The sequence below is a fragment of the Vibrio sp. R10-SG3-ISO3 genome (genome assembly GCF_059834225.1).
Map to the genome: position 1 here is coordinate 1 of NZ_JCBDHE010000047.1, position 115,343 is coordinate 115,343.

General features: G+C 48.5%; 105 protein-coding genes and 1 pseudogene. 60 read left to right on the forward strand and 46 right to left on the reverse strand.

The features are described 5' to 3' along the window. The 6 genes from AC6R1A_RS13980 to AC6R1A_RS14005 all read right to left on the reverse strand — a co-directional run. Positions 1-323: BatD family protein (locus AC6R1A_RS13980; RefSeq protein ID WP_500646192.1), on the reverse strand; the 323-nt coding region annotated here is incomplete at its 3' end. Further along, complete coding sequence (locus AC6R1A_RS13985) at positions 323-2,164, reverse strand: vWA domain-containing protein (RefSeq protein WP_500632875.1); 1,842 nt, start codon at positions 2,162-2,164, stop codon at positions 323-325. The genes AC6R1A_RS13985 and AC6R1A_RS13980, both read right to left, overlap by 1 nt. After that, a complete protein-coding gene (locus tag AC6R1A_RS13990) occupies positions 2,157-3,137 on the reverse strand; it encodes a vWA domain-containing protein (RefSeq protein ID WP_500632876.1) in 981 nt (326 codons plus the stop codon). The genes AC6R1A_RS13985 and AC6R1A_RS13990 overlap by 8 nt, the downstream gene beginning before the upstream one ends. Beyond that, positions 3,118-3,603 carry a DUF4381 domain-containing protein gene (locus tag AC6R1A_RS13995; protein WP_500632877.1) on the reverse strand — a complete coding sequence of 162 codons (486 nt, stop codon included), beginning with the start codon at positions 3,601-3,603 and terminating at the stop codon, positions 3,118-3,120. The genes AC6R1A_RS13990 and AC6R1A_RS13995 overlap by 20 nt, the downstream gene beginning before the upstream one ends. Before the next feature lies 1 nt (position 3,604). Beyond that, positions 3,605-4,549 (reverse strand): DUF58 domain-containing protein, encoded by a 945-nt coding sequence (locus tag AC6R1A_RS14000; protein WP_500632878.1) that lies wholly within the window; start codon positions 4,547-4,549, stop codon positions 3,605-3,607. A gap of 2 nt (positions 4,550-4,551) precedes the next feature. Then, positions 4,552-5,508: an AAA family ATPase gene (locus AC6R1A_RS14005; protein ID WP_500632879.1), complete on the reverse strand. Its 957-nt coding sequence runs from the start codon at positions 5,506-5,508 to the stop codon at positions 4,552-4,554. 313 nt (positions 5,509-5,821) lie between these two features. Between AC6R1A_RS14005 and AC6R1A_RS14010 the strand changes: the two genes are divergently transcribed. Then, the gene (locus AC6R1A_RS14010) at positions 5,822-7,738 is read left to right on the forward strand and encodes a methyl-accepting chemotaxis protein (protein ID WP_500632880.1); all 1,917 of its coding nucleotides are present in this window, start codon (positions 5,822-5,824) and stop codon (positions 7,736-7,738) included. 92 nt (positions 7,739-7,830) lie between these two features. Continuing rightward, entirely contained in the window at positions 7,831-8,031 is a 201-nt protein-coding gene (locus tag AC6R1A_RS14015) for a restriction endonuclease subunit S (protein ID WP_500632881.1), read from the forward strand. Between the two features lie 113 nt (positions 8,032-8,144). On the opposite strand, the gene AC6R1A_RS14020 is transcribed toward AC6R1A_RS14015, so the two are convergent. Together AC6R1A_RS14020 and pyrC are read right to left on the reverse strand one after the other, a co-directional pair. Further along, entirely contained in the window at positions 8,145-9,308 is a 1,164-nt protein-coding gene (locus AC6R1A_RS14020; protein WP_500632882.1) for a GGDEF domain-containing protein, read from the reverse strand. Between the two features lie 119 nt (positions 9,309-9,427). Next, positions 9,428-10,456 carry a dihydroorotase gene (pyrC, locus tag AC6R1A_RS14025; RefSeq protein WP_500632883.1) on the reverse strand — a complete coding sequence of 343 codons (1,029 nt, stop codon included), beginning with the start codon at positions 10,454-10,456 and terminating at the stop codon, positions 9,428-9,430. 208 nt (positions 10,457-10,664) lie between these two features. Here pyrC and AC6R1A_RS14030 point away from each other — a divergent pair, with 208 nt between their 5' ends. Further along, on the forward strand, positions 10,665-11,813 hold the full coding sequence (locus AC6R1A_RS14030) for a YcbX family protein (RefSeq protein ID WP_500632106.1): 1,149 nt from the start codon (positions 10,665-10,667) through the stop codon (positions 11,811-11,813). 118 nt (positions 11,814-11,931) lie between these two features. On the opposite strand, the gene AC6R1A_RS14035 is transcribed toward AC6R1A_RS14030, so the two are convergent. Together AC6R1A_RS14035 and AC6R1A_RS14040 are read right to left on the reverse strand one after the other, a co-directional pair. Beyond that, positions 11,932-12,699, reverse strand: coding sequence for a DeoR/GlpR family transcriptional regulator (locus AC6R1A_RS14035; protein WP_334552112.1), 768 nt, complete (start codon positions 12,697-12,699; stop codon positions 11,932-11,934). Between the two features lie 182 nt (positions 12,700-12,881). After that, positions 12,882-13,787, reverse strand: coding sequence for a DMT family transporter (locus AC6R1A_RS14040; protein ID WP_500629142.1), 906 nt, complete (start codon positions 13,785-13,787; stop codon positions 12,882-12,884). Between the two features lie 99 nt (positions 13,788-13,886). Here AC6R1A_RS14040 and AC6R1A_RS14045 point away from each other — a divergent pair, with 99 nt between their 5' ends. Then, positions 13,887-14,690 (forward strand): AraC family transcriptional regulator, encoded by an 804-nt coding sequence (locus AC6R1A_RS14045; protein WP_334552110.1) that lies wholly within the window; start codon positions 13,887-13,889, stop codon positions 14,688-14,690. A gap of 32 nt (positions 14,691-14,722) precedes the next feature. Here the strand turns inward: AC6R1A_RS14045 and AC6R1A_RS14050 are convergent, their stop codons facing one another. Next, positions 14,723-15,400, reverse strand: coding sequence for an SDR family oxidoreductase (locus tag AC6R1A_RS14050; RefSeq protein ID WP_500632107.1), 678 nt, complete (start codon positions 15,398-15,400; stop codon positions 14,723-14,725). A 459-nt stretch (positions 15,401-15,859) separates the two neighbouring features. On the opposite strand from AC6R1A_RS14050, the gene AC6R1A_RS14055 reads away from it, so the two are divergent. From AC6R1A_RS14055 to AC6R1A_RS14075, 5 genes are all read left to right on the forward strand, one after another. Beyond that, the gene (locus tag AC6R1A_RS14055) at positions 15,860-16,327 is read left to right on the forward strand and encodes a DM13 domain-containing protein (RefSeq protein ID WP_487902224.1); all 468 of its coding nucleotides are present in this window, start codon (positions 15,860-15,862) and stop codon (positions 16,325-16,327) included. A gap of 200 nt (positions 16,328-16,527) precedes the next feature. Beyond that, positions 16,528-17,328: a mechanosensitive ion channel family protein gene (locus tag AC6R1A_RS14060; RefSeq protein ID WP_420378201.1), complete on the forward strand. Its 801-nt coding sequence runs from the start codon at positions 16,528-16,530 to the stop codon at positions 17,326-17,328. 30 nt (positions 17,329-17,358) lie between these two features. Beyond that, complete coding sequence (locus AC6R1A_RS14065) at positions 17,359-17,757, forward strand: GFA family protein (RefSeq protein ID WP_500632108.1); 399 nt, start codon at positions 17,359-17,361, stop codon at positions 17,755-17,757. Positions 17,758-18,209: 452 nt separating this feature from the next. Further along, positions 18,210-19,847 carry a methyl-accepting chemotaxis protein gene (locus tag AC6R1A_RS14070; protein ID WP_500626738.1) on the forward strand — a complete coding sequence of 546 codons (1,638 nt, stop codon included), beginning with the start codon at positions 18,210-18,212 and terminating at the stop codon, positions 19,845-19,847. A gap of 115 nt (positions 19,848-19,962) precedes the next feature. Beyond that, entirely contained in the window at positions 19,963-20,481 is a 519-nt protein-coding gene (locus AC6R1A_RS14075) for an NUDIX hydrolase (RefSeq protein ID WP_500632109.1), read from the forward strand. Between the two features lie 53 nt (positions 20,482-20,534). Here the strand turns inward: AC6R1A_RS14075 and AC6R1A_RS14080 are convergent, their stop codons facing one another. After that, complete coding sequence (locus AC6R1A_RS14080) at positions 20,535-20,963, reverse strand: pectinesterase family protein (protein ID WP_500632110.1); 429 nt, start codon at positions 20,961-20,963, stop codon at positions 20,535-20,537. Between the two features lie 265 nt (positions 20,964-21,228). On the opposite strand from AC6R1A_RS14080, the gene AC6R1A_RS14085 reads away from it, so the two are divergent. The 4 genes from AC6R1A_RS14085 to AC6R1A_RS14100 all read left to right on the forward strand — a co-directional run bounded on the left by AC6R1A_RS14085 (position 21,229) and on the right by AC6R1A_RS14100 (position 25,651). Continuing rightward, positions 21,229-21,939 (forward strand): oligogalacturonate-specific porin KdgM family protein, encoded by a 711-nt coding sequence (locus tag AC6R1A_RS14085; RefSeq protein ID WP_500632111.1) that lies wholly within the window; start codon positions 21,229-21,231, stop codon positions 21,937-21,939. A 72-nt stretch (positions 21,940-22,011) separates the two neighbouring features. Then, complete coding sequence (locus AC6R1A_RS14090) at positions 22,012-24,234, forward strand: right-handed parallel beta-helix repeat-containing protein (RefSeq protein ID WP_500632112.1); 2,223 nt, start codon at positions 22,012-22,014, stop codon at positions 24,232-24,234. 61 nt (positions 24,235-24,295) lie between these two features. Further along, the gene (locus AC6R1A_RS14095; RefSeq protein WP_500632113.1) at positions 24,296-24,859 is read left to right on the forward strand and encodes a hypothetical protein; all 564 of its coding nucleotides are present in this window, start codon (positions 24,296-24,298) and stop codon (positions 24,857-24,859) included. Between the two features lie 9 nt (positions 24,860-24,868). Then, entirely contained in the window at positions 24,869-25,651 is a 783-nt protein-coding gene (locus AC6R1A_RS14100; protein ID WP_500632114.1) for a pectate lyase family protein, read from the forward strand. A gap of 84 nt (positions 25,652-25,735) precedes the next feature. Here the strand turns inward: AC6R1A_RS14100 and AC6R1A_RS14105 are convergent, their stop codons facing one another. The 3 genes from AC6R1A_RS14105 to lldD all read right to left on the reverse strand — a co-directional run bounded on the left by AC6R1A_RS14105 (position 25,736) and on the right by lldD (position 30,667). Beyond that, complete coding sequence (locus AC6R1A_RS14105; protein ID WP_500632884.1) at positions 25,736-26,482, reverse strand: dienelactone hydrolase family protein; 747 nt, start codon at positions 26,480-26,482, stop codon at positions 25,736-25,738. A gap of 119 nt (positions 26,483-26,601) precedes the next feature. Beyond that, on the reverse strand, positions 26,602-29,436 hold the full coding sequence (locus AC6R1A_RS14110; RefSeq protein ID WP_500632885.1) for an FAD-binding and (Fe-S)-binding domain-containing protein: 2,835 nt from the start codon (positions 29,434-29,436) through the stop codon (positions 26,602-26,604). A gap of 94 nt (positions 29,437-29,530) precedes the next feature. After that, positions 29,531-30,667, reverse strand: coding sequence for an FMN-dependent L-lactate dehydrogenase LldD (lldD, locus tag AC6R1A_RS14115; protein ID WP_500626733.1), 1,137 nt, complete (start codon positions 30,665-30,667; stop codon positions 29,531-29,533). A gap of 122 nt (positions 30,668-30,789) precedes the next feature. Between lldD and AC6R1A_RS14120 the strand changes: the two genes are divergently transcribed. Further along, a complete protein-coding gene (locus AC6R1A_RS14120; RefSeq protein ID WP_334552215.1) occupies positions 30,790-31,689 on the forward strand; it encodes a LysR family transcriptional regulator in 900 nt (299 codons plus the stop codon). 9 nt (positions 31,690-31,698) lie between these two features. Here the strand turns inward: AC6R1A_RS14120 and AC6R1A_RS14125 are convergent, their stop codons facing one another. Both AC6R1A_RS14125 and AC6R1A_RS14130 read right to left on the reverse strand, forming a co-directional pair. Then, on the reverse strand, positions 31,699-32,490 hold the full coding sequence (locus AC6R1A_RS14125; protein ID WP_500632886.1) for a hypothetical protein: 792 nt from the start codon (positions 32,488-32,490) through the stop codon (positions 31,699-31,701). A gap of 50 nt (positions 32,491-32,540) precedes the next feature. Continuing rightward, entirely contained in the window at positions 32,541-33,365 is an 825-nt protein-coding gene (locus AC6R1A_RS14130) for a MipA/OmpV family protein (protein ID WP_500632887.1), read from the reverse strand. A gap of 330 nt (positions 33,366-33,695) precedes the next feature. Here AC6R1A_RS14130 and AC6R1A_RS14135 point away from each other — a divergent pair, with 330 nt between their 5' ends. The 6 genes from AC6R1A_RS14135 (at position 33,696) to gltS (ending at position 43,137) form a co-directional block, all read left to right on the forward strand. Then, the gene (locus AC6R1A_RS14135; protein WP_500632888.1) at positions 33,696-34,748 is read left to right on the forward strand and encodes a porin; all 1,053 of its coding nucleotides are present in this window, start codon (positions 33,696-33,698) and stop codon (positions 34,746-34,748) included. 99 nt (positions 34,749-34,847) lie between these two features. Continuing rightward, entirely contained in the window at positions 34,848-35,933 is a 1,086-nt protein-coding gene (locus AC6R1A_RS14140; protein WP_500632889.1) for an efflux RND transporter periplasmic adaptor subunit, read from the forward strand. A 15-nt stretch (positions 35,934-35,948) separates the two neighbouring features. Beyond that, on the forward strand, positions 35,949-39,023 hold the full coding sequence (locus tag AC6R1A_RS14145; RefSeq protein ID WP_500632890.1) for an efflux RND transporter permease subunit: 3,075 nt from the start codon (positions 35,949-35,951) through the stop codon (positions 39,021-39,023). A gap of 2 nt (positions 39,024-39,025) precedes the next feature. Next, a complete protein-coding gene (locus AC6R1A_RS14150; protein ID WP_500632123.1) occupies positions 39,026-40,501 on the forward strand; it encodes an efflux transporter outer membrane subunit in 1,476 nt (491 codons plus the stop codon). 94 nt (positions 40,502-40,595) lie between these two features. Further along, a complete protein-coding gene (locus tag AC6R1A_RS14155) occupies positions 40,596-41,885 on the forward strand; it encodes a patatin-like phospholipase family protein (RefSeq protein ID WP_500632124.1) in 1,290 nt (429 codons plus the stop codon). Position 41,886: 1 nt separating this feature from the next. Then, the gene (gltS, locus tag AC6R1A_RS14160) at positions 41,887-43,137 is read left to right on the forward strand and encodes a sodium/glutamate symporter (protein ID WP_500632125.1); all 1,251 of its coding nucleotides are present in this window, start codon (positions 41,887-41,889) and stop codon (positions 43,135-43,137) included. Between the two features lie 84 nt (positions 43,138-43,221). Here the strand turns inward: gltS and AC6R1A_RS14165 are convergent, their stop codons facing one another. Beyond that, positions 43,222-44,136: a LysR family transcriptional regulator gene (locus AC6R1A_RS14165; protein WP_500628736.1), complete on the reverse strand. Its 915-nt coding sequence runs from the start codon at positions 44,134-44,136 to the stop codon at positions 43,222-43,224. A 216-nt stretch (positions 44,137-44,352) separates the two neighbouring features. Next, positions 44,353-44,853, reverse strand: coding sequence for a hypothetical protein (locus AC6R1A_RS14170; protein ID WP_500632891.1), 501 nt, complete (start codon positions 44,851-44,853; stop codon positions 44,353-44,355). Between the two features lie 202 nt (positions 44,854-45,055). Between AC6R1A_RS14170 and AC6R1A_RS14175 the strand changes: the two genes are divergently transcribed. Then, positions 45,056-47,416: a Lon protease family protein gene (locus AC6R1A_RS14175; protein WP_334552084.1), complete on the forward strand. Its 2,361-nt coding sequence runs from the start codon at positions 45,056-45,058 to the stop codon at positions 47,414-47,416. Between the two features lie 138 nt (positions 47,417-47,554). Here the strand turns inward: AC6R1A_RS14175 and AC6R1A_RS14180 are convergent, their stop codons facing one another. Both AC6R1A_RS14180 and AC6R1A_RS14185 read right to left on the reverse strand, forming a co-directional pair. Next, positions 47,555-48,448 carry a cation diffusion facilitator family transporter gene (locus AC6R1A_RS14180; protein ID WP_500632128.1) on the reverse strand — a complete coding sequence of 298 codons (894 nt, stop codon included), beginning with the start codon at positions 48,446-48,448 and terminating at the stop codon, positions 47,555-47,557. A gap of 175 nt (positions 48,449-48,623) precedes the next feature. Further along, positions 48,624-49,502: a LysR family transcriptional regulator gene (locus AC6R1A_RS14185; protein ID WP_487902307.1), complete on the reverse strand. Its 879-nt coding sequence runs from the start codon at positions 49,500-49,502 to the stop codon at positions 48,624-48,626. A 143-nt stretch (positions 49,503-49,645) separates the two neighbouring features. On the opposite strand from AC6R1A_RS14185, the gene AC6R1A_RS14190 reads away from it, so the two are divergent. Further along, positions 49,646-50,224, forward strand: a complete 579-nt coding sequence (locus AC6R1A_RS14190; RefSeq protein ID WP_500632132.1) for a class I SAM-dependent DNA methyltransferase — start codon at positions 49,646-49,648, stop codon at positions 50,222-50,224. Positions 50,225-50,267: 43 nt separating this feature from the next. Here the strand turns inward: AC6R1A_RS14190 and AC6R1A_RS14195 are convergent, their stop codons facing one another. Then, positions 50,268-52,256, reverse strand: a complete 1,989-nt coding sequence (locus AC6R1A_RS14195; protein ID WP_500633628.1) for an acetoacetate--CoA ligase — start codon at positions 52,254-52,256, stop codon at positions 50,268-50,270. Between the two features lie 225 nt (positions 52,257-52,481). On the opposite strand from AC6R1A_RS14195, the gene phhA reads away from it, so the two are divergent. Further along, the gene (gene phhA / locus AC6R1A_RS14200) at positions 52,482-53,276 is read left to right on the forward strand and encodes a phenylalanine 4-monooxygenase (RefSeq protein ID WP_500626719.1); all 795 of its coding nucleotides are present in this window, start codon (positions 52,482-52,484) and stop codon (positions 53,274-53,276) included. Then, complete coding sequence (locus AC6R1A_RS14205; RefSeq protein WP_500633629.1) at positions 53,266-53,592, forward strand: 4a-hydroxytetrahydrobiopterin dehydratase; 327 nt, start codon at positions 53,266-53,268, stop codon at positions 53,590-53,592. Before phhA ends, AC6R1A_RS14205 begins: the two co-directional genes overlap by 11 nt. 68 nt (positions 53,593-53,660) lie before the next feature. On the opposite strand, the gene AC6R1A_RS14210 is transcribed toward AC6R1A_RS14205, so the two are convergent. After that, positions 53,661-53,975, reverse strand: coding sequence for a hypothetical protein (locus AC6R1A_RS14210; RefSeq protein WP_334552078.1), 315 nt, complete (start codon positions 53,973-53,975; stop codon positions 53,661-53,663). 225 nt (positions 53,976-54,200) lie between these two features. On the opposite strand from AC6R1A_RS14210, the gene AC6R1A_RS14215 reads away from it, so the two are divergent. The 5 genes from AC6R1A_RS14215 to AC6R1A_RS14235 all read left to right on the forward strand — a co-directional run bounded on the left by AC6R1A_RS14215 (position 54,201) and on the right by AC6R1A_RS14235 (position 60,645). Next, on the forward strand, positions 54,201-54,866 hold the full coding sequence (locus AC6R1A_RS14215) for an SH3 domain-containing protein (protein WP_500633630.1): 666 nt from the start codon (positions 54,201-54,203) through the stop codon (positions 54,864-54,866). Positions 54,867-55,107: 241 nt separating this feature from the next. After that, on the forward strand, positions 55,108-56,883 hold the full coding sequence (locus AC6R1A_RS14220; protein WP_500633667.1) for an extracellular solute-binding protein: 1,776 nt from the start codon (positions 55,108-55,110) through the stop codon (positions 56,881-56,883). Positions 56,884-56,924: 41 nt separating this feature from the next. Beyond that, entirely contained in the window at positions 56,925-58,013 is a 1,089-nt protein-coding gene (locus tag AC6R1A_RS14225; RefSeq protein WP_500629389.1) for a microcin C ABC transporter permease YejB, read from the forward strand. Then, positions 58,013-59,050: an ABC transporter permease gene (locus AC6R1A_RS14230; RefSeq protein WP_334552075.1), complete on the forward strand. Its 1,038-nt coding sequence runs from the start codon at positions 58,013-58,015 to the stop codon at positions 59,048-59,050. The genes AC6R1A_RS14225 and AC6R1A_RS14230 overlap by 1 nt, the downstream gene beginning before the upstream one ends. Positions 59,051-59,052: 2 nt before the next feature. Then, entirely contained in the window at positions 59,053-60,645 is a 1,593-nt protein-coding gene (locus tag AC6R1A_RS14235; RefSeq protein ID WP_500633631.1) for an ABC transporter ATP-binding protein, read from the forward strand. A gap of 82 nt (positions 60,646-60,727) precedes the next feature. Here AC6R1A_RS14235 and AC6R1A_RS14240 read toward each other — a convergent pair whose 3' ends face one another. After that, entirely contained in the window at positions 60,728-62,506 is a 1,779-nt protein-coding gene (locus tag AC6R1A_RS14240) for an EAL domain-containing protein (protein WP_500633632.1), read from the reverse strand. Between the two features lie 303 nt (positions 62,507-62,809). Between AC6R1A_RS14240 and AC6R1A_RS14245 the strand changes: the two genes are divergently transcribed. Beyond that, a complete protein-coding gene (locus AC6R1A_RS14245) occupies positions 62,810-63,706 on the forward strand; it encodes a LysR family transcriptional regulator (RefSeq protein WP_500630727.1) in 897 nt (298 codons plus the stop codon). A gap of 11 nt (positions 63,707-63,717) precedes the next feature. Here the strand turns inward: AC6R1A_RS14245 and AC6R1A_RS14250 are convergent, their stop codons facing one another. From AC6R1A_RS14250 to AC6R1A_RS14270, 5 genes are all read right to left on the reverse strand, one after another. Then, on the reverse strand, positions 63,718-64,332 hold the full coding sequence (locus AC6R1A_RS14250) for a response regulator (protein WP_487902300.1): 615 nt from the start codon (positions 64,330-64,332) through the stop codon (positions 63,718-63,720). 166 nt (positions 64,333-64,498) lie between these two features. Continuing rightward, positions 64,499-64,999 carry an RNA-binding S4 domain-containing protein gene (locus tag AC6R1A_RS14255; protein ID WP_500630729.1) on the reverse strand — a complete coding sequence of 167 codons (501 nt, stop codon included), beginning with the start codon at positions 64,997-64,999 and terminating at the stop codon, positions 64,499-64,501. An 89-nt stretch (positions 65,000-65,088) separates the two neighbouring features. Continuing rightward, positions 65,089-65,475, reverse strand: a complete 387-nt coding sequence (cueR, locus tag AC6R1A_RS14260) for a Cu(I)-responsive transcriptional regulator (protein ID WP_500630730.1) — start codon at positions 65,473-65,475, stop codon at positions 65,089-65,091. Positions 65,476-65,645: 170 nt separating this feature from the next. Further along, entirely contained in the window at positions 65,646-66,725 is a 1,080-nt protein-coding gene (locus tag AC6R1A_RS14265) for a porin (protein ID WP_500633633.1), read from the reverse strand. 364 nt (positions 66,726-67,089) lie between these two features. After that, positions 67,090-68,703, reverse strand: coding sequence for a putative bifunctional diguanylate cyclase/phosphodiesterase (locus AC6R1A_RS14270; RefSeq protein WP_500633634.1), 1,614 nt, complete (start codon positions 68,701-68,703; stop codon positions 67,090-67,092). Positions 68,704-69,079: 376 nt separating this feature from the next. Here AC6R1A_RS14270 and AC6R1A_RS14275 point away from each other — a divergent pair, with 376 nt between their 5' ends. Beyond that, positions 69,080-70,273 carry an acetate/propionate family kinase gene (locus AC6R1A_RS14275; RefSeq protein ID WP_500633635.1) on the forward strand — a complete coding sequence of 398 codons (1,194 nt, stop codon included), beginning with the start codon at positions 69,080-69,082 and terminating at the stop codon, positions 70,271-70,273. 400 nt (positions 70,274-70,673) lie between these two features. On the opposite strand, the gene tyrS is transcribed toward AC6R1A_RS14275, so the two are convergent. Next, positions 70,674-71,930 (reverse strand): tyrosine--tRNA ligase, encoded by a 1,257-nt coding sequence (tyrS, locus tag AC6R1A_RS14280; RefSeq protein ID WP_500633636.1) that lies wholly within the window; start codon positions 71,928-71,930, stop codon positions 70,674-70,676. A gap of 81 nt (positions 71,931-72,011) precedes the next feature. Continuing rightward, positions 72,012-72,833, reverse strand: coding sequence for a LuxR C-terminal-related transcriptional regulator (locus AC6R1A_RS14285; RefSeq protein ID WP_500633637.1), 822 nt, complete (start codon positions 72,831-72,833; stop codon positions 72,012-72,014). 608 nt (positions 72,834-73,441) lie between these two features. Here AC6R1A_RS14285 and AC6R1A_RS14290 point away from each other — a divergent pair. The 5 genes from AC6R1A_RS14290 (at position 73,442) to AC6R1A_RS14310 (ending at position 76,832) form a co-directional block, all read left to right on the forward strand. Then, positions 73,442-73,780, forward strand: coding sequence for a metalloregulator ArsR/SmtB family transcription factor (locus tag AC6R1A_RS14290; RefSeq protein ID WP_285357904.1), 339 nt, complete (start codon positions 73,442-73,444; stop codon positions 73,778-73,780). Positions 73,781-73,825: 45 nt separating this feature from the next. Further along, entirely contained in the window at positions 73,826-74,890 is a 1,065-nt protein-coding gene (arsB, locus tag AC6R1A_RS14295) for an ACR3 family arsenite efflux transporter (protein ID WP_500633638.1), read from the forward strand. Further along, positions 74,883-75,449: a sigma-70 family RNA polymerase sigma factor gene (locus AC6R1A_RS14300; RefSeq protein WP_500629547.1), complete on the forward strand. Its 567-nt coding sequence runs from the start codon at positions 74,883-74,885 to the stop codon at positions 75,447-75,449. Before arsB ends, AC6R1A_RS14300 begins: the two co-directional genes overlap by 8 nt. Positions 75,450-75,581: 132 nt before the next feature. Further along, positions 75,582-76,586 carry a permease gene (locus AC6R1A_RS14305; protein ID WP_500629546.1) on the forward strand — a complete coding sequence of 335 codons (1,005 nt, stop codon included), beginning with the start codon at positions 75,582-75,584 and terminating at the stop codon, positions 76,584-76,586. 9 nt (positions 76,587-76,595) lie between these two features. Continuing rightward, entirely contained in the window at positions 76,596-76,832 is a 237-nt protein-coding gene (locus AC6R1A_RS14310; protein WP_161441081.1) for a thioredoxin family protein, read from the forward strand. 113 nt (positions 76,833-76,945) lie between these two features. Here AC6R1A_RS14310 and phoU read toward each other — a convergent pair whose 3' ends face one another. The 5 genes from phoU to AC6R1A_RS14335 all read right to left on the reverse strand — a co-directional run bounded on the left by phoU (position 76,946) and on the right by AC6R1A_RS14335 (position 81,393). Beyond that, positions 76,946-77,593 carry a phosphate signaling complex protein PhoU gene (gene phoU / locus AC6R1A_RS14315; protein WP_263837494.1) on the reverse strand — a complete coding sequence of 216 codons (648 nt, stop codon included), beginning with the start codon at positions 77,591-77,593 and terminating at the stop codon, positions 76,946-76,948. A gap of 9 nt (positions 77,594-77,602) precedes the next feature. After that, on the reverse strand, positions 77,603-78,463 hold the full coding sequence (pstB, locus tag AC6R1A_RS14320; protein WP_500629545.1) for a phosphate ABC transporter ATP-binding protein PstB: 861 nt from the start codon (positions 78,461-78,463) through the stop codon (positions 77,603-77,605). A gap of 14 nt (positions 78,464-78,477) precedes the next feature. Further along, entirely contained in the window at positions 78,478-79,398 is a 921-nt protein-coding gene (gene pstA / locus AC6R1A_RS14325; RefSeq protein WP_500626703.1) for a phosphate ABC transporter permease PstA, read from the reverse strand. Further along, positions 79,398-80,330 (reverse strand): phosphate ABC transporter permease subunit PstC, encoded by a 933-nt coding sequence (pstC, locus tag AC6R1A_RS14330; RefSeq protein WP_500629544.1) that lies wholly within the window; start codon positions 80,328-80,330, stop codon positions 79,398-79,400. Before pstC ends, pstA begins: the two co-directional genes overlap by 1 nt. 70 nt (positions 80,331-80,400) lie before the next feature. After that, positions 80,401-81,393 (reverse strand): PstS family phosphate ABC transporter substrate-binding protein, encoded by a 993-nt coding sequence (locus AC6R1A_RS14335; protein WP_500629543.1) that lies wholly within the window; start codon positions 81,391-81,393, stop codon positions 80,401-80,403. Between the two features lie 172 nt (positions 81,394-81,565). Here AC6R1A_RS14335 and AC6R1A_RS14340 point away from each other — a divergent pair, with 172 nt between their 5' ends. From AC6R1A_RS14340 to arsJ, 5 genes are all read left to right on the forward strand, one after another. Then, positions 81,566-81,937: a hypothetical protein gene (locus AC6R1A_RS14340; protein ID WP_500626701.1), complete on the forward strand. Its 372-nt coding sequence runs from the start codon at positions 81,566-81,568 to the stop codon at positions 81,935-81,937. Between the two features lie 76 nt (positions 81,938-82,013). Further along, a complete protein-coding gene (locus tag AC6R1A_RS14345; protein WP_500626700.1) occupies positions 82,014-82,355 on the forward strand; it encodes a metalloregulator ArsR/SmtB family transcription factor in 342 nt (113 codons plus the stop codon). Positions 82,356-82,366: 11 nt separating this feature from the next. After that, the gene (locus tag AC6R1A_RS14350) at positions 82,367-83,368 is read left to right on the forward strand and encodes an ArsJ-associated glyceraldehyde-3-phosphate dehydrogenase (protein WP_500630740.1); all 1,002 of its coding nucleotides are present in this window, start codon (positions 82,367-82,369) and stop codon (positions 83,366-83,368) included. A 12-nt stretch (positions 83,369-83,380) separates the two neighbouring features. Further along, a complete protein-coding gene (locus AC6R1A_RS14355; RefSeq protein ID WP_500633639.1) occupies positions 83,381-83,878 on the forward strand; it encodes a cyclin-dependent kinase inhibitor 3 family protein in 498 nt (165 codons plus the stop codon). A gap of 50 nt (positions 83,879-83,928) precedes the next feature. After that, the gene (gene arsJ / locus AC6R1A_RS14360) at positions 83,929-85,155 is read left to right on the forward strand and encodes an organoarsenical effux MFS transporter ArsJ (protein WP_500633640.1); all 1,227 of its coding nucleotides are present in this window, start codon (positions 83,929-83,931) and stop codon (positions 85,153-85,155) included. A 134-nt stretch (positions 85,156-85,289) separates the two neighbouring features. Here arsJ and AC6R1A_RS14365 read toward each other — a convergent pair whose 3' ends face one another. After that, positions 85,290-85,760: an arsenate reductase/protein-tyrosine-phosphatase family protein gene (locus AC6R1A_RS14365; protein WP_500629539.1), complete on the reverse strand. Its 471-nt coding sequence runs from the start codon at positions 85,758-85,760 to the stop codon at positions 85,290-85,292. Positions 85,761-86,380: 620 nt separating this feature from the next. Here AC6R1A_RS14365 and AC6R1A_RS14370 point away from each other — a divergent pair. Together AC6R1A_RS14370 and AC6R1A_RS14375 are read left to right on the forward strand one after the other, a co-directional pair. Beyond that, positions 86,381-86,635, forward strand: coding sequence for a hypothetical protein (locus AC6R1A_RS14370; protein ID WP_500633641.1), 255 nt, complete (start codon positions 86,381-86,383; stop codon positions 86,633-86,635). A gap of 32 nt (positions 86,636-86,667) precedes the next feature. Continuing rightward, positions 86,668-87,546, forward strand: a complete 879-nt coding sequence (locus tag AC6R1A_RS14375) for an alpha/beta hydrolase fold domain-containing protein (protein WP_500633642.1) — start codon at positions 86,668-86,670, stop codon at positions 87,544-87,546. A gap of 303 nt (positions 87,547-87,849) precedes the next feature. Here the strand turns inward: AC6R1A_RS14375 and phnX are convergent, their stop codons facing one another. The 3 genes from phnX to phnW all read right to left on the reverse strand — a co-directional run bounded on the left by phnX (position 87,850) and on the right by phnW (position 91,251). After that, positions 87,850-88,665 (reverse strand): phosphonoacetaldehyde hydrolase, encoded by an 816-nt coding sequence (gene phnX, locus AC6R1A_RS14380; protein ID WP_500626696.1) that lies wholly within the window; start codon positions 88,663-88,665, stop codon positions 87,850-87,852. 76 nt (positions 88,666-88,741) lie between these two features. Beyond that, positions 88,742-90,121 carry an aspartate aminotransferase family protein gene (locus tag AC6R1A_RS14385; RefSeq protein ID WP_500633643.1) on the reverse strand — a complete coding sequence of 460 codons (1,380 nt, stop codon included), beginning with the start codon at positions 90,119-90,121 and terminating at the stop codon, positions 88,742-88,744. Positions 90,122-90,147: 26 nt separating this feature from the next. Then, positions 90,148-91,251: a 2-aminoethylphosphonate--pyruvate transaminase gene (gene phnW, locus AC6R1A_RS14390; protein ID WP_500633644.1), complete on the reverse strand. Its 1,104-nt coding sequence runs from the start codon at positions 91,249-91,251 to the stop codon at positions 90,148-90,150. Positions 91,252-91,517: 266 nt separating this feature from the next. Here phnW and AC6R1A_RS14395 point away from each other — a divergent pair, with 266 nt between their 5' ends. The 9 genes from AC6R1A_RS14395 to yjjG all read left to right on the forward strand — a co-directional run bounded on the left by AC6R1A_RS14395 (position 91,518) and on the right by yjjG (position 102,195). Then, complete coding sequence (locus AC6R1A_RS14395; RefSeq protein WP_138955325.1) at positions 91,518-92,528, forward strand: putative 2-aminoethylphosphonate ABC transporter substrate-binding protein; 1,011 nt, start codon at positions 91,518-91,520, stop codon at positions 92,526-92,528. 101 nt (positions 92,529-92,629) lie between these two features. Beyond that, positions 92,630-94,042, forward strand: a complete 1,413-nt coding sequence (locus AC6R1A_RS14400; RefSeq protein ID WP_500633645.1) for an FAD-dependent oxidoreductase — start codon at positions 92,630-92,632, stop codon at positions 94,040-94,042. 148 nt (positions 94,043-94,190) lie between these two features. Beyond that, positions 94,191-95,297: a putative 2-aminoethylphosphonate ABC transporter ATP-binding protein gene (locus AC6R1A_RS14405; protein ID WP_500633646.1), complete on the forward strand. Its 1,107-nt coding sequence runs from the start codon at positions 94,191-94,193 to the stop codon at positions 95,295-95,297. An 8-nt stretch (positions 95,298-95,305) separates the two neighbouring features. Then, entirely contained in the window at positions 95,306-97,030 is a 1,725-nt protein-coding gene (locus tag AC6R1A_RS14410; RefSeq protein ID WP_500633647.1) for a putative 2-aminoethylphosphonate ABC transporter permease subunit, read from the forward strand. Between the two features lie 9 nt (positions 97,031-97,039). Continuing rightward, the gene (gene phnR, locus AC6R1A_RS14415) at positions 97,040-97,744 is read left to right on the forward strand and encodes a phosphonate utilization transcriptional regulator PhnR (protein ID WP_005442366.1); all 705 of its coding nucleotides are present in this window, start codon (positions 97,040-97,042) and stop codon (positions 97,742-97,744) included. Between the two features lie 66 nt (positions 97,745-97,810). Then, a complete protein-coding gene (locus tag AC6R1A_RS14420; protein WP_500629530.1) occupies positions 97,811-98,713 on the forward strand; it encodes an EamA family transporter in 903 nt (300 codons plus the stop codon). A gap of 16 nt (positions 98,714-98,729) precedes the next feature. Further along, positions 98,730-99,428, forward strand: coding sequence for an HAD family hydrolase (locus AC6R1A_RS14425; RefSeq protein WP_500633648.1), 699 nt, complete (start codon positions 98,730-98,732; stop codon positions 99,426-99,428). Positions 99,429-99,793: 365 nt separating this feature from the next. Continuing rightward, positions 99,794-101,362, forward strand: a complete 1,569-nt coding sequence (locus tag AC6R1A_RS14430; RefSeq protein ID WP_500633649.1) for an ATP-binding cassette domain-containing protein — start codon at positions 99,794-99,796, stop codon at positions 101,360-101,362. Between the two features lie 158 nt (positions 101,363-101,520). Continuing rightward, on the forward strand, positions 101,521-102,195 hold the full coding sequence (gene yjjG, locus AC6R1A_RS14435) for a pyrimidine 5'-nucleotidase (protein ID WP_500633650.1): 675 nt from the start codon (positions 101,521-101,523) through the stop codon (positions 102,193-102,195). A gap of 33 nt (positions 102,196-102,228) precedes the next feature. Here yjjG and AC6R1A_RS14440 read toward each other — a convergent pair whose 3' ends face one another. After that, entirely contained in the window at positions 102,229-103,596 is a 1,368-nt protein-coding gene (locus AC6R1A_RS14440; RefSeq protein WP_500633651.1) for an L-serine ammonia-lyase, read from the reverse strand. A 220-nt stretch (positions 103,597-103,816) separates the two neighbouring features. Here AC6R1A_RS14440 and AC6R1A_RS14445 point away from each other — a divergent pair, with 220 nt between their 5' ends. Both AC6R1A_RS14445 and AC6R1A_RS14450 read left to right on the forward strand, forming a co-directional pair. Then, the gene (locus AC6R1A_RS14445; protein WP_500646193.1) at positions 103,817-104,689 is read left to right on the forward strand and encodes a YdcF family protein; all 873 of its coding nucleotides are present in this window, start codon (positions 103,817-103,819) and stop codon (positions 104,687-104,689) included. Positions 104,690-104,775: 86 nt separating this feature from the next. After that, positions 104,776-104,961: pseudogene (locus AC6R1A_RS14450) on the forward strand (UTRA domain-containing protein); the annotation flags it as partial. 44 nt (positions 104,962-105,005) lie between these two features. Here the strand turns inward: AC6R1A_RS14450 and AC6R1A_RS14455 are convergent. Continuing rightward, positions 105,006-105,263: a putative hemolysin gene (locus AC6R1A_RS14455; RefSeq protein ID WP_500626685.1), complete on the reverse strand. Its 258-nt coding sequence runs from the start codon at positions 105,261-105,263 to the stop codon at positions 105,006-105,008. A 198-nt stretch (positions 105,264-105,461) separates the two neighbouring features. Between AC6R1A_RS14455 and AC6R1A_RS14460 the strand changes: the two genes are divergently transcribed. Beyond that, entirely contained in the window at positions 105,462-106,394 is a 933-nt protein-coding gene (locus AC6R1A_RS14460) for an exopolyphosphatase (RefSeq protein ID WP_334552046.1), read from the forward strand. Between the two features lie 148 nt (positions 106,395-106,542). Here AC6R1A_RS14460 and AC6R1A_RS14465 read toward each other — a convergent pair whose 3' ends face one another. Beyond that, positions 106,543-107,559 (reverse strand): GGDEF domain-containing protein, encoded by a 1,017-nt coding sequence (locus AC6R1A_RS14465; RefSeq protein WP_500633654.1) that lies wholly within the window; start codon positions 107,557-107,559, stop codon positions 106,543-106,545. A gap of 200 nt (positions 107,560-107,759) precedes the next feature. Then, entirely contained in the window at positions 107,760-108,695 is a 936-nt protein-coding gene (locus AC6R1A_RS14470) for a chemotaxis protein (protein WP_500630751.1), read from the reverse strand. Positions 108,696-108,901: 206 nt separating this feature from the next. Here AC6R1A_RS14470 and ppiC point away from each other — a divergent pair, with 206 nt between their 5' ends. Beyond that, positions 108,902-109,180 carry a peptidylprolyl isomerase PpiC gene (ppiC, locus tag AC6R1A_RS14475; protein WP_334552043.1) on the forward strand — a complete coding sequence of 93 codons (279 nt, stop codon included), beginning with the start codon at positions 108,902-108,904 and terminating at the stop codon, positions 109,178-109,180. Between the two features lie 227 nt (positions 109,181-109,407). Continuing rightward, entirely contained in the window at positions 109,408-110,091 is a 684-nt protein-coding gene (locus AC6R1A_RS14480) for a hypothetical protein (protein WP_500630752.1), read from the forward strand. On the opposite strand, the gene AC6R1A_RS14485 is transcribed toward AC6R1A_RS14480, so the two are convergent. Further along, positions 110,084-111,028, reverse strand: a complete 945-nt coding sequence (locus AC6R1A_RS14485) for a LysR family transcriptional regulator (RefSeq protein WP_500629516.1) — start codon at positions 111,026-111,028, stop codon at positions 110,084-110,086. The genes AC6R1A_RS14480 and AC6R1A_RS14485 overlap by 8 nt on opposite strands. Before the next feature lie 157 nt (positions 111,029-111,185). Between AC6R1A_RS14485 and AC6R1A_RS14490 the strand changes: the two genes are divergently transcribed. The 3 genes from AC6R1A_RS14490 to AC6R1A_RS14500 all read left to right on the forward strand — a co-directional run bounded on the left by AC6R1A_RS14490 (position 111,186) and on the right by AC6R1A_RS14500 (position 114,562). Further along, complete coding sequence (locus AC6R1A_RS14490) at positions 111,186-113,162, forward strand: alkyl sulfatase dimerization domain-containing protein (RefSeq protein WP_500633656.1); 1,977 nt, start codon at positions 111,186-111,188, stop codon at positions 113,160-113,162. Positions 113,163-113,274: 112 nt separating this feature from the next. Next, positions 113,275-113,814, forward strand: a complete 540-nt coding sequence (locus tag AC6R1A_RS14495) for a hypothetical protein (RefSeq protein WP_500633657.1) — start codon at positions 113,275-113,277, stop codon at positions 113,812-113,814. Between the two features lie 64 nt (positions 113,815-113,878). Beyond that, positions 113,879-114,562, forward strand: a complete 684-nt coding sequence (locus tag AC6R1A_RS14500) for a glutathione S-transferase family protein (protein WP_500633658.1) — start codon at positions 113,879-113,881, stop codon at positions 114,560-114,562. 70 nt (positions 114,563-114,632) lie between these two features. Here AC6R1A_RS14500 and AC6R1A_RS14505 read toward each other — a convergent pair whose 3' ends face one another. Continuing rightward, positions 114,633-115,226: a TetR/AcrR family transcriptional regulator gene (locus tag AC6R1A_RS14505; protein ID WP_500633659.1), complete on the reverse strand. Its 594-nt coding sequence runs from the start codon at positions 115,224-115,226 to the stop codon at positions 114,633-114,635. Positions 115,227-115,343 lie beyond the last annotated feature (117 nt).

The following is a 115,343-nucleotide window of genomic DNA, read 5'->3' on the forward strand; positions in this document are numbered from 1 at the left end:
GCACCGCCGACCTCATAAGCGGGGATCACTGCGGTGCCAATGCGACTGGCAGCCAGTGAGAGATTCCATTCGCTGCGTGTTGAACGGTTGCCATTGATGATGTTGAGCGAGGAGCCAAAGCTTGGTCGCCCTAGATAAAAGTCATCGCTAAGCAGACTAAAATCAATGTCATCCGATTCGGCTTTTTGATCCAGTACCACACGCAGTTGGAATACCTCATTTTTCACGACCCGATTTTTACTCACGGTGACTTGAAGCGTGGCGGCGCTGATGGCGCTAGACCAAAGGAAAAAAAAGATAGAAAGGGATCGAAACGCTGTCATTACCATGTTTTTCCTGTTGATGCTGGGGGAGACTTTTGCTGCGCTTGCAACAGCAGTTGCGCGCGCAATAGGCGGCTAGGATCGCGTGCGGCTTCGACTTGCTCAAGTTTACGCAGCGCGGGATCGATCTCGTTGGTCTTGGTGTCGCCGAGTGTTGCCGATGTGTTAGGCGGCTCAGTGTGGTCGTTTGCCTCCTGCGAACCTCTCTCTTGCTCTGACATCGAGTCTTGTTCAGAAGTCGTGGATTGCTCTGTAGTTGAAGATTGCTCTGAACTAGAAGAGTTCTCAGAAGTAGAAGGTGCCTCGGACGTAGACGGCTGCGAAGGATTGCTCTCTTGGCTTTGCTGAGGTTCATTGTTTGGGCGCGGTGCTTCGTCTTGTTGCTCGGGCTGCGCGCTAGCGTTGCCTTGAGAGTTTTTACCAGATTGGGAATTAGGCTGAGACGCGGCTTGCTCAGATTGCTCACCTGATTCACCCTGCTGTTGCTGTTGCTGTTGCTGTTGCTGCTGTTGTAGCGCTTGTTCCACAATCGCTTTGTTGTGGCTTGCCGATGAGAGCTCTGGGTTAAGCGCCAACGCTTGCTCATAGTGCTCAATGGCGGCGGAATATTGACCGCTTTGTGCGAGTGCATTGGCGAGGTTGTAGTGCTGGTTGGCCGTTTTTGCGCCGCTTAGGTTTTCAATGGCGGCGTCAAAATCGCCCGCTTGATAGTGTGCCAAGCCTTGCCATTGCGGATCGTTAAACTTCTCGGCGGCGGCTGAGTAGTTACCCGAGAGATAGTCTCCATACGCTTGGAGATCTTGAGGTTTAAACGGGTTAGCGGCAACCTCCTGACTGGGCGAGAGCCAGAGCAGCGGCACTAGCAGCGCCGACAGCAAGACGCCACGGCGAAACAGTAGAAGCGAGAGCAGCACGATGAGTGGCAGCAGCCAATAGCCTTGGTTGACCTGATTGCTGACCGATTGATGACTGACGGCGCGAGTGGCTTGGTCGGTTTGATTCATCACGCGGTGAATGAGGTTGATGTCGTCGTTTGTCACCTGAACGGGCACAAAAATACCTCCGCTGGTGGACGCCAAGCGGCGCATATTATCAAAATTGCTTTTCGCGACCACCGTTTGGCCGTTATGCGTCAGCAATTGGCCATCTTGCAAAGGGATTGGCGCGCCGCTTTCAGTGCCGATGGCGAGGACCGACAGCGACCAAGCACCAGAATCGATCAGTTCGGCGCTGAGTGCTTGCTCGTCATCATCCAGATCATCGCTGACAAGCAAGATATGGCCGCGATCTAAGCCCGCATTTTTCATCAACTCAATAGCCAGTTCGATGCCTTTGTCTGCCCGAGCGCCCGGGTAGGGCATGATGTCAGGTGAAAGATTGGGCAGCAGGTTAAATATGGTTTGGCTGTCTGAGGTGAGCGGGCTTACCACGTACGCGTCCCCGGCGTAAGCAATCAGCGCGGTGTCACCCTCTTGCCATTCGGCCAATAAATCCGACACCTTGTATCTGGCTTGGTTCAAACGATTGGGTTTGATGTCATTGGCGTACATGGACATCGACATGTCCATCACTATCACTCGCGCTTCGGTGCTGGAAAACACCGGTCGCTCCGCTTGGCTAAAACTTGGCCCTGATAGCGCAACGATGGCAAGCGTCAGCATTGCGCCTAGCAGTGACAATAGTCGATGAGTGGGCTGTGATGAGCTCATACCAAGCGCGGCAGCAATGTGCGGCGCAATGAGCGTATGGCTCTTTTGACGTTTGCTGAGCCAGTACAGCAATGCATAGGTGGGCAGCAGTGCCCACAACCACATCGGGTAGAGTAGCGTAAAGTCAGACATGATGCCTCCGCACGATAATCAGGCCGAGTAGGGTGAGAAGGGCGAGCGTGAGCGGGACATAAAACCATTCAGTTTGAGGGCGCCAGACTTGCGTTGCCAACGAGACAGGCTCAAGCGCATTAATGGTGTCGTAGATGGTGGCGAGCTCATCGGCGTTTCTGGCCCGAAAGTACTGCCCGCCGGTTGTCTCAGCGATTGCCATCAAGGTCCGTTCATCGAGATCATGGGCGGTATTGACTTTACGGCTCATAAAGAACTCTTTGACGACCATTTCACCGGCGCCCACACCGACCGTATAGATGGTCGCGCCATATTGCTTGGCAATGTCTGCGGCTTCAAGAGGATTAAGAACGCCCGAGGTGTTCGAACCATCACTGAGGAGGATCATCACGCGCTGCGGCGCATCACTGTCGATAAAGGTTTTGGTCGCAAGGCCAATTCCTTCACCGATGGCGGTTTTTTCACCGATTAAGCGCAAAACCAATTGATCCACTTGTTTGGCGACGGTACGTCTGTCTAGGGTCAGTGGCGTTTGCAGATAGGCGTGATCAGCAAACAGCACCACGCCGATCCTATCGCCTTCCCGTTTGGCGACAAAATCATTGACCACCTGTTTGACTGCGCTCAGCCGATCAATGTAGTCGTCCCCTTGAAGCATGTCTTGCTGGCTCATCGAATAAGAGAGATCGAGCACTAACATTAAGTCACGGTGTTTCGGCTGTGTTGTGACGGGATCGCCAAACCACACCGGTCTCGCCGCCGCGAGTAACAGGAGTAGCCAAGTGAGTGAGAGCAGCAGACGTGTGACGCGCAAATTCGGCGTAGCCTGGGCTGCGCCCTGAGGTAAAATGGGCAGATAGAGCGGCGTTCGCTGCGCGCTGGCAGGAGCGAAGCGGTAAACCAACAAGGGCAGCGGCAGTGCAAACAGCACCCACCACCACAGCAGTTGCCAATCAGCCTCGAACAGGGCCACGAGATTTCCTCCGTTTCTTCGGTGGCAGCGCGTGCTCTATCCAATGGGCGCAGTGTTCGATCAACGCCTGAGACTCATCATTGTGTTGCTTGCTGTAGAGTGCATGTTGCCATTTATCGTAATTGTCGGCAAAGAGCGGGGTGCTCAATTGCTCATCCAAAAATAGATACCACTCTTTTCCTGTTAGCTGAGCGATCTCTTCGCGTGGGAAATAGCACAACGCCGATTGGCGAACCAACTCAATCGCTGATGAAGGTGTGCTGCCTTGTTTCAAAATGCGTAGGGCGGCTTTTTTCGGTGCAAGGCGTTTTTTCTTCCAGCGGGTGAAGCCCCAAATAGCGAGTAGCGTCATGATACCGGCGGCGATACTCGCCCACCATGCCCAGGTAAGCGGTAGCCAACTTGGTGGCGAGGGTAATATCATAGGGTCTAGCGGCAGCAATGAAGATTGACTGTTCGAGCTCATTCTAAAATCCGTGTAATTGTTGTTGTAGTGGTTGTGCACTAGTGAGTGCGCTGACGCTCATTCCTAGTTTAAGCGAGAGCCTAGAAAGCTGATTTTGCTTGGCTTTAAAGGCGGCTTCAATGTTTTTTCGCGTTGTTTTTTTCCCAAAATTAATCCATTGCGTATGCTGACGATCCGTCACCTGTTCGCAGCCGCGAAAATCAGTGACGCCTTGCTCAAGAGGATCCCACAACTGCACGATGCGCACGCGATTGTGGGTGTTGAGTCCAGATAGGGTGATCTCATCTTGTTCCGTCAGTCGGGCGAAATCGCTCAGTAAGATAATATCGCTGCCTTTAGGGCAGAGACGGTTGAGTGCTTCCAGCGCGGGCGCCATCGAGCTGTTTTGCGTGACGTGATGGTTCATCAGCGCTTTTTGGTGTTCATTGACCAAAGCGTGATTGAGTGCCAACGCCCCTCGCTGCCTTGGAAGGGGCTTGAGGTCAGTCAGTGTTGAGCCGGTATCGATGACTGCGCCGATTCTATCTTGCCCTTCAGTGGCTATCCACCCGGTGAGCGCGGCCAAATGCGCCGCTTGCACCGACTTCAGTAACAACGTTGAGCCGAACCTCATGCTCGGACTAAAGTCGACATAGACGATAACCGGCTTTTCGCGTTCTTCACTAAACAGTTTGGTGTGTGGCTTGCCTGTGCGCGCCGTGACGCGCCAGTCGATGCTTCGAATGTCATCGCCATGTTGATATTGGCGTACTTCACTGAAATCCATCCCGCGGCCAAGTTGGCGACTTTGGTGTTGCCCTGCCATTTGTGACCACAAACTTTTGGCTGGTGGCAGCCATTTCACCGCGTGCTGCTTAAGATGAAGCAACTCCTTCATGGTGAGGTTCACACCATCACTATGAGGCGGCAGTGTCGGCGTAGGGAGGACGGTATTTTTTGTGACCATGTTTATGCGCTACCGACCAGAGAGAGCAAGGTTGAGATCACATGATCGCGGCTGATGCCTTCTGCTTGGGCTTGATAGGTCAGCAGCAGTCGATGTCTTAGCACAGGGTAGGCCATTGCTTGGACGTCTTCTGGCGTAACAAAATCTCGCCCGGCCAACCAAGCGTGAGCGCGTGCGCATCGATCCAGTGCGATGGTGGCGCGCGGGCTGACGCCCATCTCCAGCATCGTTGCAAGGTTGTCGTCGTACTGCTCTGGATCGCGGGTCGCCATCACCAATCTAATGATGTATTGCTCGACGCTCTCAGCCATATGTACGTTGAGCACTTCTTGTCTGGCGGTGAAAATATCGTGTTGCGAGAGTTGCGGTTTCTGCGCGCCGACTTCGCCTTTGGCTTCGCCGCGGTTTAAGCGCAGGATCGCGAGCTCACTGTCGGCGTCAGGGTAGCTGACGTTAAGGTGGAGCAAAAAGCGATCAAGCTGAGCTTCAGGTAAGGGGTAGGTACCTTCTTGCTCTATCGGGTTTTGTGTCGCCATCACCAAAAACAGCTCGGGCAGCGGGTAGGTTTGTTTGCCGGCAGTAATTTGCTTTTCTGCCATGGCTTCTAGCATTGCGGCTTGCACTTTGGCGGGGGCACGGTTGATCTCATCAGCGAGCAGCAACGAATGGAAAATCGGGCCCGGTTGGAAGCGAAATTCCCCGGTTTCTGGTCTAAATATGTCGGTTCCTGTCAAATCCGCCGGCAATAAATCCGGTGTAAACTGCACGCGATGGAAGCTGCCTTCAATGCAATCGGCTAGGGCTTTTACCGCGCGTGTTTTAGCAAGCCCCGGTGGTCCTTCGACAAGGATGTGGCCGTCAGCCAAGAGTGCAACAAGCAATTGCTTGACCAATTCACTTTGACCAATCACTTGACCGTTCAAATAGTGTTGCAGCTGTGATAGAGCGTGAGTGTGCATGAGCCGTATCTCTCCATGAGTTCTCGCCATAGGCGATAGCGCAGGTTAAGTCTCTGATATTGAGAACAATTAGAATATGGGTATTTTCCCGTGAGATACAACTCTTTCCCCAGTCAATTGACCAAAATTTTGCCAATGGGCACAAGACATTGTGGAAATACAACCAAAGTGTGAGCTAGTCTAAATGAAAGAGGTAAAGTAATGCTTAAACCTTACGATATAAGTAAAGTGAATAGCACACTCGATGGCTTAGGCTCTGTGAAAGCAGTCTGTCACGGGGTGTGCTTGTTTGTTCAACAGGGCTAGGATCAGCATGATAAATTTGAACTCCATTAGTATTAAACAGAAAGTGGTCGCAGGGATTACCTTTGCGGTACTGGCATCTACCATCATTGTCGGCGTGATGGCTCAACGTCAAGCGAGAGCAGTATTAGAGCATCGCTTGATCGATATTGAGTTGCCAACCATGCTGGAAAAAATCAAAGGAGAAATCGACAACGAAGTGACCCAGTTGTTGATGGCAGCACAACAGATCGCCAACAATGAGTTCACCCAGCAAGCGATCAACACTCGTAATATCGATGCCGATAGCGAGCGTCTTTTGGTGAAGTCGCTAAATAACGTCCGCACGCAGTACAAACTCAACGATGCGTCAGTGGCCAACCGAGAGACCGCCTACTACTGGAACCAAAATGGCTTCCTACGTGAGCTTAACAAGCAGCAGGATGGTTGGTTCTTTGGCTTCACGCAGTCCGGCAATGCGACTATGGTCAGCATGTTCCAAGAGGCCAGCGGTGAAGTGAAGATGTTCGCTAACTTCCAGCAAGTCGACGGGTTCTCCATGTCAGGGGTGTCAAAATCAATGGATGACATGGTGAAGCTACTGAATGGATTCAAGATTGAGCAAACCGGCTTTGTCTTTTTAACCAACGCTAAAGGTGAAGTACAAATCCACCGCGACCAAAGCCAATCAAAAGCGACATTGGCGCAACTCTATGGCAGCAACGCGTCTGAGTTATTGGATAAGTCAGACTTTAACCTTGTCCAAGCGACTTACAACGGCCAAAACGTCTTTGTTTCTTCCACTTATATTCCGGTTATGGATTGGTTTGTGGTGGGCGTGGTACCCGTAGATGAAGTGTTCGCGGATTTGACCAAAGTGGCGCATCAAATGCTGATCACGACCATTGTCGTCGCGGCACTGTTTATTTTGATGGGGCTGTTTTTGGCCAACAGCATTGCTAAGCCGATTCGTGCGATTGCACTGCGTTTTAGCGATCTGGGCAAAGGTGATGGCGATCTTTCTCAACGTATCGAGATCAAAGGCCGCGATGAAATCGGTCAATTGTCAGAAGGGTTTAACGGCTTTATTGAGAAGATTCATCAATCAATGAAAGAAGTAGCCTCGACCAGTAGTGCGCTTCAATCAGCGGCGGATGGGGTCTCACACAAAGCCAACACCACGCACGATAATAGCCAAGTGCAGCGTGATCAAACCATACAAGTCGTGACCGCGATCAACCAGATGGGCGCCACCATCAGTGAGATTGCCACCAACGCTGCCACTGCTGCGGAAACCGCAACCCAAGCGTCCGACAACAGTGAAGTGGGGCAACAAGTGGTCAGCAAAGCGAAAGATGCCATCAGTCGTCTCGCACTTGATATCGAAAGTACCGGTCAAGTGGTGGAACAGTTGGCGTCGACAACGCAAGAAATTGGCTCCATTTTGGACGTGATTCGCGATATTTCCGAGCAAACCAATTTGTTGGCGCTCAATGCGGCGATTGAAGCGGCACGTGCGGGCGAGCAAGGTCGAGGCTTTGCGGTTGTGGCGGATGAAGTCCGTAATCTCGCCAGTCGAACAGCCGATTCGACCGAAGAGATCCAGAAGATGATCAACCAGTTACAAAGCGATGCCAAAGACGCGGTAACGGCGATGGAGGCGGGTAAATCCGTCACGGGTGAAGGGGTGTCTGCGTCGGACGAAGCGGTAAAAGTGCTACTGAGTATCTCAGAGCGTATCCATGACATCTCGGATCGCAACACTCAAGTGGCGACAGCGACGGAGGAGCAATCTACCGTGGTGCACACCATCAATCAGAATATTGAAGAGATCAACGCCATCAATGAAGTGACCACTAGCACGGCGGAAGAGTTAGCAGCAGCGAGTACTGAATTGAAAGAGTTGTCCGTTCGGTTGGATAAAATGGTTGGGAGCTTTAAGCTATAACAGCATTGAACGCTTTCGCGTGTCAAACTAGAAACTCTGGGGTTAAGTAGGTAAACTTGCCCCAGTTTTATTTTGGTAAGGGTATGTCAATCATGAGTGATGTTGAAAAAGAACTGGAGCTGATGTCTCAAGAGATGGGGGATGAGCCAGAGGTGGGATTGCCATCAATCGAAGAGCAAAAAGCCATCGCACAAAAGCTGAAAGAGCTTGAAGCCGAGGGCAAGTTGACCCCAGAGGTCTTGGAAGAGTACTTTGGAAAATTCTACGCCAAGACGGACGCACCGATTCACTGATTGCGCTGGTTTACTTGGTCAAGAAAGCAGAAGAGAAGGTTGGCATTGCCAGCCTTTTTGCTTTTTATCCCCGATGGCCGTTGTGCTGATCAACGTGGGCGCGGCGCCAACGACTATCTGGCGACGACTTGGTTTCTCCCCGCCTTTTTCGCCTCATACAGCGCTTGGTCAGCGCGTGATACCGCTTCACTCCAAGTATCATGCATGGTGAGGCTGCTGACGCCAAAGCTTGCTGTGCAGAATTCATCGTGTTTAGGAAGCAAGTGAGTGCGCTCAATGACCTGACGCAGCTTCTCTGCGACAAATTCAGCGTCTTCAAGTGACGTCTCGGGCAAAATGAGCAAGAACTCTTCACCGCCGTAACGAAAGCAAAAATCGTTGGCGCGCGTTTCCACGTGCAGAATACGACCGATACTGTTTAACACGCGATCGCCTGTTTGGTGGCCATAGAAATCGTTGATCTCTTTAAACCGATCAATATCCAGCAACACGAAAGATAGGTCGGTTTGAAAACGGCGTGCTCGAGCGGACTCTTTGGGTGCTAATTCAGACAGTGCACGTCGATTATAGAGTTGGGTGAGGTCGTCTTTCAGGGATGTGTCGTAGATGGTGGCGACCAAGCGACCGGTTAGGAGCCAAGTGATTGAAAAACAAATAAAAATCACCATAGAAATGAGAGAGATGAATGCCAGTTGGTGCACTAAGCCTGACTGCATGAAATCCTGAATTTGTTGTTGGAACGGCAGAGTAGCGACGCGAAAGAGGCTGTATCCACCTTGAATAATCATGGCAATAGAAAGTAAACGTTTTGAGCCAGGGATGTCTTTGTGCGTCCCTTTGAGGTTGGCGTATAAGGTGAGGAAAGACATTAATGCAATAAAGCTCGCGACCAAAAAAATCCGTACATTAGTCGAGGGGGAGAAATAGGTAAAGTAGGTCAGCCCCAAAATGATCAACGGCAAGCCATAGTAGCCGATGTTCGCCAAACGATGAGGAAAGCTGCGCAACAAGCACACGCCGTGGAGCAGCAAAACAAAGCTGAGCACAATCGCTGAATTGGCGGTGATTTTTGAGATCCAATAAGAGGTGTGATTACCAAAACTCAGTAAAAGAAAACCCACACCGAGCAAAAGCAGCGCCAGCGCTATAGTATTGATTCCCCTAATGTTTGGCTGTAGGCGCTGAATCAGCAAAAGCCCAAACGCGTACGTAAACGACAAAAAACACAAATCACCGACAAGGTCGGAATATCTAAACGCGGCAAGTTTATGATCCATTTGATTTATTTGTGTTTAAGTGTAGTTGATATAATTGTGTTTAATAGAAAAAGACCACCGAATTCGGCGGCCTTAGTCAATAAAAGTGCCCGATGGCTCGATCGCGTGCTGGGTGTGGCTTATTTCACACGCCAAGCGATGGTTTCGCCGCCACGAATAGGAACCACGATGTCGTCACCAAACGGCATGGTTGGTTCGACAGACCAGCTCTCTTTCACCAAAGTGACGGTGTCGCTGTTGCGAGGGATGCCGTAAAAATCGGGGCCGTTGTGGCTGGCGAAGGCTTCCAGTTTGTCCAGTTTTCCTTCGTTCTCAAACACTTCAGCGTAGAGCTCTAACGCTGCGTGTGCAGTGTAAGAACCCGCACAGCCGCAAGCTGCTTCTTTTTTGCCCTTGGCGTGTGGCGCCGAATCGGTGCCCAAGAAGAACTTCTTGCTGCCACTGGTAGCCGCTTCAATCAACGCTTTTTGGTGGGTGTTGCGTTTAAGGATCGGCAGGCAGTAGAAATGTGGGCGAATGCCGCCGACAAGCATATGGTTGCGGTTGTAGAGAAGGTGGTGAGCGGTAATCGTTGCTGCGACATTGTCATTGGCGTTATTCACAAACTCAGCGGCATCGGCAGTGGTGATGTGCTCAAGAACAATCTTTAGATTAGGAAAGTCATTGACGATTGGCGCAAGTACAGTGTCTAGGAACGCTTTCTCACGATCAAAAATATCCACTTCGTGATGAGTCACTTCGCCGTGGACTAACAGCAGCATGCCCACCTCTTGCATCGCTTCAAGCACGGGGTAGATGTTTTTCGCATTGGTCACCCCAGAGTCGGAGTTAGTGGTCGCACCCGCTGGGTAGAGTTTCGCTGCCACCACTTTGCCTGATGCTTTCGCTTGGCGGATATCCTCGGCGGTGGTGTTGTCAGTCAGATACAGCGCCATCAATGGTTCGAACTGCTCGCTTGGCTTTTCTGCCAGGATGCGCTCTCGGTAAGCCAGCGCCATATCGGTGTTGGTCACAGGTGGGATAGTGTTTGGCATGATCAGCGCGCGGCCGTTGTAGCGACTGATGTCACGCACGGTGTCTTTGAGTACGTTACCGTCGCGTAAGTGAACATGCCAGTCGTCAGGACGTGTGATCGTAAGTGTTGTCATTGATTGCTCCCACCATAGATTGAATTATCGGATTGGAGCCTAAACGCGGCGAAAAATGTGAAGGCAAACGCTTACGTTTAGGCGACAGGATGATAGAGCAAAGTCACTGGAATTTCATCTACTTTCTCGGATTTTGACCGATTTCGCCTTAAGTATCCGCGCGCTGCAGCGTATACTGCTGAGACAATCATTACGCTTAGGATTAGCAATGTCAGCGCCAGATTCTTCACAACAACCGCAACTCTCCCAAATCAATGTCTACCCCGTCAAATCGGTGGGCGGTATTGCACTCTCGACCTCGTGGGTGGAAAAACAAGGTCTCACGTTTGACCGTCGCTTTATGCTTGCGACTGCCGATGGTCAAATGGTCACCGCGCGCAAATTCCCGCAGATGGTCACGGTTCGTTCCAGTTTAACGGCAGATGGGCTGGTGATGACCGCCGAGGGGCATGCGCCACTTCGCCTACGTTACGACGCGTTTAAAATGCAAGCGGCGTCTGCTCAAGTGTGGAATGACCGATTTACTGCTTACACCACCACGGATGAGGCCGATGACTGGTTTAGCGCGGTCATTGGTCAACGGGTCGAGCTGCTTTATACCGGCGAACAGTCCAATCGTGTGCGTGAAAAGCTGGGTCACAATGTCAGCTTCGCTGATGGTTATCCGCTGCTTGTTATCAGTCAGGCGTCGCTTGATGAACTCAACCGCCGTAGCCCTGAACGCCACGATATGGATCAGTTTCGTACCAACTTAGTGGCGGGCAACACTGCGCCTTTTGAGGAAGATCGCTGGAAGCGCATTCGAATCGGTGACGTTGAGTTCGAAGCGGTGAAGCCTTGTGAGCGCTGTGTGTTGACCACAGTGGACGTAGAAAAAGGTGCGTTTCGTCGAAGTAAAGAGCCTTTACAAACCTTATCGCAATTTCGCGCCAATGAGCGCGGTGGCGTGTTCTTTGGTCAAAACTTGGTCGCAAAGAACGAAGGCTTGATTCGACAAGGTGATGATATAGAAGTGTTGGAATACAAAGAGCCAGAATTCTACGCTGACAAAGGTCAACTGAGTCTCTCTGCTGTGGAAGCGCCAGTGCCGGACTCAGTAAAATCGCTGACCATCAGTGTCAACGGCAACATCTTCAGTGGTGATAACCAACGCACCTTACTTGAGCAAGCGGAGGAAGCGGGTATCCCGATGGCAAACAGTTGTCGTGCTGGGCTGTGTGGTGCGTGCCGCGTTACGGTGGAATCTGGCGAAGTGGACCAAGAAGATGTGCCGGCACTTCATGGCTTTGCTCACGAACCGGGGTTAGCGTTAGCTTGCTGCTGTGTGCCGAAATCGGACATCGAAGTCATCAGTTAAATAGATCAGTTAAATAAAGAGATACCCTTACCTCTGAAATGAAACAAGCCCCAATTTCGCGGAAGATATGCAGCATATAATCCGTGCGATTGGGGCCTTAATGTGAGAGGGGGGCTCACTATCCGCTGACAACAATAACCGGTGTGTCGTTTTCCTGTGCAAACAGCGCAATCTCTTCCGGCGGCGCTTCGTTGGTGATGACTAAATCAATGTCGGCCAAGGTACCCAGTTTTACCATCGCATTGCGGCCAAATTTACTTGAGTCGACGCCAAGAAAGACACAACGGCTATTTTCCATAATTGCGCGTTTGACGCGCACTTCATGATAATCGAAATCCAGCAATGAGCCATCGAAGTCAATTCCGCTGATGCCCAAGATGCCGAAATCGAGGCGGAACTGGGAGATGAAATCCAGTGTCGCTTCACCCGTCACACCGCCGTCCTTACCGCGTACTTCGCCGCCTGCCAAGATGACTTTAAAGTCCGGTTTGCTCATTAATAGGGTGGCGACATTGATGTTGTTGGTGACGATACGTAAGTTTTGATGCTTGCTCATCAGTGCACGTGCGACGGCTTCAGGCGTTGTACCGATGTCGATAAATAAGGTGGCACCGTCAGGGATGTGAGTCACAAGTTCTTGTGCTACTTTGCTTTTTTCCGATTGGTGAGACACTTGACGGATTTGATAGGAAGAATTTTCTGAGCTTGAGACAATGGTCGCGCCGCCGTGGTTACGGCGGATCTTGTTCGCCTCGGCCAGCTCGTTTAAGTCACGACGAATTGTTTGTGGGCTGACATCAAAACGCTCAACTAACTCTTCGGTACTGACGAAACCTTGGGTTTGAACGAGCTCGATGATCTCTTGATGACGTTTTAATGCTTTCAAATTCACTTCCTTATTAAATGGCGTACAACACAGAAGTGTACGGACAGTCGAAGAGAAAAGCCAATGAACTTGGTCGTTCGAAGTGAAAGTATGCGCGTTTTCAGAAAATGTTCACAAAAACGCGCGTGACGAGTTTAAGTTTTCAGCGGAAAAACTCGGACTCGCGCATCCGGAGTGTGCAACTAGGCCGTCTCTTTGGCCACAGGTGATGCCAATAGCGGTTTGTCACGCCCCAGTTTGAGCTGCGACAAAATGACCCCAGTGATCACCATCAAACCACCGACAAGGTGATAGAAATGCATAGTTTCACCCAGTAACACAGAGGCCAATGTCACCGCTAAGATCGGCAACAAGTTCATAAACATTGCGCTTGAGTCTGCGCCGATCGCATCTATCGATTTGACCCACATCCAAGGCGCGAGCACTGAGGCGGCGATGCCAGCGTAAGCGATAAGCGGCAGAGCATCGCTACTGGGTATTGGCGACGCGCTGGTGACGAGCAGTGGAAATAGCATCATGAGTGCAAACACGCCTTGTAAATAGATGATGACCCAGTTTGAGAGCGGCATTTTCCAACGTTTAAGCAACACGCAGTAGGCGGCGTAGCAAAGTGCGGCTAACAGCATCAAGCCGTCTCCTGGCGTCATATCTTGATGGAGGAAATAGGTCATATCGCCTTGGCCCAACATATAGCTCAAGCCGATTAATGAAAGTACGCCACCGAGAATACTCACCGCAGAGATCGACTTACCCAGCAAGGGGACACTCAGAAACACACTAAGCAGCGGCACCAAAGAGGTGATGAGCGCCATGTTCGAGGCGGTCGTTGTTAAGCCTGCGTAGTAACCGAGCGACTGGTTGAGCACCATGCCCAGCATGGCAAGAAACGCCAGTTTCGTCAGGTGTGGTTTGACGTGGTGCCACTGTTTCACCACGCTCGGAAGACAAAAAGGCGATAGAAGTACCACGGCAACAAACCAGCGATAGAAACTCATCGCACCGGGTTCAATGTGGCTGGCGGCCAGTTTGGTTACGATGGTATTCCCGCCCCAAATGAATACGGTAAACAGTGGAAGTAAGTAGTTCATGTGAGCCCCATCGCAAAGTAATCAGTGGAACCGAGTGTGACAGGTCTATATAATTATAAATATCTCCATAAAGACATTGCGCGTCATAGGAAGACAATCTTGAGAAAATCGGCAAAACACCTTCATCCTTCCTTATCCATTGATAAGGCACCATCAGACGTATTTATGAATTTCGAGGCGTTTCTTTCGAATACAGAAACGCGTATGCATAGCCACCCTTGGGGGCAAGTTCAACTGATCAGTGGTGGAATATTGGAGATGGAAGCCGAAGATACGCGCTTTTTGGCTCCGCCCCATTTGGCTATTTGGGTGCCTGCGGGCGTTCGTCACACCAGTTACAATCGCAAACCTATTTCCTACTGTTCTCTCAATGTGGCGCAATCGCTGACGACAAATTTCCCAGATAGAACCAGCCTGATTAAAGTGACGCCGATTGTTTCCGCGATCATTGATGATTTTCGTCAGCGAGACATCAACGTTGCTGATTCTGATGCGGATAAACGCTTGGTTCAGGTGCTGCTTGACCAATTAGCCACCCGAGATACTCAGCATCACTTCTTGCCCTCGAGCGATCATAAATATTTAGCACCGATTCTAGCGGCGGTGGAAGAGAACCCCATCGATAACACGAGCTTGTCGCAATGGGCTGAGCGCGTCCATACCACAGAACGCACGTTAGCCCGTCACTGCCAAGCCGAGCTGGGGATGAGTTTTACCGAGTGGCGATTGCGCGTTCGTTATCTGCATTCGATGGAACTGCTGCGTAATGGTCACTCCGTGAAAGAAGTGGCGTTGACGCTCGGATATAACCAAGCCAGCCCCTTTATTGGCATGTTTAAGAAGTACTCTGGCCAAACGCCAGAGCAATACAAGAACAAACTACTTCATCCGGACAAAGGCTAAGATAGCCGCAAGCGTGAGCCAAGTAGGTCGGATTACTCCAGTTCCACTGGCGGTCTAAAGACCATTTCATGAATGACGACATCGTCGGGTAGGTTCAATAAAGTGAGGACGGTCTGTGCCACGCTAGCGGGCTGCATATAGTTAGGGCGACTTGCAGCGCGAAATCCAGTGTCTGTACCACCTGGGAATAAGTTGGTGACTTTAATGCCGTGTGGTTGCGCTTCTTTCATCAATACGCCCGTCAGACCTGCCAATCCTTGCTTCATCGCCGTATATACCCCCATGGTTTCACTGGAGCGTTTGGCCACGGTACTGGCGACGTTAATGATGTAGCCGGATTGCTGCGCTTTCATCAGTGGTAGCGCTTCTCGGCAAAGAAGAGCGGGAGCACGTAGGTTGATCGCGTATTGCTGGTCAAACTCTTCTAGGGTGAACTCATCAAGGCCACACTTTCGGCTGTTCATACCGGCGTTATTGATCAGCACGTCTAGCCCACCTAAGGTGTCGGTCGCTTGCTTGAATAGCGCTATGCACTGGTTGGCGTCGGCAAGATCAAACGCTGCGACATGGCATCCGGTCTCTTGTTGTAAGGTGGCCAGTGCTGCTGCATTTCTTCCGGTGGCAAACACTTGGTGCTGCTGGGCGCAGAGCTGCTGCGTCAGCGCGTAACCAATTCCACCACTCGCGCCAGTTACCAGTATCTTCATCATCCTTTCCTTATGTTGGTGTTGCTCGGTTTGGATGAAGTCTAACAGAGGCGCAGTGAAAAGAATTGGTCAACATACACAGGAATTGACTAACTCGGGTACATAAACAAAAATCCCCCCTCGCTGCGCATTAATTTGAGCTCAGTGAGGGGGGATGTGATTAGCCAATGTCGTTGTTAGTCTGTACACGCTTCGCGCCAGATTTGCTTTGTAAATCTAGAAGAGCGATCTCGGTTTGCCAAATAATTGTTGATAATGATATCGATTATTCTTCCTAAACTGTGATCTCACTTCAAAATTGTGTAAGGTCACCACGCTATCGAGTTCCTATCTCTACTCAATCACTTAAAGGGCGGGATGCAATCTTTATCACAATCTCATTAAACACCTTGCTAAATAACTGAAAAATTTGGCGAATACCATTACGCTTATTTGGATGATGACAAGGAGATGAGGTGTTAGATGAGAGTATTGTTGGGGTTACTCAGCCATCTCTTGGTGTTTGCTGCGGGGATTGGACTGGGTATCTACGCATTGCCGATTATTACCCAGCCTCCGTCTCCAGATATCAGTCAGATTAAAGCCTTGTCTCATACCGCGCTCTACAGCGCCACATTTGATAGAGCACGCCAAGACAGTGATTTTCTTCATTGGGGTGAGGGCTCTGTGTCGATTACGCCAGATGCTATCGGGTTTATAGGTCAGCTTGCACCGGGCCCAGATTATAAACTCTATCTTTCGCCTCAATATGTGGAAAGCGAAGCGTCGTTTTTGGACCTTCAGGCAGAAATGGTGCTGATTGGGGATGTGAACACCTTCGAGCGTTTTTATCTCACTATTCCTGCTGGCGTCCATGTGGAAGAGTACAACACGGTGATCGTCTGGTGTGAAACCTTCAAAGAATTTATTACTTCTGCCCGTTACAAATAAAGCGTGTTTGACGTTCAAAACACGAGCCCCTTGGTCAAAGTCACTTATTTATTCTCTTCATCCATTGTTTGTATGGTTAGGTATTCAGTACACTAAGGACAAATAATATTTGCGGTGCTAGGCGATGGGCACTGTGCAACATAACGAGGTTTGGTGTGGACAAAATTCACCTAGTGATTGACTTCCTGTTGACTCACAAAATGGTTTTTACAGCGCTGATTATTTTGCTGATTGCTTTGGTTCGTCGCGTGGTATTGGCTAAGATTCGTGGTGACGTGGCTTTTGTCAGTGAAGAGCAACGCAGCTGGATGTATCGCACAAAAAACGCTGCTTTTGCGGTCACTGTGGTGTTGCTGTTCACATTGTGGAAACCGGAAATCAGTGAATTCGCCCTCTCAGTGACGGCGATTGCGGTGGCCATTGTGGTTGCCTCAAAAGAGATTATCCTCTGTTTCACTGGCTCCATTCAGCGTGCGAGCTCGCGTTCGTTTCGCATGGGCGATTGGATCGAAGTGGGCAAAAGTACTGGTGAAGTCATCGAACACAATTTGATGGCCACCGTGATTCAGGAGATTGATATCTATCACGGTGAGTACAACTACACAGGCAAGACCATCACCTTACCAAACAGCTTATTTTTTACCTATCCGGTCAAAAACTTGAACTTCATGAAGCGGTACGTGTTCCACCATTTCTCAATCATCGTGCCGGATTTTGTCAATCTCTATCCGATGCTTAAAGATGTCGAAGATAAAATTAATGAACGCATTCATTACTTTAGTGAAGTCGCCAAACGATACAATGCCATTATTGAAAAGCGAGCGGGGGTCGATTTGCCCGGTTCAGAGCCTCATATCGCGGTCACTAGTGCGGCGACGGGTGAGCAAATTGTTCAGTTCACTCTCTTTTGCCCTACAGACAAAGCGTCTCATCTAGAGCAGGGGATTCGTATGGATTTTATGGCGTTGTATGAGCAGCGTTTTCCTAAGGTAGCGCCGTAGCGTTATCAAGAAATTCTCAAGGAGGAAAGCATGATCAAGCAAGTGGGTCCGACAACAATTAAAGAAACACACTCGCTAAGTTGTCACTGTGGTGCGGTTAAACTGGCGCTCTCTTTGCCTAATGGGATTGAGAAACCGCGCCGTTGTGATTGCTCCTTATGTCGTCGTAAAGGAGCGATAGTGGCCTCTGTGCCATTGGATGGGATCACCCTACTGCAAGGAGAAGAGAGCCTGACTCTCTATCAATTTAATACCCACACAGCAAAACACTATTTTTGCAAAATATGTGGCATCTACACTCATCATAAGCGCCGTTCGGACCCGACAGAGTATGGCTACAATGTCGGATGCCTTGAAGAGGTGAACCCGTTTGATCTTGGCGACATAACGACGATGGACGGAGTGCACCACCCCGCCGATAGGTCTTAGAACATGCCGAGCAGATCCTCGGGATTGGGTTTGCTCAACCTGTAATCAGTAACGCATCTTCATTTTCAACGCAATAGCCACTTCAAAATTATTCCCTGTCGCGGTAAATCCAATTTCGAGAGGCTGTTATGCAACAGATAAAGCGATCGTCATCACGCCGTCTCAAAAGTAGGATGCTCCGATGTTTATGCCAGTATGGAAATTAACCAGCATAAAATGCTAATCATTCATGGTGCTAATGCTCTAAATCAGAGGGTTTTATCTATTGAATTATTAATAGGACATGTTGCGCTCTGTATTCAGTGTTTTGTGATATCGAGCCCTAAAAAGAGTGCTAAATTTACAAAATAATAACAACAGCGACGAATTCAACATCATACCCAGTGTGTGACGTTGGAAGCAGTTCAAAGCAATAACGATAAAATCGATTCAGAATGGCTAGGAAAACAGGTATGAAACCACTAAAAATCAAGGACGTGTCCATTGCGGTCAGAGCATGGTCAATCCTAGCGCTATTCGCGCTGGGGCTTATTGTTAACACTCTACTTAACATCGACAAATCCCGAGAGCACATGCGTTACAACTACGAGCATGGGGTTGAAACCTTAGTGCAAAGCGCGATGGGTGTCGCCAATCGCTACTACGAATTAGTCCAAAGTGGCGAGCTGACGTTGGAAGAGGGGCAAAAGAACGCCCTTCAATCGATCTCTGCAATGCGTTTTGACGAGGGGAACTACATCTTCGTGGGAGACAAACACGGTGTCCAATTGGCAACGGGTGTCGATTCTTTGCTAGGCAAAAACATCATGGAGTTCAAAGACAGCTCTGGACACTTTTTTGTTAAAGACTTGTACAAGATGGCGCAAAGTGGTGGCGGCTTCGTCAACTACACTTGGAAGAATCCAGATAAAAACACCATCGATCCGAAAACCAGTTATGTGATGCAGTTTGAACCCTGGGGTTGGATGATAGGGTCTGGGATGAACATGGTGGCGCTTGAAAATGCAACCAGAATGTCGGAAATCGCCTCATTGAGCTACGCGTTGGGAATATTGGTGGTCTTATCCTTGATTGTCGGTTACTTCATAAAAACCATCACTAGCCCAATTAAACGCACGGTGAGAGCGATGCGTGAGTTGTCAAAAGGTGAAGGCGATCTGACTCAGCGCTTGCCGGAAGAGGGCAGTGCAGAACTGATATTACTTGCGCGTTATTTCAACCAGTTTATTGCCTCACTACAGACCATCATGCAGAGCATCAGCGATGCCGGGGCTCAAGTCTCAGCATCCGCTTCGCAACTGACACACTCGGTGCATCATATTGATGACAGTTTGAACCAGCAGCAAAACGACGTCGATATGTTGGCGACGGCGATGACTCAAATGCTCGCGACGGTGGAAGAAGTGGCCAGTCGCACCGTTGAGGCCAATGATGCCAGTGGATTAGCGGCGAAAGAAGCCTCGAATAGCCACGCAATTATTAGTCAAAATGTCACGGTCGCCAATGAACTTGCACAGCAAATCGAAGCAGCAACAGAGGTGGTGCAGCAACTAGCGAGCGATGCGAATAACGTTGACACGGTTCTGGAAGTCATTCGAGGCGTCGCTGAGCAGACCAACTTATTGGCGCTCAATGCCGCCATTGAAGCGGCGCGCGCCGGTGAACAAGGTCGAGGCTTTGCCGTGGTCGCCGATGAAGTAAGAACGCTATCGGTGCGAACGCAGGAGTCGACATTAGAGATCCAGAGTATTGTTGAAAAACTGCAAGCCGGTGCGAAAAATGTGGTGGAGGTGATGAACCAAGGCGCTGAAAAAGCGGGCAGTGCGTCTGCGTTATCGAGCCAAGCGGGAGATGCGCTGAATCTCATCAACAAAGAGGTACACACGATTGAGGAGATGAACCAGCACATCGCAACGGCTGCGGAGCAACAAACGGTCACGGTCGGAGACATCAACCGCAATGTTGTCAGCCTGCGTGATATGGCGTCAGAAGTGTCGGTAGAGTCAAAACAAATGGCGTCATCAGGTCAAGAGTTGAACCGTGTCTCCAATGATCTACTGGCCATGATTCAGCGCTTCAAGCTGGCATAAACGTCTCTCAACACACAAGGCACGTCTTTCGACAACTGAGGTAAATCGCCAGCTCTGATGATAGAATCACGACCCATTATTTAGAGCAACATCCATCAGAGCTGCGCGATTCATTATGAGACACCTTAGAACTACTCTTCACCCCGATATTGATCACCTAGACGAAAAAACTGTGTTTAAGCGTAATGCTGCACGAGCCATTGTCATTAGTGGAGAGGATATCCTCTTACTCTATACCGCGCGTTACCACGATTACACTATCCCTGGTGGCGGCCTCGATCCCGATGAAGATGTCATCGCAGGCATGGTGCGCGAACTGCAAGAAGAAACCGGCGCGCAAAATATTCACGCCATCAAGCCATTCGGCCTATATGAAGAGTTTCGTCCTTGGTACAAAGATGACGCCGATGTGATGCACATGATCTCCTACTGCTACACCTGCAAGGTGGACAGAGAGCTCGGTGAGACGGCCTACGAAGATTATGAAATAAAAAACGGGATGAAACCTGTGTGGATGAATATCCACGATGCCATCGCTCACAACGAGAAAACCATGGAGCAAAGTGACAAAAAGGGCATGAGCATCGAGCGCGAAACCTTCTTGCTGCAACTGATCGCCAAAGAGATGCTGTGAGCGAACATGGGTTTCGTACAGCCCCCATGCTCGTTTGACATGATGGCACTATCTTAGTATCGAGCAATGATATCGCTGCGCTCAATTAATACGGTGCCATGACCAAAGATGAAATCGACGGTGCCACTGATTTGTGATTCGTCAAAATAGGCGCGCCCTGCACGAAAATATAATGTGTCTTGATAACTGTTAACGGAAACATCTCGAAATTGAGCCCGATCCCCTTGATGGGAAATAAGCAACGCCACCGCTTGAGTCCCATTCTGGCGGCCTGGATCGTCTTTTGCTTTCTTTTGGTTTTGTGGGAAATCAAAGCCATTTTCTATCATGAGGCTTCGAGCTTGAAAGTCAGCGGCATCGACACTGACCGTACGACTGCCAAAGGTGCCAAACTTCTTCCCGTTCTCATCCATCATACTGTTTGCTGTGACAATATGCAGGGCTGACGTCGCTCCGATTCCAAGAATTACCAATCTATTCACGCTGTAAATCCTTTTTTTATTTCATTGAAAATAAATAGAAACACTGTTTTATTGTGATCTGATTCAGGTTTTTTGATTTGCCTTTACTAAGTGTTTTTATATTAATTTATAGGAGTTTAGTAAATATTATTTAAATCACATTTAGTAACGTAATTTATTAAAACATCGTTTCACTGATCACGTTTTGGTTAAATACCACTTTCAAACAAGGGTCTTTAAGGCGTAAGTTAAATTGAACTTAACGAGAACAAAACGGTGTTTCGAAATGAAAAATAAAATTATAACTTCTGCTATCCTACTCGCACTAACCAGTACAGCGGCGCATGCGGTCTCTATCAATATGCGTCACGAGTGGACGCCTAAATTTGAGGGCAAAGACCAAGTCCATAAAGACCGTATCGCGGTTTCCCATCGCCATGCGAATGGTGTCGGTTGGGAAGTGGAAACTAAGTGGCAAAGTGGTGACGGCTTCTTTGACTTCGACCAGTTTGTTGATGCGGGTAACCAAGCCAACATCAGCTACCGCTGGAAGCTTGATGGCCAATTTACTCTAACCCCTCAGTACAAATGGGAAACGGGCAGTAATAAACATGCCCACCAGTTTAACCTAACGTTGGGTTACAAAATTAACGACGATTGGTCGACATCTTTCCGTCATCGTTACCACTATGAGATCAAAAATGGTGGCGACGATAACTCACACTACAACCGTTGGACTGTGGGCCTAGGTTACAAAGGCATCGACAACTGGTCGCTGAGTGCATCGTCAGACTACACCTGGAAACAAGAGGGTGAAGATGTGTGGAAAGGTGACAGTGACGGATTTACTGAATTCAACTTCAAAGCAGAGTACAAAATGGGTGGCGGATGGTATCCGTTTGCTGAATTTGGTGTGACACCAGATAAGAAAGAGAACAGCTCTGAGAAAGATGCTTGGAAACCTCGTTACCGTATCGGCATGAAATACAGCTTCTAATCACCATCTTGACGATACCTAAAACCCTGTTGGTACTCCGGTGCCAATAGGGTTTAAATGAGGATACCCATTATGCAAAAAACGCCCATTGCTCTGTGTATCGCGGCGGCGATGTCTATCACTGGATGTGCGACCGATACGCAACAATCACAATCTCTCTCTCCTGATACGCTCACTTGGCAGGCCATTACGTTTGGTCAATCCACCGATTTAAACTTTGGTTCAACCATACTGCCGGAAAAAGTCGGCACCAATGAAGTGCTCGTTAATGGCCAACCGGCCACCGCAGGTGCTTTGGCGGACACCTTTACCATTGAAAGCCGTGGCGGCAAGCTCGCTAACTCTCATGAAGGTGTGACTTTTTACTACACCAAAATCCCAACCGATGTGAATTTCACCCTGTCTGCGACCATCACCTTGGATCAGCTTGGCCCTGAAACCGGTTCAAAACCCAACCGCCAAGAAGGGGCTGGGATCATGGTACGCGATATTATTGGTGAACCAAGATTGAATCCTCAACCTGAAGGTTTGGAAGAGTTTCCTTCGGCATCGAACATGGTGATGCATGCGCTGCGTGCAAACAAAAAAGCGACCAATGGTTTGGTGAACATCAACGCCAATTACCGTGAAGGTATCTACCAACCTTGGGGTACGGGCGGCAACCGTATGAGCCGTGATGAGTTCATTAAAGGCGTGCCATTTGGCTCAGATAAGCCCTACAAAATGTCGCTAACACGTACCGACAGCGGCTACCTTGTCACCTATGATGATGGCACAGTGCAGCAGAGCGAAGAGATCAAAGGTGCGAATGCCAATATTGTTCAAGTGCAAGATCCGAATTACCAATATATCGGTTTCTTTGCCTCTCGAAATGCAAAAATCACCGTCAGCGATGTGGATCTCACGCTAACTCCAGCCAACACAGTTGATGCGCCGTTGTACAAAGCCACATTAGAAGACGTGGTGCTGCAACAAGCGTCACCTGATCGCAGTGCGATTGATAACTATACCTTGCAGTCGCGTGCCAACTACTCGGGCACGTTCAGCGTGAGCCAAAACGGTCAGACCTTGGTCGATAACGTGGCGGTCAGTGCCGGTGAGTTTTTCAACTATGATGCCACGCTCAAGCACAACCAAGCGCAATTTACTGTGACTTATACCCCTGTCGAAGGGCCGGATCTGAGCGCGAAAAGCTACGTTCAATCGGTTGAAAAAGTCACGGTGAGCGATCCAATGAACCTCACCGTTAGCCCTAACAGCCAGCTTGATCTTGCAGCCGCAGTAGCGCTAGTGGCACCGGGTGGTACCATCACATTAGAGCCGGGTGTCTACCCAGGTTTGACGCTGCCAGTGTCTGTGAGTGGTACCCAAGATAAACCCAAGCATCTGATCGCAAAAGATGGCGTGACCTTTAGCGGCGATATTTTGCATGACGCCAGCTACTGGAATGTGAAGAATATCGAGGTGGCAGGTGCGCGCTATATCGTTCACGGCAGCCACAACCACTTTGATCGCATTGTGACGCACAGTGCACCTGACACAGGTTTCCAAATCACCTCACAGGCGAAGATTGGCCGTGCACTGTGGGCAAGCTACAACGTGGTGGAAAACAGCGAAAGCTACAACAACATGGATGAGTCACAAATCAATGCTGACGGTTTTGCTGCCAAAATGCGCATCGGTGACGGGAACACCTTTATCCGTTGTGTTGCCCATCACAACATCGATGATGGCTGGGATTTGTTCAACAAGGTTGAAGATGGTGCCAATGGCGTCGTGACTATTCTAGATTCTGTTGCGTACCAAAATGGACAAACGCTTGAAGTAGCAGGTAAAGGCGGTTCACGTGGTAATGGCTTTAAGCTCGGCGGTGAAGGTTTACCTGTGGCGCATATTGTGCGCAACAACTTAGCCTTCCACAACCACATGGACGGCTTTACCGATAACTTCAACCCGGGTGCATTGCAATTGGAAAATAACGTGTCTATCGACAACAAACGTTTCAATTTCCTCGTACGTAAGAGTCCATACACAGAGACAGTGAAGCAGGGTACCTTTACGGGTAACCAGTCATACCGCTTCTTTGTTGACAGTGACTACAGTGATGTGGTGAACGCGGATGTGAAGCAGAACAACTACCTGCTTGCGGATGGCATTACCGTCAATGACCAAGGTCAGGCGATAGAGTCGCAGCGTTTGGTGGAGCTGAAAAAAGCATCGAAAATTTCCGCTACCGAACCGGTTCCCGGTCAATCGGAAGCGATGCGCTTAAAAGCGTTGTTATCACAACCCTAACCACCGAAAGGCTTAGCAAACGCTAAGCCTTTTTTTATCGCTTTTTATGGAGTACAACACGATGAAAATCGCCTCACTTTTCATTCTTCCATGTACCATGTTGGCGCTACCCACATGGGCAGCGTGTTCACCTGACACCGATTCGACGCCAAGCTCTGTTGGTGCAACAGGCTGGGCGACTGGTGTGACGGGGGGATGCGGCGCGACACAAATCACCACAGTCACCAACCGTCAAGAGCTGATGGATGCACTCTACGAGGGTCAACCAAGCATCGCCTCAGATGGTGCGTGGGTTGAGCCATCTCATCAGGCAAAAATCATTTACGTCAAAGGTTCCATCGATTTGAACGGTGATGCGACAGGTCAACCCATCGCACCTGAGCAGTATATGGCACGTTGTGACTCGCCATACGATAGCTACGACGATTTCTATGCCGCTTATTATCAGGCCTATCGTCCGCAAGAGTGGAACAAACAATCGCTTGTAAACGGTCGTCCGCCGGAGTTAACGGGTGAACTGGAAACTCTGCGTCAATGCTTTAGTCGCCAGCAAAACAACCATATCGTGCTGCGTGTCGGCTCGAATACATCACTGATTGGCGTTGGCACCGACGCGGAAATTTAGCATGGTCAGTTGCGATTAGGTCAACTGCGCTATGACAGAGAAAAGAATCAAGCCAAACCGTACAACTATCATGCGCAAAATATCGTGATCCGAAACCTTCGCTTTACCGATGCGTTTGATGATTTCCCAGGGTGGGGACCAAGAGATTCGTTTAAAGTCGACAAAAAAGAATTTGGTCAAGGAAATTGCAGTGAGACGTTTGTTGATGACAAGGTCAATCCAACCGGGTGCACGCTGCGCGGAGGACGTTGGAACTCTGAGTACGACAACATCACAGTAGAAAACGCGTCTATGGTTTGGATTGATCACAACAGTTTTAGCAATGGTGAACGGACTGACGATCGCTTCCCACCCGTTTGGGACGCTCCATACAACGAAAAGACGCAAAAAGTGCAACACCACGACGCCTTGATCGATATCGTTGGCGCGTCAACCAAAGTGACGGTCTCGAACAACCACTTCAAGCATCACGATAAGGTTGGCTTGATTGGTTACAGCTCTAGCCAAAGCAACAAGAAGAAGTGTCTTAATGCGGGTTGGAGCGAAGCAAAGTGCGGCTCTTATTACTTCGCGCACAACAACTGGTTGAACGGTCAGCCCGTTGAGTTGAACGAGGTTGCCCACGCGAAGGCGAAAAAAGGCAAAAGCAATGCGCCGCTGATCTCGCTAGATCCGGCTCAAGAGGCGCGTTTTTGGCACCCAAGCCAACACTACGCCTATGATGTCAAAGCACCCGAAGAGTTGCTTAACATATTGAAAGATAAGGTTGGTGCGGGCAAGCTGAGTCAATAATTCAAACGGTATTGTCGCCAAACAAAAAAGCAGCCATCTGGAAGGAGGCTGCTTTTCTTCATTGCGTTTCTGACAGCGCGTCTATTACCGCGTCACCGAGGCCAAAAACTCACCAAAGCGTTGCCACGATTTTTCGTCGGCGTCTTTTCGATAGCGGTCGCTGTCAAACACGGTGAATGCGTGGGGCGCGCCGCTGTAGGTGATCATTTCATGGGGCACTTGGGTCGCTTCTAACTCGGTTGCGAGCGCGGCAAATTGATCCATGGTAATGGCCGTGTCCGCGGTACCATGCAGCACTAGGATAGGCGCTTTAGTTTGTTGATAGGATTGCCCTTCAGGCGTCGATAGGCCGCCGTGAAACGTCGCAAAACCCTTTGCTTGCATGCCTGCACGCGCCGATTCAAGAACTGCGGCTCCGCCAAAACAGTAACCCATGACCACCGCGTTGCTGACATCGCCCCCTAAGCTGGCGGCAAAGTCTAAACTGCCTTGCATCAAAGCACGCAATTTGTCTCTGTCTTTATAGAGCTCGCCAGTGTGTTGGCGACGATCTTCAATTTTCTCAGGCCGAATCCCTTTGCCGAACAAATCCGCAGCGAAGACGTTGTAGCCTTGCTCTGTCAACATCTGTGCCCGTTTCATTTCATAATCGGTCAACCCATCCCAGTCGTGCACCAGTAAGACCAACGGGGCATCGTCACCCGCTTTGGACCAGTAGCCCTCGTATTCACTACCATTTACATTGTAAATTTTACTTTCGCCTGCCAACGCATTGACGCTCATCAGCGCGCTACTGAGTAGCGTTAACCCTAACCCGATTCTCTTTTTCATTGTTCACCTCCGTTGTTTCAACAAGCTTAGTACGTATTGAGTCAAAATACGTTATCGCTTGTCTTACGTAAGCGGCGCACAAAGAGCGCAAATCGAAGCCATGTTTTTATAGGGGAGGATTAGGACGGCGTCGACACCTCATCCACCAAGTACAGAATCGATTGATACGGGATGCCACTGTGATGGGACAATCCGATTTCACAGGTGCGACTGTTACTAAATCCGCGGCGACACCCTTCGGGAACTTGCGCTTTGAGCGATTCGAGCGCTGCTTGGTTGAGCTCCGGTGTGGTGAAGCCTTTGTCGCCCGCCCAGCCACAACAGGCGATGTGCTCAGGTAGCACGACGTCGGTGGCGCACGCCTTGGCGAGCGCGAGCATGTCGGCTTCCAATCCCATGCGTCTTGCGCTACAGGTGACATGCAACATCACGGTTTCTTGTTTGGGCGTCAACGTTAAGTGTGGCAGCAAGTAACGATGAACGAAGCCCGTCGGCTCGACAATGGTCAGCGGCTGGGTAAAGTGCTCAATACTTCGCTTCGCGCACGGGCTGGTGTCCATCAAAATAGGATACTCCCCTTGGTAACTGGCGGCGTAGAGCATTTTTTCCAGTTGTAGGGATTTTTGCTTGGCGAGATCCGCCATTCCTTTGCTGTCATAGGGCATGCCACAGCAGAGGCTGTCGAGCTGGTCTGGGATGATCACTTCAAAGCCTGCTTTTTTGATCAGCGAGAGTGTGACTTGAGTCAAGCTGCGTGAGTCTGGGTTGTCCGCTTGCTGGCCCATAGTTCTTGAAGCGCATGAGGGCAGATAGACCACTTTTTTATCGGATTTGACCAAGAGTTCCATCGCCTTATTGACGCGGTGGCGGTTTGCGGTGGGAATTTCTGCTAACCATTGTGGCGTTTTGCCTTTGGTGATTCGGCGAATTTGGCTCATGACCGCCGCCATATTGTTAGGGCGTAGTAGGGCAGAGGCGATACGGTTTGCGCCCAGCGCGGCGCGGGTTAACGTGGTCGTAGTGGCGAAGTGATCCGCTGTCCAACGTGCAATCCGCGTGAAGGACTGATACTTGGCACTGCGCAGTTGCTTGACCAGATCACCCGTGTTGATGCCCACCGGGCAGCGATCGGCGCACAGTCCGGTGGCGGCGCACGTATCCAAACCTTGATGTTCAAACACTTGCTCTAGCTCATGCGCGCTAGGCAGTTGATGGCGTTTGCGGTGCTGGATCTCACGATACAACACAATCCGCTGGCGAGGGGAAAGCGTTAAGGTGCGCGATGGGCAGACCGGCTCACAGAAGCCGCATTCAATGCAACGATCGACAATCGGATCCGCCGCAGGCATCGGCTTCAAATCCTCAAGGTGCGCGTTGGGGTTGTCGTTGATGATGACGCCGGGGTTGAGCAGTCCGTCGGGATCAAACAAGCGTTTAATTTGCTGCATTAATTGATAGCCGTCCTGGCCCCATTCGAGCTCGACATAAGGGGCCATATTGCGCCCTGTGCCATGCTCTGCTTTAAGTGAACCTTGGTATTTCACCGCGACCAACTCGGCAACGTCATCCATAAATGCGCCATAGCGGGCGATCTCTTCTTGGCTATCAAACCCTTGGGTAAAAACAAAATGGAGGTTGCCTTCCAGCGCATGGCCGAAAATGATCGCCTCATCGTAGTGGTAGCGATCGAACAGTTGCTGCAAATCGCGCACACCGTGGGCCAAATGCTCAACGGGAAAAGCGACATCCTCGATGATAACGGTGGTGCCCACTTCACGAACGGCGCCGACTGCAGGAAACATGCCTTTTCGAATGCCCCACAGCGTGGCGACGGTGTTCGCATCGCGGGTAAAATCGACCGATTCGATAATCGCGTAATCGGTCAGAGCCGCCATCACACGCGCACATTGCGCCTCGAGCTGATCAGCACTTTCTGCGTGGGTTTCAACCAACAGCGCGGCTGCGTCCGTGGTCAGTGTCGACATAAAGTCGGGCATACCCGGTTTATCGGCGACGGATTTCAGCGCGCGGCCATCCATCAGTTCGACGGCGGCAATGGGCGATTGGGAGAGAGTCGTGACGGCGCGACTGGCGGTCTCGATATCAGCAAACACCAGTAACGACGAGGCTTTGAACGGGTGATCGGCCACGGTGTGGTAAGTGATGTCTGCGATAAAGCCTAAGGTGCCTTCTGAGCCAATCATCAGATGTTCGAGCACTTCAATCGGATCATCAAAATCGACCAGTGCGTTAAGGGCGTAGCCTGTGGTGTTTTTTAGGCGATATTTGTGACGAATGCGTTCGGTGAGTGTGGGGTTAGCGCGCGTTTTTGCCACCAGTTGGGTTAAGCCGTCAATGATGTCAGGGCGCTGGCGTTTAAATGCCTCGACACTGGCTGGGTCAGCACTATTGAGCACGGTGCCATCGCTTAAAACCAGTGTCAGGCTATCGATGGTGCGATAGGAGTTTTGCGCCGTACCACAACACATTCCACTGGCGTTATTCGCTGCGATGCCGCCAATTTTACAGGTGTTGATTGAGGCGGGATCGGGGCCAATTTTACGCTGATAGGGCGCAAGGTAACGGTTGGCGTCAGCGCCAATCACACCGGGTTGCAGGCGGATTTTTTCGCCATTTTCGATAACCTCATGGCCGCGCCAGTGATCGGTCAAGGTGATCAACACCGAATCCGACACCGCTTGGCCTGAAAGGCTGGTGCCTGCGGCGCGAAAGGTAAAGGGCACCGCAAACTCGCGGCAGGTGCGGATCACCCAAATCACTTCATCGAGGTTGGACAACTTGACCACTAGTTTTGGAATCAAGCGATAGAAACTGGCATCGGTGCCATACGCAAGGCGCTTGGCGTCATCGGTGATCAGTCTATCCTTATCAAGGCGCTGGCTCAGCGTCTCAATCAAGGCCGAATAAGGATGAGAGTTTAACGTATTGGGCATATCCGCTTCCTGCTGTGTAGAGTGGGGCTATCATGGCCTAACCACTTGTTTTTATTATGTCGTTTGGTGCCTGTCTTGCTGCACGGTTTGCTGATTATATTTGGCTCAGCGCATCGAGATTGAGATCCGCAAGTGATTTTGCGCCAGTCAGTGTCATCGCGACGCGCATTTCACTTTCATACAGGCTCAGTAAGTGTTCAACCCCGGCTTGACCTTGCGCGGCCAAGGCATAAATAAATGAGCGACCGAGCAGGGTGCAATCGGCGCCAAGGGCGATCATTCTGACGACATCAAGGCCGCTTCGAATGCCCGAATCGACCATGATCTTCACCTCACCTTTGACGGCGTCGGCGATAGCGGGGAGGGCTTTGGCGCTGGAGAGGACGCCGTCGAGTTGGCGTCCTCCGTGGTTTGACACCACAATGCCATCGGCGCCAAATTTCACCGCGTCTTTGGCATCCTCAGGATCTAAAATGCCTTTAATAATCATTGGGCCTTGCCAAAATTCACGAATCCACTCGAGATCTTTCCAACTGATGGAGGGATCGAAATTGGCCCCCAACCAGCCAATGTAGTCCTCTAACTGAGTCGGTTCACCGCGATAAGCTGAAATATTGCCCAGATCATGCGGCTTACCGTTGAGACCCACATCCCATGCCCACTTTGGGTGACACGTCGCTTGCCAGACCCGCTTTAGCGCGGCGTAGTCACCACTCATGCCTGAATGTCGGTCACGGTATCGAGCGCCGGGTACGGGCATATCGACGGTAAAGACTAACGTGGTGACGCCGGCCGCTTTGGCCCTTTCAAGAGCGTGTTTCATAAAGCCGCGATCTTTGAGTACATAGAGTTGAAACCACATCGGGCGCGCCATCACAGGGGCCACTTCCTCAATTGGGCAGACAGACACCGTCGAGAGCGTAAACGGGATGCCTTTGTTGTCAGCGGCGCGCGCCGCTTGCACCTCGCCACGCCGAGCGTACATACCGGTGAGCCCGACGGGGGCTAGAGCAATAGGCATCGAGAGGGTGTCGCCAAACAGATCGCAAGAGAGTGACAGATCTTCCATGTTGCGCAGTACCCGCTGCTTAAGTGCAATGGCCTGTAAATCCTCGCAGTTGCGGCGCAGCGTATGCTCCTGATTTGCGCCGCCATCAATATAGTGAAACAGAAAGGGAGGTAAGGCACGTTGAGCGGCCGCGCGATAGTCGGTAGGGGCGGAAATGATCATGGCGATGTCCTTACGGCGTTACATTGTGATTGAATTGTTTCTTAATTGTGAATTTATCGCTTTCCTTTTTCTCGGTATAGGGAAATAATGAAAATGATTAATTCCAAAAATGACATAATACGATGCGCGCAGACGATCTTATTCTCTTCTCTCAAGTGGTGGAACTGGGCAGTTTCAGCAAGGTGGCAGAGCAAAATAACCTGACAAATTCGGTAGTTAGCAAACGAATCGCAAGATTGGAGCACGATCTCGGCGTGCAGCTTTTATATCGTACAACGCGCAAATTGACCCTGACAGAAGCGGGCAAAGCCCTGACGCAAGGTGCGAAAAGTGTGAAGCAAGCCGCGCAAGAAGCGCTCGATACGGTGTCAGGGTATGGCGAGAGTATATCGGGTCACATTCGCATGTCGGTGCCGACCATCTCGGGCGATTTGATCTTGGCTGATGCGGTGGCGGAGTTTTGCAATCTTCACCCCGGTTTAACGGTCGATATGTCACTGGATAACAAGTTTGTCGATTTGCTGGAAGGGGGTTTTGACTTAGTGATCCGCACCGGTTACCTGGAAGACTCGAGCCTGATCGCGCGTCATATTTTAGACTCGCAGTGGGTGGTGTGCGCGTCCCCTTCCTATATTGCCAAACAAGGCAAGCCGATAGAGCCTCGCGATCTGTTGCAGCACAACTGCCTGCAATACGCCTATCAAACCACGGGCGCCAGTGAGTGGGAGTTCAAGGGCAAGCAGAGCCATTATTTTGTTAAAGTCTCCGGCAGTTTTTCCACCGATAACGCCACTGCTCTGCGCAAAGCGGCGCTCGGTGGTCACGGCATTGCCTATGTACCGCGCTGCTTGGTTTACCATGATTTGCGCAGCGGTCAGCTGGTTGACCTCTTCCCAGAACAAGTCGCTAAGCGGCTCGGCATTTACGCCGTCTATCCTTTTACTCGCCAGCCGCCCAACAAGGTCAAGCTGTTGATTGAACACATCCGCACCCGATATCTGGCGATTTCGCACTATTTTTGAGTCCGCTCTCTATTCGAGCACCGATGCCTGTTTAAGCTGATGAATATCCGATTTCAAATCGCTGATGCTCCCTTGGTAACTGCTCATTTGGCTGTCCGTTTGCTTTACCTCAGCATCATAAAAATGGGGGTACTCTTTTTCTAGGCTTTGGAAAGCCATAGTGGTGATCGCGAGCTGCGCCATCAAGTAGGCATCATGCGTCGTCGATTCCGCAATCAAGCTATCGAGTTCATCGCGTGTCAGGGCGAGTTCGTTTTGCAACTGCATGAAGGTGCGTTCACTTTCCGGGGTCAATGTGTGTTGATCATCGTCTAGTTGCGTTAATGTCGCGTTATGGGTGAGCAGAGTGAGTAGTTTCGCGACCGATTGAGAGAACCGTTTGGGCTCGCTAAGCATGCCGGATTGATAGGCTTGGCACAGCGCAAAGGAGGCATCTCGATAGAGCTGAATGCTTTGCGAGCGTTTGTATTGATGAGAAACCCCGGCGGAGTAGGCACGCAGCGCTTCAATCTTCAGTTCATTGGAGTCGGATTCAAAGGCGGTGTTGACCATCAGTGCGAGCGCTTGCTGATTGACAGCGCTGGTATCACCAGCATGGATAATGCAGGTGCGATAACGTTCTTGCTCAGCCATGATCGCGTCTTCGTTTTTCCAAAGTGAAGTCAAAATAGAGCTGGTGGCGCTGTTGGAGCTACATCCTGTTAATAGGACGCTGCCAAGTAGCAACAGGGCGGTGCGAACGGAGCGAATCTCTATGATGGAGTCTAGGGTGACAGGCAATGTCGATGTGGTGCGTTTCATGCTAAATGTTCCTTAATCAAATGTGTTCCTTAATTAAATATCTTCCTCAATTAAAAGAAGTAACCTAACCCGATCCCGTACGTCACTTGTACATCGTCCCCTTGTTGAGCGGTGATAGTGCTGTGTTTGGCATCGTTAGTGAGTTGCTGCAGATAGGCGCCTGCACCCAGTGCCCAGTGGCGATTGAGGCGATGGACTACTCCCGTCCAGGCGTAGTATTGACGTAGCCCACCACTGGCTGCAAAAGGCGCAATGCCGGTCAATTGGCTCTCTTGGTCACTGACGGAAAAGTTGTGGCGCATAAACTCGCCGTTGGCCCAAGTCAGACCCGCACCAACGCCGACAAACGTTTCTTGGTTAACCGGCACCCAGACACTGTTGTAGAGGTTAATGTTGGCGCCTTCGGTGTCACCGCTAAAGGCATGGCTTGCGAGTGCGCCAGCGCGATAGCGAAACGGTAACGCGTAGTCGGTGTTCACGACGCTGTAGCCGACAAACAGCCCCAACTCGGTGCCGGACTCTATGGCGTTGAGCTGATCCACCGCCGAATTTTTGACCTCATCTCGACCCAGTTTGTACAGCACGGCGGGACCATATTCAAAGTGTGAGTCAGTGTTGACTTTAATGCCCGCATAAGGCCCATACCACTCCATATACCTTCCCGATTCAAACGCGTAGCGTCCGCCGGGTACTGCGCCTGTCATGCTCTCTTTGGCGCCGTGATATTCCGGTGTTTTGCCAATACCAATGCCGAAAAAATCGGGAAATCGATATGGCGTCGCCGTGACGTGGCTGGAATATAGGCTGGTAATAAGCAGCAGAGAGAGACATAAGCGAGCAATGGGCGTTGGGGGCGAGCTGAGAGTCATAGTCATCAAGATGTCTTGGTTGCAAGAGGAAGAAAAGCGCCTTGGAGCGTGCGGTTGGCGCCATTTTAGTGATCTTGATTCATCACCGTACAGGCATGCTCAGTTATACATTGCATAACAAGTGGAGATGTAATGGTGCAGGATTGCTGAGGAAATGTGATCTTCTTGGCGATGATGGCGCTTTCATACCAAGATAAGCGATCGGGTTGATCGAGAATTCATCAGATTCATAACGATTGAAGATGTTTTGAATAAATTTGGCTTTATGTATTTTACGCTTATCGAAAATTATTATGCACACCGTTCAATTACCAATAATTATTCGAGGGCTTACAAATGAACAGCAACAAAACACTTTTGGCTTTGGCCATCGTATCGCTAACGGCAACCTCTGTGTCGGCTTCAGAAATTTACAATGACGGTAAAAACTCGATCCAAATGGGTGGACGCGCAGAAGCGCGTGCGTCAGTCATGGACGGCGAATTCGAAGATCGCTCACGTATCCGTCTTAACTTCTTAGGTAAAGCGGAATTGGCCAACGGCTTCTACGGCATCGGCTTCTACGAAGGTGAATTCACCACTAATGAGCAAGGTCAAGCGACCGATACTGACGCAGATAACCTCACCAACCGTTACGCATACGCAGGCTTTGGCTCCCTGTTTGGTGAAGTGACTTACGGTAAGAACGAAGGTGCGCTGGGCGCCATCACCGACTTTACCGACATCATGGCTTACCACGGCAACTCGGCGGCGTACAAAATCGCCATTGCTGATCGCACCGACAACATGCTCACCTATACCGGTAAATTTGGTGGCTTGGGCGTGAAAGGTTCGTACCGCTTTGCAGACCGTATTACTGAAGATGCGACTGGCAAACTCGATAAATTCGACAACAATGATGCCGATGGCTACTCACTTTCGACCACCTACGCGTTTGATATCGATGAGTTTGGTATCAACCTTGGCCTAGGTTATGCCGACGGCAATGAATTTGATGAGCGAGGCTACGTGATTGAACGTGACCAATTTATGCTCGCAGGCTCGGTTGCATTCCGTGACTTCTACTTTGCCGCCGCGTATGTCGATGGTGAAGATAAAAACCGCACCCTAAGACAAGCGTCTGACCTGTCAGGTTATGAAGTGGCGGCGTCGTACACACTGAATAAAGCGGTCTTTACTGCGACCTACAACTACCTAGAAGAGAAAAACAAATACACCGGTGAGAAGAGCGACGCAGCCGATAACATCGCGATTGATGCGACCTACTACTTCCAGCCGAACTTCCGTGGCTATATCTCATACAACTTCAACAACTTGTCTGACAGCGATGTGCAATACAAGTGGCAAAAAGAAGACGAGCTAGCGCTTGGTATCCGCTACGACTTCTAACGTTATCCCCCGCACCGAAGTGGTTTGGCCGCTTCGGTGCGTTCAATCTCAACCGATTGTCACGAGCCAGTGGCTCACATACCAATAGGACCCCAACCCATGAATACGTTTACGCACAACAGTTTACTGGTGGCGATGGCGCTCGGCTTAACCGCGTGCAGTGAAGGCGAGGTGACCCTGCCGTCGACTGCCGTAGAGCAAACCACCGTACAGGTGGTTGAGCTTAAAAGCCCTTTCTCGCAAACCCTCAAGCACTTTAATGGCATCATCAGCTCGCAAAATAGCGCTGGGCTGTCGTTTCGCGTGGCTGGCACCATAGAGACGCTGCTGGTCGATGAAGGCGACTTCGTTGAAAAAGGCCAACTGCTCGCCACACTGGATAAGCATGACTACCAAGTCGCGCTTGAAGAGCTAGAAGCGAAGATGCTGGAAGCTAAGTCGGCGCACGCTCTTGCCAGCAATGAACTGAAACGCGTTAAGCAAGCGCGCGCCGATGACGCGATCGCCAGTGTCAATCTTGATCGTGCTATGAGTGCGTATGAGCGTTCGGCGGCGATGGTCAAAGTGGTGGAGAAGAACATTCAGCGCGCGCAAGATGCGTTGCGCTACACCGAGTTGCGCGCCCCGTTTTCTGGGCTAGTGGGCCGTATTGCGTATGATGAATTTGAACAAGTGCTGCCGGGCGCGGCGGTGATTGGCTTGCAAACCCCTAACGCGCTGCAAGTGGAAATTGATGTGCCGGAAAACTTGATTGCTTCTATCAACACTGGCCAAGAGGCGACATTAAGCTGGTACGGCAGCGAAGCGCAGCGCACGGCCAAAGTGACCGAAATAGCGCCGTTTCCTCACCTTATAAAACAAACCTACACGGTGAAACTGGCGCTTTCGCAGCCAAGTGATGAGCTCTTTATCGGTAAATCCGTGGTGGTCTCCACCACGAATGCCCAACAGGTACCGGCTTACTGCTTGCCTTACTCGGCCTTAGTGGGCGAGCAAGACACACTGCACGTACACCTCATCCGTGATCAGAAGGTTGAGAAGCGCGCTGTCGTCGTTCGTTCACTCAATGCCAATACTGCGTGTGTTGACGGACAACTCTCGGCAGGTGAGCAGGTGGTGGTGAGCGGTACGCACTATTTGTCTGATGGACAAAAAGTGGCGAATGTTCTGGTTCGAGCAGATTAAGGGTGAGATGCAAGCATGATGAATCTAGCCGAATTTGCCATTCGACAGCGCACCTTTGTGCTGTTTTTTACTGCGTTGAGCGTGATTGCCGGTCTGTTTTCCTATTTTGATCTTGGCAAGCTCGAAGATCCCAGTTTTACTGTCAAAACCGCCGTGGTGGTAACGCTTTATCCTGGTGCGAGCGCTGAAGAGGTCGAGCAGCAAGTCACCGACACCATAGAGACCAAGCTGCAAGAAATCGGCGCGTTGGATAAGCTGCGCTCCATTTCTGTTCCGGGGCGTTCGATGGTGTTTGTTGATCTGCACGAGTCAACCAATTCTAAAGCGTTACCTCAGCTTTGGGACTTGATGCGTCACAAGATCAATGACGTCAAATTGCTGCTGCCATCCACTGCGCAGATCAGCATAGTGCAAGACGAGTTTTCAGAAGTCTACGGCATGCTGTTCGCCATTTATGGCGACGACGCAAAACCGGAAGAGCTGCGTCGCTACGCCGAGACCTTGCAGCGCCAACTGAAAGCCGTGTCTGGTATCAAAAAGATTGAGCTACACGGCGTGCAAAAGCGCGTGGTGCACATTGATATGCCCGATGAGCGCTTGGCGCAGTATGGCTTGTCAGTGACTCAAGTTTTGAATCAACTCAACGCACAAAACACGACTTTTGATGCTGGCAGCTTTGATGCGGGTTCACAGCGTATTCGCGTCGAGCAGAGCAGTGAATTTCAATCCATCGATGACATTCAAAACTTGGTGATCAAAGGCGGCGTCAGCGAGCTGAGCACGGGTTTGATTCGCTTGGGCGATGTCGCGGATGTGACGATGGGCTATTTAGAGCCGGCGCTCACTCAAAGCCGTTTTAACGGCGAACAAGCAGTGACCTTGGCGGTGAGTCCGGTTGATGGCATCAACGTTGTCGCGCTTGGAGATACCATCACCGAGATGATCGCACAATTTAATGCCGAACTGCCTCTGGGTGTGAGTGTATCCACCGTCGCTTATCAGCCAGAAGAGGTACAGAAGTCGATCGATGAGTTCGTTGGCAATTTAGCCGAAAGTGTGGCGATCGTCTTTATCGTGTTGCTGGTCTTTATGGGCTTCAAAAGTGCCGCGATTGTCGGCGGTAGCTTGATCCTCACCATCCTGCTGACCTTGATTTACATGAACGTGCGTGAGATTGATTTGCACCGCGTTTCACTGGGCACCTTCATTTTGGCGCTCGGTATGCTGGTGGATAACGCGATTGTGATCACCGATATGATGGTTGTCAAAATCAACAAAGGCGTGCACCGCACTGTTGCCGCGATGGAGTCGTTCAAAGAGACCGCTATCCCTCTGCTTGGCGCGACCGTGATAGCCATCATGGGCGCAAGCCCTGTGGTGTTCTCCCAGACGGATGCGGCGGAATTTGCAGAGTCGGTGTTTGACATCATCGCAGCCTCATTGCTGCTCTCTTGGCTAGTCGCCATGGTGTTTACCATCTTGATGTGTTGGTTGTTTATCAAACCCAGTAAAAAAGCGCAGCAGGGCGAGGGCAGCAGTCATCGACTGGCGAAGATCACTGGCTGGATTGTCGATAACCCGAAAAAGGCTTTGTCAACCTTAGTGCCAACTATTCTCGTGACGATTGCTCTAGTGCCGTTGGTCGGAATGAACTTCATCCCACAATCGGATCGTGAAATCGTATTCTTGGATTACTGGCTACCTAATGGCGCAAAAATCGAGCAAACCTCGAGTGATATGCGTCAGATTGAGCAATGGCTGCTCGCTCAGTCTGAAGTCGAGAGCATTTCAACGGCGGTGGGCGCAAGCGTGCCACGCTTCTCTGTGACGGTGGAGCCGGAGCCATTGGATGCGGCTTATGGGCAGATCCTCATCAATACGCATGATTTTCACGGCATCAAAGATCTGGTTGCTCGTGGTGATCGCTACCTTGCGGAGCAGTTCCCGAATGCGCAGCCACGTTTTCGCGCCTTGAAGCTCGCGACGTCTGATAAGTTTGCCGTTGAAGCGCGCTTCTCAGGGCCAGATGCCAATGTGCTGCATGAGTTATCTGAGCAGGCTCAGGTGATTTTTGCTAGCCACCCAGATGCACGTTATGTGCGTGACGACTGGCGCCAGCAGACGCAAGTGATGAAGCCGGTTATCAATCAAGACAAAGCGCGCCGCGCAGGCATTAACCGTGCCGACATTGCGCTGGCGATGAAACGTGCATCCGACGGATTGACGGTCGGCATGATGAATCTTAACGACGAACTGATCCCCATTCAAGTTCGCGCGACAGAGCGCACTATGGCGTCGCTTGAAACCTTGCCGGTGAAATCGATTCTTGGCATGCACACTGTGCCGCTTGGTCAAGTGGTGGATGGTTTTGAATTCTACCCAGAGGAGTCGATGATTTGGCGCCGAGATCGAGTGAAAACCATCACAGCGCAAGCAGGTGTCGCTCGTCATGCCACGCCAGCCCAAGTGCGTGACGCGGTGAAAGATCGCATTGAAGCAATTGAACTGCCAGACGGTTACTCCATGGAGTGGGGCGGTGAGTATTACGATGAACACAAAGCGGTGACCGATATTTTGATGCAACTGCCTAAGGCAATGATCATCATGATCATCATCTTGGTCGCGATGTTTAACGGCTTTAAACAGCCGATCATCATCCTCGCGACCATTCCACTGGCTGCAACAGGGGCGGTGTTCTCGCTGGTGGCATTTGATAAACCGTTTGGATTTATGGCGCTGATTGGTGCGGTCACCTTGACCGGTATGATCATCAAAAACGGCATTGTCTTGATGGATCAAATTGAGCTTGAGCGCAAAGCAGGGCTTGGCCTGGCCGATGCGGTCAAAACCGCGACGCTTAACCGCACCATGGCGATATCGATGGGCGCGTTGACCACGGCGCTAGGTATGATTCCGCTAATGAGTGATCTGCTGTTTGACCAAATGGCAGCCACTATTATCGGCGGCCTTGCGGCAGCTACCGTGCTGTCACTGATGGTGATGCCTGCGGTGTACATGCTCACCACCAAAGACCAACCGACGCGCGGCGATGACGCGTTTAACTTCGATACCCAACCAGCAGGTCAATGATCATGATGACACGTTTTACTTACAAACTGCTGCCTGTTGCGATGGCGTTATCGCTCTCGGCCTGTGCAGTCGGCCCCGATTATCAAGCGCCAAGTATGACCTTGGCCGAGGCTTACCTCAACGCCGAGCACGGTGAGCAAGCAACCCAAGATTTGTGGTGGCAATCCCTCGGTGATGAGACGCTCAATCAATTGGTGGCACAGTTGCAACAGCAAAATATCCACCTGAAAACGGCAGCAGAGCGCATCCAAATGGCGAATGCGTACCAAACCATTGTGGAGTCGTTCAAAGTGCCCACCGTCAATGTGGGTGCAGGGTACTACAACTACCAGTTCAGTAAGAACGATTCGGCGCTAGGCCCGATCCTTAACCCGCTTGGTCAGAGTGTGCCGGGGCTCGACAACATTGCTCCGGGGCTCGGTTCGATGACCTTGATGGACAATCAACATGACGGATTCGCTTTACGCGCGAATCTCTCATGGGAGTTGGATCTGTTTGGCCGCATTGATAAGCAATCGGAAGCGGCGAAAATTCGTGTCGAACAAGCCGAGATCTACCGTGAAGGGTTGAATCTGGCGCTCAGCGCGGATCTGATTCACAACTACTTGCAGTATCGCGGCGCCCATCAGCGCAAGCAATTGGCGCTCGAGAACATTGAGGATCAAAAGAAGACCCTCAAGTTGGTGACGAGTGTGGTGAACAGTGGCTACGGCTCGGCGCTTGACCAATCGCAAGCCGAAGCCATGCTGGCGGCCACGCAGGCGATCATTCCACAGTTAGAGATCGCGGAGCAGGTGCATAAGCATCGCATGGCGATTTTACTCGGTGTGCCGCTGACTCAAATCGATACCCAGCTAGCCACGCATCAGAATGTGCCTGAGTTGCAAGGCTTGATTCCTGTCGGTTTGCCGTCTGAACTGCTGACCCGCCGCCCAGATATTCGTATCGCGGAGCGTGACATGGCCGCCATCAATGAGGAGCTTGGCGCGGCGATGGTCAATCGCTATCCGAAGTTCTTTATTACTGGTACGCCAGGTGTCTCTGCTGGCAGCTTTGATGATCTGTTTAAAAGTGATTCATTCGGCTGGGCGGGCAGTGCTGGCGTGAGCTGGAACGTGTTTGATGGCGGACGTGGCAAGGCCAACGTAGAGATTCAGGAATCACGCTTGAACAACGCCGCGCTGCGCTACGAGCACACGGTGAATAGTGCGATTGCTGAAGTGGACTCGACGCTGTTTGCCTATGGCCGCAGCCAACAAAACCGCGATCAAATTGACATTGCTATGCAGGCGACCGATCGGGCGCTGGATAAAGCCAAGTCACTCTATCGCGCGGGGCTGATTGACTACATTGCGCTGCTGGACGCCCAGCGTCAGCACCGCGTGATGCAAGATCGCCAAGTTGCCGCCAAACTGCAAACGGCGCAAGCGACCGTGGCGGTGTACAAATCGCTCGGCGGTGATTGGTCGGTGCAATAACGCGGGTAAACCTAACCATTAATCAAAGTCTTACTGCTCGATGAGTACTGGTCCTCCTCATGGGCAGTGAGGCTTTCTTCTCCAAGGAACTGACATGAAACCCAACGCTTGGGTAGTGTGCAGCGCCATTGCTTTGGCTGGCTGCTCATCGATCCCCGAAAAAACCAACCAACCACTGACGAGTTCGGCTGAACCGCGTTATACAGTGAGCGAAAAAATCGCCACGCTGCCAGACAATACGGTGGTGTTGCTGAGCTTTTCTGGCGGCGGCACTCGTGCAGCGGCGTTTTCCTACGGTGTCATGAAAGGACTGCGTGACTACCGTTATGAGTACCAAGGGCAACCCCATCGTTTGCTCGATCAGGTTAACGCCATCAGCTCTGTCTCTGGTGGCAGTTTTACCTCTGCCTATTACGGCTTGTACGGCGAAGCCATCTTTGACGATTTTGAACAGGCGTTTTTATACAAAGATGTGACGACAAGTTTGAAAGACATCGTCATGAGCCCCGAGTACTGGTTCTCCAAACATGCGCGCTCGGCCGCGGCGGCGGACTATTACAACGCGCATATTTTCCAAGATACCACCTTCTCGGCGCTACGCGATGATGGGCCGATGATCATTATCAATGCCACCGATCTCTCGACCGGCGCGCGTTTTTCATTTACCCAAGAGTATTTTGATCTCATTTGCTCCGACTTAAATAGCTACTCAATTAGTGACGCTGTCACAGCGTCCAGTGCTGTTCCTCTGCTCTTCTCACCTGTCCTGCTCGAGAATTATCCCGGCTGTGAGCGGGCGGTCTACAGCGCGCAGAGTCGGCACCGTACCTTACACAGCGCCACCAATCGTTCGCTGAAAAAATTTGAGGACAGAGAGCGTTATCAATATCTGCATTTGGTCGATGGTGGCATCAGTGACAACCTCGGGCTGCACGCCCTGTATGACTTAGTGACGACCCAAGATTTTGGCTTAGTTGCTGAGAAAGATCGCCTGCAAACCGTGGTGGTGATTTCGGTCGATGCTGCGGTGCGTCCAGATTGGGAAATCGGCCATCAAAAGCAAGAGCCGACAATGGCGAATCTATTGGGTTCGGCCAGTGACGTGCAGATCCACCGTTACAACGATTTGTCCAAAACCTACCTCAGCATGATTTTGGATGAGTGGCAAGCACAGCAGCCTGATAGGCGCTATCTGTTTGTCGATATCAATCTCTCAACGGCGGAGGACCAGGCTTTTGTTCAGTCCATCCCAACCGATTTTCATCTCAAAGAAGCGCAGGTCACGCGGCTGATTGAACACGGCTACCAACAAGTAATGACACACCCAGAGCTGGCGCTTTTCATCTATCAAGGCACTCACCCACAAGAGGCAAACAGAGAGTAATATGGCCCTATCGGAGAAATCGGTGATCGACACCATCGAAGTGGTGGATTTTGTGTCCTTCACTATCGCTATCATCCTACTTTTTATCGGTAAGTTCGTCTTATCGCGCAGTCGTGTTCTGCAAAAATACAGTTTGCCTGAGCCGGTGATTGGCGGCTTTATCTGTACTTTGGTGGTTGCCTTGGTTTACTACCTGTTTGGGAAAGAGATCCAGTTTAACTTGCAGGTGCGTGACATTTTGCTGCTCTACTTTTTTGCCGGAATTGGCCTTAAAGCAGACATCGACAGTTTGCTCAATGGCGGTAAGCCCTTGATGGTATTGTTGCTGCTGGCGAGTGTCTACATCGTACTGCAAAACGTACTCGGTATCAGCGTCGCGACCTTGTTTGGTTTTGACCCGAAAGCAGGGTTAATGACAGGTTCGATTTCGCTGATTGGTGGCGTAGGCACTACCGTTGCGTGGGCGCCCACCTTTATTGACGATCTCGGTATTGCTAATGCGATGGAACTCGGCATTGCTGCCAACACGCTAGGCTTGATTTCGGCGTGTGTCATCGGCGGCCCGATTGCAGCGTATTTGATGAAGCGACACGCTATCAGCGCCAATAGTGCCCACGATTTGGATATTGGTATGGCGCACACCAGCAGCAAAAAAGACATCTCGGTGGATTATTTTGGTGTGCTGCGCGCTTGGCTATGGCTGAATGTCTCTTTAATTATTGGCTACTTTTTGGATTTGTCGCTAGAGGCAGCGGGCCTCAAGCTACCCATGTTTGTGGCGTGTTTGATAGGCGGTATTGTACTGGGTAACTTCGGTCGCTGGATTTTGACCAAGCTGCGCAGCGAGGAGTTTAACACTTACGCCGAAGACGCCGAAAAAGGGCTCTCACTTATCCAAGATATCTGCTTGGGGATGTTTTTAACCATGGCGCTGATGAGCCTCAAATTGTGGGAGCTGCAAGGTAGCGTGGGTTACCTTGCGGTGGTCATGAGTGCTCAAGTCTTGTTGTCGATTGTGTTTACCGTCTGGGTGGTATTCCGCGCGATGGGCAAAGATTATGAAGCAGCTGTCATGTGCGCCGGCTTTGGCGGGGTGACATTAGGCTCGACCGCCACCGCGATTGTCAATATGACCGCGGTGACGCAGCAATACGGAGCCGCGCATAAGGCGTTTATCATTCTACCTTTGGTGTGCGGATTTTTCATCGATGTGGTCAACGCCTTGGTGATCAACTATTTTGTGACTTGGTAACGGGTGTTATTGGGTTGAGAACAATCCAAAATCAAACGCGGCGCCTGAGGCGCCGCGTTGCTTTGTAGGAAAATTAACCCAAACTCAATGCTTTGCGCTCGCGATGTAGTGCTTAATTTTATCGCGCAGCCAAATACCGGCATCGGAGTTACTGTCTCGACGGTGCCAGATCATCGTATGGTTGATAGAGATGCTGTCGAGTGGGTAAGGGAGCAATTTGATGCCTAAGCGGTGTTCGACTTGTTGGCCGAGTAGGTAGCTGGACGTACACAAACAATCCGACATGCTGGCGAGATGTAAGGCCCCGAGCAAAGAATCGCTGACCGAGCTGATATCACGGGTCGGGATGTAAGATTTAGTGAATCGCTGAGCAAGCGACATACTGCCGCGCTCCATCATCATAATGATGTGCTTCTCAGCGTAAAACTGCGCTTCGTTGATGTGATCATGAATACGTGGATGATCTTGGCGACACGCCACCACGCAGTGATCCTCAATTAACAGTTCACTCATAAACGCTTTATTCTGCGGCACATAAATATCGATAGCCAAATCGAATTGACTTAAGCTCAATTGCTCTTCCAATAATTCCTCGGAAATAGGAATAGGATGCAATTCGATTGTAATATTTTCGAGTTCGTTATCTCGCTCTATCGCTGGATGTAAAATATTTAGCATCGCTTCGTTAACTAATACTTTAAATGTGCGATGTTGTGCGGGCGTAAATTCAGAAAGAGAGTCAACGGCATCATCTAATAAGTAAATGGATTGTTTCAGTTGTTCCGCAAAGTTAATGCCTTTTTGCGTAGGAGTGATAGATCGCCCTTGGCGAACAAACAAGGCGGCCCCGATCTGGTTTTGCAAGCGTTTTATTGCGGTACTGACACCCGGTTGGGTCATATCCAGTTTGTCCGCGGCGGCGGTAATTGAACCAGTACGATAGACTTCCAAAAATATCCGCAGCGCGCTTAAATCAAGTTTACTTTTATCACAACTCATCGGTTGACTCCCAAATATGATGGCTATGATTTTCATCAAACCAAGTAAGAAGTCAATATATTTTCTGTTGCTAAGAACTATTAATAATATTGGTAATTACAACATTGAACCAATTATGAGAAATGAGTCGAAACTTCTGGATAAAACACAGGTTAAATAATGAGTAAATTTCAGTTTTAATATTTGTTTTCCCGTATCAAGGTGTAGATATTTAATTTAATGAACTTCGATGGCTGCATTTAGGGTTTTGTCAAATACTCTGCTCTTCAACGTGGCAAAGTGGTGATGGGCTTTTTGTACCTCTTGTAGCTCTAGCATCCATTGTGCACTGCGCTGAGCGCTGCAAAACGCGGTCATATGGCGGAGTAGATCCTCGCACTGGTGGTGCAGAATATGACTGATGGCCTCAACTAATGGGTTCGGCTCAATCGACATAAACTGAAGTTGGGCGTAGGTTTGGTTGAGCAGTTCAAAGGCACGCTGATGTTGCCCCATTTTGTTAAGGATTTCTGATTGGGTGATGGCGGCATCTCGTAATGCTGTCGTCAGACAGCGAAACTGGCATGGCTTGGTGTTGTCATCCTCCATCGCCTGTTGGACATGGCTGGGTAGGTAGGCCAGCACTTGATCGTACAGGTAATAGGCTTCAGGCCAATGTCCTTGCTCCAGCAATTGTTCGGCTTTGAGATAGTGTGTCCAGCATTGCTGTAAATCCATTGATATCACTCCACATTAAACGGCACACTGCGTATTTAAATGCAATTGGTTATTATATGCAAATAATTATCATTTGTTATTTTGTTGGGATAATTTGATGGTTATTTGAGCAGTTGAACGTGAATACTGTGTAAGTCACTAAAAACTAAATAAAACTGACCTAAACTAAGGAAACAGAACAATAACAATGAAGGACCGAACTATGGCTATTCAAAGACTTGAGGCGAGCCAGTTGTATCATTTTGCGGAGCTAGAAAAGCTCGACAGTAAATCAACCAAAGAGTTGGCCCCTATTGATGAGATTGTCGGTCAAGAGCGCGCGCAGAAAGCGGTAGAGTTTGCGATGTCGATCAAGGAGAAGGGATACAACATTTACGCGATTGGCCAGAATGGACTGGGCAAGCGCACCATGATTTTACGTTACCTCAACCGCCACAAACACGACGAGAGTGCGTTGTACGATTGGTGCTATGTGGCGAATTTCGAGGATATCCGTACCCCAAGAGTGTTGAAGCTCCCTTGTGGTGTCGGCAGCCGATTAAAGCAAGACATTGAAAAGTTGATGGGCAAGTTAGTCAATGCGATGCCTCTCGCGTTTGATAACGAACTCTACTACAGCCGTGCGGACAAATTGAAAAACCAATTGGCCGCCAAGCAAGAAGCTGAGCTTGCCAATATCACCAAAGAAGCGAAAGCCAAAGGCATCAGCCTAACCATCACGACGCAAGGCGATTATCAGTTTGTTGCGATGAACGGCGAAGAGATGCACACCGAAGAGTCGTTTGATGCACTGAGCAAAAAAGAGCAGGAGTACTTCGGCGCGACCATTGATGAGCTTGAAGTCAACCTGAGAAACATGGTGCGTCAGCTCACCGAGTGGGAAGAAGCCTACAGCGAAAAAATCAAAAAACTCAATGATGACGTGACACTCGATGTGATTACGCACTTTATCAAACAGTTGAAAAAGGATTACTCAGGATACCCAGAGATCAAATCCTACCTGAGTGAACTTTCGCAAGACATCGTCGAGAATGCCGACATCTTTCTTGAGCAGAGCGCTGAGCAAGGAGAGGTGGCCGCGGCTTCACTGGACAAAAAACTGCCCCGCCGTTACAAGGTTAACGTTCTAGTAAGCCGTAAAGAGAGTAAGTTCCCCATTGTGGTGGAAGAGAATCCGAACTACCACACTTTGTTCGGTTACATCGAAACCGCGACCTTTAAAGGCACAGTCTTCACCGACTTCTCGTTGATACGTGCGGGGAGCTTGCACAAAGCCAACGGCGGTGTACTGCTGATGGATGCGCAAAAAGTGTTGGAACAGCCCTATGTGTGGGATGGGCTTAAGCGGGCGTTAAGAGCGCGTCAGCTCAGTTTAACGGCGCTAGAAAAAGAGGTGACACTCACCGGCGCCGTCTCACTCGATCCTGAGCCGATTCCTTTGGATGTAAAAATTATCCTGTTTGGTGATTATCGCACCTATCAGTTGCTGCAACACTACGATCCTGAGTTCAGCGAACTGTTCCGTGTCACCGCCGATTTTGAAGATGAGATGACGCGCACGCCTGAATCGGAATTGCACTATGCGCGCTTTATTTCAAGTGTCGTGAACGACAATAGTATGCTGCATTGTGACCGTAAAGCGATTGCGCGCATCATCGAACACAGTTCACGATTGGCGGGCGATCAAACCAAGTTATCACTCCATTCGGCCAATATCGCCAATTTGTTGCGTGAATCGAACTACGTCGCGCGTCAAGCCAACTCCAATATGATACGCGTCAGCCACGTCGAAGAGGCACTGGCTAATCAAGAGATGCGAGTGAGCCGTTTGAAAGACACCGTGATGGAAGGGTTCACCAACGGCACAACTCTGATTCGAGTGGAAGGCGAGGCGGTCGGTCAGGTCAATGCGTTGTCGGTGCTCAGTACCAGCGAGTACATGTTTGGCGCGCCGAATCGCATCACCGCCACCACCTGTTATGGTGATGGTGATGTGATTGATATTGAGCGCAGTGTCGACCTTGGTGGCAGCATTCACTCCAAAGGCGTGATGATTTTAACCGCCTATCTCTCATCGGTGTTTGGTAAAACCGCGAAAGTGCCGCTCAGCACCACGATTACGTTTGAGCAGTCCTACGGCGGGGTAGATGGCGACAGCGCCAGCATGGCGGAGTTTTGCGCGGTGGTGTCGGCGTTTTCTAAGCAGCCCAATCGTCAGGATATAGCGATCACCGGTTCGATGAACCAATTTGGCGAGTCTCAACCGATTGGTGGCGTCAACGAGAAGATTGAGGGCTTCTTTGATGTGTGTACCATCAAAGGTCGCTCGCCAAATCAAGGGGTGATCATTCCTCGCTCAAATATGCACAACCTGATGTTGCGTCCTGACATCGTCAAAGCGGTGGAGAAAGGCGAGTTCAACATTTGGGCGATTGATCATGTGACGGAGGCGATTGAGTTGTTTACCGGCAAAGCCGCTGGTCAGCCGAGCGATGAGGGCAGCTACCCGATTGACACCATCTTTGGTATTGCGCAGGCCAAACTCAACGCTCTGCGCAAGTAGTTCGATTGCTTATCTAGGCTTGTCAACCTTGGGTATGACAAGAAAAAAAAGAAGTAAAAAAGAGAAGAGAAACAAAAGAGAGACCTCGCCTTAGCGAGGTCTCCTTATTTGAGCGGTTCTGTACTGAAGTGGTGATGTTCAACGTGCGATGTTCATGGAGAGCTGTAAATCCAACGACAGCGAGGCGAGTTTGGTTTTCAGCACTTGACGCATGGTGTCCAACTCCGAGACTTTCAGCTGTTTCTGGTCGGTGGTGACATCGAGGCGGACACGCAGCTCACGACCCACTTTCGTCACGCCAGCCACTTCAAGTTGCGAGCTAAGTTGCGCGTCAAGGGCGCTCACTTCTTTGTCCACGCGGCGCAGAATTTCTTTGCTTGGTGCCATCATCAGTAGTTCTCGCATCGCATCGCGAATCATATCAAACGGTACTTTGATAAAGTAAAACGACATGGCAATCATCATCATCGGGTCTGCGTATACTGCGTAGTGCGCGAACGGCGAATAGGTTAGCGCCAAAGCGAGTAAGAAACCGAGCGTAACCGCGACACTAAGCAGTGTATCCATTTGCCACTGCTTGGCTTCCGCCTCAATCAGGCCAGAGGAAAAACGCTGAGATTTTTTCGCGATCATCCACCATGCATAACCACAGCCAATGACGTTCACGATGCCAAACAGAGACGCAATCGAAGGATCAACCTCGCGGCCGCCATTCGCAACAGCGATAAGTGCGGAGTACAGCGAATACCCAACAATCGATAAGATAACCGCTCCTTTGATGGCGATGACCACCGGCTCTAACACCGCTTTACCAAAAGGAAAATGACTTTTCTGTGGGCTCTGGATGTAACGTGATACCGCGAGCGACAATAAAGTTAACAGCAAACTAACAAGTGAGTAGACGCCGTCAAAGACGATAACCAGTGATCCAACCAATGAACCGAGTACCAAACCACCCACAGCAAAGCCAGACGCAATAAGAGCTGAAAAGGTCAGTATTCGTTTTTCATTCAAGCTGGTTTGAGCACACATAACATCATCTCTGTCGTAAACACGCTTATAGTTTTTACTTAAGCGGACATTTAAACAACTGAGAAATGTGCATGGTCGAAGGGTGAAAGGAAGGGTTGGTAAATATTTTATTATAAATCAGCTGGTTAACAAGAAAATTATGTGTCAATAAATTTGACGCTGGCTGTCGGTCGGTTTAGAAATCAAACAAATATTCATTGAGGCGATCCGCAAGCCAAGTCATCCCTGGGTGCTCCGCCATGCCCGCAGACGTAAACATGCAGTAATCTTCCTGAGTAAGTCCGTAGGTATGTTTGATGACCGAGAGCTTTTGCTGACGCAACAAATGGCGAATCAAGGGTTCAGGTAACACGCCCCATGCGTCCTCTTCCATAATGGTTTTGAGCATATAATCGAAGCTTGAAAAACCGATGTGTCGCAATGAAAAAGGCTGAAGTTCTGGGTTGTCTTTCTCATTAAGATACACCATGACCGCTTGCATGGCATTGCGCAGCTCATCGTCGGATACTCGGCGCAACTGACTGAGCTTATGATCCGCACTGCATACTGACATCATGCGGATTTTGCCTAAGGGTTGGTAGGCGATGTGTGGGTCGTCGATGCGTTCGTAATCCACACCAAAGGCAAAATCGACTTGCCCGGTGGCGACCAAGTTTGCCAAGTCGCCACTGGATGCCAAGACGAGGTTGAATGAGGTGGCAGGGAACTGGTTGTTGAGTTTGTGGGAAAGATCCAGCCACATATCATCAGGCAATGAATCGTCACGAGCGATCCACACTTCGGCGTTAAATTCACCTGAGACTTGCGCGCAGGTTTGGCGAATTCTCGCGGCGGTGACCAGCAAGTTTTGGCAATCTTTGTAGATGGCTTTGCCGGCCTCAGAGAGGGTCAAATGGTTGCCAGTGCGAATGAACAGGTCGATTTGCAGATCTTTTTCCAACGCTTTAATGGCCATACTGAGCTTAGTTCGATTGCAGTCTAACTGGCGAGCCGCCTCTGAGACGGAACCCGTATCGGCGATGGTACAAAATGCCTCAATTTGCGATAAGTTCATATTTTGGTCAATTTGGTTGGGTTATCATCGATCTTATACGAATAACAGATGTCTGTCTGTTTTCAGTAGCGAAATGCTATCAATTTCATGCAGGTTTGGTAATCTTCTGCTATGCCAAATGAAGATGTTATAGGGAGATCATGATGGCGGCAACTTGGGATGAACTCGCACCGGACTGGGAGAAAGATGAGTCCACCAGCCTTTATGCGCAAAAGGCGTTCGAGTCATTGGAGAATGCAGTCCGCATTCAAAATACACATGTGTTAGATTTTGGTTGCGGTACAGGATTACTGAGCCAAAAACTCTCTCCATTGGTGAAAGACATCGTCGCGCTAGACAGCTCGGAAGCGATGATTGAACAACTCGATCTCAAAGAGCTCGCCAATGTTGAGCCCGTCGTCGATATTCTTTCACGCGGCTTAGTCGCCATGCACCCGGCTTTTCGACATCAGTTTGATCTCGTCGTGGCCTCCTCGGTGTGCAGTTTTCTTCCTAACTACGCGGAAACCGCCGACGTGGTTTACAGCCTACTTGATGCCGGTGGCCACTTTGTTCATTGGGATTGGCTCTCTGACGGCAATCAAGAGAGCGGAATGAGCAAGGAGCACGTGAACCAAGTGCTCACCGGTGTTGGTTTTAGTGAAGTGCTGACTTCTGTACCGTTCGCGATAGATACCCCACACGGCAAGCTGCCGGTTTTGATGGCGATAGCCAAAAAATAATTCGCTAAGAGCTTGAGTGTCTTTGCTTTTAATGCTGATGCACTTAATGCTGATAGCGACGAACTTCTTCTAAAACCTCGGGGTTAGCAATAGCACCGAGGTTTTTTATTGTTTCGCCATGAAGCACTTGTTTCACCGCCAGTTCAACTAACTTGCCAGATTTGGTTTTGGGTATATCACTCAACGTGTAAATTTCGCTGGGTACGTGGCGTGGTGAGCATTGGCTTCTGAGTCGAGTGGTGATGGCAGCTTTGAGTCTCTCATCGAGTATTACCCCCTCTGCTAACTGGACGAACAGGACAATGGTTTCGTCTCCCTCTTTTACGCGCCCAACCGCGATAGAATCAAGGACTTCTGGCAACTGGTTCACTTGCTGATAAATTTCAGCGCTGCCGATCCTGACGCCACCCGGGTTGAGGGTGGCATCACTACGGCCAAAAAAGCGTACACCACCGGTTTGACTCATTTGAACGTCATCACCATGATGCCAAGTGTTGGCAAATCTCGCCCAATACGCTTGATGATAGCGACGGCCATCGTCGTGCCAAAAGCCGAGCGGTTGGTTGGGAAAGCTATTGCGACAGACTAACTCGCCGCGTTGATCTGTCACGGCTTGTCCCTCTTCATCAAACACAGCGACATCCAGCCCAAGTCCGGGGCCTTGACACTCGCCTACATAAACGGGAGACAACGGGTTGCCCAGGACAAAGCAGCCGCAAATGTCCGTTCCCCCCGAAATCGATGCGAGATGGAGATCGGATTTAATCTTATCGTACACATAGTGATATTGGTTGGCGTAGAGCACCGAACCGGTAGAACACAATGTCTTTAGTGACGACAGATTCACGTCATTTTTTGGCGTGTAGCCAGCTTTCTCAATCGCTTCTAGATATTTGGCTGAAGTGCCAAATAGGCTGACTTGCGCGCGTTCAGCCAGTGACCATAGTGTCGCTGGCGTTGGATAAACGGGGCTACCATCATAAATCACTAAGGTTGCGCCACTGGCAAGAGCAGAGACATGCCAGTTCCACATCATCCAACCGCACGTGGTGTAATAAAACACACGATCATTGGGTTTGATGTCGCAATGCAATTGATGCTCCTTGAGGTGATTCAATGTGGTTCCCCCGACACTGTGGACGATGCATTTGGGTTTGCCCGTGGTGCCTGAGGAGTAGAGGATGAAAAGTGGATCGTTAAAGCCGACCCGTGCAAATTCAATGCCCCTAGGTAAACAACTCGACAGCACCGACTCCCAATCGGAAAAGCCCTCGTTGAAAAACAGATCACAGGCGTGATCCGCGAGGTATTCAATCTGACAGGTGTTGGTAATGCTCGAAATGGCGTCGCAGATCTGCCCATTTTTCTCCACCATAGAGTGGGTTTTGCCACCGAATTGATAGCCATTGCAGCAAAACAAGATCTTAGGTTGTACCTGACCAAAGCGCTCGACCACACTGTCTACGCCAAAATCAGGAGAGGTAGAGGTCCATACCGCGCCGAGGCTGGTGGTTGCCAACATGGCAATCACCGCTTGAGGGCCGTGTGGGAGGTAGCCAGCGACCACGTCACCTCGCTCGACGCCATTGTGACGCAGCCACTGCTGGACGATGGAGACTTGATCGCACAAGGCTTGCCAACTCAGCTGCGTTTCTACGCCAGATTCATTGTGAAACCAAATCGCCGGATTATTTGGACGTTGATACGCATAAGCGAGTAAGTTTTCTGCGTAATTGAGCTGTGCTTGAGGGAACCAGATGGTGTCTCGACTGGCACTAAATTGACCGTGTTTCGCTAGACCTTCTCCCTTAATACACTCACCGCGATAGCCAATCACGTCACAGACTTGCCAAATTTCGAGCCAAAATTGGTTGGGGTTTTCAACAGACCAAGTATGCAAATCCTGATAAGACTCAATAGCTTGGCCTTGCATGTTGATGTGCTGAATGAATTGCGCAATGTTGGCGTTACGTTGTCGCTCAGTCGTGGGTGACCAAAGCAGTTCGGGGGAGAGAGCAGAAGAGTCAGTCATTGGCGTATCCAGTGTTTTTATTGTTTTCGTTGTTTTGATTTTTGGTGCAAATATCGCCAAAGTCAAACCTTGCACTTCTTTTCATACCCATGAAAAACAAGTAAAAAAACGGAAAATGTAAAATATTTGTTACATGAGGTTGAGTGTTGATTGAACAAGCCATGATTGTCACTCAATGTCGGTATGGATACGCTTTATGTAACAAAATTGTTATGGATTGACATCATGACCTCGTATCACTCTAAGCCTGTCGATGCGCAAGGGCAGATCGCCTGGACGGCAGAAGAACATCAGATTTGGCAAGCCTTGGTAGAGCGCCAGTTAGCAGTCGTACAAACCCGAGCATGCCAAGCCTACCTAGATGGCCTTAAGCTGCTGGATTTGCCTTGCGATCGAGTCCCGGCACTGCGCGACATAAACCGCGTACTCGCCAGAGAAACTGGCTGGCAAGTGGAGCCAGTGGCAGCGTTGATCAGTTTTGATAAGTTCTTTGCGCTCTTGGCGCAAAAGAAATTTCCTGTCGCGACGTTTTTACGCTCACGACAAGAGTTCGACTACCTCCAAGAGCCAGACTTTTTTCACGAAATATTCGGCCATTGCGCCATGCTTACTCATCCCGATTTTGCCGCTTACACTCACACCTATGGCCAAATGGGGTTAGCGGCATCACCAGAAGAGCGTGTCTATCTCGCAAGATTGTACTGGTTTACGGTTGAGTTCGGCTTGGTGAAAGAAGCCGGGGCCACCAAGATTTACGGCGGGGGGATTCTCTCTTCGCCCGGTGAAACCGTGTATGCATTGGATGACGCGAGTGCAAAACGAACCCCTTTTGATCTCCATACTGTGCTGCGGACGCCCTATCGAATTGACATCATGCAGCCACAATATTTTGTTTTAGAGGATCTTCAGCAGTTGTATACCCTAAGCAACATGGACTTAATGGCCCACGTCAAGCAGGCAATGCAAGCTGGCTTACTCCCTCCACTATTTGAACCAAAGGAAATCTCCCATGTTGAATGAATTGCGTTGTGAAGCGTGCCACAGTGATGCCACCCCCCTCGGCTCTGAGCAACGAAGATTGCTATTAACGGAGTTGGAGGGATGGAAAATCGTTGATCGAGACGGCATCCCCCAATTGGAAAAAGTGTATCGCTTTAAAAACTATCAACTGGCGTGGGCCTTCGCCAATAAAGTCTCTCAGCTTGCTGAAGAGGAGTTCCACCACCCCTCACTACTGTTGGAGTGGGGAAAGGTCACCGTCACCTGGTGGAGCCATTCCATCAAAGGCTTGCACCAAAACGACTTTATCTGCGCGGCCAAGTGTGACCGCTTTTAACGGATAGCATAACGCCCCTCACTAGCATTCGGCTTGTGAGGGGCGTCGTCTTTTCTCAGTGCGGCGTATTAGTTTGCGGTCAGGTAACGCTGCTCTTTGGCGAGTGTTTTATCGCCATCAATAATTTCGAACGTGAAAGTGCGGCCGTTATCAAACAAGTTAGCGGCGTAGAATGTTCCTTTTGAACCACTGACGAAATGTTTGACACCGTTGCCACGGACTGTGACGTCAACACCACTGACGGGTTGTCCGTTGTCAAGTACCGTGACGATTGCGCCGTGATTTGCTGTTGCTACATCAAGGGTGTAGTTGTGGCTGTCGGCAGCAAATGCTGATGTTGCAGTAACCAAAGAGAGTGCAAGAGTGGTGATGATAGTTTTCATAGAGTATTCCTCAACAAGTAGGTGGAATTAAGTTTGCTGGAGTCTGTCTCAGCGCTTGATAGGAATATTAAATGTGATTTCGGTCACGAAAAATCATGGTTTTTAGTTGAACTAGTTCGAAAAAATTGAACGTAGTTTTGTTTAACTTGTGTACAAAGCTAAAGAGTTACTGATAATGGTCGCTATACTCTTTACAGTAACGACAAAGCGCTTGCGTATGGAACTATGAAAAAAATCATCATGGTGTTGTTGCTGCTTGTCGGTATTGCTTGTGCCGGTGGCGGTTATTACATCTTTTATTATAAGCCTCAACAAGATGCGTTGGCACTCGCCGCACAAGAGTCGGAGCCCGAGGCACCAAAGCCTGTGGAAAAAAAAGCGCCACCTGAGCCAGAACCCGAGCCCATCACAGATTATTACGTGAACCCAGCCAAACTTGGGGTGCGTGAGCAACCCGATGAACAGGCGTTTATCGAGAGTGTTGTGTATCGCGGCGATAAACTGCATGTTTTGGAAAAAAAAGACGGTTGGGGACGCATTTCACCCTATTACGTGTATGAAGAAGGGGGCCCGGAAGTCGCTGAATGGGTGCCGATGGAGGCACTGCTCGAGGTTGCGCCCACGATTACTCGTGAAGAGCGTATTGAGACGGTCAGTGGCTACATCGAAAATTCCGACGATTTTAAAACCTTTTTTGACCGCTTTATCCAGTCCACCGACAGTTTGCTCAAAGAGGGGACGTGCTCGCCAGAAGACTTTGAAGAGTTGGGCGGTTGGGTGCGTTCTGTTACCTTCAGTAGCGACGATATCTACTTTGTCTATTGCGGTGGTTTGAAACAGGCGAACAAAATTTATCTCAACGCGCAAACGGGCGAAATCTTCTATCGCTGATCCCCAAACACATTGACGAAACCATGACGCACAGATGCTTACATCTTGGCGGGAGTTACGTATATACTTATCCAAGTATTTGAATTGCTAAACTATGTGCTCTGAGTACGGTCTTGTGCTCATAGTTTGATGGACATAGTAGGCTTAACGAGGTCGAGTTGGCCTCGTTGACAGGAAAGGATAATAAAGGGAGAGAACGATGGGCACGATCACGCGCACCCTAGTTGCCGTCGCGTTTGCGATGCACATGGCCACGTCATATGCGGCTGTCATTGAAACCACGACACTGGTGGGATTTGGTGAAGCAAAATATCCGCAAGATTTCACCCACTTTGATTATGTCAATCCAGACGCCCCAAAATATGGCAAAGTGACGTATGGACAAGTCGGCACGTTCGATAACTTTAACCGTTACGCTTCTCGCGGGGTTGCGGCGGCGGCCAGTGGCGAGCTATACGATCCCTTAATGTTCTCTCCAAGCGATGAGATCGATGCTTATTACCCCTTAATTGCACAGCGTGTCCGATACTCGGATGACTACCGCTGGTTAGAGCTCGACATCAACCCGAAAGCACGCTTTCACGACGGTCAACCTATTACTGCACACGATGTCGCCTTTACCTTCGATAAGTTTATGAAAGAGGGGGTGCCGCAATACCGCGTCTATTATCAAGACATTCAATCTGTGACCGCTAAAGATGATCTCACGGTGCGCATTGAGATGGCGACGCCCAATCGAGAAAAGTTGTTTAGCTTTGCGCAGTCCACACGCGTGTTGCCTAAACATTTTTGGCAGGACAAGAACCTTTCCGAACCGCTATCGACGCCACCTATCGGCAGTGGTGCCTATCAAGTCACCGATTATCAATCTGGCCAGAGCGTCACCTATTCACTGGTAGAAGATTACTGGGCACGTGATCTTCCCGTCAATGTGGGGCGCGATAACTTTGCGCAAATCCAATACGACTATTACCGCGATGACACCGTAATGCTAGAAGCGTTTAAAGCGGGCGAGTTTGATTTTCGTCTCGAGAATTCCGCCAAGTTTTGGGCGAATTCTTACACTGGGGTCAACTTTGATAAGGGATACATTGTCAAACAAGAGATCCCTCATGAGAAGCCAGAGAACACCCAAGGGTTCGTGTTTAACACCCAGCGTGATCTGTTCAGCGACCCTAAGGTTCGAGAAGCGCTCTCTTACGCGATGGACTTTGAGTGGATGAACAAAAACATGTTCTATGGTCAATACAGTCGCACGCGCAGCTACTTTCAAAATACTGACTATGAAGCCAAAGGGCTTCCTGATGAGGGCGAATTAGCGGTGCTTGAAGCTTATAAATCTCAAGTGCCGGCGCGAGTGTTTACCCAGGAGTATCAGCCGCCAGTCACCGATGGCAGCGGTCGAATTCGCGCCCAGCTTAGAGTCGCGTTTAAACTGCTCGATGAGGCGGGTTGGGCACTTAAAGACAAGGTGATGACCAACAAAGAGACCGGTCAACCGCTCACCTTTGAGCTGTTGATTTACAGCCCAACCACGGAGCGTATTGCGATTCCATTGCAAAAAAATCTCAAGCTCATGGGCGTAGAGATGAACATTCGCTCGGTGGATACCACCCAATATATCAAACGCTTGCGTGACCGAGATTTTGACATGGTGTCATCGTCTTACAGCGCCAATCCTTATCCAAGTCCGAACTTAATGATCGTTTGGAACTCCAACTACATTGACTCCACCTACAACACTGCCGGTGTGATGGACCCCGTCGTGGATGCGTTGACGCTTGAGATTTCCAACAGTCAGCAAGATACGCAGGCGTTGTTGTCACTGGGTAAGGCGCTCGATCGCGTACTGCAATGGAACTTTTATGTGATTCCACAGTGGCATGTTGGCGAGTACCGCGTTGCGATGTGGGATAAGTTTGGACGCCCATCTGTGACGCCCAAATACGACCTTGGCGTTGACACTTGGTGGGTCGATAAACAAAAAGCGGACAAATTGCCAGAAAAACGCCGCTAAACCTGTAGGGCGATATTGAGCAAGGCCAATTCGAGGAAAACATGGCAGCGTATATATTTCGACGACTTTTGTTGGTGATCCCCACCTTGTGGGCGATCATCACCATCAATTTCTTTATTATTCAAATAGCGCCAGGTGGCCCTGTCGAGCAAGCGTTAGCCCAGATGGAAGGGCTCGGTTCTGGTGTTATGGAGCGTTTTGCCGGCGGTGGGAGCGAAGTCGACCTGAGTGTCTCCAATGACAATGCCGTGAGTGGTTATAAAGGCTCTCGCGGTTTGGATCCCGAAGTGGTGGAGGCGATTAAAGTCCAGTTTGGTTTTGATAAGCCGCTGCTTGAGCGCTATGTTGAGATGCTCAAAAACTACGCGACCTTTAATTTTGGTGAAAGTCTGTTTAAAGGCGGGAACGTCATTGATTTGATTGTCGAGCGGTTGCCCGTCTCCATCTCCCTCGGGCTTTGGAGTACGTTGATCATCTATCTGATCTCGATTCCTTTGGGGATTCTAAAAGCGATTCATCATGGTAGTCGCTTTGATATTTGGTCCAGTGCACTGGTGATCATCGGTTACGCCATTCCCGGTTTCTTGTTCGCCATCATCCTTATTATTTTGTTTGCCAGTGGCAACTACTTCAGCTGGTTTCCCTTGCGTGGCTTGGTGTCGGCCAATTTTGAGCAGCTGAGTTGGTATGAACAAATCCTCGACTATTTTTGGCATTTGGCGCTGCCGATTTGTGCGATGGTGATTGGCGGCTTTGCGACGCTCAGCATGCTGACCAAGAACTCGTTTCTGGATGAGATCAACAAACAGTATGTGGTGACGGCGCGGGCAAAAGGATTGGACGACCGCTCTATCTTGTACAAACACGTATTTCGTAACGCCATGCTTATCATTATCGCGGGTTTTCCTGCGGCATTCATCAGCATCTTTTTCACTGGTTCGATGCTGATTGAAGTGATGTTCTCTCTTGAGGGCATAGGTCTACTCGGTTTCGAGTCGACCATACAGCGGGACTATCCGGTGGTGTTTAGCTCGCTCTACATCATGACGCTGCTCGGACTGCTGCTGAGTATTATTTCCGATCTGACCTATACCTGGGTTGACCCAAGAATTGATTTTGAGGCGCGCTAATGCAAGCGAAGAAAAGACGTAACCCGCTCAACGAAGCTCGCTGGCAGCGCTTTAAGGCTAATAAGCGCGGATTTTGGTCGTTGTGGATCTTCTTGGTTTTATTTACCGTGAGTTTGTTTGCCGAGCTGATTGCCAACGATAAGCCATTGCTGGTGGAGTACGATCAGCAGTGGTATTTTCCTATCGTTCAACAATACGCAGAAACGGAGTTTGGCGGTGAGTTTGAGACCGAAGCCGATTACACCGATCCGTATGTGATTGAACTCATTGAAGAGAAGGGCTATCTGATTTGGCCTCTGATCCGTTTCAGTTACGATACGATCAATTTTGATATTTCCGGTAGCGTCCCATCGGCGCCCGATAGCGTCAATTGGCTCGGCACGGATGACAAAGGCCGCGACGTACTGGCCCGAATCATTTACGGTTTTCGAATTTCGGTGCTGTTTGGTTTTGTGTTGACCATCATTTCCAGCGTGATTGGTGTTGCCGTCGGCGCGACGCAAGGCTACTACGGTGGTTGGCTGGATCTGTTGGGTCAGCGTTTTATCGAAATTTGGTCTGGAATGCCGACCCTGTTTTTACTGATCATTTTGTCGAGCTTTGTCGAGCCGAATTTCTGGTGGTTACTGGGGATTATGGTGGCGTTCAGTTGGATGAGCTTAGTTGGCGTGGTGCGAGCCGAATTCTTACGTTGCCGAAATTTTGATTATGTCCGCGCCGCGCATGCGATGGGTGTCAGCGACGGGCGCATCATGCGTCGCCACATGTTGCCCAATGCGATGGTCGCCTCACTGACCATGATGCCGTTTATCTTATCCGGTTCGGTCACAACATTAACCTCGCTTGACTTCCTTGGCTTTGGTTTACCGGCCGGTTCGCCATCACTGGGTGAGTTACTGGCGCAAGGTAAAGCCAATTTGCAGGCGCCGTGGCTCGGTTTTTCGGCCTTCTTTGTTCTCTCTATCATGCTAACCTTGCTCGTTTTCGTCGGCGAAGCGGTACGTGACGCGTTTGACCCCCACCACCAAGGACGATAATCATGAGTACTCCTATTTTACAAATAGACGGTTTATCGGTGGGCTTTGGCGCCGGTGATGCGCCTCTGACGGTCACTCATCAAGTGTCACTCAATGTCGCCAAAGGGGAGACGCTCGCCTTGGTCGGCGAGAGCGGCTCAGGTAAGTCGGTGACAGCCAATTCGATTCTCAAGTTGTTGCCAAAAGGTTCAGCCCATTATCTGGAAGGAAGTATTCAGTTTGATGGCATTGACATGCTCAGTTGTTCAGAGCGTCAGTTACGTGGTATTCGCGGCGGTCGAATTGGGATGATTTTCCAAGAGCCTATGGTGTCGTTAAATCCGCTGCATAAGGTGGGCAAACAACTGGTTGAGACCTTAGCGATTCACCGCGGCATGCGTTCGACTCAAGCGCAACAGCGAGCCATTGAGTGGCTAGGAAAAGTCGGAATTCGTCATCCTGAGCAAAAAATACAGGCCTATCCGCATGAGTTGTCGGGGGGAGAACGTCAGCGCGTAATGATTGCGATGGCGTTAATTAATGAGCCTGAGCTGCTGATTGCCGATGAGCCGACAACAGCGCTCGATGTCTCTGTCCAAGCGCAAATTCTGGATCTGCTCAAAGCGCTGCAACAAGAGATGGGCATGGCGATGCTGTTTATCACTCATGATCTGAGTATCGTTCGCCGTATTGCGGACCGAGTGGCCGTCATGCAACACGGACATTTAGTCGAGACAGGGGAGTGCAAAGCGATCTTTCAAAACCCGACCCACCCCTACACGCAAAAGCTGATTCACTCAGACCCGAGAGGCTTACCTGTTCCGGTTGAACCTGACTCGCCCGCTTTGTTGACAGTGGATCAGTTGAAAGTGTGGTTTCCCATCACGGGTGGTCTGTTTAAGCGGGTAGTGGATCACGTGAAAGCCGTGACAGAGATGAGCTTTGCTTTACGCAAAGGTCACTCCATTGGATTGGTTGGCGAGAGTGGCTCGGGGAAATCGACCACAGGTATGGCGATTCTCAAATTGGTCCACTCGCAAGGACATATTGAGTATCAAGGACACGCACTGGACACGCTCGATCGCGCGGGTATGCTGCCATTTCGCAGCAAAATGCAAGTGGTGTTTCAAGACCCGTTCTCAGCGCTCAACCCAAGAATGTCGGTGGCTGAAGTGATTGGGGAAGGATTGCGCGTGCACAAGCAATGGAGTGATGAAGAGATCGATGAACAAATCTGCGAAGTGATGAAAGAAGTGGATTTGGATCCGAACACTCGTCACCGTTATCCCAATGAGTTTTCCGGTGGGCAGCGTCAGCGCATCGCCATCGCTCGAGCGTTGGTGCTCAAGCCAGAATTCATTTTGCTTGATGAGCCGACCTCGTCACTCGATAGAACCGTGCAAGCTCAAGTGCTCGATTTGCTCAAATCGCTGCAAGAGAAGTATCAGCTGAGCTATTTGTTCATTAGCCACGATCTCAATGTCGTGAAATCCTTGTGCCATTACACCATAGTGATGAAACAGGGGCAGATTGTCGATCAAGGGGAGACGCAGCAACTGTTTACCTCTCCCGCTCACCCTTATACGCAGGAGCTGGTCTCGCTGTCGTCGTTTTAGCGAGTCAGCGTGTTTTATATAGCAAGCTATTGGGGCCAGTATCAGTGGGCGAACCAAACGGTGTAGTATCGCCTTGTCGCGATTAAATGGTGGTGTAGCGGCTGGCGCTTGCCAGAGAGAGCGGTTTTGAAAACCAATAGCCTTGCAAGTAGGACGCGCCCATATCTGTGAAGATTCGCTGCATTTCGGCGCTCTCTATTCCCTCAATGACAATATCGACGCTGTAGCTTTTGCACAGCTTAGTGATGAAGGCGAGATACTCGAAGGTAGCGGGGTTTTGCAGCGAGCGCCACGCGATGGATTTGTCGACTTTGATCTGTTTTAGCGGCAGGTCAAAAAAACTATTGAGAGAGCTGTAGCCGGATCCGAAATCGTCTAACGAGAGTAAGAAACCATAACCATTGAGGCGGTAGAGTTGGTCAAAAGCACTCTGATTGCCATCAAGGATGATGGTTTCTGTCAGCTCTAGCACAATACTGCTCGTAGGCACGCCGTAGTGGTCTGCCATGGTTTTAATTTTTTTCGGAAAATCCTGTTGCAGCAACTGCAATACGGATACGTTGATATTCACCCGAACGCTCGATTGATGTTGCTGTGAGTAGGCTTTGATGAACTCGCAGGCTTTGGCAAACACAAAGTAGCCCAATTCAGACACTAAGCCTTTCTTTTCCGCTAGCGCTATAAATTCGTCGGGGTAAATTTCTCCCATCTCGCGGCTTTTCCAGCGTACGAGTGCTTCAAAGCTGGCCACGCGGTTTTGCTGGGTACAAATAATAGGCTGAAACTTCACGTTCAGCGTTTCACCTTGAATTGCCTCACCAAGTTCACGTTCGATGTAGAAGTGGCGATCGACCTTATCTTTGGTTTTGTCATCATAAACGCTGATGATTCCGTCACCTTGTTCCACTGCAAAGTGGCAGGTACGCGCAGCGATTTTAAGGGTATCTTCAGGCGCGGCATCGGTAGGGAAGTTAGGGTAGATGCCTATCACCATATCACGGCCGTACAACACGCCCTGTTCGTTGAGCGCATTTTGGTACTGCGTAATAATGCGCTGGGCGAGATCGTTCAGTGCAGCGGTGGTGTAGTCACCTTGACATAGAATCACAAAGTCATCAGAGCGAATACGGTAAATATCCACCAACACATCAGGCAGTGTTTTTAGGCTGATCAACAGGTGATTGAGCACATCGCGCATACTCTGTGAGCCATACAGGCTAAGGTAGGTACGCAGATCGCTAACATGGATATTCAGTAGATGATACTGTTCGCCCACCGGCGCGGTCAGCTGGTTGAGATCGAGGGTCAATTTTTGCTCGTTGGCAAGGCCTGTCGGAATATCAAACAGCGACGTGTGACGTAAAAACGCTTCCATATCTTTTTGTTGTGAGATGTCTTTGTGGCACCCAACCATAAAACGCTTACCGTTGATGGTTTTGGTGATAGACGTCGCTTCTAGCCAAACGTAGTCGCCGGTGGTGGCACGAATACGATATTGCGTGGTCATTTTGAGGTTGTCTTGCGCGATGTGCTCATTGACGCGACCATCGAGCATTTCTCTGTCCAATGGATGCACCAGTTTCAGCCAATCATTCAAACAAGAATGGCCGGTATTGATGCCAAATCGGCGATAAAAGGCGGGGCTATAAAAGCAGACATGTTCATTGTCAGACATGTAAAAGATACCGTCATTAAACACATCAAACATGTGCTTAAAGTGGTTGTCCATTAGGCCGTCGAGCTGAGCGCCAGAGAGAGGATGCTCAGCGTTATGGTCAATCGACTCTACCGCACCGCCGCTTTCAGCCTCTTCTGCAGCTTTGAGCGTATCAAACAGACTGTGGATGGTGTACTTAGACATATCGAAATAAAGACCTAGCCATAGATTGCTTAATCATTGATTTTATTGTGGTTATCTGCGTTAAGCAAAAATTTTGAACATTGTTTCATACATTTGATGCTACTGCCAACAAGAAGCGCGTTAACTGATAACGATTCTCTATTAATTTTGATATAGATGCAGTGAATAGACCATATTATTGAGTGATTATTCAATAATATTGATGAATGTGTGAAGAGAATCACCTAAGGCGCTGCGCATTGGCGAGTATAGTGGATTGTGCTACGGTGGCATTATCCAAAACTATCAAACTCGTCTCTTATTATGAAGTCTCAGCTTGATCTCAATTTACTTAAAGTATTGCTGCTGTTGGCGAAACATAAGCAGTTAAAACCGGTCGCAAAAGAGTTGGGAAAAACCGAAAGTGCGGTTAGTAAGCATCTCGCTAAGTTGCGAGAGCAGCTTGGTGACCCTTTATTTGTCAGAGGAGCACACGAGTTTGAGCCCACTGAGTTCACGCTCAAGCTTTTGCCTGGTGTTGAGCAAGGATTGGAGCTTATCCAATATTCGGTACAAGACAAAACGTTTGAACCTCAGTTGTATCAAAAGCCGATAAAAATCGCTTTGCCGAGCGTGGTGCAATATTTGGTAGGTAAAGATCTTCTGATTGACTTGCTCGACACGTTCCCACGCGCGCCGATTGATATCACCACTTGGAATGACTATTCGGTCAGCCACATTCTTGACGATAAAGTCGATATTGGCGTTCAATACTTTAACGGTGACTTGACGAAGAACCTCTACCAGCACAGGCTCGGGCAGTGTGATGCCAGTATTATCTGCGCCAAGCGCTATGCTGGGCGAACTCTAGACGATTTGCTTGCGATGCCGTTTGTATTAATGGAAATGAAAGGGTGGCAGCATTCGAAAGCCGCCACCAAAGTGGCATTGGCAGAGCGCGGCATTGCCATTAATGACATCGCGACCGTAGACAATATGACCTGTTTGTTTGAGGTACTTGATGAAATCGAGTGCGCTGCTTTCTTACCTAAGCTTCCCGCGCTGACAAAGCGGCCAAATCTGGCGGTGACTGTGCTCCCTGACAGCCTTATGGGAACGCCGCTGCCCCCGATTGTCAGCATATCTCGCTTAAAGAATCGAGGGAGCCCATTACACGATCTGCTGGTGAGTAAACTCAAGCAGCACGTGTTCTCCGGTTAAATCTATCGTACTTAGGCGGCGAGCTGACTTTGCAGACGAGTCAACTCGATGATGGACTCAACTTGGTATTTATCGAGAATGCGGGTCTTATAGGTGCTAATGGTTTTCGAGCTCAAAGAGAGCAGCTCAGAAATCCGCTTGTTCGAGTAGCCTTGAATCAAGTAGTTGAGAACGATGGTTTCTCGACTTGAAAGCGCCGGATGTTTTGCACTTTGCTCAGCGTCTTGCTTGAAAACCAAGTAGCCACGCACCACGCTATTGATCGATTCGGCAATGGTGGTGGTCGATTCTGTTTTTAACACAAACCCATTGGCGCCAATTTTATGCGCAGTATCGGAATAGAGTGGGTGATGGTGGCCTGAGACAAAAACAATTTTGCCTGTGTAACCGCGAGCTCGGGCGCGGCGCACAAATTCAAAACCGTCAGAGTTGTCGAGTTCAACATCAAGCACCACCAAATGACAGGGGTGTTGACGCAAATATTGCAGTGCGCTGAGTGATGAGCTGGTCGCTTCCACCTGCGCATTCGGAAAAAGTGTCTCAATGACCTGAGTAAGGGCTTCTTGAAACATGGGCTGACGGTCGATGATGAGTGTGGTAAACGGTGTGTTGAGCTGTGCGTTCATCTTTCTTTTATCTCTCTTATTGATTTACGTGAAACGCATCCATGCACTAATCGATGGCGTTAATGTAATCCAAATCTGAAAGACGGTGTGGAAAAGAGGAATTTCCGTTTCGGAAAGTTAGTCAGCGGCATGTCAACGGGGTCAACATGCCGACCATATCAATCGCTTAGAAGAAGTCGATCGACTTACGTCCGCCACTTTTGCTTGGTGTTGGCTTATCGGGTGTCGATGATGTTTGTGCGCTCGCTGGTTCAGGCTTGTGCGAAGGGCTCTGCTCTGGCGCCCGAGTCGAGGCTACGGACTTCTCTTCCTCAAGTTCCAGTGCGCTTGGCTGCGTGGCATCCACCGGATTCTCGATGTCGTGCTCTTCGCCTGTGTCATCAGCGTAGTAGTAGTCGTTGACACCGCTGCTTTCACCATCGGCACAAATGATGATGTAGTACTGCTGGTTGAACTCAATCAAATCGCCGTCCATGATCTTACGGCGTTTGCGCGTTTCTATTTCACCATTCACCGCGACATAGCCTTCAGAGATAATGTGCTTGGCTTCACCGCCACCACTGACGAGATTGGCGATTTTAAAGATCTTATAAAGCTCAATAGGTTGCGAGTCGATTTCAATACCGATCGCTTCAATTTCAATCTCTTCTGACTCATACTCAGACATAACGGGTTCTCACAAATCCTGATGCTAAACGTTTCTTGCATTACTATAATCGTGCCGCGCAGTGTACTGGCATCGACCAAAGATGCAATCTATTGCGTTAAATCTTTAATGATCGGGCACTCACTACTTGCATCGCCTGGGCAAGCGGCGACCCACTCTTTGAGCTGCTTTTCAATCTCTTGCAACTGGCGAATCTTGTTTTGCACTTCATCCAGTTTGACTTGTGCTCTGGCTTTCACTTCACTGCTTTTACGCTGCGGGTTGTGCGCCAGTTGGACGAACTCCTTACATTCTTGCAAAGAGAAACCGGCGTTTTTGGCTCTCGAGATTAAGTTCAGCTCTTGAACCTGTTGCTCGCCATACTCCCGATAGCCGGAATCACTGCGACTTGGCGGGGTAATGAGGCCTTTTTCCTCATACAGGCGGATAGACTTGCTGGATAGGCCAGTCAGTTCTGCGACGCTGCCAATGTTCATGCGCTCTCCTTTCGTCTCATGTTTGGCTATGTTGTACTACGAAATGATCGCTGATGCACTTATCTAGTGCCCAAAATATCTTGGGCCCAAAACGAAAAAGCTCACCCCGAAAGGGGTGAGCATAGCTAGCAATATTCGCCAGCAAATAAGGACAGTCGTTTACCTAGAACTTATAGGTAGATACGTGCGCCGATAACCCACATGTCGTTAGTTTCAACTTTCACGTTTTGTGGTTTGTCGTTTAGGTCGAACTGGTAAGCAGTGTAACCTACGAAGTTCGGCTTGAAGTTGTATTCAACTTGTAGAGCCATCTCTTCGCGAGTAGTTTCTTTAGTAGACGTTGATTTGAATTGCTTGCCTTCAACCATTTCGTAGTTGATGCTGAAGTTTAGGCTATTTGGTAGTGCGTATGCTGCTAGGAATTCGTAAGCAGTCGATTCTTCCAATAGACGGCTAGACTTCACAGTACCAGCGGTTCTGCCAACACTGTTCATATTTTCGTTTGAAGCGTAGACACCAGCAAGGTACAGGCCTTTACCATATGAACCGTATGCAGCAGAAACTACATGAGAAGTCGCATCGCCTTTACCAAATGTCGCGTTTTTGATCTCACCAGTATTGTAAGCATAACCTAGCTTAGCGCCCATGATTGAGTATGAAGCCGTTGCTTGAACACGGTCTTTTACATCATATTCAAAGTTTAATGCACCAATGTTTTCTAGCTCATCACTTTGTTGACCTTGCCACGCGAAACCAAAGTCTAGTGCGCCAGCTTCACCTAGCTCAACGCCATTACGGTAAGAGATCATGTTCTCGCCACGACCCGTACCAAATGCACCGTGGTTGTCGTAGATAAAGTCGTTAGCAAACGCGATTGGCATATCTGCTACGCCCGCTACGTCGTAGTAAGGTGCCCACTGAGTACCTGCGACTGCGCGGCCGAAATCTTCATGAGTTAAACCAACGTAACCAAGACGAGTTGTGAAAGTGTTGTCACCGCCGTCTAGGTAGTTCAGTTGCCATTCGCCGCGAGCGTCAGCTGTGAAGCCGTTGCCTAGGTCTTGAGTAGCGGTGAAGTTGATGCGTGGAGAGTTCGAGCCAACGCCAGTGTCGCCTTGCTCAGAACCGTTTAGGTTAACTGATACGTGACCGCCAACGGCGAAAGTCGTACCGTCGTTGTTGTAAAGCTCAACCGCCATTGCTGTTGAAGAAAGAGAGGCAATGGCTACTGCAAGAATCGTTTTTTTCATCATAAAGTCCATATTGAATCAGCCCATTCGATAAACGTAACGAAATGAGCGGGTTATCACGTTTGATTACGTGGGATGCACTTTATCTTGAAAGTTCGATGAAGCTCTCAAAAACATGATAAAACGTTAGAGATTTGAAATAACAAACAAAAACAGCGGGTTACAGGTGGTGTTTTGTGTTTTTATATTTTTTATTGGTTATTTTTAGAATGTTTTTAGGCGAGGGTGAATATGGTGGGTTTTGTGCTGCTTTGTTCTTATGTGGATCATGAATGAGTGGGTGCGAAATTTTACCTTTAGCTAACTGGTTGTACCTGTCAATTTCTACAAACATAACCTTTTGAACGGTGGTTTGAGCCCCTTGTTAGAGGCTATGGGATTGAGTGAGTGGGGCCGCTGTCTGAGTCGTGTGGTCATGAGTCCAACGAATGGCTTGGTCAAGCGCCATGGCTGGGCTGTAGTAATACCCTTGGATATAGTCGCAGCCATAGCCTTTCAGTGTGCGGAGCACCGATTGATCTTCTACGCCCTCAGCGACCACGGTATACCCTAAGCCGTGCGCCAAAGTGATGGCGTTGGCGACAATAGAGTCGTTGCGATCATTGGTGTCCAGTTGATACAAAAAAGAGCGGTCGATTTTGATTTGATCGACGGGCAAATCACGCAATAAAGAGAGAGAAGAGTAGCCGGTACCAAAGTCATCCAAGCTGATTTTGAACCCTAACGCCCGAATCGAAGAGAGCAGTTTCTCTGGGCTGTGCAAACGGTTGATGGCGGTGCTTTCCGTTATTTCCAGTACGATGTAATCGGTAATCGCTGGGTGTTCGTCAACCAATTCACGCAGTTGATTGACCAAACCTTGGCCCATCAAATCTTTGGCGGACAGGTTAATGTGAACAGGATAATGAATGCCACTTTGCTGAAATTGCGCAATATCCCGCGTCACTCGTTCTAGCACCCAATTGGTGATTGAAACGATTTTGTGGCTCTGCTCGGCAATTGGGATAAAGTCGACGGGGCTAATCACCGTACCGTCATCTTTTATCCAACGAATCAGGGCTTCATAACCACACACCGCCTCTTTTTTACTATTGATGATCGGTTGATAGAAAATTTGGAACTCGTTGCTTTCGAGTGCCGCATCAATCTGACGTGAGATCTGCAGCTTTTGTTTCGCCCCTTGGTACATGCGCTCATCATAATGGGCAATGAGGTTGCCGTTATTTTTCGCCCAGTACATCGCCATATCAGCGGATTTCATCAGTGCTTCGGCGCTAAGCCCATGATCGGGAAAGCGGCTAATGCCAATCGCCGCGCTGCTTGTCAGCTCAAACCCTTCGAGCAGAAAGGGTTGGCTCAACGCTTTGTTGATCTTCTTGGCCAATTTAAGCCCTTCTGTTCGATGCTCGAGCTTGGTAATCACCGCAAATTCATCACCACCGAGGCGCGCCAACATCGCATCTTGGCCCATCAAGGCACTCAATCTGTGACCGATTTGAATCAAGAGTTGATCACCACAAAAATGGCCCATGCCGTCATTGACTTGCTTGAAGTTGACAATATCGAGCAGCAGAAACTGAAAAGTGCGCCCGTTGACAATGTACTCATCTAAGGCGTCGATGCAGTATTTGCGATTGGGCAACCCGGTGAGCGAGTCATGCAGTGAGTTGTATTTCTCTTGCTCGGCTAAATCCTTTAGGCGAGAAATACTGCTTAAGCTAAAACGCGTCACCATAAAGACGAACACACTGCCGGCAAAAAGAATGCTGCTGAGTGCAAACATCACATGACCGACATCACTGTCATTAAGCAAAATAAGGAAAATGGCACTGTAGCCAGCGATAAAAAGAAAGATCAGTAATGTCAGCAACCGCCAACCAATGTAGCGAGTGTTGTTGCAGATCTCACGCGCGGTCGCAAGGCTAGCGGCGAGTAGGAGAATGCCAAGGGCAATAAAGCTTATCGCAATGGTTGACACATTTATCTCTCATCAGCGGATTAACAGCAAAGTAGGGCAGCTTCACGGGTACGCAATTGACTGAACACTGCTTTTTAAAGTGTAGGCATGTTCTCGCGGGAATACCAAACGGCGTCTCATCCGATGTTTGCAACATTTAGGGTTTACGCTTGCCTTTTGTCAGATAAGAACACTCTATAGAGCCTAAAGTCGGTGACAATTTGTATTAATTTTTAGCTAAGAAAAAATTCAGACTTTGCGGCAGATCAATAAATTTTATCTGATTTGTTTAATGTTGATAAAATTAGTTGAAAGATTAAAAAAATATTGAATAATGATTTTAAGTAGATGAAGCAGACGGCTTTCCCCACTCACGTTGAAACAGGAACTCTCCCCCATGTCTAATTCGTACGTTCTAGTGATTAACTCTGGCAGTTCTTCACTAAAATTCGCAGTGATTGATTCTGCCACTGGTGACGCAATCGTTTCCGGTTTGGGTGAATGCTTTGGAATGCCCGAAGCGACCATCAGTTGGAAGTTTAATGGCGAGAAAATAAAAGAAGCGATTGACGCGCCAGACAACCATCATCAGCATGCAATTAATCGTATTGTATTACTCATTGAGTCGCTAGGTCTGGACAAGGATTTGGTCGCTGTGGGTCACCGCATTGTTCATGGTGGTGAGAAATTCACCTCAACGGTTCGTATCGATGCTAACGTGCTGGCAGAGATCGAAAACCTTTCTGATCTTGCTCCTCTGCACAACCCTGCTGGCGCGAAAGGCATCAAAGCGGCGATGGACGCTTTCCCGGCACTGCCACAGTTTGCCGTGTTCGATACTGCTTTCCACCAAACCATGCCACAAAAAGCGTTTACAGGCGCAATTTCCAACGAACTGTACAAACAATACGGTATTCGTCGCTACGGCTTCCACGGTACGAGTCACTACTTCGTTAGCCGTGAAGCGGCAAAAATGCTGGATAAACCCGTCGAGTCGTGCAGCTTCATCACCGTTCACCTGGGTAACGGCGCGTCTGTGTGTGCCATCAAAGATGGTCAATCAGTCGATACCTCAATGGGCTTCACTCCGCTAGCGGGCCTTATGATGGGTACACGTTCCGGTGACCTAGACCCAGGTATCATCGAGTTCTTGATGAAAAAAGGTTGGACCCAAGAGCAAGTTTTTGAAACGCTGAACAAGAAATCAGGTTTCTTGGGCGTATCGGGTGTGACTTCTGACGCGCGCGGCATTCTTCAAGCTATGGAAGAGGGCCACGAAGGCGCGAAATTGGCATTCGAGGTATTCACTTACCGCGTCGCCAAATATATTGGCTCATACCTGATCCCACTCGATCGCCTAGATGCGGTCATTTTCACCGGTGGTATCGGTGAAAATGCGCTGGATATCCGCCGCGAGATCTTAAACAACCTAGGTCTACTTGGCTTTGTCGAAGATGTGAAGGGTAACGAAGACGCACGCTTTGGCAGCGCGGGTATCATTGGTAAGTCTGAGCTGCTTAACGCACTTGCCCTAGTGATTCCAACTAACGAAGAATTTGTGATCGCCCAACAGTCGGTTGAATTCCTTTAATTGCATTTAAAATCAAATAGATAGAAGCGAGCTTTGTGCTCGCTTTTTTTGTGCTCATATGTTGGATAGACCATCGCAAAGCAGCGCCTGACGGCACCTCCATTACTCGCTCTATTGACTTCTGTAGTTCATTTTGTGCCCTTAAGTCTGCAAGGTTCGTGTTGACTTGTTTTTGCCCCTGTCTGTGTTGCGAGCGTTTAGCTACTTGGTTCTCTAAAGCGTAATTTGATATACTCTTCCTTATGCCTAGATCTCCAACTAAATTTGCTAATCCACTATAAACTGCTGTGCAATATTAGACCTGCAAATATCACTAAATTATCAGCGTCATCATTTTGCCATTGCAATGTTCAATGGCAAATAATGATTTGAGGTACGGTGTGCCACTAACTGAAGTGTGTTAACCCACTATACGTCTCACCAAGTAAAAGTGCTTTTTACCGCGTTGAAGTAACCAGTACTGGTCGAACAGCGGGAAGTTCAAGTTTGGGTTTTCTGCATCAACTTTCTCGCCATTCACACTGATGGCGTTGCTGCCAATCAGTTCACGGGCAATGCGTTTTGATTTGGCTAAGCCTGACTCAACCAGAAGCTCTAACAAGTCTCGCTCAGCACTTTGCATATTGGGCAAGCCATCGAGTTCCAACTGTTTTAGCTCGCTCAAACTTAGCTGCTGCACATTGCCGCTAAATAGCGCTTGAGTGATTCGCTCTGCACTTGCTAAGCCTTCTTCACCGTGGACAAAACGCGTCATTTGCTCAGCTAGGATACGCTGTGCTTGTGGTTTGCCTTTGCTCTCTTTGTCTTGTGCTTCAATTGCAGCAATCTCATCGCAACTCAAGAAGGTATAGTAGCGCAGGAAGTGGTAAACATCGGCATCTTCCGCGGATAACCAGAATTGGTAGAAAGCGTAAGGCGAGGTCTTACTTGGATCTAACCACACTGCGCCACCTTCGGTTTTACCAAATTTAGTGCCGTCAGATTTGGTGATCAAAGGTAAGGTTAGACCGAAGACCTGCTCACCATTTTGACGGCGAGTAAGGTCAATGCCGCTAACAATGTTGCCCCATTGGTCATTGCCACCGATTTGTAGGCGGCAGCCGTACTGACGGTTTAGTTCTGCGAAGTCGTAAGATTGCAGCAGTGCGTAACTGAACTCGGTAAATGAGATGCCTTGATCTGGACGTTGTAAACGTAGCTTCACCGACTCTCGGCTGATCATGGTATTTACGGAGAAATGCTTACCTACGTCGCGGAAGAAGTCGATCACGTTAATCTTCTTCACCCAATCTGCGTTGTTTACCATGATCATTGGCTTGCTGACTTGGTTATTCATCAACTGTTGAATTTGATTCGACAGATCTTGTACCCAGCCCGTTACGGTTTCTTCTGAGTTTAAGCTTCGCTCAGTGGCTTTAAAGCTCGGGTCACCGATCATACCCGTTGCACCACCAATCAGAGCAATGGCTTGATGTCCTGCGTCTTGAAAGCGCTTGAGCATAATTAGTGGTACAAGGTGGCCAATGTGCAGGCTACCTGCGGTTGGATCGAAACCGCAGTACAAGGTTTGTGGCGTAGAAAGCAGTTGTTGAACTTGGTCTAAATCGCTCGCTTGGGCAATCAAGCCGCGAGCTTGTAAATCTTCAATCAGTGTCATCGTCTTATCTTTATCTGGTTTGGTTGTATTCAGATTAAAAGGCGATGCGGAATCGAGATATATCCCTAAAGGGACAGTTTGTTATCTTGATTGAGTGATCAGGTGGTTAAGAAACAGCTGAAAGAACTCGCTTAACGACGCCACATTCAGTTGTGCGTAGATGCGTTTACGGTGGTTCTTAACGGTGCCCTCAGCCACATCTAGCTGCGTTGCAATCTCTTTGCTGTCATAGCCTTGCGCGATCAATGCCGCGATTTCTTGTTCTCGATTAGTGAGGACGGTTTGGCCAAACGATGCCAGTGCGGATTCAATCGCGGCACGCATTTGTCCTGAATAGACGTTAGGGCTGAAGACTGGTTCGGCGAGTGTAAACTCGGTTTGTTTCCAGTGCTGTTGGCACAAAGACTGAATAATCGCGAAGTAAGATTTGAGCTTGGTGACTTGAGCCTTGGTGAAGCGCTTATCGTCCTGCATAAAACCGAAGTAGAGCATCACCCAACGTGTCGGCTCGATTTCGATCAGCATACTAAGTTCATCCTTCCAGCCCGTTTGATGGTAAAACTGCTCACAGTAGGCTTGGTAATCGAGATCGTTGCGCGCGACGTCTTTACCTACGACATCTTTGAGCGTGAAGATGCCTTGCTCTTTGTTGGCGTTAAGCTTCTGGTAAAACGGGTCGTTTTGAAAAGAGGTGGTGAGATAACGCTGGAACAAAAGCTCGCGTTCATTTTCAATCGAATCATACAAGTAGATAGGGTGTTTGCCTTCGCGGTAGCCGAGGATCACCGCGCAATCAAAACTCAATAACGAAGCAATAACGCGCATCAGTTTAGGCGTAAAGCTTGGTGAGTTAAGAGCAGAAATTGTCTCTGCAAGTTGAGTGTTGAATGCGTCGTTAGGCATGGGGATTCGCGAGTCAATAAAGATTGGGATAAGCATAACGCAACAGGCTGTTACCCCAAAGCTATCTGTATTGGATAATTGAATTTGGCCCCCTTAATGTCATTCTGAGTGTATGGTTGCAATACTTGAGGTAATCCAAAAAATTAAAGTGTGTTATGGTTCGTAACGCGTTTATGTCCAAATCCCTGTTAGTAGGTGCGATACTAATAGAAACCCAACCAACGAAGAATTTGTGATCGCCCAATAGTCGGTTGGATTGCTTTAATTGCATTTAAAATCAAATAGATAGAAGCGAGCTTTGTGCTCGCTTTTTTTGTGCTCATATGTTGGATAGACCATCGCAAAGTAGCGCATGACGGCACCTCCATTACTCGCTCTATTGGCTTCTGTAGTTCATTTTATGTCCTTAAGTCTGCAAGGTTCGTCTTGACTTGTTTTTGCCTCATTCCAATTTAGTCTCAATATTAAGACGCTAATTTCTCATAGTTATCGACTTACTTTTCCTAATCTAACTTATCTCTCAGAAGCACTGTTTAATTGGAAAATTGACATATATGAAAGATAAGATATATGATATTTCATATGTTTTATAGCATTGAATGGTTCCTATGTTTGATCCAATCCTTCTTTACAAAGCACTTTCTGAAGAAACTCGACTTAAGTCTCTGCTGTTGATGCAGAAGCAAGGCGAGTTGTGTGTCTGTGATCTCATGGAAGCGCTAAATCTCAGTCAACCCAAAGTCTCTCGGCATCTTGCCGAATTGCGCAAACACGAGCTTGTTCTGGATGAGCGACGTGGTAAGTGGGTTTACTACCAAATCAACCCCGTGTTAGCTCCTTGGGTCAAGCAAGTGCTGGAGATCACGCTTAAGCATAATTTGACATTTATCGAGTCAGAGTTGCAGTTCATCAAAGGCAAATCATGTACGAATGTTGTGAACGAATAATGCTCTATTCCGTTGGTTTATCAATTTTAAATGAAAGAGGTTTGTATGAGTAATGTCTCAAGCTGTGTCGAAACCAGCGCATCTGAAAAAATGAGTTTTCTTGATCGATACTTAACCGTATGGATTTTTCTTGCAATGGCAGTTGGTGTCGGGATTGGCGTGATATTTCCTCAAGTCGCTCAGTGGAACGAAAGCCTATCTGTTGGTTCAACCAATATCCCACTTGCTATTGGCCTCATCTTAATGATGTACCCGCCATTGGCGAAAGTGAACTATAGCCTTTTAGGTGAGGTAACTCGTGATAAACGCGCGATAACGCTTTCTTTAGTGATGAACTGGCTCGTGGGACCGATTTTGATGTTCATCTTGGCCATCATTTTCTTACGTGATCAACCTGGCTATATGGTGGGACTTATTCTGATTGGCCTTGCTCGATGCATCGCAATGGTGTTGGTTTGGAATGACATCAGCGGCGGAAACAAAGAGTACGGAGCAACCTTAGTTGCCTTAAATAGCGCGTTTCAGATTGTCACGTACAGTTTTATGGCATGGCTGTTTATTACTGTTTTACCCCCTTACTTTGGTCTTGAAAGTTTCGTTGTTGACATCACTATCTGGGATATTGCACAAAGCGTCTTAATTTATTTAGGCATCCCTTTCTTAGCAGGGTTCCTAAGCCGTAAGCTATTGGTCTCAGCAAAAGGTGAACAGTGGTATAACGAAGTCTTCATCCCTCGTATTTCGCCAATTACCCTGATTGCGCTTTTGGCAACCATCGTTTTGATGTTTAGCCTGAAAGGTGAAATGATCATTGAGTTACCGATGGATGTATTCCGTATTGCAGTACCACTTATCATCTATTTTATGGTGATGTTTTTTGTGAGCTTTTACATTGGGAAGCGTATGGGTATTCCTTACGACCAAAATGCATCCATCGCCTTTACTTCATCTGGTAACAACTTCGAGCTAGCTATCGCCGTATCAATCGCTGTATTTGGATTAAACTCTGACCAAGCATTTGCGGGTGTGATTGGACCTTTGGTAGAGGTGCCTGTCTTAATCGCGTTGGTTAACGTCGCCTTGAGAATGAAGCGTAAATATTATGCCTAAGAGCAGTATTTCGAAACAAACTTCAGCAGTGCCATGTCTCATTGAGACATGGCATCTTTCCGAGTCCGAGCTTTACTACTGGTTGCTTAAGCAAACAGGTGATCCTGAGCTGAGCTTTGATTTACTACAAGATACCTTCTTGAAGGCGTTAAAGCAGAAGCAAGCGTTTTGCGATATTCAAAACCAAAGAGCGTGGCTATATCGGGTAGCGCGGAATATGCTCATTGATAAGCAACGTAAGGCGAATCAAGAACAAGTTCAGGATCTGAGAGATAATGAGCCGATATGGGAAAAACATGAACTTCCCGCCGTCGATAGCCTTGCGCAATGTCTACCTAAAGCGCTATCAAAACTGACTGCGTCTGAAAGCGAAATTATCAAACAGTGTGACCTACAAGGTCTTACTCAAGAGCAGTTTTCCGAGCAAAATGGACTCACTTTAGTGGCAACCAAATCACGTATTCAGCGTGCTAGACAAAAACTCAAACACGTTTTGCAAACGCAATGTCATATACGTTTCGACGAACAACAGCGTGTTTGTTGCTTTTTTCGAGAATAGATCGTTTCTTGAATCTAATTAAGTATCAGAGCACCCCTGTAAAATAAATATTCATAAAATTCTTTGCATCCTTTCGGCACCGACTTCGTCTTAGTCACAAAAGAAATAAATAACGAGGTTGAAGGAGCCGATATGTTTGAAGTCTTTACCCATCTTGCTGATTGGATGACCTACCAGTTATTTGCTATGCAGCAAGGTACTAAGCTGGCAGATACTATTCATTTTTTTATAGAAGACACTAGTAAAATCATGGCGTTGCTGGTCGTCATGATTTATGTCATTGCTTTGTTCCGCGCTTCTTTAAATGTTGAAAAAGTACGACACTATCTTGCGGGAAAGCGCCGTCTTTTTGGCTATGTGACGGGGAGTGTTTTCGGGGCGATCACCCCATTCTGCTCATGTTCAAGCATTCCCGTTTTTCTTGGCTTTACCTCCGCAGGTATCCCACTTGGGATCACCATGGCATTTTTGATTACCTCGCCATTGATCAATGAAATCGCAGTATTGCTTCTGTTTAGCCTACTTGGGTGGAAATTCACCATCATGTACGTCCTGATTGGAATGCTTATCGGGATGTTGAGTGGCTGGTTGCTGGATCTGATAGGAGCAGAGCGTTGGTTACAGCCATTTGCAGCAAAAGCCATGCAGAAAGCCCAAGCCCAACAGCATACTCAGGGAAATCTGAACGTTAGTAACGAAGAGTCTGCAATCACGCTTTTGTATCGACATCAGTTCGCCAAACAAGAAATGGTTGAAATCATCGGTCGGGTTTGGAAATGGGTGTTTATTGGCGTGGGTATAGGTGCAGGCTTACATGGTTTTGTACCTGATGGCTGGATAGAAGCCCACTTAGGCGCAGGTCAGTGGTGGTCGGTTCCAGCTTCAGTCTTAATTGGTATCCCTTTGTATTCCAATGCCACGGGGGTGATTCCTATCATGGAGAGTTTACTGAGAAATGGTCTTCCCATTGGTACGACATTAGCGTTTTGTATGAGCACTGTCGCTGCAAGTGTCCCTGAATTTGTCATGCTAAAACAAGTGATGCAATGGCGCTTACTGGGACTTCTTTTTAGTCTACTGCTGACAGCATTTACTGTTATGGGGTGGATATTTAACTTACTGTTCTGGCAATTTTAGGAGATAAACATGAAAGCATTTAAAGTACTAGGGTCAGGTTGTGCCAACTGCGTTAATACCGCGAAACTGATTGAGAAAGTTGCGGCAGAGCAAGGCGTTGATGTTTCGGTTGAAAAAGTAACCGACCTTGAAACGATCATGAATTATGGCGTGATGTCTACACCAGGCGTTGTCATGGATGAAGAAGTGGTTCACGCAGGTGGGATCCCAAGCTCCGAGAGCGTGATTAATTGGTTATCTCGTTAACACAATATGAATGATAAAAGCCTTCCGTAAGGAAGGCTTTAGAAACAGGCGATAGATAATTGGTAGCTACTGATAGAACCATTAAACTTTCGTGACTCTCATAAAGTGCACTTTTAAGCGCCATTCACCATAAACTGTACATCTGTGGCTATGTCACTGATATGATCGCCAGCTCGCTCTAGCCCTTTCGCAATGAACAACAGTTCAACCAGTTGTTGAGATGAAGTGTTTTGCTGGTTAAAGCCCTGAATGAGTAGTGTGTATACATCTCGATAATAGGCATCGAGCGTATCATCGCCTTCCCAGACAACATTCGCCTGAGTGGCATTTTTAGTATTGTATGCCTCAATGACACTACGCAGCATTGTCACTAGGTGTAAATGCATCTGGTGGAATATCTCATTAAGTTCATCAGGAATAACTTGCTTGAATTGACTCGATTTTACCGCCATCGATTTTGCATAATCACCGACACGTTCTAACCTGGGTGCGATGCGCATTGATGAGAGAATAAAGCGCAGGTCATCGGCTACGGCATGTTGACGAGCTAATACTCTGGCTCCATGTTGCTCGATGTTACTCAAGCACTGGTTGGCGATACGGTCTTGAGCAACAATGTTATCGGCTAGCTCAGTATTAGGTTTATCAAAGACATCAATCGCTTGCTCGAACTCTTTTAACACAATGCTGGCGAGTTCATTGAGTTCGGTTTTTATCTGTTCTAAGTCACGATCAAATTTCTTTAGTGTATGATTTTCCATTTTATCTTCCTAACCAAAACGGCCTGTGATGTAGTCGCGAGTCTTCTCTTTTGCTGGTGACGTAAACAAGGTATCTGTTGGCGCAAATTCGACCATTTCGCCCATATGCATGTAAGCGGTATAGTGAGAGATACGCGCTGCTTGTTGCATGTTGTGCGTTACCATGACTACCGTAGTCTCTTTGTGCAAGTCGCTCAGTAGGTCTTCAATCTTGGCTGTTGCGATCGGATCTAATGCCGATGTCGGCTCATCCAGTAGCAACAAATCTGGCTTTGGCGCTAATGCTCGCGCGATACAAAGGCGTTGTTGTTGCCCTCCAGATAACCCATAGGCAGAGGTGTGAAGTCTGTCTTTGACTTCATCCCAAATCGCTGCACCTCGTAGCGACTCTTCTGCACGAGCATCAAGCTCGGCTTTGTTACTGACACCGCGAATACGCAGCCCAGCCACCACATTTTCATAAATGCTTTTCGGGAAAGGGTTGGGCTTTTGGAACACCATGCCGACCGTTAAACGGACTAAGCCAGGATCCATATCAATCAGATTGTGAGCACCAGGATGCAACAGGATTTCTCCTTCATAGCGATTGCCTGGATAGAGGTCATGCATTCGGTTAAAGCTGCGCAACAGTGTACTCTTGCCGCAGCCAGATGGGCCAATCAATGCGGTGATCTTTTTATCCGCAATCGGTAAATTGACATTGTGCAAAGCATGAACCTTACCGCCGTACCAGAAATTGAGGTTTTTGACTTCTGCACGAAGCGTCTCTTTCACTGAGGAAGCAGCCGATATCGTTGAGCTGCGTTTCACGTTGTCTTGCTCGGTTGCCGCTGATTGGCTAGAGAAAGTTGAAATGGTTTGTGTCGTCATTGTTTGGTTCTCTCTTACTTCAGGTTACGACGCAGTCGGTATCGGATATAAATGGCAATACCATTCATCAATATTGTCATCGCCATAAGCACAACACCTGTCGCAGCAGCGTTAATGTGGAACTCCGCTTGGGGGCGGGACACCCAGTTAAATAGCTGGATAGGCATCAAAGTGAACGGGCTGGACAACCACTCAAAATTGATAAATGGGAACTCACTTTGGAAAGGTGAACTGGGCAAAAAGGCAATAAAGGTTAGCGCACCAATGGTAATAACAGGTGCAGCTTCACCAATAGCACGAGCCAATCCAACTATCGTGCCAGTTAAAATACCAGGTCTTGCAGCGGGCAATATGTACATGCGCACAGTTTGCCATTGGTCAGCTCCCAGACCATAAGCGGCTTCACGTAGCTCTTGAGGAATGCTGCGAATCGATTCTCGTGTCGATACGATGATGACAGGAAGGATCAGTAGCGCGAGGACTAAGCCCGCCGTAATGATGCTTTCCCCTAAACCAAAACCATAAATAAACAAGCCCAAAGCAAGTAAGCCATAGATAATGGAAGGCACGCCCGCTAGGTTACTGACGTTGATTTCAATGATATTAGTCAGCCAGTTCTTTGGCGCATACTCTTCAAGATACAACCCTGCGGCGACCCCAAAGGGGATGGCGATACAAGCCGTCACCAACATCACAAGACTGGTGCCAACCCATGCAGATAAAATACCCGCACGCTCTGGGTGTCGTGAAGGGAAGTTGGTATAAAAGTCAGCGTCAAAAAGACGAGGAAAACCAGAATAAATCAGCTCGGCAAAAACACTGACCAGCAGTGACATCGCAGTAAGTAGGATAATGATCCCAATCGTTGCTACGGTGAGATCGGCTTGTTTATTTTTACGGACGATTTGGTCGAGAGTTAAAGTGGTGTTCTGCATTAGTAAACCTCTCTGAATCGACGGCGTAGGTAGAAACCGAGGATGTTAAAAATCAGAGTGATGATGAAAAGTACTAAGCCTGCGGCAAAGACAGACTGATAGGCAATCGTGCCATGAGGTAAATCTCCCATCGCCATCTGTACGATGAATGATGTGATGGTGGCAGCACCTTCGGTTGGGTCAAAACCAAATCGTGGGTTTTGACCCGCTGCAATCGCTACAACCATAGTTTCACCAACCGCACGTGACATACCTAGAATACAAGCGGCAGTAATGCCAGATAAGGCAGCAGGTATCACGATATGTGTTGCAACACGAAAGCGAGAATAGCCCAATGCATAGCCTGCCTCTCTTAAGTGCATAGGCACAGAGCGCATCGCATCCTCACTCACGGAGGCCGTATACGGTAGGATCATTATCCCCATCACAATACCTGGCGCTAACAAGTTAAAACCTGACAGGCTTGGAATGAAAGTTTGCAGTAGCGGCGTAACAAAAAGTAGCGCAAAGAAGCCATAAACAACCGTTGGTACGCCTTCTAAAAGCTCCAAGAAAGGTTTAACCACTTCTCGTACTCGGTTGCTGGCGTACTCACTCAGATAAATGGCAAGGCCAATCCCCGCAGGAATGGCGACACCAAGAGCAATACCTGCCACGGTGAGTGTTGCTGAGACTAACGTCATCACACCAAAGTGCGCATTAGCAAACATCGGTGTCCACTGAGTGTCAGTGAGAAAATCGAGAATTGATACATGCTGAAAAAAGGGTAATGATTCTGAAACCAGCACGTACACAATACCCATAGTGACAAAAATGGAAGCCAGAGCTGCTGCCATAAGAAGGTAACGACTCACCACATTCCAAAATGCACGTCGCTTTAAAAAGGCTTCAGAGACCAAGAGGCTTGAAGAACTGGATTGAGTAGTATTCATATTCATTGCCTGCGTAAAGAGAACAAGGAGGGCAGCAAAGCTTCCCTCCATGAATCAATACAATAATGACTTACTTAGGAGTACGAGCTAACAGCTCTTCAATACCGACACCGACTTCGGCTCCGTGGAAAACAGAACCCGTACGACGTTGCTTAAAGTTTTGTTGCGCTAACTGGTAGGCTTTGTCAGGCAGTGGGACATAGCCAACTTCTTTTACCAGCTCAGGAGCATGTGAAGTATCCATATAGAAGTCTACGAAACGCTCAACGTGCGCTTTTTCATCGGCTGATTTTTTATTCACGTAGATGAAAATTGGACGAGAGAGTGGTTGGTAAGTTGCATTCTTCGCATTTTCAACACTTGGCGCTACAGGTTGACTCCCTTTCCAACTAATTGGTGCGGCTTTTAGTTTGTCTTTGTTTTCTTCATAGTAAGCCAAACCAAAGAAACCCAGTGCATCAACGTCATTAGAGACCCCTTGTACGATGATGTTGTCGTCTTCGCTGGCGGTGAAATCGCCACGGCTAGACTTGCCTTCAACAATCGCTTCAAGGAAGTAATCATAAGTACCAGAGTCCGTACCAGGACCAAAAAGTTTAAGTGGTCGATCAGGGAAAGCAGGATTCATTTGCTTCCATGTCATAACCTTACCTTGAGCCGCTGGTTCCCAAGCCTTTTTCAGATCTTCGACGTTCAGGTGTTTAACCCAATCATTTTTCGGGTTGATAACCACAGTCAGCGCATCAAGTGCTGCTGGTAGTTCGATAAACTCAATGCCGTTTTCAGCACACAGCTTGCGCTCAGAATCCTTAATTGGTCGAGAGGCATTCGAAATGTCCGTTTCACCGCGACAGAACTTTTTAAAACCACCGCCAGTACCAGAAATACCAACGGTGACCATGGTTTTACCTTTCTCTGCAATCTGAAACTCTTCAGCCATCGCCTCAGTAATAGGGAAAACTGTACTAGAGCCATCAATTTTAACCAGATCACGTGCGAATGCGCCTTGACTAGCTGCGAGTAACGTCGCGCCAACTAAGGCTGCTGACAAAGTATGTTTCATGACTTATCTCCATGTTTTGCGTCATTGATAACTTCGATGGTTACGTTACTACTCATTTGTGACACTTTTGTGTCTGTTTATTTAAATATACATTCATCCATATGTACGAACATAAAAATATGCTGTATGTTTTTACAACTGTGGAATCTTACTTATTGATGAGAATGCCAGAATGGATAAGAGAACTGTACATTTCATTAGCTACCCAACCTCCGATCTGGCTTGTATTGCTGCGCAGCTTCTTTTTAGTCGTTCTAGTGATCGATATCACATCAGCTATGAAAGGTTGCCCAACGAAGAAGACTGCGGCGATACGCTGGATTGCTTTGGATATTTTGGTTATCTCTTTTTAGATGCCTCGGATGAGATAGAGCCTGGCTATGACTATGTCATTGACATCAACTACGCGATGCATCGAGTTGGACGGCGTAGAGAGGCATATCAAAAAAACCTTTATTGGGAAGTGACTTGTAATCAAAATGCAATGGAAGAACTACAGAATCACATTAGCTATTTCTCCTCTCGTTGCGATGTCATCCTGTAACGTTCCTGCATTTTTTGTTGACAGACCTTATATATAAAATAATATATACGCATATACATATACCGCAGGACTGAGCATGTTACCTCACCAGTTTTTTAAATTAATTTCAGATGAAACGCGGGTTCGTTGCTTGTTGATGATTGCCCGTGAAGAAAAGGTCTGTGTCGGGGAACTGACAGAAGCCCTTAACGAAAGCCAGCCTAAAATTTCTCGCCACCTTGCATTGCTACGTTCAAGTGGTGTGGTGGTTGATACCCGTCAGGGGCAATGGGTTTTTTACCGCTTATCGGATCAGCTTCCTGGTTGGATGAGAAAACAGATCCAAGGGCTAGTTGACTCTAACTGCCTAAAAGCAGAATACCAGCAAGATATTCAACGCTTATCCGAGATGAAATCTCGTCCAGAATGTTGTGTTTAAAGGAAAATAAGATGTCTATCAAAGTAGGAATTAATGGATTCGGTCGTATTGGACGTTTAGCGCTGAGAGCGTCGTTTGATTGGCCTGAAATCGAGTTCGTTCAGATTAACGATGTGGCAGGTGATGCGGCAACCTTAGCTCACCTGCTTGAGTTTGACTCAGTGCAAGGTCGCTGGCACCACGAAGTGGCGAGTGAAGGTAACGCCATCATCATCAACGGTAAAAGCATTGCTACCTCACAAGAGAAAGCCATCGATGCGGTAGATTGGTCAGGTTGTGACGTGGTGATTGAAGCAACGGGTAAGCACCGTAAATCTGAGTACTTAAATCTGTATCTGGCACAAGGTGTTAAACGTGTGGTGGTTTCCGCCCCAGTAAAAGAGGATGGGATTGCTAACATTGTTGTTGGTGTTAACGACCACATTTTTGACCCAGAAAAACACCAGATTGTGACCGCTGCCTCTTGTACCACAAACTGCATTGCACCTGTGGTGAAAGTGATTCATGAGAAGCTCGGTATTGAGCAGTCGTCATTTACAACGATCCACGACCTCACTAACACCCAAACTATTCTCGATGCTCCGCATAAAGACCTGCGCCGTGCGCGTGCTTGTGGTATGAGTTTGATCCCAACAACTACAGGTTCTGCGAAAGCGATTATCGAAATTTTCCCTGAACTTAAAGGAAAAATTGATGGTCATGCAGTGCGCGTGCCGTTAGCTAACGCCTCTTTAACCGACATTATTTTTGATGTTAAGCGTGACACTACGGCTGAAGAGGTTAACGACTTACTTAAAGAAGCGTCGCAGAATGAACTGAAAGGCATACTTGGTTTCGAAGAACGCCCTCTTGTCTCTATTGATTACAAAGGGGACCAACGTTCAACGATTGTCGATGCGCTTTCAACTATGGTGGTTGGCAAGCGTATGGTTAAAATCTATGCGTGGTATGACAACGAAATGGGTTACGCAACACGTACCGCAGAACTTGTTCGTAAAGTCGGCCTAGCATAAGGAAGCAAACAAATGACACATCCTACGTGGGAACTGCCTGTTGAAGACAATAACGCAGCGTTAGTACTAACTCCTTGCCCTGGCACTAAAGAAGCGTCGCTAAGTGACAGTATTGATCAACTCAAATCTCAAGGTGTAACTGTCGTTGTTACAGCACTGAGCACTCATGAGATGCAAGAAAAAGGCGTTGGCGATCTGCCTAATATTGTCGAAAAAGCAGGTTTGCAATGGTTTCACACACCGATAGAAGATGACTGTGCTCCAGGTGAAGATTTTCAGGCTCGCTGGAAACATATATCCCCTTCGCTACACAAAGCTATAGAACATGGCGAAAAGATAGCGATGCATTGCATGGGGGGATCGGGACGGACAGGTTTGCTTGCTGCCCATCTTTTGCTAGAGAAAGGTTGGGAGCTGCAAGAAATCATCACCCATGTCCAGTCGTTAAGACCTGGCGCATTTACCAAAGATGTACAAGTTGAGTACATCCACCAATTTGGTAACCAGTAAAAGCCTTAAAGAGCTGCCTAAGGCGGCTCTTTTTTTTAAAGAGAGTAAATATGTTGTCGAAGCTCAACCAAAATGTCCGCCAGTACATGTTGGTCACATTTAACTATTGGAACTTCACCGTTACCGATGGCGCACTACGTATGTTGGTGGTGCTCTATTTTTATGACTTGGGGTATTCAACCTTAGAGATCGCCTCCCTGTTTCTTTTTTATGAATTCTTTGGCGTTGTCACTAACCTTATCGGTGGCTGGCTAGGTGCTCGTCTTGGTTTGAACCGAACGATGAATATTGGCTTGGGAATGCAAATCATCGCTCTTTCAATGCTGGCCGTTCCTGCAAGTTGGCTCTCAATTCCATGGGTCATGGCTGCACAAGCCTTGTCAGGTATTGCCAAAGATCTAAACAAGATGAGCGCGAAAAGCTCCATCAAAACCTTGGTGCCAGAGAATGCACAAGGAGCATTGTATAAGTGGATTGCCATACTTACAGGCTCTAAAAACGCGCTAAAAGGTGCAGGATTTTTCTTAGGTGGTGCGTTGTTATCGATGATTGGCTTCCAATATGCGGTAGCTGCGATGGCGGGTGTTCTTTTACTGGTCTTTATCGGCAGTGTGATTAGCCTTAAATCCGATCTTGGCAAAGCGAAAAATAAACCTAAGTTCTCTGAAATTTTTTCCAAATCGAGCAGCGTGAACATTCTATCTGCTGCTCGTATGTTTTTGTTCGGTGCGCGTGACGTTTGGTTTGTGATTGCACTGCCTATTTATTTGGGATCTGTATTTGGATGGGATCATAGCGCCGTAGGTGGATTCTTGGCTATTTGGGTTATCGGTTACGGTATCATTCAAGGGATTGCACCAAAGATCACAGGCAGTAAATCGGGGCATGCGCCTGATGGTAAAGCCGCGATAGTGTGGGCGCTGATATTGTCTGTTGTGACTGGCGTGATTGCTTATAGTATTCAGCAACAATGGCACCCAGAAGTGGTGATTGTCGTTGGACTGATGATCTTTGGCGCTGTGTTTGCGGTTAACTCATCTTTACACTCGTACCTAATAGTCAGCTATGCCAAGGGCGATGGTGTTTCTCTGGATGTCGGTTTCTACTACATGGCAAACGCAATGGGACGTTTGATAGGGACGGTTTTATCTGGATGGGTGTTCCAAATGTGGGGCTTCTCAGCCTGTCTGTGGGTATCCTTTGCCTTCTTAGCATTAACGACCATTATTTCGTTTTGGTTGCCGACAGGTGAAAATCAAAAACTGGCTCAGCAATAAATAAAACTAAGCAGATTTGTTCACCAATGCCAGCTACGATTGCTGGCATTATTTTTTAGCCTCAAGTCATCGAATAAGCGAGAGCTATAAAAAACGTTAATGAAGTAGTATCAGTTCGTTACGTATACACTTATCTACATTGATTTCAGATCGAGCACATGCTGTTTTATTTCTTCAGAATCGAGGTTTTGAAAATCGATGTTTGCAAGAGCTTCAATTCTTCGTTTTAGAGAGGAGTATACTTTATCGCACTGCTTGTTAAATTCGGAGACTGAAGCTTCATCATTAGGCAATGGCTCAAGATCCCAAGCAACACGAATACCAGCAGATAACCAGTTTGGGCAAGTTTCATTGTGCATTGTGTCACACACAGTAATTATTAGATCTGGATGGAAGCTCAGCCTTTCTTCCCATGACGTGCTGTGAAACTCAGAGGCATCAAAACCAAGCATATCAAGGTATTGTGCAATACGAGGATTGATCTGACCCTTAGGATGGCTACCGCCACTTGCGATTTGGAAATTTTCAGGCAGGTATTTTTTTGCAATTGCTTCAGCCAAAATGCTTCTGCTTGCATTATGTTTGCACACAAATAATATTTTCATCAATTGCCCTGCAGATGTTTAGGATTACTAAATTCGACATTTATCATGCTTTCATTACAGTTTGTTGACGGTTGAAAATAGGCATGAGCTAACTCATGGAAATACGCCGAGAAAGCGAGTCGTCTGCACTATCAATATTGCACAATAAATTTTTCCATACCTTAGTAAACCATATAAAACATTTCTGTCCAAATCCCTGTTAGTAGGTGCGATACTAATAGAAACCAAACCAACGAAGAATTTGTGATTGCCCAGCAGTCGGTTGAGTTGCTTTAATTTCATTTAAAATCAAATAGATAGAGGCGAGCTTTGTGCTCGCTTTTTTGTTATCATATGTTGGATAGACCATCGCAAAGCAGCGCATGACGGTACCTCCATTACTCGCTCTATTGACTTCTGTAGTTCATTTTGTGCCCTTAAGTCTGCAAGGTTTGTGTTGACTTGTTTCTGCCCCTTTTCGTGTTAGCACGGAAACTGTCCTGCTACCAGACTTGTGTTTCAATAGTGCCTTGTAGTATCGAAAACACTTACCACAAACTTTAGAGATTTATGTACTATACCACCTACTGGAAGCTTGATGGTGTTGACCACTACACTTCTCACTTAATGGTGATTGGGCAGTGCGTGATGATGTTGCTTCATGGGCCCGCATGAACTATCAAGGCAAAGAGAAAAACAACATCACTAGTGATAGCACAAGAACGTTGGCACCTTCTATTACTTACGTAGATCTCGGTGTGAACTGGCGTGTAACTAAGAATGTGAAGTTAATGGCAGCGGTTTATAACTTGTTCGATGAGCAAACCACAGAGGAAGAGTTTGGCTACATTGAAGATGGCCGACGCTACTGGTTAGCGGCTGAAGCGACTTTCTAATCTACTCACTTTTTTAAGCGAATAATAAAACAATGAATACGAAAATTAAGTCTGCGATGACCTCTCTGCTACTTATGCCCTTTGTCTGTTTGGCTGGGGAGTTCAATGTAGAGAAGGATATCTTGTTCAAAACTGTAGGTGAGAGAGAGATTAAACTCGATCTTTATACTCCTTCGGTTGAATCAAATACTCAGTACCCGTTATTAGTCTGGGTACATGGTGGTGCATGGAAACGTGGGAGCAAAGACGCCATCCCAGAAAAGAACCCATTATTACTTCAGTCTGTGTTGAATGAAGGTTATGCGCTAGCTTCAGTTGATTATCGCTTAAGTGGAGAAGCGATCTTCCCTCAACCAGTACAAGACATTAATGATGCACTGAACTATTTGTACGACAATGCTGAAAAGCTCGGTATTAAAGCGGACAATGTTGTGATCATGGGACGTTCTGCTGGCGGGCACCTCGCTGGCTTTATTGGTGCGACTAACTCGGCATACAACCAAGTAGATTTCTATGAGCCACCAAAGTACAAGGTCTCAGCCGTAGTAAGCTTTTTTGGCCCTACCGATTTACTTGCGTTAAGTAATAAAGGTGGCAAGAAAACCAGCAAAAAATCGTCTGTATCTCGTTTCTTAGGAGATATTCCAAACAATATTCCAAAGCTTGCCAAGAAAGCATCAACGACGAGTTATGTGAATGAAAATACTCCACCATATATACAGTTACACGGCACCTTGGATAAGCGAGTGCCTCTATCTCAAAGTGAGATACTTAAGGCTAAGCTTGATGAGTATGGAGTTACCAACCAACTTTTCATTGAAGAAGGTGTAGGACACAGTGCACCTGTCTTTGATACCGAGAAGTACGTTACTCATGTTTTGGACTTCTTAAATAAACACTTTCCGAACTAACAGCTCTCTAGTCAATATAAGGCTTAAAAGTTCAAGGGGGAATACTGAGCCAACTGTGATTACAGTTGGCTTTTTCATGTATCTCTATTGGGCATTTTATCATTCTGATTAATGGGAGCGGCTGGCTCATTTTCAGGCAGTGGTTGAATCGCAGTAAGGTTGAGTTTAGATAGTGGTAGTTTGGTGATTAGTATGAAGCATCAGAGTTACTCACTTTGATTGCGGATGCAGCGCCTTCAGTCAAAGTGGGTAACTGTCTTCTTTTGAAATTGAAGTATCAGATCTAGTCAGAACCAATACACACTAAGGGCGTTCACCAACGTACAAACGTCTCTCGATATCTTTAATCACACTAGGGAGGTCTGCGATCGTATCGATGAGGTAGTGCGGCGAGCTCTTGAGCAATTTTGCTCGCGCTTTTTCACGAGCAGCATTAAGCGTTGCTTCGTCCGCGGCTTGGTATTCTTCAAACGTTAGACCTGCTTCGTTACCAGAAAGCAGCAAGCCAACGGTCCACATACCGGCGTTGTGACCTTCGTCGATACCCGGTGCTGCGTCATCCACTTTGATACACGCATTAACGTCAGTAACATTAAGCTCAATCACGTTCTTCAGTGCCATAAATGGTGCAGGGCGACCACCTTGCGGTAGGTCATCCGTTGCTACTACGTAATCTGGCTTGTAGCCGTAATCCGCTGCCACTGGAATTAGCACGTCCATCACTTCGCGAGGGTAACCAGAACAAGAACCGATCTTGATGCCTTTGTCTTTCAGACCGTTCACAACTTCAATCGCATTAAGGATTGGGTCTGCATGGTCAGCCACTTTTGCTTTTTGCAGAGGCATAAATGCTGCGTAGATAGCGTCGATGTCTTCGCTGGTCATTGAGCGACCAAACTTCTCATTCCAACGCTTATCAACCGCAGGAATACGACCCACAGCTTGGATGTGATCCCACTTACCAAGACCCATTGGTTCGCGCGCTTCTTCAAGGTCGATTTCAAAATCAAAGCCTTGTTTGAATGCTTCCACAAAGATGCTGGTTGGCGCAAAAGAGCCGAAATCGACGATAGTGCCAGCCCAGTCAAAGATCACTGCTTGAATTGGTGAGTTGCTCATGTTCAATCCTTTTTTTTGCTTGCCAGAGCGCTTGCCTACACGTCGGAACTGCGCTCTGAATCAATTGGTTTTGAGGTTAGAAGTAGTTAAAGTCTTTGCACACTTTGGCGATGGCTTCTTCGAAGATCGCCAACGCTTCTGTCAGTTGTTCGCGAGTGATGATCAGCGGTGGGCTGAGTTGAATCACATTGCCTTGCGATACCTTGAAGCTCAAGCCATTGTTGAGGCATTGGTAAAGCACAGCTTCCGCTTCGTCATACGCGCGTGCTTTGCTTTCGTGGTCGGTGACCAGCTCAATGCCCCACAACATGCCGATGCCACGCACATCACCAATCACTGGGTACTTGGCTTTCATCTCTAGCAGCTTTTCACGCATGAACTGGCTGTCGGCTTTGGCTTTATTTAGCAAGCCGTCTTGTTCAATGGCTTCCATGGTTGCCAGTGCTGCAGCACAACCGATAGGGCTTTTCTCATGAGTGTAATGACCCATGGAGATTTGCTCGGCGGTGTTGTATTTGTCTTTGGTTACCATGGCTGCGATAGGCACTAAGCCTCCGCCCAAACCTTTACCGATGCAGAGCATATCTGGCTCGATGTCGTAGGCTTGGTAGGTAAACCATTCACCGCTGCGACCCATGCCGTTAGGGATGTCGTCGATGATCAGCATGACATTGTGTTTGTCACAGATTTCACGGATGCGTTTCCAGTAGGCTTTACTTGGCACTTGAACATCCGTGTTTCGAACCGCTTCTGCGATAAACGCGCCCACGCCGCCTTCTTTCTCAATCACGTATTCAAGGTAGTCGGCGTAATGCACGTCGCTGCCGTCCGCAACTGGGAAAGCACCACGGTATGACACCGCTGGTGGAATGCGCTCAACACCTGCCATTAATGGACCCATGCCTTGGCGGAAACACGCTTCGCCACCTACTGAGATGGCATCCAATGATGCGCCGTGGAAGGAGTCCCACAGAGAGACCACCTTGTAGTTGCCCGTGATGTGGCGCGCTAGTTTAAGTGCCATGCCAACCGCAGATGTGCCACCCGGAGCAAACAACACGCGGTTCAATTCGCCGCCACAGATTTGGGTGAGTTTTTCGGCACATTCAATCGCGGTCTCGTTGGTAAAACGACGTGGTGAAAACGGCAGTTTGGCAATTTGCTCTTGCACGCGTTTAATCACATGCGGATGGCCGTAGCCCAGTTGATGGACGTTATTGCCATGGAAATCCATGTACTTTTTGCCGATAGCATCTTCGATGTAGATGCCTTCTGCTGCTTCCAATGTATCTAAGCAAGGCGTTGACATGGCTTGATGAAGAAAGACTTCCGAATCACGCTTCAATAATGCTTGCGTGCGTTCGTCGTCCATCGATGCATTCCAAGCTTGGCGCGCTGGTGTTGTGTTGACATCGCCTTCACTACGAAAATGAGTCGATTTGATATTCTGAGTCATAACGCTCTCTCAATCAGAAGGCTGATTTACGCAACTTGCCAGTACATTGCTTTTTCAATCGCACCGATTAAGCGCTCGATATCTTCTGGGTAAACTTCGCCAATGTTGCCGATACGGAAGCAATCTGCGTTCGATACCTTACCCGGATAAATCACAAAACCTTGCTCTTTCAGACGCGTGTAGAACGCTTTGAACTGGTAATCACTGTGCGTCGGAGAGTAGAAAGAAGTGATTATTGGCGAGTGAAGGTCATCACTCAGCAGTGGCTCAAACCCCAGAGAACGCATACCTGCAACCAGTGTTTTCTGGTTAGTTTGGTAGCGGTTATGACGAGCCTCAATGCCGCCTTCTTGTTCCAGTTCTAGCAATGCTTGGTAGAAAGCGCGAACCGTGTGAGTTGGAGACGTGAAACGCCATTTGCCGTGGTTCACTTCCATACAATGCCACTGGTCGTAAAGATCAAGGCTCAAAGAACGTGCCTGACCTTGGCACTTTTCTAGCTCAGTTTGTTTCGCAATCACAAAGCCAAAACCCGGTACGCCTTGAATACATTTGTTTGCAGAGCTGATCATAAAATCGATGCCTAGCTCTGCGATATCGATAGGAATGCCACCAAAGCTCGACATGGCATCGAGAATCACGACTTTACCGTGTGCTTTTGCCGCAGAAGCAAATGCCTCAATTGGATTCAGCATGCCAGTGGTTGTCTCACAGTGAACAATCGCCACGTGTGTGATCGCAGGATCCGATGCCAATGCAGTTTCCACCTCGTTCAAGTGTGGCTGTGATGTTTCGCCTGGGGAAACTACATGGCATGGAATATTTAGGTAATCAGCGATCTGAGCGATACGCGCACCGTAAGCACCGTTGTCGACAACCAACAATTTTCCATCTTTGCCAATGGCACTGCCAATCGTTGCTTCTACTGATGCGGTGCCGCTACCTTGCATTAGTACGCTGGTGTAGCCGTCTTGCTCCGTCGCCAGTTTTACAAGCTTAGTGCGGATCACTTCTACAATGTCTTTGTTGTATTCATCATCCCAAGTACACCAGTCTTTAAGCATGGCTTCACGTACCGTTTCAGAAGTAGATAGAGGACCTGGAGTCAGTAGTAGGTATTCGTTTTTCATCTCGATTTCCATCAGAATAGGCTAATTGGTCTACACCAAGTTTTGAGTTCACTCTAGCGAGGAAGAAAAGGGCAGTAAATAGGCAAATATCCAATTTCATAAAACTTTAATATCCAGAAAATGGCGGAACAATTGAACGATTATTCATCGCAAATTTTCGTAAAACTGCCATTTAATGGTCATGAATTCGTCACAAAGGCTCAGTAGGGTGGTTATTGTCAACTGGTACAGACCAAATGAAAACTTAGCCAAATTAACTGGAGAAAATGATGAAAAACCGTTTGATGAAAGGATCGCTAGCTGCACTTGTCTCTCTGCTAGCTACGAATGCAATGGCAGCACAGGAAGTCACGGTTTACACCGCTTTCGAAACTGACATTCTTGCTAAATACAAGTCTGCGTTTGAGAAAGATAACCCAGATATCAAGATTAAGTGGGTTCGCGATTCCACCGGTATCATGACGGCGAAATTGCTGGCAGAAAAGAACAACCCTCAAGCGGAAGTGGTTTGGGGTCTGGCTGGCTCGTCAATGGCACTGCTTAAAGATGAAGGTCTTCTTAAGCCTTACACACCAAAAGGTTTGGAAGAGCTCCACGCGAACCTAAACGACCCTCAATCAAACCAAGCTTGGTTTGGTAACGATGCGTTCTTTAACGCAGTTTGTTTCAACGAAGCGGTAGCGAAACAACTTAACCTGCCTAAGCCAACGTCTTGGGAAGACCTAACAAAGCCGGTTTACAAAGGTCACATTGCAATGCCGAACCCAGCTTCTTCTGGCACTGGCTACATGCAGGTTTCTGCTTGGCTACAAAACATGGGTGAAGATCAGGCATGGAACTACATGCGTGACTTAGACAAGAATATTGCACACTACACGCACTCTGGCTCTAAGCCATGTGTTCAAGCGGGTATGGGTGAAGTGGCTATCGGTATTTCGATGGCGAGCCGCGGCGCGAAGCTAAAAACACAAGGCGCACCACTAGCGGTTATCACACCAAAAGGCATCGGCTGGGAATCAGAAGCCGTTGGTCTAGTAAAAGAGTCTGATGCAGCGAAGCGCGTTGTCGACTGGTCAATCTCTAAAGTAGCAAACGAGCTTTACGTAGAAATGTACCCAGTGGTTGCACATAAAGAAGTTAAAGCGACTGTGTCTAACTTCCCTAATGTTCAAGAGAACATGGCGAAGATGGACTTCGCGCAAATGGGCAGCAAGCGTGCAGAAATCCTAGCAGCATGGTCTGAGAAGTTTGACGCGAAATCAGAGCCAAAATCGTAGCCATTTATCTATTTGCCCTCTTACCAATAAAGGAAGACATTATCTTCCTTTATTGGTCGTTGAATCACCACTCACTCTGCACTTCGCCTGGAATATACAAAATGAAACAACACCATTCTTATTGGTTTAAGCAAGCCATTGAACAGGAATTTGGGTCCTTCGAGCAAGTCACTTACACCCCGCTCAAAGAGGAGCTGTATTGTGATATCGCGATTGTTGGTGGAGGGTATACTGGGTTATGGACCGCGATACTATTAAAGCAACAACAACCCGATAAAGATATCGCAGTGATTGAAAAATCGCTCTGTGGGAGTGGAGCTTCAGGTGCGAATGGCGGCTGTATGCTAACGTGGTCGACCAAGTACCCGACTCTAAAAAAACTGTATGGTGAGCAGCAAGCGAAGTGGTTGGTCGAGGAGTCTGAAAAGGTCATTTACGAAATTGAAGAGTTTTGTGTTCAGCATGGTATTGATGCGCACTTGAACAGAAGTGGTACGTACTATACCGCAACCAATCAGGCTCAAAGAGGAGCAATGCAACCTGTCGTTGATGAATTAACGCGGTTAGGTATCAACAGTTGGCAAAAGTGTGGAGAGGAGGTAGCCAAGAAAGCAGGCTCTGATCGTCATGTCGAAGGGTATTACTCACCCGCTGCCGCTAGTGTTCAACCCGCTCTTTTAGCTCGAGGTCTGAGAAATGTCGCGTTAAAAATGGGGATCCAAGTTTTTGAGAATAGCCCAATGACCAAGCTAGACTATGGTCAACCAGCTAAATTAACGACCCCCAATGGTGCGTTGGTTGCTGATAAGGTGGTCATTGCTCTAAATGCTTGGATGGTAGAACATTTCAGAGAGTTTAAACGAAGCATAGTAGTTGTGTCTTCCGATATGTTGATCACCGATCCGATCGTAAAACGCCTGGAATCAGACGGCCCGGAAAAGGGGGTGACAGTTGTCGATTCAAGGATATTTGTACACTACTATCGGGATAGTCGTGATGGACGCTTAATGCTTGGTAAAGGTGGAAATAAGTTCTCATTCGCCAACCGAGTCGATTCGATGTTTCACCAGCCAAGCAATTATCTACCTTTATTGAATCGATCTTTTCAAAAATTATTTCCTAAGTTACAGCAATCGTCTTTTGCCTATCATTGGTCTGGCGGTTCCGATAGGTCTGTTTCCGGTTTGCCATTTTTCGGTAGGCTCAATAATCAATCAAACATATTTTATGGCTTAGGGTATTCGGGTAACGGTGTTGCTCAAACACGTATTGGCGGAAAAATATTATCGTCATTGGTTTTAGGTCTTGATAATCCATGGACACGGTGTGGTATGACAAATGGTCCATTAGGTCATTTTCCACCAGAACCATTGCGTTGGATCGGAGCGATGATTGTACGTGACGCTGTTCGTAGGAAAGAAAATGCCGAAGATGAAGGGCAAACGCCACTGTGGATAGATAAACAATTAGCTAAGTTAGCGGGTCCAGCAGGAAAGGCGGATAAAATCAGTTAACTATTACCGGAGTTGAAGCTGCATCTCTTTCAGGTGCAGCTTTTTCTTTTGTGTCGATGTTACATTCGTCATTTTTTGTCTATAAATCTGTCATTGTGATGTAACACACCAAAACTAAACTTGGTATATACCATTTGGAGCGTGTGTTATGTCAACTAATCAACATTACCTAAATATTGAAAATGTAGTGAAGCAGTTCGGACAGTTCACTGCATTAAAGAAAATCTCGCTAGCGATCGAAAAGGGCGAGTTCGTTTGTTTTCTTGGTCCTTCTGGCTGCGGTAAAACCACTCTATTACGTGCCATTGCAGGCTTAGACCTACCAACATCTGGTGCAATCTTTCAAAACGGTCAAGAGACCACATTCCTACCACCAGAGAAGCGCGATTTCGGCATCGTATTCCAATCTTACGCGCTGTTTCCGAACCTAACTGTGCAAGAGAACATTGCAGTGGGTTTGAAGAACCAAGGCATGTCGACCAAAGAAGCGTTAGAGAAGGTGGATTACTGGTTAGAAACCATTGGTCTTCCAACCTCTGGCGAGAAATTCCCTAACCAACTTTCTGGTGGTCAGCAGCAGCGTGTCGCTTTGGCTCGGGCGTTGGCGCTGTCACCGGGTCTACTGTTACTTGACGAGCCGCTGTCAGCGCTGGATGCAAAAGTACGTGTTCACTTACGTGACGAGATTTGTAAGTTGCAACGCAAGCTGGGCATCACCACCATCATGGTTACGCACGATCAGGATGAAGCGTTGTCGATGGCGGATCGTATTGTGGTAATGAACCATGGTGTGATTGAGCAAGTCGGTACGCCTCAAGAGATCTACCAGCAACCAGCCACGCGCTTTGTCGCTGAGTTTGTCGGCAGCATGAACTTTATTGAAACCTCAGTAGCAACGGACTCCCAAGTACGAATTGCAGAAACCCTAATGCCAGCGCCAAGCTTGACCAATCGTAAGATCCAACGTGGTGACCGCTTCGACCTTGCAGTGCGTCCTGAAAGCATCAAGTTTGTTGAAAACTACACCAACTCTTTACCAGTGCGAGTTACGGCTACCGAGTTTTTGGGGGCGTTTTTCCGCATTGATTGCGTATTGCAAAACGACAGCTCAACGAAAACCATCGTCGTGGATGTGCCTGTGGAAACGGTTCAAAAACTCAATATCAAGGCGGGCGATGTACGTTACATCCAGTTTGCTGAAGAAGGGCTGCATGGTTACGCCGTGCCCTCGGTTGATGAAGCGCTAGCGGCGTAGGTGTAAACATGGATGCGAAGACAATGACGATGAATAGCCTGACCACTCAAGACAAAGCAAAATCCTTACTCGGACGTGTCAGCCGCGATAACCTAGTGTTGTTCGGTTTGCTCGCTGGTTTGTCGACCATGATGGTGCTGTTCATCTTAATGCCGCTTTGGGCAATGTTGACCAAGAGTGTGCAAAATACCAATGGTGAATTTGTCGGGTTGGCAAACTTTGCGACGTACTTTTCCTCTTCAAGCTTGTGGGTGTCGGTGGGTAACACCTTCACTTTAGGCGTGATTGTGACCTCGGTAGTGGGTGTGCTTGCGTTTGGCTATGCCTACGCGCTGACTCGCTCATGCATGCCGTTTAAAGGTTTGTTTCAAATCCTAGGCACTGCGCCAATTCTTGCGCCTTCGTTGTTGCCGGCGATCAGTTTGATCTTCCTTTTCGGTAATCAAGGCATTGCCAAAGAGATGTTGTTAGGAAACTCAGTTTACGGCGTGATTGGTATCTCGATGGGTTTGATTTTCTGGACCTTCCCTCATGCATTGATGATCTTAACCACTTCGCTGCGCACTTCAGATGCCCGTTTGTATGAAGCAGCCCGCGCACTTAAAACCTCACCCATCAAAACCTTCTTTATGGTGACGTTACCTGCGGCGAAATTCGGTTTGATCAGTACGCTTATCGTCGTCTTTACGCTGGTTATCACGGACTTTGGTGTGCCGAAAGTGATTGGGGGCAGCTACAACGTTCTGGCGACTGACATCTTCAAGCAAGTGGTGGGACAGCAAAACTTTGCTATGGGTGCGGTGACCAGCATTATGCTGTTATTCCCAGCGGTAATGGCGTTCGGTGCAGACCGTTGGGTACAGAAAAAACAGAAGAGCTTATTTGACACTCGCTCGGTGCCTTATCAGCCAGAACCCAACAAAGCACGCGACAGCATTTGTTTGGTTTACTGCAGCATCATTTCTATCGCAGTGTTGGCTGTGCTTGGCATGGCAGTGTATGGCTCGTTAGTTACGTTCTGGCCTTGGAACAAAGCGCTGACGCTAAACAACTACAACTTTGCTGAAATGAGCACTTACGGTTGGAGCCCATTCTTCAACTCGCTAACGCTGGCAGGTTGGACGGCAGTGATCGGCACAGCTATCATCTTTGTCGGTGCATACTGCATTGAGAAAGGGCGTGCGTTTGGTCCAATTCGTCAGGTGATGCAAATGCTTAGCGTGGTGCCAATGGCAGTTCCGGGTATGGTGCTTGGCTTGGGCTACATCTTTTACTTCAATGACGCGAACAATCCTTTGAACGTGCTTTATGGCACCATGGCATTCTTAGTGATTAACACGGTAGTGCATTACTACACAGTGGGTCACATGACTGCACTGACAGCGCTAAAGCAGTTGCCATCGGAGATTGAGGCCACGGCGGCATCGGTGAAGCTTCCTCAATACAAGTTGTTCTTTAAAGTGACATTACCTGTGTGTTTACCTGCGATTTTGGACATTGCGACTTACTTGTTTGTTAATGCATTGACCACCACTTCTGCGGTAGTATTCCTTTACTCAACCGATACGATTCCGGCTTCGGTCTCGATTCTGAATATGGACGATGCAGGTCAAACTGGCGCTGCGGCGGCAATGGCGGTGATGATCATGATTGCTGCCGCAATTGCGAAGATTGTTCAGATGACTTTGGGTAAATTGTTAGAGAATCGCACACAAGCTTGGCGCAAAAGATAAGGACACTTCGTGCAATACGTAAAAATTAAAGATTCGATTGTTGAGCAGATTGAAGCGGGCATGCTATCGCCGCGTCAAAAACTGCCAGCAGAGCGTAAGTTGGCGGAGTCGTTCGATACTACACGCGTTACTTTGCGTGAAGCGTTATCACTGCTAGAAGCAGAAGGTCGAATCTATCGCGAAGATCGCCGAGGTTGGTTTATCTCACCCGAGCCATTGCGTTACGACCCAACCCAAACGCTAAATTTCCCGAACATGGCGAAAGCGCAAAATCGCGTACCAAAAACGGAGTTGGTCGCAGCAAAAGGAACCTTGGCAAACAAACAAGCGGCGCGCTTGCTTGACTTGCAACCTTTCTCGGATGTGTATCGAGTCGACCGTGTGCGATACCTTGAAGACAGACCTGTGGTATTCGTAACAAACTACATTCGCCCAGAGCTGTTTCCGAACCTGTTGGACTACGATTTATCAAATTCACTGACGGACATTTACCGAGATCATTATGGCGTGACGTATCAAAAGATTCGCTACCGCATTTCAACCAGCACTTTGTTGGGTGAAATGGCTCAGGCACTGCGCGCGACAGCTGGCACTCCCGCGATGGTGGTGGAGCGCATCAACTATAACCAGCACGGTGAGTTGATTGATTGCGATATCGAGTATTGGCGACACGATGCCATCAGCATTGAATCTCTGGCGGAACTCAATCGTTAAGTGGATTTTCTCATTATCTAAGGCTCCATCTCGGGGCCTTTATTTTATTCAGACAGGAACATTGAAATGGATTTGTTGGCGATTGGTCTCGTCGTTTTTTCTGCTGTTCTCCATGCGGGCTGGAATATCCTTGGTAAAAGTAACTCAGGCTCTGGACTTGCGTTTACGATGGCGGCCAGCTTTTCTGCCTGTGCCATTCTTACCCCTTATCTGATTTGGTATTTGGCGACCATTGGCTGGACATCATTGCAGAGTGAATTTTGGGGATTGCTGTTCATTAGCGGCATTTCACAAATGGTCTATCTGGTCGGTTTGATTGTCGCTTATAAGCACGCAGACGTGGGTGTGGTTTATCCGATTGCTCGGGCACTGCCTGTGATGATGGTCGGCGCAATCAGTGTGGCATTGGGGCATGAATTGTCTAGTCAGCAGTGGCTCGGATTCTTGCTGATTACCTTTGGTTGTATGCTGGTACCACTGACAAACTTTCGCCAAATGACGCTGGGCTCTTATTTGAACGTTGGTGTGTTCTGGGCATTGATTGCCGCAATAGGCACAACGGGTTACTCGGTGGTCGACAAAGAAGCGCTGAGTTTACTCACAGAACAAGCATCAGAGATTTTGAATGATCAGTACAGTGCGATCTTTTACTTAGGCGTGCAGTTTTGGGCGATAGGTATTCCTGCCCTTGTGTGGTGCTTGGTTACAGGCAAGCCAGATGAGATTAAGACAGCGTGGCAGATCCGAAAAACAGCCAGCATGGCAGGGGTAATGATGGCATCCACCTACGGCTTGGTGTTGTTTGCGATGACCATGACAGACAATGTGAGTTTAGTGGTGGCACTGAGGCAAATCAGCATTGTGTTTGGACTGTTTATGGGGATCTATATCTTGGGAGAGAGGTGGTATCGAACTCGTTCTGTAGGAATCGTCCTAGTGATAACAGGTTTGATTCATGCTCTGAAATGACTAATTGGAGAAAGAAATGTCTAAACCTTTGTATGTATTTGATTTGGATGAAACTCTCATCAATGCCGACTGCTCTATGATTTGGAACGAGTTTTTAGTCGAGAAAGGTATTGTAACGGATCATAACTTTATTGACGAAGACAAGCGTTTAATGAATCTATATGCGAAAGGAGAGTTAGATATGCAGTGTTACTTAGATTTTTCTTTAGCACCGCTTACGGCTATTCCAAAAGCGCAAGTTAGTGATTGGGTTGAAGAGTGTGTACAACGCTATATTCTTCCCAAGCAGTTTACGCAATCTAAGGTACTAATTGAGAAACTAGTACGCGAACACGCAGAGTTGATCATTATTTCAGCTAGTGTCACTTTTCTAGTCGAAGTTATAGCGCGTTACTTAGGTATTAAAACTGCTCTGGGTATTGATTTGGTAGAGCAGCACGCTTGCTACAGTGCACAAATAAACGGCATAGCGACGTATCGCGAGGGTAAGGTCGCTCGACTAGAGCAGTGGGTGAAGGAAACGAAACAGTCTTTTTCGGAGATTCACTTTTTTACAGACTCCATAAATGACTTGCCATTGTGTGAGTATGCGGACTACACCTACCTTGTTAATCCATGCCCTAAACTAAGAATCATAGGGGCAGAGCGCAATTGGCCCATATTGTGTTGGGGGACCCAATATGGGCGTAATACTTATGGTGTGGTTGCCAAATAATCGATGAGCGGCTGTAAGCATGCCGCTCATCGAATGGAGAAAAGCGAGCCTATTGCTCGCTTATTCTCAGTGGTGGCTCACGACTCTTCCAGTGGCTCATTCACAAGGCTTGACCCGACTTTAGTCATTGGGCTACTCTTCCCACATCACTTCTATCGGAGATTGCGCCGCGATGAACAACTAAACCTGCTTCCATATCACATCGGTTTTTTGGATTCACAGGGTTAGTCGGCGTAGCTCACTATCAACTATTTGCTGTTCGTGTCGTTTAGGATTTCTATCCTCAAAGAACGAATTCGCTTATTGCACACATTCGGTTATCTATTGCTGCGGCGAAGGCCCCTGTTACAACAGGAGGCATTGCTATGCCATTTTTACGAGCAAGTTCAGTGAGTTACCAATTTGAAAATGGTGAGCGACTGTTTGATTCTTTAACTTTTTCGATGACCAAATCCCGCGTTGGGCTTGTCGGGCGTAATGGGGTCGGAAAATCCATGTTAGCCTCAATTCTGTTAGGTGAGGTAGCGCCTAGCTCTGGCCATGTGATGTCTCCGCAAAAGACAGCAATCTATCGTCAACACGCAGGCGGGCTAGTGAGCGGGGAGCTTACCATTGCCCAATTTTTGGGTAAGCACGCCATTTTCGAGGCGCTTGAGCGGATTGAAAATGGCGAGTGCGACACGCAGTGGTTTGAACAAGTCGGTGAGGAGTGGGACTTGCCGCAGCGCCTATCTGAGCAACTGGTTCTATTGGGCTTGCCACCTAAGCCACAGATGCTATGTGCTCAGCTTAGTGGTGGTCAATTGGCTCGTCTTCAGCTTTGGCAACGGTTTGAATCACAGGCGGAATTATTGATTCTCGATGAGCCCTCTAATCACCTCGATATCAAGGCGAAGCGATGGTTAATTGCGCAAATCAGGCAGTATTCAGGGGCGGTGTTAGTCATCAGTCATGACCGTTCGTTATTGCGGGAGATGGATGAAATATGGGCGCTATCGAGCCTAGGGATGAATATCTATGGTGGTAATTACGATCACTATGCCGAGCAGCAACGCGTTGAACAAAATGCGGTTGAGCGGCAATTATCCCATCTCAAAAAGCAGCAAAAACAGCTCAAGGAGGAGGCGCAACGTAACCGGGAGAAAGCGGAGCAAAGAGCCGCACAAGGCAACCGACTTCGCCGCGGTGGCAGTCAGCCTAAGATTTTGCTCGATGGTAAAAAGGACAAAGCGACGGCTCGTGCCTCAAACCGTAATAAAAATGAGCAGCAGCGACAAACCTATCTCAATAAGACGCAGCAAGCGCTAACTTCAAGGTATGAGGAAAACCGAGCGCAGACATTTTATCTCACCGAGAGAAAGGTTCGCGATAAATCGGTCGTGATGATGGAAAATGGCGTCTTAGCGTATGGTCGCTCAGAGCCGATGACACTGCGCTTAACCGCTAACGATAAGGTACGGCTAGTTGGCGACAATGGCAGCGGCAAATCAACCTTGCTCGAAACCCTACTCGGTGAGTACGCACTGCGTGACGGGCAGCTTAGAATCAATACTGAGTTCTTTTATCTAGACCAGCACTTTGCGGCGTTAAAAGGCGATCGCTCTATGCTTGATAACCTGTTAACCCAGTGCCAGGGTATGACGGAAATGAAGGCTCGTACTCTGTTGGCTGGTGTAGGCTTTAGGCGTGACACTGTCTTTCGGTTGGCGGATGTATTAAGCGGCGGCGAGAAAATGAAACTGGCGATGTTAATTGTCAGTCACCAACTCAATCAGCCCTTTCTTCTGCTTGATGAACCTGACAACCATCTTGATCTCGACTCGAAACAAGATTTATCGCGTGCACTCAATGAGTATCCCGGGGGATTTTTATTGGTGACTCACGATGACGATTTTGCTTCGGACGCAGGGGTTGAATGGCAGATTGGTGAGTAGCGCGCCAAGTCAGAGAGCTGCTCATTGTTATACAAGGATAGGTCGAGTGTTCACCACACTGAAGGGCGGGGTATTGAGCTAAGTCATAGAAGTCAATTTAGCTGCTGCATTTATGCCAAAACAATCTACACTAGCGGCCAACGAGAGAGGAGAGAAGAATGAAATACGATTGGATCTTGTTTGATGCCGATGACACCCTGTTCCACTTTGATGCCTTCAAAGGCATGCAGTTGATGTTTTCGCGTAAGGGTGTGGTGTTTACCGAGCAGGATTATGACCATTACCAAGCCATCAATAAGCCGCTTTGGGTCAAGTACCAAGAGGGGCAAATTAACGCTGATGAGCTGAAACACACACGATTTGTTGAGTGGGCGCAAAAACTGAACACCACTACCGCAGAGCTTAACCGTGCGTTTCTTGAAGCGATGGCAGATATCTGCACATTACTTCCCGGCGCAAAAGAGCTGATGGAAGCGCTGAATGGGCGCGCAAAGCTTGGCATCATCACCAACGGTTTTACCGAGTTGCAAGCGATTCGACTTGAGCGCACTGGCATGAGTGAATACTTTGAACACGTGATCATCTCGGAAGAAGTCGGTGTAGCCAAACCTGATCTGGCGATCTTTGCGCACGCCCATGAAAAAATGGCGCAGCCGTGTAAAAGTAAAGTCCTTATGGTGGGCGATAACCCCCATTCAGACATTTTGGGCGGAATCAATTTTGGTATTGAGACTTGCTGGCTCAACACATATCGCTTGCCAAACGTAGAAGGCATTACGCCAAACTATACCGTAGAGTCTCTGTTTGATCTCAAAGCGATATTGTTGGCGTAATAGGGTATTCAGAGTGGAGACTTAGCCTTAGGGCTATTCACACGGCGCCATGTGAATCACAGCCAAACCACCGAGTGAGGTTTCGCGATATTTACGATTCATATCCTTGCCGGTTTGATACATGGTTGCGATCACCTTATCCAGAGAAATCAGGCATTTGCTGGTTCGCTTGAGCGCCATTCTGGAGGCGTTAATGGCCTTCATTGCGCCCATAGCGTTGCGCTCGATACAAGGGACTTGCACCAAACCGCCAATCGGGTCGCAGGTCATACCCAAGGAGTGTTCCATCGCTATTTCGGCCGCAATGCAAATCTGTTCATTACTGCCTCCTCGAAGTGCGGTCAAGCCCGCTGCCGCCATGGACGACGATACGCCGACTTCACCTTGGCAGCCCACTTCTGCACCTGAAATGGACGCATTGGTTTTATACAAAATGCCGATAGCGCCGGACACGGCCAAGAAGTCTTTGATCTGTTTGAGGTTTAGTTCCTTGATAAAGCGGTGGTAGTACATGAGTACGGCGGGAATGACGCCTGCAGCGCCGTTGGTCGGCGATGTCACTACTTGGCCACCGGCGGCGTTTTCTTCACTGACAGCGAAGGCAAACAAGTTGATCCAATCCATGATTTCCATTGGGTCATTTTCAACGGCGGCGTTGGCTTCCAGCTTTTTAAGCAAGTTTGGCGCGCGTCGCGTTACGTTCAGGCCACCTTCAAGGATGCCTTCGGTATCAAAGCCTCGTTGCATGCACAGTGTCATCACTTTCCAAATTTGCTCGGCTTTTTCGTCAATCTCTTGGCCAGAGAAGAAGCACAATTCATTTTGCAGCACCATTCCACCAAGGCTCAATCCATGTTGCTCCGCCATCTGGATCATTTGATCGGCGCTCTTAAAAGGAAACGGCACGGTAACGGGGGTTATTTTGCTGCCGTTGGTCAGTTCATCTTCCGTTGCGATAAAGCCGCCGCCTATCGAGTAGTAGGTCTCTTTAAGCAGTATGGCGCCCGTTTCATCGAAAGCAGAGATGGTCATGCCATTTTCATGCAAAGGCAGGCTGTCATCGTGGAACAGAATATCCCCTTGGTAATGAAACGCGATGGTTTGGCGACCCGCAAGTAATAGCTGTTGCTCGTCCATCGCTTGTTGCAATAAGGCTTTGGCGCTGGTCATTTTTATGGTGTCGGGGCGGTTACCCAGTAAGCCGAGAATGACGGCCTTATCCGTGTGGTGGCCTTTGCCCGTCAATGAGAGTGAGCCATATAAGTCCACTTGCACCCGAGAGGTGTGGTTGAGCTGCTCGTTTAACGCTTGGGTAAATTGATACCCCGCGAGCATGGGTCCGTTGGTGTGTGAGCTCGATGGGCCCACGCCGATTTTAAATATGTCGAAAATTGACAGCATGTTCATCACTTCCTATTGACCTGTGGTTTCAGGCTCTCTTATTGTTGTACTCGTTGTGCCACGTTCTCCAGCGGTGCGCCGTGAGTAAGCTGTACGAGTATCACTGATCTTTACTTATTCTAGCTACTTTTAGAATAGTCTGCTTTACGCTACGTAATGAGCGAAACTTTGTACAGAGATTATTAATATCTAGAATAAAAAGTTGAGAAGTTGACGATTGATGAATATATCTCATGCCGTCATTGTGTTGGGAAAACGCTTGGTCAACAATCAGTTGACGCTCGAAGGGCAATCAAGAATCGATGCGTTGATCCATCAGGTAGAACGATTGAACCTTGCGCAGAGTGTCGTGGTGCTCTGTGGCGGTCGAACGTCAGGGCAAACGGTCTCAGAGGCGAGCGCGATGTGCGAGGCACTCGAGCAGCGTGCGCCCGATTCGTTTTGGGCCAGCCTGCCTAAAGATCGGCTCTTGGTTGAGGATACATCCACCAATACCATCAAAAATGTTGCCAATGCCGCGAACACCTTGGTGAAAAGTGGATTAGTAGGGGGAAGTACTCCTCTCAACATTTTATTTGTCTCCACCGATTATCACCTCAAGCGTATTTTTGAGATTGAACACTGGCTCCCTGAGCAGGGTTTGCTGGGCATGATGACGCGAGAGTGTGCTCGGCAAGGACTAAGCATCACTATTTGCCCGCAAGCGGACGCTCATGTCTTGGCACCTTACCCATACCCTACACAAGGGATCGGTTTTTTGCTCTGTGATGCGTTGACGACCTACCGTGTTTACTTAGAAGGGGTAGTGGCAGGCAAGATTGATTTTCATCCATCTCCAAGGCGCCAATATTGTGAGCATCAGGCGCATCACGCGCTCGAACAGCTCCAATCGTTGACGCGAGACAGAGTTGGGGCAGCGCTGTTATCTCAGTTAGAGGAGGCGCTGCGCTTCACGAGAGAGGCGATCTCTATTTTACAGCTTAATGGTGCGTTAAATTGCTTTGATCAGTCCCTTAAAGCGCTCAATCGCCATTGGGATCCAGAACAATCACATGACTTTGGCAAGCTTTCTTTCCCAGACAAGGGCGCGTAAACTGACAGCGAAACGAAGAGGAAGAGGGAGAAGGGAGAGAAAGTGCAGTACGCAACCATTAAGCAGGCGATTGTCCAGCAGGCAGAGAAAGCTACGCCATTCGTATGAGCGCGTTGCATGGTGAGATAGCTCAAGCCCTACGCGCAACGGTTGGTACGTCCGCGTTGGTGTTAGAGAAGGTTTATCTGAATAGTGCAGGAGAGCCGGTTTTCACTGATATTGAGTATTGGCGTCATGATGCGATTGCGATTGAGTCTAGCTTGCCCTATTAAAATAAAAGAGCGCCTAATCTAGCGCTCTTCTCCTAAGGAGGCGTTTACTGGCTTTGCTGTTGCTGACTCTCTCGATAGTATTCCCATTGCTCTTGTCGACTGCCATCTGGCAACACACAGTAGGTAACGCGTTTGTCGTTTTCGCTCACGGTATCTAGTTCACCTTGCTGCTGAACACAGTAGACAGCGGCTGGATTTGCGATGGATGTGTACTCTTTCACTTCATATTCGTCGGGTTCATTGGCGCAACCGGTGAGCACAGCGGCGCCAAGCAATGTCAAAAGCAAAGCGGCATTTCTCATGTAATATCTCCAAATTTCAATTAGATGCATATCGAGTATAGAAGATTACCTAAAGAAACGTGTCTTAACTTTGCCAAAAGTATGTTTTACTCCAAATTTTATTGAGTTAACGGTTTTCAACCTTGCTCTGTTGGTACTAAAGTTTAAGAAGCAGCAGGGAAGGTCTTCCCATTTAGACAGTAGGCAAAGGAAACCAAGATGTCCGAACAAACATATCGACTTGTTACTCGCAGTGATTTTGATGGTCTAGTATGCGCGGTGTTATTGAAGCAGCTTAATTTGATTGATGATATCAAGTTCGTACACCCTAAAGACATGCAAGATGGGCTTGTTGACATAACTCCAAACGATATTGTGACGAACTTGCCCTATGTGGCAGACGCTCATTTGATTTTTGACCACCACTTGTCCGAGACGATTCGCAACGCGGGCGAGCGCCCCAATCACATTATTGACCCTAATGCGCCTTCTGCCGCGCGTGTGGTTTGGGATTACTACGGTGGGGAGGCGGTCTTCCCATCACACTGGACAGATATGATGGAAGCCGTCGATAAGGGTGATTCCGCTCAATTCAATCGAGATGAGGTGTTAGATTCGACCGGATGGAACTTGCTCAACTTCCTCATGGATGCCCGCACGGGCTTAGGTCGTTTCCGCGAGTTTCGTATTTCCAATTACAACCTGATGATGGATCTTATCGAATACTGTAAAAATCACACTATCGAAGACATTCTGGCACTGCCAGATGTCAAAGAGCGTATTGATTTGTATCGCGAGCACGAAGCCCTGTTCAAAGAGCAGATCATGCGCTGCGCCACGGTGTACGACAACTTGGTGCTGCTTGACCTCACCAATGAAGAGACCATCTATGCGGGCAACCGCTTTATGATTTATGCGCTATTCCCACAATGCAACATCTCGATTCACAAGATGTGGGGATTCAAAAAACAAAACACCGTCTTCGCGACGGGAAAATCCATTTTTGATCGCAGCTCTAAAACCAACGTTGGTGAGTTGATGCTGAAGTACGGCGGTGGTGGTCATAAAGCGGCCGGGACTTGCCAAATCGATAACGACAAAGCCGACCAAGTCGAACAAGCACTGATCGCGGCGATCACCGCAGACGGTTAGGCTAAAACGTTGATCACAATAGATAAATGATACAAGCCCCGCTCAGTTGAGCGGGGCTTGTCATTAGGCGTGCGTGTTATCGAGAATCCGTTGCCAAAAAGATGACCAGTGTTCAGGACAAGGTGCACACTTGCTCATCATCCAGCGCTTAAAGCGGCATCACACGGTTGCGTCCGAGCTGTTTGGCTTCGTAGAGTAGCCCATCGGCTCGGCCAATTAGCGATTCAGCACTTTCACCCACTTCAAACTCTGCAACGCCGAGTGACATGGTAATGTTGCCCACCGGTTTGTTAGAGCGCTTGTCACGGATAGAGAGCTTTTCTACCGCGCGGCGTAGGCTATCGGCGAACTGTCTGGCGATCCTCAGTGACTTATTGGGGACAATCAGGGCAAATTCTTCGCCGCCAAAGCGATAGGCATGGATCCCCTCGCGGCAGCTCAATTGGATGCGCTTTGCGATGCCTTTGATGACCGTGTCCCCAAACAAGTGGCCGTAGGTGTCGTTATAGCCTTTAAAATGGTCAATATCAGCCAGAATGAGACACATGTTCTGCTCGGAGCGAATAAGGGTGCGAAGATCATTGTCAAATGCGCGGCGGTTGTAGAGGCTGGTGAGCGAGTCAAATAGCGCGTCTTGCTGCACTTCGGCCAGTTGCGCTTTGAGCAAATTAATTTCAGCGGTCGCTGTCTCAAGTTGGCTGTTTAAAAAACGGGTTGAATGACGAATTTCATGGGAGTCCGACACCAATTGGCGCACCACTTTCATCACTTCGTCGATGGTCATCGAGTTACCATCGACTCGCTCTAAGCTCTCAAAGCTTTTGTCTATCATTTGCGAGAATTGAGAGGTGTCAGTGAGCGTATCGCTAACTGAGCTCGCTACCTCATTGACCAATATTTCGATGTTGGCTCGCAGGTTGCTCATATCGGTTTCGACTTGGCCTGCCACATGGGTTTTGTAGAGTTGCTCGCAGGTAGCGGGTGGGCAGATGCCATAGTTTTCTAGCACGGCATCGAGTTCACGATTCAATCTGGGAATCGCATTATCTACATAAGTGTACCAAAGCGCATAGTTTGAGGGTGTGGCCGCAACATGATGTTTCATCATCAGGGGCACCGCTTTTTTCAAATTCGCCGTCGACTTTTTGAAATCTTCGTCTGTCATCGTTGTTGTATAGTTTTAACCGTAACAGGAGTCTTAAAATAAGATTAGTGGATATTGATGAATGATGCCTAAATTTATTAAAATTAACGAGTTTTTATTTAGGCCATTCATGCAAATGCGTGATGTATATCGTGTAAAAATATCAGCCGAATTGAGCGCTTGGTGTTTAAATCATCACTTTGCCTAGATGCCGGCCGCGCCTAAATGCTGACCGCATCGGCGTTGCGCACGTTTCCTTCTTCCAGTTTGGCCGCCCCGCGCAGCATCGCCTTAATCAGGTCTGCGGCATTGAACTTCTCTAACGCTTCATGGGCGCCGACTTGATGTGCTCTGTCGACACAAATTTCACTCGATAAAGAGGTATGTAAAATGATATACACTCGGCTAAGCTGCTGTTCGCTTTGAGTTTCAAACGCCAGTTCGTAGCCATCCAGGCCCGGCATTTCAATGTCGCTCACCAAGAGTTCAATCGGTTTGCCGCGCGCGGCCTCTTCACGCATCAACTGCAATGCATCGAGTCCATTGTTACAAATCTTGTAAGGGATATTTATGCTGTCGAGCGCATCCCCCAGTTGCTTACGTGCAATGGAAGAGTCATCCACCAACAAAATATTGAGCGCTTTTAGGCGCTCGCGCTCAATGTCTGTGAGCATTGGAATTTTGGTTGATTCGTACTGCGGGTAAATCTTGGCGAGCAGCAGCTCAACATCCAACATCTGCACAATTTTGTCTTGATAGCGTGTGATCCCCGTGACGAACACATTGTTGCCGGCACTTTTGGGTGCCGATTCGATCGCTTTCCAGTCACATTCGATAATTTTTTCAATCGAGCGCACCATAAACGCCACGACAGTACGCAGACAATCGGTCACGATCAGGTAGCAATCGTTGTATTCCTCCGGCTGAATAGGACGAAAGCCAATCGCGGCCGGCATATTAATCACAGGTATGGTCTTGTCGCGAATGGTCACAGTGCCAATCACATGATGATGCGAGTAGGGTATTTGAGTGGTTGGCTGAAAAGGTACGATTTCGCGTACTTTCAGTGTGCCGATCGCAAACAGTTGTTTGTTGCTGGTCAACGTGAACATCAACATGCCTTGTGACTGATTTGCTTTACTCGGAGTTTTCGCCATTTACTTCATACTCTCGTTGGGTCTCTATCTATATTAAAGGGTAATGGATCTTGAGGTAGGTTCAATGATATCGGGCAAATTTAGTCTTACTTGAATGGCATTCGCAGCATTAATGACACTCAAGCTTCAAACATGGGGTGAAGATCTCACTTTGTTTGGTTACAATCACGCTCCGTTGAAATCTACCTAACATTGAGGTTTGTACTATGGCCAACACTGCCGCCGCACTCCATATTCTGGTTAAGCACAAAGAGCAAGCCGAAGACATCATTAAACAGTTGAAAAAAGGCGCGAAATTCCAGACTCTGGCAAAGAAATACTCCACCTGTCCATCTGGCAAACGCGGCGGTGATCTCGGTGAATTCCGTCGCGGTCAGATGGTGCCTCAGTTTGACAAAGTCTGTTTTCAGGGTGAGACACTGGTCCCGCACCTAGTGAAAACCAAGTTTGGTTGGCATGTGGTAAAGGTTCTATACCGCACCTAATACTTTATTAATCGCTATTTTCATACCACCGCTGTCCGTAAGCTGAGATCTTTCGAGCGCTTTGTAAACAAGTTGATTGACCGGGGTAGGAATATCGGTTATTCCCATTAACGCTCAGATGAGAATTAGACTAAATGGTCTAAATTTCTAAATATTGTAATGAGTGTTGGCATGAAACGGACTTTGAGTTGCTCATTATCAGTTCTAGCAACTTACATGAGATGTTTATGCGCAAGTTTTCGTTTTTATTCGCTTCTGTTCTTCTTTCGACCGGGCTTTCTGCTCAAGAGAAGCACCATGAAGATCCAACCAAAATTGTCACCAAAGCTGGTTTTGCCTACAGTGAAGGGCTGAAGTTCTCTGGTTCGATTGGCCTTGATGATGCGCGCATGATCAATGGGCGTATCAACGCGGATGGCGATGAGTGGCGCGTCGGGGGCTCTTGGTTGTTGCCGATGGGTATTCTCAACTTCAACTTTAGCCGTACCGAATTTGATGATGAGGCGTACAAAAACAACTACAGTATCGGCACGTTTGTTCCTTTGAGCTATTTTGATATCGAACCAATGGGCTGGCAGATATTCCCAATGGCGGGTTATAGCTACAACGACGGTGAATTTGCCGTGCGTGATGAGAGCGACATTGAGAACGACTACGTCTTAATGCCAGCTTCGAGCCATGGTGGCTACATCGGTGCGTTTGCCCTCAAGCCGTTGACTCAGAAATGGTCGATGATGACGTTTGGCGGTGCATCACGCGGTTCGGACAGTTACTCGGGCTATTGGGGCGGTGCAGGTGCGAGCTACAAAATTTCTGAGGCGCAGTCGTTCAACTTCTTCGGCATCATCGCAGACGATGATTTTGGTAAAACCAACAAACTCGGCGCGTCGTACACTTACGAGTTTAAATAACGCCCGAGCCCATATTCGGGTTAATCAGCTGCTTGGTGTTGTCTAAGCTTTGCATTACTTGTTGGCGAAACCATTGATGCGCCGGGTCTTTACTGTGCTTCTTATTCCATATCAGATAGTTCGACATCTGAGTGTGGGAGAAGGGCGGGTTGATCACTTGCAGTTGCAAACGCGCTTTAAACTGCAAAGCGACCGACAGCGGGACGATGGTGATGATGTCTGACTGGCTGCACAGCATCATATTGTTAAACAACGAACGACCGTGATAGACCACCTTACGTCGAGAAATGTCTATGTTGGTGTAGTGGCCTAAGCTGTAGGTTTGATTACGCGTGCGCTCTAAGACGGCATGGCTCTCTCCAAAATATTGCTCTTGAGTCATGCTGCCTTGAATTCGCGGATGCTGCTCGCGGCAAACAATCACAAAGCGCCCATCGAAAAGGTGGGCGCTTTCAATACTGGGTGACTCAGAAACTAAGATGTCGATCATCGCATCAAACTTTTGCGTCACTAACCCTTCATAACTCTTATCGTCATTATCCGGTTGATCGTAGATCTCAAGGGTCACTTGTGTGTCGCTCAACTTAGAGAAACCATCAAGCAAAACCCACTGCAAGTGCTCTGGCGCGGCCAAGACAAATTTACGCTGTGAGGTGCGTGGATTAAACTGTTCGAGCGCATTAAACACCCCACCGAGTTGCTGGATGGGGTCTCGTACTTGTTCGTAGAGGCTTAACGCATAAGTGGTCGGTACCACCCCTCGACCTTGACGGATAAACAGCTCTTGCCCGAGTTCTTGTTTAAGCCTTGCAATCGCCGTACTGATGGTGGATTGGTTGGTGCTTAAATGATCCGCTGCTCGGCTCAGTGAGCCATGCTCTATCACGGTGGCGAATACAGCCAGCAGGTTGAAATTAGGGATGTCGTTGTTTTTCATGAGCTTACTTACCTATCGTATCCGCCGATTCTACTTTTAATTATATATCGTAATTTCGATGAATTGAAATCGTATTGCTCTGTGTTTGCGATGGGTATCAAGTCATACAATCACTGCGAAAGATTAAATGTTTCCTGACAAAATTAAGGTCGTGAAAATGGCAATGACATTGAAAAAACTCGCGCTCCTACTGGCTATCGCAAGTGCGCTCTTCGCAACGGGCTGTGCGACGGAATCTAACACGCCAACCGTTGAAGCAACGTCAACGGTTGGTAGTGAGCTTCGCACTTCTCAAGCGGCTCAATACCAAAATATTGACTTACTGGCTCGCTACAGCAGCGATGTACTTTTTGAACACGAGTCGAACATGTTCTGGGGGCCAGGTGAGCGTATTCAAGTGTTGTCAAAAACGGGTGAATCTTTGGCGTTTACCCAGGAGTCTGACCATGTTCACCCAAGCCTCACCAAGCACGGCCTGAAAATGGACCAAGCCATTATCCAAGTGGATCACAACATCTACCTAGGTTACGGCTTTGGTCTTGATACACCAGTGATGATTGAAGGTGATGACGGCATCATCGTGATCGATCCAGGCGAATCGGTACAAATGGCACAATCAGTGAAAGAGCAATTTGAAGCTATCACAGATAAGCCAGTGAAAGCGATCATCTACACACACAACCACATTGACCATATTGCCGGCGTTCGCGCTTGGGTAACCGACGAGCAAGTGGCGTCTGGTGAAGTAAAAATCATCGCACAAGAAACCCTGACTGCGGCAGTGGCAAACTGGTCATCAAACCTAGGTCCACTGTTTGGTCACCGCACATCTTACACTGGCGCAAAACACGTTCCTGAAGGTGAGTTCGGTACTGTTAATGACGGCCTAGGTCCACGCTTTATGCAAGGCGACATCTCATTCATCGAGCCAAACCTTGAGTTTAAAGATCGTCTAGACATCACGATTGCGGGCGTCAAGCTTGAAATCGTTCACGTACCATCTGAAACGGCGGATGAGCTGGTCGTTTACCTACCAGAGCAAAAAGTACTGCACGCAGCAGAAGTATTGCAAGGTGAAAACTTCCCTAACCTGCATACGATTCGTGGTACCAAATTCCGTGACCCATCGGTATGGTTCAAAGGCATCGACATCATGCGTCAGTTCGACACTGAAGTCATGATTAACTCTCACGGTCGTCCTGTGGAAGGCAAAGAAGCGGTATCGAATGTCTTGACGGCTTACCGCGATGCGATTCAATACGTGCACGACCAAACCATCCGCAACATGAACAAAGGCCTAACACCTGATGAGCTTGTTGAAGCAGTGAAATTGCCAGCACACTTGGCTGGACACCCTTGGCTTGGTGAGCACTACGGTACCGTTGCACACTCAGTTCGTCAGATTTACGTGGGTTACAACGGCTTCTTCGAAGGTGACCCGTGGCAGCTAGAGCCAATGGCGTACGAGCAACGCGCGAAAGCGTTTGTTGAAATCATGGGTGGCCGAGACAACATCATGCACACAGCGCAAGCGGCTATCGATGCAGGTAACCACACCTTCGCAGCAGAAATTTTGTCTTACCCAATCACGGTCAACAAAGACGACATGGGTGCGCGTGAACTAAAAGCGACCGCTTACAAAGCGTGGGCTGCTGAGCAGGTCAACATCAACTGGCGTAACTGGGCGCTAAACGCGGCGGCTGAACTTGAGGGTACACGCGACTTCTCTAACATGATCAGCTTTGCATCCGTTGACGTATTGACGGCGCTACCAAGCAAGCAAATCTTTGACATGATGACGGCGACACTGATTGCGGAAAACACGCTTGATGTGAACATGGCGATGACGTACCGCTTTAGCGATACCAACGAAGCGTTCACCATCGAAATCCGCAACGGTATTGCTCAGTTGCACACTACAGCGCTTGATAACGCGGACGTTCAGATTGATACCACTCGTGCTGTATTGAATGAGATTCTTCTTGCGGGACCAAATGCACAACAAGCGATTGGTAAAAATCTGCAAGCTGGTAAATTTGCCTTCGCAGCGGGTGATATTCAAGGCTTTGGCCAGTTCATGAGCTACTTTGATAAGCCAACAGCGCCGCAAGACTTGATGCTGATTGTTCGCTAAGTCGTACATAACGTAGAGTTCATTCATCACTCTACTCAAGGACATCATTGACGACAAAGGGACCTTCACGGTCCCTTTTTGTTAATAGAGTAATGGTTTAATGAGGAATCTTATGCGTACCAAGACGTTCACGCTTTACTGCACCACGCTCGCAAAACGCGGTTTTAGTCTGGTGTTACTAGTGCTGTCACCGACGCTACTGGCGTGCGGTTTGCACCAAGCGACGGGGTTTAACTTTGTCTCAGAGCCAGGCTCGCTTGGAGTGTTTGATAAGGTGATCACCGCACGCCAATCCAACCAGTTCGCCAATCAAGCGAAACCGGAGCAGTTTTACCTGTTTGCGTTTACTCAAGCGCTATCGAAATCGGCGGACACACCAATCCCATTCTCCCTCTTTGAAGCGGTCAAAGGCCACTACAGTGAGGTCGTGTTGGGCGAAAAAGTGTCAATGAAAGGCCGTGATACGCTACCAAGCGAAGATGACCTTTTGTTGGTGACCGAGCTGGATGTGCTGGATGCCTTAGCAACAGGCGTGATCGATTGGCCGCAAGCTAAATCCCAGGGTTGGGTCGTCATCAATGGACAGCCGGCAGACGTGAAGCAGTTAGATGATTGGTTTACTGCTCTCTTTAAGGGTCAAAAAACAAATTGATGGATTAAGTTGAACGATCGTTCTTGTTGTGCTTGAATAAGTGTTCAAACAAGGAGAGCGAGTCATGCTGACATTCTATTTTCACCACACGCCAAACCCGATGAAGGTGGCGCTATTTCTGCAAGAAGCGGGGCTAGATTTTGAACTGGCGCCCGTTGATACCCTCAAAGGCGAACAACACACTCCAGAGTTTCGTCTCATTAACCCCAATGGCAAGACCCCAGCGTTGCAAGACGATGGCCAACGTGTGTTTGATTCCAACGCGATTTTGCTCTATCTGTCGGAGAAAACCGGTCAATTTGGCGGTGAAGCGAACGATCGCGCGGAACTGCTCTCTTGGCTGATGTTTGTCGCTTCTGGTCTTGGTCCGTTCTCGGGTCAGTCGGTGCACTTTAAACGCGCAGCACCTGCAGGCAACGATTACTCAGCAAACCGTTATCACCGTGAAGCGCAGCGTCATTATCAAGTGTTGGATTCACACCTTGAAGGGCGTGATTTCATTGTCGGCGATAGCTACACCATCGTTGATATGGCGGCGTGGGGTTGGATTGATAAAGCGCCGATTGTGTTAGGTGACGACGCTGCCTTAGACTCATACCCGAATCTGAAGCGCTGGTTCAACGCGATCAATGCCAGACCGGCGGTAGAGAAGGCACGCGCGATAGCAAAAACGTGTGAGTTTAAAACTGAGGTGGACGATGTGGCGCGCCGAGCGCTATTTCCGTCTAACTTTCCTAAAGAGGATTAATTCGTTTTAGGCGCGTAATGAAAAACACGGCATCGAGCGCCGTGTTTTTTAGTTTTGGATCAATGGTGGCTTACGTTCGTATCGGTGACTGGCTAAATACCGCGTCAATCATGTTTTCTATCAACAAGCGGTCGTCACAGGCGCGCGCGTAAGTGCGCAGGCCAATGATTTGCACTTGTAAATAGCGAGCCAGTTCCGCTGGATCTTGCGCCTCGCTCAGTTCACCTTGCGCTTTGGCGTCAATGAGCACCTGCTCAATCGCACTTTCTACCCGTCGAAGCAGCGTTTTCGCTTCAGCGAGCAGCTCAGGATTATCGAACTCGGTCAATTCAGCGACAGATTTTACGATCATACACATCGCGCTTGGCGCGCTGTCCCGGCTATCAATGATTAGGGCGCGCACAAATTGTTTTAGCCCCGCAAGAGGAGTATCGCTTTGCGCGACGCAGCGCTGTAGACGTTCACGACCCAACTCTGCATAGCGGTGCAACGCTTCACTAAAGAGCTTGTCTTTGCTGCCAAATGTGGCGTAGATGCTTCCAGGGCGCATATCAATGGCCTCTTGCAGCGCACGCATGGAGGTGCCGTGATAGCCCTTTTCCCAATAGAGGTCTTTGGCTTTGTCAATGACATCATCACGATTGAATTTGGCTCGGCTTGGCATAGGGATCCTTGATGTTGAGGAATGCGAGTTTGCTTTAGTATAGCGAAGGGAGTAACGATCGTTCAACTTGAGTGATTATGCGCCATGTCGCCGTGCAGAATCTTTCCTTGGTTTACT

What these genes read in the sequence shown, in the direction of transcription:
- AC6R1A_RS14440 (WP_500633651.1), bottom strand. Translation starts at nt 103,596, where the DNA reads ATGCTGTCAATTTTCGACATATTTAAAATCGGCGTGGGCCCATCGAGC.
- ppiC (WP_334552043.1), top strand. Translation starts at nt 108,902, where the DNA reads ATGGCCAACACTGCCGCCGCACTCCATATTCTGGTTAAGCACAAAGAG.
- AC6R1A_RS14185 (WP_487902307.1), bottom strand. Translation starts at nt 49,502, where the DNA reads ATGAACTTATCGCAAATTGAGGCATTTTGTACCATCGCCGATACGGGT.
- AC6R1A_RS14385 (WP_500633643.1), bottom strand. Translation starts at nt 90,121, where the DNA reads ATGACTCAGAATATCAAATCGACTCATTTTCGTAGTGAAGGCGATGTC.
- AC6R1A_RS14095 (WP_500632113.1), top strand. Translation starts at nt 24,296, where the DNA reads ATGAAAATCGCCTCACTTTTCATTCTTCCATGTACCATGTTGGCGCTA.
- AC6R1A_RS14065 (WP_500632108.1), top strand. Translation starts at nt 17,359, where the DNA reads ATGATCAAGCAAGTGGGTCCGACAACAATTAAAGAAACACACTCGCTA.
- AC6R1A_RS14050 (WP_500632107.1), bottom strand. Translation starts at nt 15,400, where the DNA reads ATGATGAAGATACTGGTAACTGGCGCGAGTGGTGGAATTGGTTACGCG.
- AC6R1A_RS14430 (WP_500633649.1), top strand. Translation starts at nt 99,794, where the DNA reads ATGCCATTTTTACGAGCAAGTTCAGTGAGTTACCAATTTGAAAATGGT.
- AC6R1A_RS14350 (WP_500630740.1), top strand. Translation starts at nt 82,367, where the DNA reads ATGTCTATCAAAGTAGGAATTAATGGATTCGGTCGTATTGGACGTTTA.
- AC6R1A_RS14010 (WP_500632880.1), top strand. Translation starts at nt 5,822, where the DNA reads ATGATAAATTTGAACTCCATTAGTATTAAACAGAAAGTGGTCGCAGGG.
- cueR (WP_500630730.1), bottom strand. Translation starts at nt 65,475, where the DNA reads ATGAACATTGGCAGCGTCGCAGAACTGACTGGCCTATCCAGCAAGTCT.
- AC6R1A_RS14240 (WP_500633632.1), bottom strand. Translation starts at nt 62,506, where the DNA reads ATGTCTAAGTACACCATCCACAGTCTGTTTGATACGCTCAAAGCTGCA.
- AC6R1A_RS14130 (WP_500632887.1), bottom strand. Translation starts at nt 33,365, where the DNA reads ATGACTATGACTCTCAGCTCGCCCCCAACGCCCATTGCTCGCTTATGT.
- AC6R1A_RS14420 (WP_500629530.1), top strand. Translation starts at nt 97,811, where the DNA reads ATGGATTTGTTGGCGATTGGTCTCGTCGTTTTTTCTGCTGTTCTCCAT.
- AC6R1A_RS14085 (WP_500632111.1), top strand. Translation starts at nt 21,229, where the DNA reads ATGAAAAATAAAATTATAACTTCTGCTATCCTACTCGCACTAACCAGT.
- AC6R1A_RS14125 (WP_500632886.1), bottom strand. Translation starts at nt 32,490, where the DNA reads ATGAAACGCACCACATCGACATTGCCTGTCACCCTAGACTCCATCATA.
- AC6R1A_RS14490 (WP_500633656.1), top strand. Translation starts at nt 111,186, where the DNA reads ATGGCAATGACATTGAAAAAACTCGCGCTCCTACTGGCTATCGCAAGT.
- AC6R1A_RS14220 (WP_500633667.1), top strand. Translation starts at nt 55,108, where the DNA reads ATGCACATGGCCACGTCATATGCGGCTGTCATTGAAACCACGACACTG.
- AC6R1A_RS14485 (WP_500629516.1), bottom strand. Translation starts at nt 111,028, where the DNA reads ATGAAAAACAACGACATCCCTAATTTCAACCTGCTGGCTGTATTCGCC.
- AC6R1A_RS14090 (WP_500632112.1), top strand. Translation starts at nt 22,012, where the DNA reads ATGCAAAAAACGCCCATTGCTCTGTGTATCGCGGCGGCGATGTCTATC.
- AC6R1A_RS13995 (WP_500632877.1), bottom strand. Translation starts at nt 3,603, where the DNA reads ATGAGCTCGAACAGTCAATCTTCATTGCTGCCGCTAGACCCTATGATA.
- AC6R1A_RS14345 (WP_500626700.1), top strand. Translation starts at nt 82,014, where the DNA reads ATGTTACCTCACCAGTTTTTTAAATTAATTTCAGATGAAACGCGGGTT.
- phnW (WP_500633644.1), bottom strand. Translation starts at nt 91,251, where the DNA reads ATGAAAAACGAATACCTACTACTGACTCCAGGTCCTCTATCTACTTCT.
- AC6R1A_RS14120 (WP_334552215.1), top strand. Translation starts at nt 30,790, where the DNA reads ATGCGCGCAGACGATCTTATTCTCTTCTCTCAAGTGGTGGAACTGGGC.
- AC6R1A_RS14225 (WP_500629389.1), top strand. Translation starts at nt 56,925, where the DNA reads ATGGCAGCGTATATATTTCGACGACTTTTGTTGGTGATCCCCACCTTG.
- AC6R1A_RS14135 (WP_500632888.1), top strand. Translation starts at nt 33,696, where the DNA reads ATGAACAGCAACAAAACACTTTTGGCTTTGGCCATCGTATCGCTAACG.
- AC6R1A_RS14110 (WP_500632885.1), bottom strand. Translation starts at nt 29,436, where the DNA reads ATGCCCAATACGTTAAACTCTCATCCTTATTCGGCCTTGATTGAGACG.
- AC6R1A_RS14105 (WP_500632884.1), bottom strand. Translation starts at nt 26,482, where the DNA reads ATGAAAAAGAGAATCGGGTTAGGGTTAACGCTACTCAGTAGCGCGCTG.
- AC6R1A_RS14405 (WP_500633646.1), top strand. Translation starts at nt 94,191, where the DNA reads ATGTCAACTAATCAACATTACCTAAATATTGAAAATGTAGTGAAGCAG.
- pyrC (WP_500632883.1), bottom strand. Translation starts at nt 10,456, where the DNA reads ATGACAACACTTACGATCACACGTCCTGACGACTGGCATGTTCACTTA.
- AC6R1A_RS14145 (WP_500632890.1), top strand. Translation starts at nt 35,949, where the DNA reads ATGATGAATCTAGCCGAATTTGCCATTCGACAGCGCACCTTTGTGCTG.
- AC6R1A_RS14375 (WP_500633642.1), top strand. Translation starts at nt 86,668, where the DNA reads ATGAATACGAAAATTAAGTCTGCGATGACCTCTCTGCTACTTATGCCC.
- AC6R1A_RS14300 (WP_500629547.1), top strand. Translation starts at nt 74,883, where the DNA reads ATGCCTAAGAGCAGTATTTCGAAACAAACTTCAGCAGTGCCATGTCTC.
- AC6R1A_RS14055 (WP_487902224.1), top strand. Translation starts at nt 15,860, where the DNA reads ATGAGAGTATTGTTGGGGTTACTCAGCCATCTCTTGGTGTTTGCTGCG.
- AC6R1A_RS14140 (WP_500632889.1), top strand. Translation starts at nt 34,848, where the DNA reads ATGAATACGTTTACGCACAACAGTTTACTGGTGGCGATGGCGCTCGGC.
- phoU (WP_263837494.1), bottom strand. Translation starts at nt 77,593, where the DNA reads ATGGAAAATCATACACTAAAGAAATTTGATCGTGACTTAGAACAGATA.
- AC6R1A_RS14075 (WP_500632109.1), top strand. Translation starts at nt 19,963, where the DNA reads ATGAGACACCTTAGAACTACTCTTCACCCCGATATTGATCACCTAGAC.
- arsJ (WP_500633640.1), top strand. Translation starts at nt 83,929, where the DNA reads ATGTTGTCGAAGCTCAACCAAAATGTCCGCCAGTACATGTTGGTCACA.
- AC6R1A_RS14175 (WP_334552084.1), top strand. Translation starts at nt 45,056, where the DNA reads ATGGCTATTCAAAGACTTGAGGCGAGCCAGTTGTATCATTTTGCGGAG.
- pstB (WP_500629545.1), bottom strand. Translation starts at nt 78,463, where the DNA reads ATGACGACACAAACCATTTCAACTTTCTCTAGCCAATCAGCGGCAACC.
- AC6R1A_RS14210 (WP_334552078.1), bottom strand. Translation starts at nt 53,975, where the DNA reads ATGAAAACTATCATCACCACTCTTGCACTCTCTTTGGTTACTGCAACA.
- AC6R1A_RS14410 (WP_500633647.1), top strand. Translation starts at nt 95,306, where the DNA reads ATGGATGCGAAGACAATGACGATGAATAGCCTGACCACTCAAGACAAA.
- AC6R1A_RS14505 (WP_500633659.1), bottom strand. Translation starts at nt 115,226, where the DNA reads ATGCCAAGCCGAGCCAAATTCAATCGTGATGATGTCATTGACAAAGCC.
- AC6R1A_RS14445 (WP_500646193.1), top strand. Translation starts at nt 103,817, where the DNA reads ATGAATATATCTCATGCCGTCATTGTGTTGGGAAAACGCTTGGTCAAC.
- AC6R1A_RS14500 (WP_500633658.1), top strand. Translation starts at nt 113,879, where the DNA reads ATGCTGACATTCTATTTTCACCACACGCCAAACCCGATGAAGGTGGCG.
- AC6R1A_RS14480 (WP_500630752.1), top strand. Translation starts at nt 109,408, where the DNA reads ATGCGCAAGTTTTCGTTTTTATTCGCTTCTGTTCTTCTTTCGACCGGG.
- pstA (WP_500626703.1), bottom strand. Translation starts at nt 79,398, where the DNA reads ATGCAGAACACCACTTTAACTCTCGACCAAATCGTCCGTAAAAATAAA.
- AC6R1A_RS14495 (WP_500633657.1), top strand. Translation starts at nt 113,275, where the DNA reads ATGCGTACCAAGACGTTCACGCTTTACTGCACCACGCTCGCAAAACGC.
- yjjG (WP_500633650.1), top strand. Translation starts at nt 101,521, where the DNA reads ATGAAATACGATTGGATCTTGTTTGATGCCGATGACACCCTGTTCCAC.
- AC6R1A_RS14020 (WP_500632882.1), bottom strand. Translation starts at nt 9,308, where the DNA reads ATGGATCATAAACTTGCCGCGTTTAGATATTCCGACCTTGTCGGTGAT.
- arsB (WP_500633638.1), top strand. Translation starts at nt 73,826, where the DNA reads ATGAGTAATGTCTCAAGCTGTGTCGAAACCAGCGCATCTGAAAAAATG.
- AC6R1A_RS14040 (WP_500629142.1), bottom strand. Translation starts at nt 13,787, where the DNA reads ATGAACTACTTACTTCCACTGTTTACCGTATTCATTTGGGGCGGGAAT.
- AC6R1A_RS14310 (WP_161441081.1), top strand. Translation starts at nt 76,596, where the DNA reads ATGAAAGCATTTAAAGTACTAGGGTCAGGTTGTGCCAACTGCGTTAAT.
- AC6R1A_RS14165 (WP_500628736.1), bottom strand. Translation starts at nt 44,136, where the DNA reads ATGAGTTGTGATAAAAGTAAACTTGATTTAAGCGCGCTGCGGATATTT.
- AC6R1A_RS14255 (WP_500630729.1), bottom strand. Translation starts at nt 64,999, where the DNA reads ATGTCTGAGTATGAGTCAGAAGAGATTGAAATTGAAGCGATCGGTATT.
- phnX (WP_500626696.1), bottom strand. Translation starts at nt 88,665, where the DNA reads ATGAGCAACTCACCAATTCAAGCAGTGATCTTTGACTGGGCTGGCACT.
- AC6R1A_RS14355 (WP_500633639.1), top strand. Translation starts at nt 83,381, where the DNA reads ATGACACATCCTACGTGGGAACTGCCTGTTGAAGACAATAACGCAGCG.
- lldD (WP_500626733.1), bottom strand. Translation starts at nt 30,667, where the DNA reads ATGATCATTTCCGCCCCTACCGACTATCGCGCGGCCGCTCAACGTGCC.
- phhA (WP_500626719.1), top strand. Translation starts at nt 52,482, where the DNA reads ATGACCTCGTATCACTCTAAGCCTGTCGATGCGCAAGGGCAGATCGCC.
- AC6R1A_RS14195 (WP_500633628.1), bottom strand. Translation starts at nt 52,256, where the DNA reads ATGACTGACTCTTCTGCTCTCTCCCCCGAACTGCTTTGGTCACCCACG.
- AC6R1A_RS14235 (WP_500633631.1), top strand. Translation starts at nt 59,053, where the DNA reads ATGAGTACTCCTATTTTACAAATAGACGGTTTATCGGTGGGCTTTGGC.
- AC6R1A_RS14400 (WP_500633645.1), top strand. Translation starts at nt 92,630, where the DNA reads ATGAAACAACACCATTCTTATTGGTTTAAGCAAGCCATTGAACAGGAA.
- AC6R1A_RS14155 (WP_500632124.1), top strand. Translation starts at nt 40,596, where the DNA reads ATGAAACCCAACGCTTGGGTAGTGTGCAGCGCCATTGCTTTGGCTGGC.
- AC6R1A_RS14215 (WP_500633630.1), top strand. Translation starts at nt 54,201, where the DNA reads ATGAAAAAAATCATCATGGTGTTGTTGCTGCTTGTCGGTATTGCTTGT.
- AC6R1A_RS14470 (WP_500630751.1), bottom strand. Translation starts at nt 108,695, where the DNA reads ATGGCGAAAACTCCGAGTAAAGCAAATCAGTCACAAGGCATGTTGATG.
- AC6R1A_RS14250 (WP_487902300.1), bottom strand. Translation starts at nt 64,332, where the DNA reads ATGAACGCACAGCTCAACACACCGTTTACCACACTCATCATCGACCGT.
- AC6R1A_RS14015 (WP_500632881.1), top strand. Translation starts at nt 7,831, where the DNA reads ATGAGTGATGTTGAAAAAGAACTGGAGCTGATGTCTCAAGAGATGGGG.
- AC6R1A_RS14030 (WP_500632106.1), top strand. Translation starts at nt 10,665, where the DNA reads ATGTCAGCGCCAGATTCTTCACAACAACCGCAACTCTCCCAAATCAAT.
- pstC (WP_500629544.1), bottom strand. Translation starts at nt 80,330, where the DNA reads ATGAATACTACTCAATCCAGTTCTTCAAGCCTCTTGGTCTCTGAAGCC.
- AC6R1A_RS14205 (WP_500633629.1), top strand. Translation starts at nt 53,266, where the DNA reads ATGTTGAATGAATTGCGTTGTGAAGCGTGCCACAGTGATGCCACCCCC.
- AC6R1A_RS14365 (WP_500629539.1), bottom strand. Translation starts at nt 85,760, where the DNA reads ATGAAAATATTATTTGTGTGCAAACATAATGCAAGCAGAAGCATTTTG.
- AC6R1A_RS14265 (WP_500633633.1), bottom strand. Translation starts at nt 66,725, where the DNA reads ATGAAAAAAACGATTCTTGCAGTAGCCATTGCCTCTCTTTCTTCAACA.
- tyrS (WP_500633636.1), bottom strand. Translation starts at nt 71,930, where the DNA reads ATGACACTGATTGAAGATTTACAAGCTCGCGGCTTGATTGCCCAAGCG.
- AC6R1A_RS14425 (WP_500633648.1), top strand. Translation starts at nt 98,730, where the DNA reads ATGTCTAAACCTTTGTATGTATTTGATTTGGATGAAACTCTCATCAAT.
- AC6R1A_RS14455 (WP_500626685.1), bottom strand. Translation starts at nt 105,263, where the DNA reads ATGAGAAATGCCGCTTTGCTTTTGACATTGCTTGGCGCCGCTGTGCTC.
- gltS (WP_500632125.1), top strand. Translation starts at nt 41,887, where the DNA reads ATGGCCCTATCGGAGAAATCGGTGATCGACACCATCGAAGTGGTGGAT.
- AC6R1A_RS14285 (WP_500633637.1), bottom strand. Translation starts at nt 72,833, where the DNA reads ATGCCTAACGACGCATTCAACACTCAACTTGCAGAGACAATTTCTGCT.
- AC6R1A_RS14230 (WP_334552075.1), top strand. Translation starts at nt 58,013, where the DNA reads ATGCAAGCGAAGAAAAGACGTAACCCGCTCAACGAAGCTCGCTGGCAG.
- AC6R1A_RS14305 (WP_500629546.1), top strand. Translation starts at nt 75,582, where the DNA reads ATGTTTGAAGTCTTTACCCATCTTGCTGATTGGATGACCTACCAGTTA.
- AC6R1A_RS14335 (WP_500629543.1), bottom strand. Translation starts at nt 81,393, where the DNA reads ATGAAACATACTTTGTCAGCAGCCTTAGTTGGCGCGACGTTACTCGCA.
- AC6R1A_RS14460 (WP_334552046.1), top strand. Translation starts at nt 105,462, where the DNA reads ATGTCCGAACAAACATATCGACTTGTTACTCGCAGTGATTTTGATGGT.
- AC6R1A_RS14465 (WP_500633654.1), bottom strand. Translation starts at nt 107,559, where the DNA reads ATGACAGACGAAGATTTCAAAAAGTCGACGGCGAATTTGAAAAAAGCG.
- AC6R1A_RS14245 (WP_500630727.1), top strand. Translation starts at nt 62,810, where the DNA reads ATGAAGTCTCAGCTTGATCTCAATTTACTTAAAGTATTGCTGCTGTTG.
- AC6R1A_RS13985 (WP_500632875.1), bottom strand. Translation starts at nt 2,164, where the DNA reads ATGTCTGACTTTACGCTACTCTACCCGATGTGGTTGTGGGCACTGCTG.
- AC6R1A_RS14000 (WP_500632878.1), bottom strand. Translation starts at nt 4,549, where the DNA reads ATGGTCACAAAAAATACCGTCCTCCCTACGCCGACACTGCCGCCTCAT.
- AC6R1A_RS14070 (WP_500626738.1), top strand. Translation starts at nt 18,210, where the DNA reads ATGAAACCACTAAAAATCAAGGACGTGTCCATTGCGGTCAGAGCATGG.
- AC6R1A_RS14170 (WP_500632891.1), bottom strand. Translation starts at nt 44,853, where the DNA reads ATGGATTTACAGCAATGCTGGACACACTATCTCAAAGCCGAACAATTG.
- AC6R1A_RS14340 (WP_500626701.1), top strand. Translation starts at nt 81,566, where the DNA reads ATGGATAAGAGAACTGTACATTTCATTAGCTACCCAACCTCCGATCTG.
- AC6R1A_RS14290 (WP_285357904.1), top strand. Translation starts at nt 73,442, where the DNA reads ATGTTTGATCCAATCCTTCTTTACAAAGCACTTTCTGAAGAAACTCGA.
- AC6R1A_RS14275 (WP_500633635.1), top strand. Translation starts at nt 69,080, where the DNA reads ATGTCTAATTCGTACGTTCTAGTGATTAACTCTGGCAGTTCTTCACTA.
- AC6R1A_RS14190 (WP_500632132.1), top strand. Translation starts at nt 49,646, where the DNA reads ATGGCGGCAACTTGGGATGAACTCGCACCGGACTGGGAGAAAGATGAG.
- AC6R1A_RS14180 (WP_500632128.1), bottom strand. Translation starts at nt 48,448, where the DNA reads ATGTGTGCTCAAACCAGCTTGAATGAAAAACGAATACTGACCTTTTCA.
- AC6R1A_RS14395 (WP_138955325.1), top strand. Translation starts at nt 91,518, where the DNA reads ATGATGAAAAACCGTTTGATGAAAGGATCGCTAGCTGCACTTGTCTCT.
- AC6R1A_RS14060 (WP_420378201.1), top strand. Translation starts at nt 16,528, where the DNA reads ATGGTTTTTACAGCGCTGATTATTTTGCTGATTGCTTTGGTTCGTCGC.
- AC6R1A_RS14150 (WP_500632123.1), top strand. Translation starts at nt 39,026, where the DNA reads ATGATGACACGTTTTACTTACAAACTGCTGCCTGTTGCGATGGCGTTA.
- AC6R1A_RS14005 (WP_500632879.1), bottom strand. Translation starts at nt 5,508, where the DNA reads ATGCACACTCACGCTCTATCACAGCTGCAACACTATTTGAACGGTCAA.